We start from the raw sequence: 115343 nt of genomic DNA, 5'->3' as shown, positions 1-115343 counted from the left end.
TCAATGTTGATATCAGCCAATTAATCGAAAAAATTTACATTCATCCAAAATCGGAGAACTGGTATAAAAACTTAGTGATTCAACTGGTTTCTGAATTAGGTTTTAACTTTGAGATTGAAAAATCCGACTTAGAAAGTGATATTTTGATTTAGCCTTTCAACCTTGGTTGGAGCGATAAATGGGTAATTCAGAATTTCATATTTGTACTAAAACCCTAATTTCAAATATTAAACTGGCTTATAACTGACTACTTTCCAGTCTTTTTTTGACAAATCGATATAGTTGTAATGAACCACATCTTTATTATCAAATTGTCCATTTTTATTCGTATCCTCAACAGTTCTAAAATACAAGTAGTTTTTTGATTCCATCAATTTCCAATCAATTAATTCTTGAAAATCATCGGATACTTTAGTGAATTTTTCACCGCTTATTTTACTAAGATACAAAGCTTTGATATCACTTGTATCTAATTTACCATCTTTATTGGTGTCTACATCAACCATCGTATAAACCATAATTTGGTTCTTGGTTTTATCAGAAACAGTTTTTAAATAGGTGGCCGTTTGAATTAAAACTGGCTTATCCGTCAATGCTTTTATAGAATCAGAGTCTACACGCTGAAACTTTAAATTCTGCAAAAAACCGGTGATTTCATTTTCTCCGTAGTTAGATATTGTAAAACTCAAATCATTCACACTGGAAGATCCATATCTCGTTTTAATCCCTTTTTCACGAATACTTAAATCGCCAACTGGGTGAATCAAATAATCGGTTCCTTCCATCTGAATAGGTAAATCAGCAATTGCGATTAAAGTAGAATCCGTTTTTGCCATACTTTTTCCTTTATTAGAAGCATCATAAGTAACTTTTGGTTTTTCTTGATCTTCTTTGCAGCTGGCTAAAAGCAAAACAAATATTCCTACTAAAGTGATATGTAACTTTTTCATGATGGTATACTTTTTATAATAAATTCAAATGTAATCATTTTTAAAAACGGTATAGGCATTCTTTTATTGATTTATATCAGAAAAATCGTTTCAACCATTATAAAAAGTGCTTGTTTTACTTCAATTACAACTTTGCATTTAATTTTACATTAAAAACCCTTGTTGTCATATAATTTGGAATTGCGTATTGATTTTTGGAATACACATCGCGAACCCAAGTATTCGTAATTGCATTTTGGTTATTAAAAAGATTAAAAATCTCTAAACCTATTTCTAACTCTCTGAAGCTTTTTAACCAACTTCTATTACCGTTAGTACTGTCATTAATAAGCACTTTAGAGAACCCCACATCAGCTCTGCGGTAATCTTTCAGTCTATTTTGGTATAAATATGGATCTGCATAAGATGGCGATCCTCCTGGTAAACCAGTATTATAAACCAAATTTAAATACAACTTGACACTCGGAATTTTAGGCATGAAGTCTTGGAAAAGAAGTCCAAATTTTAGTCTTTGATCCGTCGGTCTGGCAATAAATCCTCGATCGGCGCTATTTTCCTCTGTTTTTAAGTAGCCAAAACTCAACCAAGATTCTGTTCCGGGAACAAACTCTCCATTCAACCTAACATCTAGTCCCTGCGCATAAGCTTTAGCATTATTTGTAGCTGCATAACGTATCCTAACATTATCAATCGTATAGGTATTTACATTCGTCAGCGATTTATAATACAACTCTGAAACCAGTTTGAAAGGACGGTTCCACATCTTGAAACTATAATCATTACTCAAAACAATATGAACGGATTGCTGTGCTTTTACGTCCGGCTGAACTACTCCATTGGCATCTCGCAATTCCCGATAAAATGGTGGTTGATGATATAATCCTCCAGAAAGTCGAAAAACCATATCCTTTTCCCAATCCGGTTTTATGGCAAATTGTGCTCTTGGACTGATTGTCATCTGTGATTTACCTCCTATATTATCTCCCAAAACTCCCCAATTATGCAGTCGTACCCCAGCATTATACCAAACTTCACTGGAACCTATATGATCTTTACGACTCCATTGCGAATAACCTGAAAATCTATTGATGGTATTAAAATTAGTGGCTCTTACATTTTGATACGGAACGAGAGGTCCTGTATAGGAGGAATAAGGCTGGTCTTTTTTTGGCAAAATTACAATTGGGGGATTTATAGAAAAGCCCGCTGAATCGATTACTTCCCATTCTACCACTCTGTCTCGAATGGATTCCCGTGTGTATTTGACACCCCATTCCAATTGATTTTCTTTCCAATCATAAATTCCTTTTACCTCCGTATTTACAATTAAGGCATCTAAATCGTTTCGAGCATGATTTAATTGCGTCCCTATTCCTCTTGTAAAATCGACGTTACCATAAGTTTCAGAACCAATATTAGCATCCACTTCTCCTAAACGGTATTGCGCAAAAATATCAAAATATTCTTGTTCTAAAGTATGAAAAATCGATCCGATAAATTTTAAAGTAAAGTTAGTATTTACTTTAAATGTAGATTTTACCGCTCCAAAATAAGTATCATACTTATCTTTCTCCTGCCCTTCATAGTAAATCAAAAGTGCCATGGGTTTATCAAGTGTTCCAAAATTAGTTTGGCGAGTCAAAGGCTGATATTGGTATTTATTCTGAGAAATATTCCCCAGAAAACTCCACTGCCATTTAGACGAAGCCTGATAATTTATGCTTGTCTGCACATCTACAAATGAAGGCGTAAAATTAGTTTGAGTATCCTGACTTTTCACCAAAAGACTATTATTTCGATATCTTACTCCAGTAATCGCTGACCATTTTTTATTTTTAGAAACGGCATCTACAGACAGGCTTCCGCCAAGAAGACTTGCTTCGAGAGTTGCCCCAAATCTGGTAGGTTTTCTATAAGTGATATCCAAGACTGAGGATAGTTTATCTCCAAATTTAGCTTGAAAACCACCAGCGGAAAAGTCAACATTTTGCACCAAGTCGGTATTTGTGAAACTTAATCCTTCTTGTTGTCCGGAACGAATAAGAAAGGGACGATAGACTTCAATTTCATTTACATAAACCAAGTTCTCATCATAGTTCCCGCCACGAACCGCATACTGCGTACTCAGTTCATTATTAGAATTTACTCCGGGCAAGGTTTTCAAAATATTCTCAATACCGGCATTAGCGCCAGGCATTTTCCGAATAACTTCAGGCTCAATTGTAGTAATTCCTTGAACCCTTTTTCTATTTTTTGATATAACGATAACTTCCCCCATTTGCTCCTGGTAATCGTTCATTACCAAGTTGAACTCATACTCTTCGTTCGGTTTTAAGAAAATTGAAACGGTAGACTTTTTTAAAGAAATATGCGTAAAAATAACAACAATTTTTTGATTGGCAGGAACCGATAAATCAAAAAAACCATTAGCATTGGATTGTGTAGAATTACCGAGACAAACAACATTTACGTTATCAATAGGATGGTTATTGGCGTCAAGGACAATTCCTTTAATTCGAGCATTCTGGGCAGTTGCAGCAAACCCAATACAGAAAAAAAAGAAAACAAGTATTAATCTATTCGTAGTCAAATGATTTGGTTTTTATTTTTTTTGGCTTCTAAAAAAACGAGTCGCAAAGGTAGACGAATTTCCTACATTATCAATTACAACAACTTTTAAATCATTGGCACCTTCCGCCACAATACCATCGTTGAAATTGTGTGTTAATTTTTTTGTTTTATTATCATATTCGAATAATATCCAGTTGCCGTTCAAATAGCCGTTATATGATTTTATACCGGACAAACTATCACTTATTGTAAGTTGAATTGTCTTTTGCTCACTTAACCACTTCCCTTCAATTGGTTTTGAAATGCTGATTTTTGGCGCAACTGTGTCCAGAACCAAGGCAAACTGACCTAATGTTTTTGATTTAGCAGTAAATAAACTATCCTTACGATAGGTAGGAAGGTAGCTTATTTTTTTTCCTTGAATCATACCAATGAACAGCTTGCTTTTTTGAGCTTCACTGTATTTGCTGTCTTCGATGGAAATGGTAAAATTAGTGTGAGCCGGAACGGTATCATCATGAAGAAATAAAGTATCGTTTTTTACATCAAAATTTAAATTAAAATCATCATAAAAAGTTCCCGCAGGAAAGAAAACGGACATATTATCTTTGGCAAAATTGCTATCTTTATTTGCTTTTACAAAATACTTCGAGATAACCGGCTCTTCATTAATAATAGTGGACAATAAATCGTACTGAATAGGAATTGAAACGGTCGTTTTATTTCCATAAAAATCAGAAACTTCAATACGACAAACCGATGCTAAATTTGGAAGTACCAAAAATATTCCATTAGTCTCATCAGTTTTGATGATACTTAACCCATATTTATTTTTCATAAATAATTTCTGAATCCTTTGATCCATCTTTTTATAGCGCGAATAATCGATTAGCGCATTTACATAACGCATTTCATCAAAAGAATAGGTTTCAAATTGGTACCCGAAGTTTGGCTTTCCATTGTAAAAAGACTGCACCTTGAATACCCCATTTTTATTAAAAGAAACATCATCGTAATCAAAAGCAGAAATACCGAAACCAATTTTCCCGTTGGAAACTACTTTTTCTGCCAAATAACTTCCGTCTTTTTGCAAAGATAAATTCAATAATAAAGGTCGCTTTGAATGATTGATAGTAGTTTTAGCATCTAATGGGTAAACATAAATGCTTGAAATCACAGGCTTTTTAGCATCCCTAATGTTTTTATCAAAACCAAAAAACAAAGGATTTATAACTTTCTCCGTTTTAGTATCCCGAATCTCAAAATGCAAATGCGGTCCTTCAGAAGCACCTGTATTTCCAGAAAACGCAATAACTTGTCCTTTTTTGACAACCAATTCATCTGGCTTTAGAAACATTTCAATCTCAAATGACTTCTCTTTATAGTGGGTCTTTTTAATGTAATTTTCAATTGCATCATTAGCGCTTTGCAGATGCCCATATACCGAAGTATATCCATCGGGATGAGTAATATAAATCGCTTTACCATTACCAAAAGTTGAAATTTTTATTCTGGACACATATCCATCAGCAACAGCGTGCACTTTTAATCCCTCTTTCTGCATTGTTTTCAAATCAAAACCCGCATGAAAATGATTGGGTCTTAATTCTCCAAAGTTTCCTGAAAGCTGCATCGGAATATCAAGTGGTGGACTAAAATAGTCTTTTGGATATTCTGTCTGAGCAAAAATACAGCTGCTAAATAAAAATAAAAAAACAAAAAGTTTCATTCGAATAGATTTTTGCTAAGATAAAAAAAAACCGCTTAATACAAATTAGAAACGAAATCAAATCACAACTTACTGAATTACATATAATTGATTTTTTTAACGTAAAAAAATCAATAAAATATTGCAATAATAAAAAGGAATACTAACTTTGTAAGATTAAGTAATGAAACAGCAATATAATGAGTGTAATTGCAGAAATAATTGATACTCTTGAAAATAAGGTTGAAAAACTTTTCCTGAAAATGAAAAGTTTAGAGAAAAACAGTCAAGATTTAAAAATTGAATTAACAAAAGCTGCACAAGTCATACAAACTCAATCTCAAGAGATTGAAGCGCTAAAAACGCAGTGTGAAACACAAAAAATGGCAAACGCATTACTAGGCAGTGACGAAAATAAAAGAGATACGAAGCTTAAAATAAATTCATTAATTCGCGAAATTGATTACTGTATAGCACAACTATCAGATTAATAATAGATATGGACGAAAAGCTTAAAATAAAAATATCAATTGCAGACAGAGTCTATCCGCTAACGGTTGAATTGTCTCAGGAAGAAGGCCTTAGAAGCGCTTCTAAAAAAATTGATGTAATGATTAAGCAGTTTGAAGAAAATTATGCAGTTCGTGATAAACAAGACGTATTAGCCATGTGTGCTTTACAATTTGCATCACAATCAGAACAAAAACAAATTGATAATGCTATTGATGGTGAAGAAACCATTGAAAGAATTAAAAAAATCAATGCGCTTTTAGATCAATATCTCGACAATTAAACGTTCTTTACAAAAGACTAAGATACTGCCTACATTAGTTCTCATTTGGTAAACTCAACACTAACAATTTAGAATGAGCAAATCATCGTTACTATAACAAGCCAATTCAGTTTGGAAGTTTGAACAACGAGTTAGCTCAAAACTTGTCTTTCCGAGTTTATTCAATCTCACTAATGTAGGCTTTTTTATATATAAATTTTAACAAACATGGACATAGTAACGATCATCATTTCAGGAATTATAGGTATTGTAGCAGGTTTTGGAATAGCCAAAGCAATTGAAAAAAGCAATATTTCTAATTTGATTAAAAATGCTAAAAAAGAGGCTGCATCAATCTTAAAAGATGCTAATCTTGAAGCTGAAAACATAAAAAAAGATAAAATACTTCAAGCAAAAGAAAAATTTATCGAATTGAAATCAGAGCATGAGCAAGTAATCCTTTCTCGTGATAAAAAAGTAGCTGAAATTGAAAAAAGAATAAGAGACAAAGAATCTCAAATTTCTAATGAATTATCAAAAGCAAAAAAGGTTAATGATGATTTCGAAGCAAAAACGTTAGAATACAATACTAAAATTGAAGTTCTAGACAAAAGACAAACTGAAGTTGACAAATTGCACAAAAGTCAATTGCAACAACTGGAAGTTATTTCTGGCTTATCTGCCGAAGATGCTAAAAATCAATTGGTTGAAGGCTTAAAAGCCGAAGCTAAAAGCAAAGCAATGTCGCATATTCAAGATACCATTGAAGAAGCGAAATTGACAGCACAACAAGAAGCAAAGAAAATTATTATAAACACTATTCAGAGAGTTGGAACTGAAGAAGCAGTAGAAAACTGCGTATCGGTTTTCAACATTGAATCTGATGATGTAAAAGGAAGAATTATTGGTCGTGAAGGTAGAAATATTAGAGCGCTAGAAGCAGCAACTGGAGTTGAAATCATTGTGGATGACACACCGGAAGCAATTATCCTATCTTGTTTTGATCCAGTACGTAGAGAAATTGCACGTTTGGCATTGCACAAATTGGTAACTGACGGAAGAATCCACCCCGCTCGTATTGAAGAAGTTGTTGCTAAAACCGCTAAACAAATTGACGATGAAATTATAGAAGTTGGTAAACGTACCGTTATTGATTTAGGAATCCATGGATTACATCCTGAATTAATTAAAGTCGTTGGACGTATGAAATACCGTTCTTCGTACGGACAAAATTTATTGCAACACTCCCGTGAAGTTTCTAAACTTTGTGGAATTATGGCAGCTGAATTAGGTCTGAATGTGAAATTGGCCAAAAGAGCCGGTTTATTGCACGATATTGGTAAAGTTCCAGATGCTGAAAGTGATTTACCTCACGCTTTGTTAGGAATGCAATGGGCTGAAAAATATGGTGAAAAAGAAGAAGTTTGTAATGCAATTGGTGCTCACCACGATGAGATAGAAATGAAATCATTATTATCGCCTATTATTCAGGTTTGTGATGCTATTTCAGGAGCTAGACCGGGTGCAAGAAGACAAGTACTAGATTCTTATATCCAACGTTTAAAAGATCTAGAAGAAGTAGCTTACGGATTCAGTGGTGTGAAAAATGCTTACGCTATTCAAGCTGGTAGAGAACTTCGTGTTATCGTAGAAAGCGAAAAAGTTTCAGATGACAATGCTGCCACTTTATCTTTTGAAATATCACAAAAAATACAAACAGAAATGACATATCCAGGTCAGGTGAAAGTAACTGTAATTAGAGAAACCAGAGCGGTAAATATTGCGAAATAGTACTTCTCTACTTCCAAATAGATAATGCAAAAAGACTTATTGATTCAAAATCGATAGGTCTTTTTTTTATGGAATCTTTGCTTTACTGTCACTAAAATCTAAACACTATAAACTCAATTCTCAACTCTTTCTGGGATGAAAAGTATTAATTACTTCTGTCAAAAATTTTCTATCAAGATGCACATAAATCTCAGTAGTGGTTATTGACTCATGCCCCAGCATTAATTGAATAGAGCGCAAGTCAGCTCCATTTTCCAAAAGATGGGTCGCAAAAGAATGCCGCAATGTATGTGGGCTAATATTTTTATTTAAACCAATTGTTATTGCTAAACTTTTAATGATGCTAAAAATCATAGCTCGAGTCAATTGTTTACCCCTTCTATTCAAAAATAAAGTATCTTCAAATCCCTTTTGAATACTTAGCAGGGTTCTGTTATTGTTTTTATAAATTAGAATGTACTTCTGGGTCAAATTCCCAATAGGTACGAAACGCTGCTTATTCCCTTTTCCTGTAATTTTTATAAATCCTTCATCAAAAAATAAATCAGAAATTTTAAGAGCAGCCAATTCCGAAACTCGAAGTCCACAACCATAAAGCGTTTCCAGTATAGCTCTATTGCGTTCTCCCTCGTTCGATGTTAAGTCAATAGCTGCAATTAGTGCGTCAATTTCAGCAGTGGTTAAGGTATCCGGCAGTTTTCTACCTGTTTTGGGTGTTTCAATCAATTCAAGAGGATTAGTAGTACGGAAATCCTCAAAAATTAAATAGCTAAAAAAGCTTTTTAATCCAGAAATGATTCTGGCCTGAGAACGAGGATTTACTTCTTTTGAAACGCTATAAATGAATTGCTGCAAGGTCTCCTCTCCTATTTGTATTGGAGAAACTGCAATTTCATTTTCAGTAAGAAATAGTCGCAGTCTATCAATATCGAAAGAGTAATTTTCGATAGTATTCCTTGACAAACCCCGTTCGATTTTCAAATAAGATTGATAGCTTTTGATGTATGAATTCCAATCCATGTTTACAAAGTAAAGACTTTTTTAGACATAAAAAAACCTCCTAAATAAGAGGCTTTAAAATAATTTACAAAAGAAGTTATTTGCCCCATTTGCCACCACCTACATAAAATCCCAAATGAATTCCTAGATATGTATTGGAAACTGTCCCTCTATTATTACCATTCATATCGTGCAAAGTCGATTCCGGTACTAAGTTATATTCCACTCCCATTCTAAATTTCCCCCACTCAAAACCACCTCTAACTAACCCGCCAAAACTACTTGTAGCATCTAAAGTTACATTATTTGAACTATTAATGTCGTCAAACTGAACATTCCCCACCGTATAAAACCCAGCACCTCCGCCAATATAAGGAACAAAAGTTTTTCCTGATTTGTTAAAGTAATAATCATAAGTTGCCACGTAAGAACTATTAGCCGAAACTTTTGCACTTGTGCTAGTGCCAGAATCATTGACATCTCGAACTATCCCAGCGCCGCCTATTCTTAAACCCACATTCATATTGTCTTTAATATTATATTTTGGTTCAATGGAGAATAATAATCCTGCTCCACCTTGTGCCGGAACAAATCCAAAATCTAAACCAACTCTGAATCCACCCTCTTTTTGCGAATAGCCAATTGTAAATACTAAGAATGTCGCAACTGCTAAAATTACTTTTTTCATTATTTTTTATTTAAAATATGTAAGGCAAATCTAATTAATTGTTAATTATAAAATTGCTATTTCTACTACAAAAAAAAATATCTGCCAAAATCATTTTAAAAAAAGTTCCATTCATAAAAAACCTCCCGCTGTAACGGAAGGTTAATCAATATATTTTTTAGAACGTTAGAATTTGTACCCCAACGAAATTTGAAAAACAGAATTTTTTGACTCTGATTCCCCAGGAAATAAATCTTTTTGTATTCGTGTTAAACCTAAATTATAGCGCGCTCCAAGCATAAATTTTTCAGCAAAATAATAGCCGGCACCAAAACCCAAACTTATATCAGTCGATTTTAACTGATCTTTAATATCCTCAGATACTCCGCCAGATTTTGCTTTGGCAGACACCAGAAAACCAATTTGAGGCCCAAATTCAAGGCTAAAAGTATTAGCCACGTAATATTTAGCCATGACTGGAATATTGATATAGTCCAATTTCAAATCGCCATTGTCACCACCAGACTCCAATTTTACCCCTTGTGCGGAATAAAGTAACTCAGGCTGAATTGCAAAATTATCGCTTATCATAAATTCGCTAAAAAAACCTACATGAAATCCTATTAAAGATTTTGAATTCACGCCGTCTTGATCAGTGTTAGTGACGGAAGAAACATTCAAACCACCCTTCACTCCAAACGACATATTTTCCTTGTCTTGAGCATTCACAAAACACACTGTGAAAACCGATACTAATAATAAAGTAATTTTTTTCATGATTAATTATTTAAAATTTATAACAACAAAGTTAAAAAAACCAAACTTTGAATTATCATTAATCAATTAAACTCGTTGATTATCAATATATTACAGTTGTAAACAAATAAAAAAAGAAATAAGTAAGATTTATTTTTCATTTTTTGGCATGAAAAATGCAACTACATAACGAGAAAGCCTATTATTTGAGGTAGGTAAATAGAAAGAAATTAAGAAAAATATTGCTTTTAAATATTACCAAATACGCTTATTTTTGTTTTTATAATATTTCCAACTATCATTTTGTTTACTAATTGTAGGCAATAATTGTCAAAATTGAGAGTTTTAAGTTTAAATAATTAATACAAATTAAATACCATTTTATGAAAAAGACAATCTTCGTTACCGTTTTACTTGTTGCTATATCGATAAATATGCAAGCACAATTAGTTAAATTTGGAGTTAAAGCTGGAGTAAATTACGCCAATCAGAATGGATCTGACATTACAGTAAATAGCAGAAATTACACCACTTCAGCCATTACAAGTTACCATGCGGGTTTAATTGCCGAAATAAAACTTGTAGACAGTTTTGCTATCCAGCCTGAGTTACTCTATTCTACCCAAGGAGCAACTTACAAAAATGCCGGTGAAGAGTTTAGAAATGAATTAGGCTATTTATCAATTCCAGTCTTAGCAAAAATTAATTTGAACAAATTTGTCAGCCTTGAGCTAGGACCACAAGCATCATTTTTATTGAGTGAAAGAAACAATTTTGATGTTAAGGATGCAAATACTTTTGATTTTGCAGTTGTTGGAGGTCTAGGACTAAATATTACAAAGAGTCTATTTATTCAAGGTCGTTACGGCTTAGGATTAACTGATGCCTCAAAAGATGCACAAGTTAAAAACTCTGTTGTTCAAGTTTCAGCAGGTTTTAAGTTCTAAGAAAATAAAAATATAAATATATTTTTTAAAACCGTTCCATAAATTGGAACGGTTTTTTTATTTTTACAAAAACAACCACAATGAAAATTAGTATTATTAATGGGCCTAATCTAAATCTTTTAGGAAAACGTGAGCCCGAAGTATATGGAAATCTAACTTTTGAAGAGTATTTCACTACTTTGCAAATTAAATTTCCTGCAATAGAATTCAGCTATTATCAAAGCAATATAGAAGGGGAATTAATCGATAAAATTCAGGAATTTGGTTTTTCATTTGATGGAATTATTCTAAATGCTGGGGCTTACACGCATACATCTGTAGGTATAGGTGATACCGTAAAAGCCATAACCACACCCGTGGTTGAAGTGCATATTTCGAATACTTTTTCTCGCGAAAGCTTCAGACATCAATCCTACATTTCAGGTAATGCAAAAGGAGTAATTCTTGGATTTGGTTTAAAAAGTTATGAATTAGCAATACAATCTTTTCTTTAGTTTAATATCAAAATCATGTAACATTACCTACAATTAAGCGTCTTATAAAAAACTCAATTATGAAGAATGCTTACTTGTTTCTATTACTAGTGTTATCTTTTTATTCCAATGCCCAAATCAAAGGGACCATCACTGACGAAAAAGGGAATCCATTACCTTTTGTGAGTGTATTTGAAGAAAATACCTATAACGGTACCAGTTCTAATGAACAAGGAGTTTATCAGCTGAATATAAAATCAGTTGGAAAGAACAAAATAGTTTTTCAATTATTGGGATTTAAAACCCAAAAAATAGCAATTCCAACAGAAAAGTCCACTTTTACTTTGGATGTAAAAATGCTAGAGGAAAGCTATTCCCTCAACGAGGTTATAATCAACAAAAAAAATAATCCTGCCATAGCAATTATAAAAAGTGCAATTGCATCCAAAAAAGAAAATTCAGAAAAAACAGCGCGATACACAGCCGATTTTTATTCCAGAGGATTATTCAAGATTAAGGATTTACCCAAGAAAATAATGGGAATGAAGGTTGATATAGGCGATGACATGGCTACGAATCTTGATTCAACCGGAAGTGGTATTTTATATTTATCGGAAACCGTTTCAAAAATAACTTTTGAAAAGCCAAATAATTTAAAAGAGAAGATTGTTGCTTCCAGAATTTCAGGAAATAACAAAGGGTATAGTTATAATACAGCAAAATCATCTACATATGATTTTTATAATAATACTTTAGAGTTTGGAATCAACATGATTTCGCCCATTGCCGATAATGCTTTCAATTATTATAAATTCAAACTTGAAGGCACTTTTTTTAATGAAAACAATCTGCAAATCAACAAAATAAAAGTCACTCCAAACCGTGATAAGGAGCCTGTTTTTGAAGGATACATTTATATTGCCGATGACAGTTTTGCAATTTACGCCGTAGACCTTGACATAAAAGGATACCGAATGAAAAATGAATTTACGGATGTAATGACTTTAAAACAAAACTTCAGTTACAATTCCAAAAACAAAATTTGGTCAAAAAACGCTCAAAGTCTGGCTTTTAATGCCGGAGCATTTGGAGTAAAGTTTTCTGGAAAATTCAATTATGTGTATAGCAATTATGAATTCCCTCTTTCTTTCGAAAAGAAAACCTTTGGGAATGAGATTTTGAGTTTCGAGACCAATGCAAATAAAAAAGAGGATGCCTTTTGGAATACCATCCGGCCAATTCCTTTGACAATAGAAGAAAGCAGTGATTATATAAAGAAAGACAGCCTTCAAACCATCAGAAAATCCAAAAAATTTATGGATTCAATTGATGCCAAAAACAATAAATTCAAATTTATGGATTTAATAATGGGTTACGATAACAAAAACACTTTCAAAAAACATTCTTTTAAATACAATGGATTATTGGATTTAAGTTCGTTAAGTTTCAATACCGTTCAAGGTCATAGTCTTAATACCGGTTTTTCTTTCAAAAATTGGAATGAAGAGAAGGGAAAAAACACTTCGATAAATACCACTATCAATTATGGTTTTTCAGAAGATCGACTGCGAGTTATGGGTGAATACAAACATCAGTTTAACAATCAGAATTATGCTGTTTTATCTGTATCTGGAGGAACAAAAGTAAATCAATTCAATAGTAATGAACCTATTAGCAATTTTATCAACTCAATTAGCACTTTGTTTTTTAGAAATAATTTTATAAAATTATACAATAAAGAATTTTTACAAATAACCTACAGTCAGGACATTGCAAACGGATTGAACCTTAACGGAAAACTGGAATATTCGCAACGAAAACCTTTATTTAACACCACCGATTATTCTTATTTTAAAAGAAATGACTTATTTTCTTCTAACAATCCATTAAACCCAACCGATTTTATAAATGCTGGATTTGACCAGCATCACTTGACAAAATTTACTTTGAATGCCAAAATCAATTTTGGAAACAAATACATATCTCGTCCCGATGGAAAATTCAATATTAGAAATAATAAATATCCAACTCTTTATTTAGGGTATGAAAAAGCAATTGCGGCCAGCGAAAAGAAATACGAATTTGACCATTTCAACACAAGATTAACGTATGATTTAACACTGGGAAATAAAGGAGTTGTCGGCTTTAATCTAAAAGCTGGAAAGTTTCTGAATGCGGATAATATTGCTTTTATGGATTATAGACATTTCAATGGTAATCAAACGCATATTGGTCAAACTGAACGGTATTTGAATGTTTTTAATTTGCTGCCTTATTACTCCAACAGTACAAACGACAGTTATTTTGAAGCGCACATGGAGCACAATGACAAAGGGTATATTATGAATAAAATCCCTTTACTGAACAAACTAAAATCTACAATGGTTTTAGGATTCCACACCCTTGCCGTACCAAATTCAAAATCTTATTCAGAGGTCTCTATTGGTCTTGATAATCTTGGTTTTGGAAAATTCAAACTGTTTAGAGTTGATTATGTTCGCTCTTACCAAAATGGCTATACAGGCGATGGTGTTGTTTTTGGTTTAAAAGTCTTAAATGTTCTGGAGTAAATTTTCAGGATATTTTATAAATAAAAAATGGAGCAGATTTTTAAATCCGCTCCGTTTTTTTATAACCTAGCTAAATTACTTTCTTGCTATCAACTAATGGTATTCGTTAGGCTCCACATGGATCAAAACATGCCCCAATTCCGGCAATTTTTCCTTCAAGGTATCTTTTAATTTATGAGCTAAATCATGTCCTTCTTTTACAGTAATATTTGCGTTTACGATTGCATGCAAGTCTACATGGTATTTCATACCCGCTTTTCTAATGAAGCATTTTTCAGTATCTATGATTCCATCGACTTGATGAGATACTTCTCTTATACTTTCTATCAGGTCATCATAAACATGCTCGTCCATAATTTCTCCCAATGCAGGTCTAAATATCAAATAGCTGTTAAATAAAATAAATCCTGACGCAAAAAGTGCCGCCCAATCATCAGCCGACTCATATCCTTTTCCTAGAATCAAAGCAATAGAAATTCCAATGAATGCAGCTACAGAAGTTATAGCATCACTTCTGTGATGCCACGCGTCAGCTTTTAAAGAAGAACTATTGGTCTCAATACTTCGTTTCATTACTATTCGAAATGAATATTCTTTCCAAATAATTATTGCGCCAAGAACATAAAGAGTCCATGATTTAGGCAAATCATGTGGTGTTCTAATATTACTGATACTTTCATATGCAATAATTGTGGCGGAAGTAATCAAAAACCCTACGACCAAAAAAGTAATTAACGGTTCCGCTCGACCATGTCCATAGGGATGATTTTTATCTGCCGGTCTATTAGAGTACTTGATTCCGAATAACACTAAAAATGATGCAAAAATATCGGTTGTAGATTCAATCGCATCCGCTATCAAAGCATACGAATTACCAAAAAAACCAGCTAAACCCTTTATTATTGCCAAACTTATATTTCCAACGATACTAAAATAAGTAGCCTTTATTGCTGTTTGTTCGTTTGACATGATTATTATTAAAATTAGAAAAAATTAAAATCGTTTAAATAAACCTAATTGAATGTCTTTATTCAAAATCTATAGGTTTACTTAAACGATCTTTTGTAATGATATAAGTTTATGCTCTAATAATATTAGCTCCAATGGCTCTCAATCGTTCGTCAATACGTTCGTATCCTCTATCTATTTGTTCAATATTCTGAATCGTACTCGTTCCTTTCGCGGAGAGGGCTGCAATTAATAAGGAAATTCCAGCACGAATATCCGGTGAAGACATTGTCGTAGCTTTCAACTGTGATTTAAAATCGTGCCCCATAACAACTGCTCTATGTGGATCACACAACATGATTTTTGCTCCCATGTCGATCAACTTGTCAACGAAAAACAATCTGCTTTCAAACATTTTTTGATGAATCAAAACATCACCTCTTGCTTGTGTGGCTACCACTAAAACAATACTTAATAAATCGGGAGTAAATCCAGGCCAAGGAGCATCTGCAATAGTAAGAATAGAACCATCTATATCTGTTTTCACCTCATATCCATCAACGTGAGCAGGAATATAAATATCATCGCCTCTTTTTTCTAAAGTGATTCCTAATTTTCTAAAAGTATTTGGAATAACACCCAGATTTTCCCAGCTTACATCTTTTATCGTAATTTCTGATTTTGTCATTGCAGCTAATCCAATCCATGATCCAATTTCAATCATATCAGGAAGAATTCTATGCTCACAACCTCCCAGACTTTCAACACCTTCAATAGTCAATAAGTTAGATCCAACACCTGTAATTTTAGCTCCCATGGAGTTTAACATCTTACACAATTGTTGCAAATAAGGTTCACAAGCAGCATTATAAACAGTTGTTTTTCCTTTGGCTAAAACCGCAGCCATAACAATATTAGCTGTTCCGGTTACGGATGCTTCGTCCAGTAACATATCGGCTCCTTTTAATCCTTTAGGCGCTTCTACACCATAAAAATGATCTTCTCTATTATAACGGAATTTTGCTCCAAGATTTATAAATCCCTCAAAGTGCGTATCTAATCTTCTACGACCTATTTTATCTCCTCCTGGTTTTGGAATATATCCTTTTCCAAATCGTGCCAAAAGTGGTCCGACAATCATAATAGATCCACGAAGAGAACCGCCTTCTTTCTTGAATGCTTCGGTTTCTAAGTACTGAATATTCACTTCATCAGCTTGAAAAGTATAAGAACCAGATCCTGTTTTTTGGATTTTAACTCCTAAATTTCCTAAAAGCGTAATTAGTTTATTGATGTCAATAATATCAGGAATATTATTAATAATCACTTTTTCAGGAGTTAAAAGAACAGCACATAAGATTTGCAATGCTTCATTTTTGGCTCCCTGTGGCGTAATTTCTCCTTTTAATGAAATACCACCTTCTATTTTGAAAATTCCCATATTCTTTTTTTAAGTTTCTGAGGAACTGAAGCAATAACCTCTAAGGTTTTAGCTAGTTTTTTTAGTCTTAGCACCTCAGCAAATTAGCGCCTTAGCACTCTATTATTTTGGATTATTTTTTTGAAATGGTTTTGGTTTTCCTGTTTTTAAATTCTTGTTACTTAGAATTTTTGGCTGCCCTACTGGTAAAATTTTATTAGACACTCGTTTATTGGTTCGTAATAAATCGGTGGTATTCAATAGTTCCTCTGTACTTTGAAGTAAATTCAATTTCCCATCGGATAGTTCGTACAGATGTTCAAAAATAACATCATCCTTCACCGTGTCTTTATTCCAACTCAAATAAGATTTTTTCATATGATTAGCAATAACTTTCACTAATGCATTTTTCATTTCGCCTTCCTCCCATTTATTGGCTACATCAATCATGTACTTTATATTGTTCCCGTAATATCTGTATTTTGGAAAATTTTGAGGATATTGTAATACATCTGGTTTCAGTTGCAAAACTTCACGTGAAGGAATTGGATACGGGGAATCAGCAACCAATTTAAAATCAGACATAATAAAAATCTGATCCCATAACTTGTGTTGAAAATCTGGAACATCACGCAAATGAGGATTCAAGCTACCCATAACTTGAATGATGTATTTTGCCGCTTTGTTGCGCTCCACAGCATCTTCAATTTTAGTTGCCTGATCAATTAGCTTTTGCAAATGACGCCCGTATTCCGGAATAATCAAATGAGACCGCTCCGCATTATATTCCAAATGGTGAACAACATCGTTCGAGTTTTCTTTTATATATTTTGAATTCATATTCGAATGTATGTATTTTTGATTTTGTATGCTACTATTCCAGAAGATTTATAATCATCCGAGTGCACCATCCAGAATTCATTTCTTATTTATAGAGAGACAATACCTTTTATTGTAGAAACTTCTAGGTATTTATCTACTATTTCCTGCGCATCTTTCACAGTGACATCAACAGATATACTGGTGAATTTTCCAGTTTTGGACTTAGTTGTTTTTATAACTGCACCCATGCAATCAAATGCCAATTCAACGCGTTCCACGTTATCATCTTCAGTAGGCACAATAAACTTAAATAAGTACAATGCTGGCCACGTATTACTCATATCGAGCTCCACTTTTAATCTGTCGTAAAATTCTTCAGTCTCTTTGTCCATTTCCTTTTAAAAAATAAAGGCAAATATACGGTTTCAAAAGTAAATTATGAATATTGAAATATGATTTTTTGTCTATTCTTATTTTAACGGCAATCATTTTTTTAAATCCCGATAAGTTTAAGTAAATTTGCGCCTTATTTTTTAAAAGTGCAGAAAGAAATCATAGTTATCATTGGCGGTCCCGGAACAGGGAAAAGTACTATCATAGACGGATTGATAGCTAACGGATATTGTTGTTACCCCGAAATTTCTCGGGAAGTAACCTTGGAAGCCAAAAAACAAGGAATCGAACAATTATTCCTGGAAAAACCGCTATTATTCAGCGAATTACTTCTTGAAGGAAGAAAAAAGCAATTTCAAGATGCTTCCCAAGAACCTCACGATATTGTATTTATAGATAGAGGAATTCCTGATGTTTTAGCCTATATGCATTATATTGGGGATAGTTATCCTGACTTTTTTGATGCTGCCTGCCGCGAACATACGTATACAAAAATCTTCATCCTACCACCTTGGGAAGACATATACATTAGCGATGGTGAACGTTATGAAAACTTCGAACAAGCCAAAATCATCTATACCCATCTTGCGGAAACCTATCAAAATTACGGCTACGAACTCATAGAAGTACCTAAAGACACCTTAGATAACAGAATTCTTTTTATCTTAGATGAAATTTCTAAATAATTTGAGAATTTAGGATTTTCAATTTAAGATGTTTTCATCTAGTATAACTTAAAATCCGATCCCGAAGGTTCGGGACTGTAATCTATGCAAGAAGCAGTAGCTATTCTTCGAAAATATTGGAAACATGATAAATTTAGGTCACTGCAAAACGAAATTATTGATTCTGTTTTAAGCGGTAAAGATACTTTTGCATTGATGCCAACCGGTGGAGGAAAATCAGTATGTTTTCAGATTCCAGCGATGATGAATGAAGGCATTTGTTTAGTGATTTCACCTTTGGTAGCTTTGATGAAAGATCAAGTAGCTAATTTACAAAAAAGAGACATAAAAGCGATTGCTTTAACAGGAGGCATTCGATCCGAGGAAATGATTGACCTGCTGGATAACTGCCAGTTCGGAAATTATAAATTCCTTTATTTATCACCAGAACGACTTCAATCAGATTGGATATTGGAAAGAATAAAAAACCTTCCAATAAACTTAATAACCATAGACGAAGCACATTGTGTTTCGCAATGGGGGCATGATTTCCGGCCAGCCTATTTAAAAATTTCTTCTTTAAAAAAGCATTTCCCAAAAACACCTTTCTTGGCTTTGACTGCAACAGCAACTCCAAAAGTGAAAGAAGATATCATCAACGAATTAGGATTGCATAATCCCCGAATTTTCGAAAAATCATTTGCACGGGAAAATATCGCCTATATGGTTTTTGAAGTAGAAGATAAACTTTTCAGAATTGAACAAATACTGAAGAAAAATCCAGAACCTTCCATCATCTATGTGCGAAATAGAAAATCTTGCTTGGAAGTTTGCTCGCAACTCCAGTCTTTAGGGTTCAAAGCAACATATTACCACGGCGGACTTTCGTCCAAGGAGAAAGATAAAAACATGCAATTGTGGATGAATGAAGAAGTTCAGGTCATTATTGCCACAAATGCTTTTGGAATGGGAATTGACAAAGCCAATGTAAAAACGGTAATTCACATTCAGTTACCGGAGAATTTGGAAAATTATTATCAGGAAGCTGGACGTGCGGGAAGAAATGGCGAAAAAGCATATGCTGTTTTATTAACGAGTCCTTCGGATATACTTCAAACCGAAAATCAATTTATAAACATACTCCCTGACAAAAAATTTCTGAATCAAATGTATGTGAAGCTTTGCAATTATTTCCAAATCGCATATGGGGAAGGAATCAATGAACAATTTACCTTCAATTTGAATCATTTTTGTATCAAATATGGTTTTCCTATATTAAAAACGTACAATGCCATGCAATTTACGGATAGACAAGGAATACTTACCCTGTCTCAGGAATTTTCTGAAAAAATTTCTATGCAATTTTTAATTCCTTCCAAAGAAGTAATTCGTTATATGAGTTTGAATCCTAATGACGAGGAAATTATTTTGGCAATATTGCGAACGTATCCGGGAATTTATGATACGCAGACTGCTTTTAATTTAGAACTGATTGCAAAAAAATCGCATCATGCTGCAACAGAAATACATGCGGTTTTAAAAAAATTAAAAGAAAAAGACATTATTGAATACCATTCGAAAAATAATGACGCCACATTAATTTTCAACGAAGTTCGAGAAGATGAACGAACCATTAGCAGAGTTTCTAAGTATTTAGAAAATCAAAATCAATTAAAAAAGGAACAACTCAAAGCCGTAGTTGGCTATGTCAATGAGAAAAAAGTTTGCAAGAGCAAATTAATTTTGAATTATTTTGGTGAAAAAGCCAATACCGATTGTGGAATTTGTTCGTATTGTATCACAAAGAAACAACGAAAACCAGATGTCATTTCACTTTCAAAAGAAATAATTACTTTACTAGAGACCGAAGATTTAAATTCAAGAGAAATTCAAAATAGGACTAAAAATAGTCCGGACGAAGTTATCTTTGTATTGCAACATTTACTGGATAACAGTGTAATACTTGTAAAACCAAACAATAAATATACTATAAGATCATAATGGAAAAATTACGAATTGTTTTCATGGGAACACCCGAATTTGCAGTTGGAATTCTGGATACGATAATCAAAAACAACTTTGAAGTTGTTGGCGTTATTACCGCAGCAGATAAACCTGCTGGTCGTGGACAAAAAATAAAATACTCCGCAGTAAAAGAATTTGCATTAGCCAATAACCTTACTTTACTGCAGCCTACAAATCTAAAAGACGAAACGTTTTTATCGGAACTAAAAACTTTGAATGCCAATTTACAAATTGTAGTTGCCTTTAGAATGCTGCCAAAAGTAGTTTGGGAAATGCCTTCACTAGGAACATTTAATCTTCACGCTTCCGTACTTCCTAATTATCGCGGTGCCGCACCCATAAATTGGGCAATAATAAATGGAGAATCAAAAACTGGTGTCACAACTTTTTTTATAGATGATAAAATTGATACGGGAGCGATGATTCTAAGTTCAGAAATCGAAATTGGAGACACTGAAAATGCCGGACAATTGCACGATAGATTAATGGACTTGGGCAGCAAGACCGTTATTGACACTTTAAAACTTATAGAAAAAGGAAATGTAACCACTGTTATTCAAACTGAAAATTCAGCTATAAAAACAGCATATAAACTAAATAAAGAAAACTGCAAAATAGATTGGACTAACCCAGCTTCAGAAATAAATAATTTAATCAGAGGATTGAGTCCATATCCGGCAGCTTGGTGCTTCTTTGAGGATAAAAATGAAGATTGGAATGTGAAAATTTACGAAGCAACAGTTATTTTAGAAGACCACTCCTTTTCAGTTGGACAGTTGATCTGCACTAAAAAAGAAATGAAAATTGCTGTCACAAATGGATTCATTCAAGTACTAAATTTACAATTTCCAGGAAAAAAAAGGATGACTACAGCCGAATTACTGAACGGAATCTCTTTTTCTGAAAATGCAAAAGCCTACTAACGTCAGTAAAATGGGAGTTTATCGGTGATTTTAGCACGAAAAATACTGTTTTATGAACAAAAAAAATAAGTTATCAACAAAACGAGCTAAAAATAGATAAAACACTTGCAAGGAACGTATTTCCTACTAAATTTGTGTATTAACAATTTTTTATAACCAACAATTAATAACTATTCATTATGAACAAATCAGAATTAATCGATGCTATGGCTGCTGAAGCAGGAATTACAAAAGCTGCTGCAAAATTAGCTTTAGAGTCATTTTTAGGAAATGTAGGCGGTACCTTGAAAAAAGGTGGAAGAGTATCTTTAGTAGGTTTCGGATCTTGGTCAGTTTCAGCTAGAGCTGCTAGAGACGGTAGAAATCCTCAAACAGGAAAAACTATTCAAATCGCAGCTAAAAATGTTGTGAAATTTAAAGCTGGTGCAGAATTAGAAGGAGCAGTAAACTAGTTTAAGTTTTCCAATATAATAAAACCTTCCTATGGAGGGTTTTTTTATGCAGTTTAACGAGTTTATTTGGTATTTTAATGAATTTTTTCTTAAATTTAATTACTTAAAAAAACAATGTCATGATCTCAGAAAAATTAAGAAAAGGTCATCTACTTATAGCAGAGCCTTCTATAGTTGGCGATCTATCATTTAATAGATCCGTAATCTTATTAGCAGATCATAATAAAGAGGGATCTGTTGGTTTTATTATAAATAAACCATTAAAATATACTATTAATGATTTGATTCCGGAAATCTTTGCCCGATTCAAAATTTACAATGGCGGTCCGGTGGAACAGGACAATCTTTATTTCATACACAATATTCCTAACTTGATTCCAAACAGTATTGAGATATCAAATGGAATCTATTGGGGCGGTGATTTTGAGTCTACCAAAGAACTAATCAACGATGGAAAAATTAATAAAGACAACATTCGTTTTTTCCTTGGTTACACGGGTTGGGATGAAAACCAATTAGAAAATGAAATGCTAGAAAATTCATGGATTATAACCGAAAATAATTACGAAAATAAAATCATCGGAAAATCTACAACGCATTTCTGGCAGGAGCAAATAAAAGAATTAGGAGGAGAATATCTCATATGGTCAAATGCCCCTGAAAACCCTTATTTAAATTAGTTTAACCTTATCATTTCGTTCAGCATTTGCACCAATTGATTTGCTACATTGGTAGTAAATGTTTTCTTGCGGTATTTAGTTATAGGCTGTATCCCTTTAATAACATTTGTTATAAATAATTCATCCGCTTTCTGAAGGTCGAACGGAGAAATGGCCTCTTCAACTACTTTTAAGTGATCAATTTTTTTTGCCAATCCCAAGATTTGCTTTCTCATCACACCATTCAAACAACCCTCTGAAACTGGCGGAGTTATTAGTCTATTTCCAATTAGCATGAAAATATTTCCTTGCAATACTTCCACTACATTTTTGCTGTCATTTAATAAAACACAATTATCTAAACCATTTTCACGAGCATAAATACTTCCTGTTATATTGATGATTTTATTGGTTGTTTTTATGGAAGAAAGTAGTTGCTTAGTCACGTAAAAATCTTTGTAAAGATCTACTTCGTATTCCTTTTTTTCAATGAAATAAGAGACGTTTTCTAACGCTACGGCATGAATCAAAAAAGAAACACTGTTATCGTTCGGTAAATAATAACCCCCATCATTCCTATAAACCGTTATTCGGGCGCGCGATGAATCCGACAATGAATTATTTCCTACCAATGACAGAATTTGCTCTTCGAAATACTCCATGGTAAAGTTCATAGGTATCTCCATTCGAATCACCCGCATAGAAGACATTAATCTAAAATAATGATCTTCTAAAAATAGAATCTTATTGCTTATTATTTTAACTGTTTCAAAAACAGCATCACCATATAAAAAAGCGCGGTTTTGTTTCAATATATTAGCGTCCTGCGACACTATAGTTCCATTAAAATTAATCATAAAAAAAGCCCTAAATTTTGTTTAGGGCAAATATAAGTTATAAAATAGGATTAATCTATACAGAACCTATTAGATGTTTCAAATCTGAAATTTGATTTTCCCAAAGTTGTGTAGCTTCATCCACTTCATCTTTTTCAGCAAAGTCAATTACCATCAACGAGACATCTTTGGTCAACTCATCAACCAAGATATGCAACTCAAAAAAGTATTCGGTATCTTTATTATTTTCATCTATCCATTTAAATTTTACTTTTTCACCTGACTTTTTAGAAGCAAGTCTGGCTTTTTCCTCGGAGTCATTCCAAATAAAAGTAAAAAACTCACCACGAGAATTTACATTATCAGCAAACCATTCCGATAAACCGGATGGAGTTGATATATATTGATACAACAATTGAGGAGATGAATTTATTGGGAACTCGATTTCGTAACGTACTTTTTGATCCATGAGCTACATTTAATTTTTCTGAAATATATAGAATATAAGTCCGAAAAAAAAGCATTTTTAAAAATATTTTTTTTTCTTTAAAAAACACTTGCAACCTGTAATATTATTTTTATATTTGCACCCGCATTCAGGGATGGTTTTCCACCCTAATCATGGCGAGATAGCTCAGTCGGTTAGAGCGCAGGATTCATAACCCTGAGGTCCCGAGTTCAAATCTCGGTCTCGCTACCAAAGCAAAAACCCTAACATCAATATGTTAGGGTTTTTTATTGGAATTATATTTCGAAAATACAGACTTTAAAACGCTCAAGTGACAAGTCAAGTGAGGTGTGATTCAATCCTGGATACTTTAAAACCGATTTTTTATCCAAATTTATTTATCAATTTTAGTTTAATATCACCCTTAAATAAATTTCACAAAAATAATTTAAGTGGTAATTTTGGAAATATAATTTCCTATGAAATATTTTGGACTTCAAATAATTCTCCGAATACATATTGCGTCTTTTTACTCCTCTAACCACTCCCGAAACTTCATCTCCTATACTAAAGTCGAAAAACCATTTCGTTAATAACTATTTATGTTAAATACTAACAATGAATTTCATTCTTCAGTAATTTTGTAAAATAAATTTACAAAGTCCAATTGAGCAAGTGTCTGGTAAATTCGCAGCAGGCAATAAACTAGTTAGAGTTTTTTTTGGGCTATTACAAGTACTAAACTAATTGGAGTTTTTATTTCAACGTTATTTGATTTGAAATACAATCTACATAAACTAAATTTCATGGATTCTGACACCTTTATATTCTGCCTTGAAGCCGTTCCGGATGTAGAAACTACCTCCATTACTGAAGTGGTCAAAAACTTAGAGCAACTAGCCTTTGAGCAGGGTATTACAAGCATTTATAAAACGTGCGATACTATTGAAGGATTAGAAGAAAGTTTAAATGCATTGCTTTATGCAGATCATAATTTTACCGATTATGAAATAATCTATTTAGTCATGCAGGGCGAAGGAAACACTATTTGCCTAAATGATTATTACTATAGTTTAGAAGAAATAGCAGAGCTCTTTGAAGGAAAAATGACAGGTAAAATTTTGCATTTTGCCAATGCAAAAATATTAGACCTAACCGAGGAAGAAGCTCAATATTTTTTAGATATTACTGGAGCTCGCGCTATTTCTGGTTATGGCGCCGTATTCCATAAATTAACCAGCAGCACCCTAGACAAAATATTCTTTAGTCTATTTGAAGAACAGGATAATGTCGTTGAAATTGTACAAGAATTATTTCAAAAAAAATATGACCTCTGCAAACTACTCGATTTTAGATTGTATTATTAAAAATGAAATCACTCTAAATTAATTTGGCAATTCGGAAGAGTTATAATTTTCATCTTTAAGATTAGAGCTTGGAGGTATTGGTAAAAAAATATCTGATTTTCTTGCACCAGAATTGCTTCTCAAAACTATTTTGTTTTTATCACAATAACACCCGACGATCCTTGCGAACCATAAACAGAAGCTTCTGCACCTTTTAAAACACTGATGCTTTTTACAATATTAGGTGAAATATAATCGATACTCGACACAATCATCCCGTCAACAACAAATAATGGGTCTGAAATATTACGAATCGAACTTACGCCTCTAATGGTTATTTTATTGTCTCTAGAAACTGTAACGCCAGGTAAACGTCCTCGGATAAGATCAAAAATGTTATTGTAAATCCCTGAATTTTTATCGTCAGCAGCTCCTATGCTCTTTGAATTAAGCACTTGATATTTTTTATTCTCCTCAGAATAACCAATTTTTATTTTTTCCCCTTTTTTAATTCGCTTATTTGTTGATTTTTCCGAATCTAAAAACACAAAATTCATAATACTTTCATCATTGAATTTAGAAGACAGTAAGCCATATTCGTATGAATAAATGTTAATACTCGCTACTTTTACCGGAAGTTGAACTTCAAAATAACCATTCTTATCGGTTTCAACATTTGAATCAATTGAATCTAAATATATTTTGGCCTTAGCTATTGGCTGGTTCTTATTATTAACCACTTTCCCAGTTAATTTTTTTTGTGCGTTGGCAAAGCCAATGTTTAATAATAAAACAAATAACAGTAATTTAGAAATTTTCATGTTTTAGAATTTTTAATAGTGTTCAAAATAATAAACTCAATGTGGCCATAATGATTAATTAGTTCTCACTTTTTACACAAACTGATTAATAACTGTAAATCAACACAATGCACCTGCTCCAATGCTAAACTACAATTTTTTTTGACATCTTTGCAATTTCTTATAAAACTATAAATTATCTAAAATTAAGCAATAGTAATTTCGGAAGCTAAGTAAATTTCCTGCACGGCATGAATCAGCTCTATGCCTTCATTAAAAGGCCTTTGAAAAGCTTTTCGTCCCATAATCATACCAGCTCCTCCTGCCCTTTTATTAATCACTGCCGTTTTTATGGCTTCGGCCAAATCAGTTTCTCCTTTTGATTCTCCTCCTGAATTAATCATGCTAATACGCCCCGAATAACAATTCATGACCTGATAACGACATAAATCTATTGGATGATCGCTGGCCAATTTGGTGTACATATCCGTATTTGTTTTAGCAAATTTTATTGCTGTAAAACCACCGTTACTATTTGGTAACTTCTGTTTAATAATATCCGCCTGAATCGAAACGCCTAAGTAATTCGCTTGACCGGTAATGTCAGCGGCTGTATTGTAATCGACACCGTCTTTTAGAAAAGCATCATTTCTGGAATAGCACCATAGAATCGTAGCCATCCCTAAATTATGCGCCTCTTCAAAAGCCTTTGCGACTTCTATTACTTGCCGGTCTGATTCGGCAGAGCCAAAATAAACAGTCGCGCCTACTGCAACAGCTCCCATATTCCAAGCGTCACGCACACTACCAAACATGATTTGGTCGTATTTATTGGGATAAGTTAGTAGCTCGTTGTGATTTATTTTTACCACAAATGGAATTTTATGTGCATATTTTCTCGACAACATTGCCAATCCGCCCATTGTGGATGCTACTGCATTACAACCGGCTTCGATGGCTAATTTTACAATATTTTCAGGGTCAAAATAAATAGGATTAGTAGCAAAAGAGCTTCCTGCCGTATGCTCAATCCCTTGATCAACAGGTAAAATTGAAATGTATCCGGTATCACCAAGGCGTCCATGTTGGTATAATTGTGCCAAACTTCGAATCGCTTGTGCGTTTCTATTGCTTTGTAAAAAATGAGTATCGATATGGGATTTACCTGGTAAATGAATTTGATCTTTCGAAATTGTTTTACAGACATGATGCAACAAAAAGTCTTTTTCACTACCTAACAAAGCCAACAATTGATTTAGATCTTTCATTTAACTTCTATTTAAATGGTTTACTTAAACTATTATTTCATTCAAGATAAATACATTTCTTACTCGATTTTATAAAATGGATAATCAGTATATCCTTTTTCATCAGCAGTGTAAAACAAATCCATGTTGAGATCCTGCGATAAAGGCCAATTATTTTCAAATCTTTTTACAAGATCGGGATTATTAATGAATGGTCGGCCAAAGGCTACTAAATCTGTAAGACCGCTTTCAATAGCTGCTTCAGCAGTTTCTTTATCGAACCCACCGCAAAGGATAATAGTATTTTTAAAATTGTTTCGTATCACTTTTTTAATTTCTAAAGGAACGGCAGGCGCTCCCATAGCGGAGTGATCCACCAGATGAATGTAGGCAATATCCAGTTTATTGAGTTCTTTAGACAAGTAATCATAAGTGGCATCAATTTCAGGATAATGAGGCATGTCACTGGCCACTCCATAAGGTGATAAACGAATTCCTGTTTTTTCTTTTCCAATTGCATTTGCAACGGCAGTTACTACTTCAATCACAAAGCGGCAACGGTTTTCAACGCTTCCTCCATAATTGTCTTTACGAAGATTGCTTATAGGAGAAAGAAATTCTTCTAATAGATAACCATTAGCGGAATGTAATTCGACCCCATCAAAGCCAGCAAACAAACCATTTTCGGCAGCGGCAACATACTCTGTTCTGGCATGTAAAATCTCTTGGGGAGTCATTTCTTTTGGAACGACAAAGTCCTGTAATCCTTTTAAATCTGTCCACATTTGTCCGGAGGCTTTTACTGCAGATGGCGCTAGAATCTGGGCATCTTTATGCATATTAAGCGGATGGCTTATTCTCCCGGAATGCATTAACTGAACTATAATTTTACCACCGTTTTTATGAACTGCTGTTGTTGTCTTTTTCCATCCTTCGACTTGTTTCTCACTAAATACCCCAGGAATTCGGGCATATCCTAGACCATTAGGGGATGGAGATGTTCCTTCCGTTATTATCAATCCTGCAGTGGAACGTTGTGTATAATATTCAGCCATCAGTTCATTAGGAATATTATCTATTGCTCTACATCTTGTCATTGGTGCCATAACAATTCGGTTTTTAATTTCAATAGAACCTACTATTTGTGGTGAGAATAAGTCGGATGCTTTCATGTTTTTTTTCTTAAATGATTAGTATAAAGATATCTAAAATTATTTTCAAAAGTGTAATTAATCTTTTTTTAATCAGGACAAATCAATTCCGTCCTTTATTACTATTGAAGAAAATAAGTCATTAGATCATTCACCCTCAATACAAAAATGACAAAAACATATTTCTCTCTTACTAGAATTTAAAACAAAAAAATCCGACTCTTTATATGTATTGAACAAACTATTTGCATGTAAAAGAAAGGTCTATTTTCAATTACGAATAGTCCCAAACCTTTCTTTAGTTATATGATTATTCATGGAAGTCGTCATTCTCGAAAATCAGATACAAAATAAGATTAAGAATAATTTCAACGAACCCATTTTGATCTATTACCGCGACTAGAAAACTGTTTAAAAAAATCATTCTTACTATTTATTTTTTATAAAATTTTACTTACTAAATAATCCTAAATATGTATTTAATCGATTATTTATGTTTTTAATCTGTTAAATAAAACAAAATACATAATTTTAAAGTCAAAACACATTCTTTTTTAAAGCTAAAAACGCCTTTTTAAATAAAACATATACCATAATTAGATTATGAGAAAACTTTACTTTAAAACAATCAACTGCAAATCTTGTTTACTATTTTCGATACTACTTTTGGTTGCGTCTATCCAAATGAAGGCTCAAACAGTGACCTCTCCACAGGTTCCTTTTGTACAAAGGACTGCTTTAGCTACTCCCGCCCAAACAATATATAACGTAAAGGGAGACTTTACCTTGTTAGGCAATACGAATTTAAGTCTTGCTAATTACCTCACAGGTACTGACAATCAAGGTAATGAGATGCGCTATATGGATATTGACGGTGATGCTAGTACTCTAAATTCATCAATGGCTACTCTTGAACTCTCTAATGGAGGCGAAAATGGCGCTAACCAAAACTGTTCGAACATTTTATATGCAGGACTTTATTGGACTGGTAAGTCGGATGATGCCAATGATACTTTTATGGCCAATAGAAGAATATCAACTGCTCAAACGTGTCCAAATACCGCTTATACGATGACCGTTAGCAGAGGAGGCAGTTCTCCTTATTATCCAATTTATACCTTTTCGGGATATTCTCATACTTATGCTTTTACCTTTACAAATGCAACAACGGGTGCATCTATTGTCACTCTTAGTATCGATGGTGCTGTTGCAGTTAACGTTCCTGTTTCCTACAATAGTGTTGGAATAGCTACATTTAGTACGCCATATACATCAAATGCAAGTTGGGGGCCAACATTTACTATTAACAGTTTAGTAAGAAACGTATCCACAAGTCTCACTTTAGGTCAATATCAATCTACCAGTTCTGCTGGCATTGTGCTTTCCCCGTCAAAAAATTATGATAAAAAAATAATCTCTTTAAAAGGTCCAGGTTCTTCTGCTTATACTTCGATCACAGCAAAACTTAATGGAGCAAATTCAGAAATCAGGTTTCCAGGGGCAGCTAATAGTGGTATATTTATTGGTTATCAAGATGTTACTGATTACGTTAAAGCACACGGACCTGGTGCCTATACGGTTGCCGATATCGCGCTGATTGAAGGGAATAATGGATCTGCCGATGCGCAACATCCAGGGTACTCAGGAGGTTGGGGCATGATTGTTATTTATGATAATCCAGCTATGAAAAGTCGAGCCGTAACACTCTTTGATGGTTATGCTTTTGTAAATGGCCAACTTGCAGGTGGCGGCGAATTTGGCACGATTCCTATTTCAGGATTTACAACAGTTGGTTCAGGACAAGTAAATATGAAACTGGGAGTAATGGCAGCTGAAGGAGATGTAGCCTTAACAGGAGATTATTTAGCGGTGCAAAAACTAGGTGCAAATCCTTCGAGTTATCCAGGAAGCTATTTAATATTATCTCACCCAAAGAATGCAACAAATAATTTCTTCAATTCTTCTATTTATCCGGTTCCCGCTGCAGGTACAAGTAATCCAATTTTACAAAACAATACAGGTGTTGATCTTAGTATGTTTACCATCCCAAATGTCGGAAATACGGTGATCGGCAACAACCAAACTTCTACGACTTTTAGATTTGGCTCCACTTCTGAAGTATACACCATATATGGTTTTGCCATGTCAGTAGATGCCTATATCCCAGAACCAAAAGGACTGATCAGTGTAACGTCTATTAATAATGTTCCAAATCCGCCCATTTTAAATGCAGCACCAGGTCAAACAATCAATTATTCGCTTAACATTACAAATGAAGGAACTGAAGCCACAAACAATACAATAATTTCAATCCCCATTCCGGCAACCGCAATTTTCAACACAGGAGCGACAATCGTTTATCATACTTACAATGGCTTTACCACCACCAGCACTCCCTATTTTGATTCGGCAGCAAATAAAATTATTTGGAATTTGGGAACATTACCCATAACAGCTGGTCATCCTGAATATATTTATGCTGATTTAAGTTTTACGCTTAATGTCACAACAGATTGCAACATTATCTTAAGTGCGGGTTGTAGCCCTGAAGTATCTTTAGATACGGGAACAATTACTGGTACGGGGGCTACATCTGGGTCTTCCTTTACGAAGTATTTCTTTCAAGGATATGATTCATCCTCTTGTCATTTACCCGTTGATGGTTCTATAAAAGTAGCTATTGATGCCAGTTCCTGCTTATCAAGTATGGCGGGACCTGATCAAATAACATCTTGTGGAGGAGAATCTGTTACATTAGCGGCATCAACAGGAAAAACAGGAATATGGTCTATTATTAGCGGACCTGCCGGAGGAGGAGAAATTTTTTCGAATAACACAAGTCCAACCTCAACATTTTACAGTACTAATCTTGGTGTATACACCCTAAGATGGACTACCAGTTGCTCAACAACAGATGATGTTATCGTCACTTTTACACTATGTAATGTTGTCAACTTTGATGGACTTGATGATCATATCAACTTTAAAAACAACTATAATTTAAACAGCGGTAATTTTAGTATAGAAGCTTGGGTAAAATCAAATGCGACTAATAGTAATAACCAAACCATTATTTCCAAACGCTTAAGTACCGGTTCAACTGATGGGTATGATTTAAGACTACTAAACAATAAAATTTCGTTCAATTGGAGCACAAATTCCATAATTGCCACTCATTCAATTGACAGCAACAGATGGTACCATATTGGGGTTACTTTTGACGGAACTAATTATAAATTATACATTGACGGATTATTAGAAAAAACAGCTTCCGGAACTAACCCAATATCAAATAGTGTTGATTGCGTTTTAGGTGCAATGGCCCAAAACAATACAACTCCCTATAATTATTTTAATGGTTATATCGATGAGGTTCGAATCTGGAATACTTCTTTAAGCATTAGTCAAATTCGCCAAATGATGAATCAGGAAATCATAAATGACGGTAGCGGCAATATTAAGGGAGCAATTGTACCCAAAAACATCACTGGAATAAATTGGACTAATTTGTCCGGTTATTTTCAAATGAATCGTACAAGTGATGTCTTAAACGGCTATTTAATAGATAAATCAGGCAACACAAAGAACGGTAAATTGAAAGGTATTTACGTTCAAGAACCCGATACCGCACCAATTCCTTATACCTCCGTAGCTAATGGCAGTTGGGAAACAGATGCTACTTGGACTAATTATCCTGTTTGGGATTTTCCTAACAGTATCGCTATCGATGGCACAACAAAAATAGATTGGAATATCGTTAAAACCACACATAACATAACCTCAAATGGCAATAAGATAGTTTTAGGATTATTAGTGAACAGCAATATATTAAGTGCCGCAAATGATTCAAAAATTGAAGTTTCCAGTTATCTAAAACTAGATGGTAAAATAGATCTCGTGGGCAAATCACAATTAGTACAAACCATTGACAGTGATTTAGATGTTTCAAGTGCAGGATCAATAGAACGAGACCAACAAGGACAATCAAACAAATACAATTATAATTACTGGAGTTCTCCTGTGAGTCCTATTAACACAAGTGCAAATAACACGAATTATACCGTTGCCGGGATAATGAAAGATGGGACGGCAGCAACGCCACAAAATATAAATTGGATCAGTGGCTATGACGGATCCCCTACCAACCCTATTAGTTTAGCGCGCTATTGGCTCTATAAATTTGATAATTCTGCTAATGATTATGCAAACTGGTCTCAGATAAATGAAACAGACCCGCTCAGAGTTGGACAAGGATTTACACTAAAAGGAAGTGGGAAGCTATCTGGAAACCAGAATTATACCTTCGTAGGAAAGCCAAACAACGGGACCATCGCAACCAACAGTGTTGGTGCCGATCAATTGCTTTTAACCGGAAACCCATATCCTTCTGCTCTGGATGCCAATGCTTTCATAAATGATAATTTGGCTTCTATAGATGGCACTTTGTATTTTTGGGAACAGTACACTACTAATGATACCCATATTTTAAGGGATTATCAAGGTGGTTATGCCGAAAGAAATTTAACAGGCGGAGTACCTGCAACGTCAGTAGGAGTAGATTTTATAAGTGGTCAAGGCTCCAGTACCAAAGGAATTCCAAATCAATTTATTCCCGTTGGACAAAGCTTTTTTGTATATGGAAATGTAGGTGCTGGAGGTCCTATTACCTATAGAAATACGCAGAGAGGTTTCCATAAAGAAGATGAGACAGGTGTTTCTAATACTATGTTCAAAATGACTTCTACTGATAAAAAAGACAAAAATACAAGCACTAACAATAATGATATCATCGAAAAGGACACTTATAAAAGAATTCGTTTGGGTTACAATTCCAATAACAATTACCATCGTCAAGTATTGCTAGGATTTATGAATGAAAAAGCAACTTCAGATATAGATAATGGTTATGATGGTTTTAACTTTGATTATTTTCCTAATGACATGTATTTTTTGAATGATGAGGATCAATTAGTAATTCAAGGAGTTGGATACTTTGACAGAAACGACTCCTACCCTATTGGAGTAAAAGCGGATACGGAAGGGAAAGTGATTTTCATGATTGACGGGCTTGAAAATTTCGACAAAAATGAAAAAATATTCATTTATGATTCGGAAAATGACAGCTACAACGACATCCGAAAAAAACAATATGAAGTTTTGATTCCATCTGGTGAAAACAACGACCGTTTTTCATTGTGCTTTAAACAAAAAACTAAAAAAGAAAAAGAGGACAGTAAGGATGAAAAAGACAAAAAAAATAAAAAATCAGATGACATAAAAGTGACCAATCTTCAGGGAAAAAATGCAATTGAGATTAACAATAAATCAGCTGAAACAAATCTTCAAAAAGTAATTTTGTATAATATGAATGGCCAGTGCGTCGCAACTTGGATGATTGAAGACCAATCACAACAAAATATCCAACTGCCTATTAAAAATTTAAGTTCCGGCATTTATATTGCAAGAATTCAGACCACAAATGGAGATATTAGCAAAAAAATAATTATTCCTTAAATTTTATATATCCTTCTTTATAGTATTATTAGAACTGTCTTTCGAGGCAGTTTTTTTTTCTCGTTATAGTACATTTAAAAAAATGTCCGAAAAATAAATTGAATTTATAAAACAACAGCTATTCATCGAGAGAAAAAATACTTTAATCGAAAATACAATTTTAAAACACAACAATAACTTTTAAACACCTAACTTTAAGGTAGATAAACCCCAATCTATACTTCACGTTAAAAAAATTTATGTCGAGAATTAAACTATAAAATTGTCTATAGCCAATTCCCTTTTTTTTAAAATGAAACAGTACACCTACACTAAATATTATTTATAAAATCAATCTAGTTTCAACTATTTGAATTTTATAAAAGCATTAACTGTTTGATTCTAAATCGTAGGTGTCATGAAAAAACAATACTTTGATTTCCATATAAATTTATTTTCAGCATTAAAATTTTCGAAAGCTTATCAAATATTTTTGGTAGTTCTATTTGCTTTTTTGAGTGTTAATACTTCTTTTGCTCAAACGATCACCAGTTTTAGCCCCTCAAATGCATGTAGCAATTCTGGATCTACTATCGTTATAACTGGTACTGGTTTTGCTGGAGCAACTGCTGTAAAATTTAATAGTATAACAGCAGCATTTGTTATTAACAACGATACCCAAATAACGGCAACATTGCCAGCGGGAGCAACAACTGGAACTATTACGGTCACTCCATCTATAGGATTAGATATTATCAGCTCGGGGGATTTTACAATCGATCCATTACCCACAGCAGCTTCCGGTGGAACTCAAACCATTTGTTCTAACTCAACTGCTACAGTAAGTGGTGCAAGCGCAACAAACGGAACAATAGTATGGTCAGAAAATGGAGCGGGGTCTATAACTGGGGGCGCAACAACTTTAACACCAATCTATACTGCTATAGCAGCAGATTCAGGAACTACCGTTACAATGACTATGACCGTCACCAGTAATAATACTTGCAACCCTCAAACTGCAACTGCAACTTATACAATAATTGTTAACCCAAGTCTAATACCATCCGTAGCAATTAGCGCAAATCCTGGGAATAATATATGTGCTGGAACTTCTGTTACTTTTACTGCTATTCCTGCAAATGGAGGTGCCAATCCTTCCTATCAATGGAAGATAAACGGTATAAACGCAGGAACGGATAGTCCAACATTTACTACCTCATCATTAACAAATACGGATAAAGTGACAGTTGTTCTAACTTCTAGTGCTACTTGTCCTTCTCTTGCAAATGTCAGCAGCAATGCAATTACGATGACTGTAAATGATATTGTGATACCATCAGTAAGTATTTCCGCATCGGCTACAACAATTTGCCCAAGTAATTCAATAAATTTTTCTGCTATACCAATAAATGGAGGTAGTACTCCTTCATATCAATGGATGATCAACGGTTTGAATGTTGGAACTAATAGCCCTAATTTTTCTACTTCTACCTTAAATAATGGAGATGTTGTTACAGTTGAACTAACTTCAAATGCAACTTGTGCATCTCCAATTAAAACAACAAGTAATAGCATTACAATCACCGTTAATCCAGCAATACCCGCTCCCCCTTTATCCATTTCAGGAATAGCAACGCAATGTCCTACACTAAATAATCAAACATATACAATTTCCGCTGCAACTGATGCAACAACTTATAATTGGACTGTACCTTCAGGATGGACAATAACTGCTGGACAAGGGACTACTTCAATAAATATTACAACTGGTAGTAGTGGTCAAAACGGAAACATCAGCGTTACTGCTGGAAATAGTTGCGGAACAAGCGCAGTAAGCAATTTGGCAGTAACTGTAAGTCCTACAGCACCTGCAACACCTATTGTAATAACAGGAACTGTTACACAATGTCCGGCACTAACTGGTCAAATATATAGTATCGCCCCGGTAACCAATGCGACAATTTATAATTGGACAATTCCAACAGGATGGTCAATAACTGCAGGTACAGGAACTAACTCAATAACTGTAACATCAGGCAATACGGGGCAAAATGGAAACATTAGCGTTACAGCTGAAAACAGTTGTGGAACAAGTGTTGCAAGAACTTTGGCAGTAACAGTAGCTCCTGCAACTCCTGCAACTCCTGGAGCAATAACGGGTACAGTTACCCAATGTCCCGCGGTAACAGGACAAATATATAGTGTTACAGCGGTAACCAATGCTACAACTTATACTTGGACCATTCCAACTGGATGGTCGATTACAGCTGGTGCAGGAACAAACTCCATAACTGTAACATCAGGCAACGCGGGACAAAATGGAACTATTAGTGTAACTGCTGGAAATAGCTGTGGAACAAGTTCAACAAACACTTTGGCAGTAACCGTAAGTCCCGCAACACCCGCAATACCTGCAGTCATAACTGGAACTTCTTTCGTATGTCCTGGAATTAACGGATTAACGTATAGCATTGCTGCAGTAACCAATGCGACAACTTATAATTGGACCATTCCAACAGGATGGTCAATAACCGCTGGTACAGGAACTAATTCAATTACTTTAACATCAGGAAGTGCTGGACAAAATGGAAATATTAGTGTAACAGCTGAAAATAGTTGCGGAACAAGTGCAGCAAGAAACTTGGCTGTAACCGTAAATCCAGCAACACCAGCAACCCCGGGAGCAATAGCCGGAACTTCACCTATATGTCCTGCATTAACTGGGCAAATTTATAGCATCGTCGCTGTTACTTATGCGACAACATATACTTGGACAGTTCCTACAGGATGGTCAATAACCGCTGGAGCAGGAACAAATTCAATAACTGTAACAACAGGAAGTGCTGGACAAAATGGAAACATTACCGTTACCGCTGAAAATAGCTGCGGTACAAGTGCAGCCAATTCCTTAGCAGTTACTATAAGTCCAGCGACACCAGCAACACCGGGGGTAATAAGTGGAACTTCAGCAGTATGTCCAAGCATTACAGGATTAACGTATAGCATAGCTGCAGTAGCTAATGCGACAACTTATACTTGGATAGTTCCAGCAGGATGGTCTATAACTTCTGGTGCAGGTACAAATTCAATTACTGTTACATCCGGTGCTGCAGGTCAAAATGGAAACATTAGCGTCACCGCTGGGAATAGTTGTGGTACAAGTGCCGCAAAAACTTTGGCTGTAACTGTAAGTCCGGCAACACCGGCAACACCGGGAGCAATAAATGGTTCAACAGAACAGTGTATAAGTAAAACAGGCCTTGTTTATAGCATAACTGTTGTTCCAAATGCTGCTTCTTATACATGGACTTTACCTTCAGGGTGGAGCATAATGGCAGGAGTGAATACAAATTCTATTACTGTCTCAACATCTGGAACTGCAATTGGTGGAAATATTACAGTAACCGCGACCAATTCTTGTGGTACAAGTGGTACGCAAACTTTAGCAGTAACTGTAAATACTGCTATACCAATGGCACCAGGAACAATTTCTGGTCCTACAGCAATTTGTCCAGTTGTAACAGGTCTTATTTATTCCATCGCTTCTGTAGCCAATGCTACTTCTTACACATGGTCTGTTCCTACTGGATGGTCAATAACCTCAGGACAGGGATCAACTTCATTAACCGTAACTGCAGGTTCTGGTGCAGTAAGTGGTAACGTTACTGTCATAGCAATTAATGTCTGTGGATCAAGTGCTGCAAGTAGTTTAGCCGTGTCAGTTGGTGCATTTGCTTTTGCAAATGCAGGAGCAGATCAAACTATCTGTGCCGGTACAACCAGCATAATACTAGACGGTGCAATTGGAGGTGCTATTACACAAAATAAAGATTGGAGCTGGTCTAGTTCAATTACAGGAGGTTCGTTTTCAAATAACGGTAATAATTTAAAAGGCACCTACACTATACCTTCTTCTCTTGTAAATGGTGGAACTATTACAATTACAATATCAACATCCGATCCAGCAGGTTCTTGTTTGGCAGTAACTGATGACATGACGATTACAATCAAGCCCGCAGCTACAGCAAACATTAGCGTATCCGGTACAAATCCTATTTGTTCTGGATCTACTTCAATTATAACATTCACCGCAACCCCAAATACAACTTTAACATATACTGTTTCGGGTGTTTCAGGGTCATCAACAATAAATATCGGAGCAAGCGGAACAGCAACTTTGCCAACAGCAGCATTGACTTCCTCTACAACATATACATTAACAAATAGTGCTTACACAACAGCCCCATCTTGCAGTCAAACTATTTCGGGAAGTGCTACAATTACAGTGAATCCATCTGCAATCGCTAATGCCAATATTGATCAAACTGTTTGCGCTTCCAGTCCCAATGTTATTCTTGCAGGTGCTGTAAGTGGTGCGGCTACAACGGTAACTTGGAGTGGAGGTACGGGAACATTCAGTCCAAATAATACAACACTTAATGCAACCTATACACCAACCTCCTCAGAAATAACAGCTGGTACAGTAACTTTAACACTAACAACTAACGATCCTACAGGACCTTGCCCGAGCGTATCAGACCAAATGATCATAACTATTAATCCTTCGGCTATAGCAAATGCCAATATGGATCAAATCGTTTGCGCTTCCAGTCCCAATGTTATTCTTGCAGGTTCTATTAGTGGCGCAGCAACATCAGCCACTTGGAGTGGAGGCGCGGGAACATTTAATCCTAATAATACAACACTTAATGCAACCTACACCCCAACCGCCTCAGAAATAAATGTGGGTACGGTGACTTTAACATTAACCACTAATGACCCTGCAGGGCCTTGCTCTATAGCATCAGACCAAATGATCATAACTATTAATCCTTCGGCTGTTGCCAACGCCAACGTGGATCAAACCGTTTGTGCTTCCATTCCCAATGTTATTCTTGCAGGTTCAATAAGTGGTGCGGCTACAACTGCAACTTGGAGTGGCGGTGCGGGAATATTTAGTCCAAATAACACAGCACTTAACGCAACCTATACGCCAACTGCCTCAGAAATAACAGTCGGCACAGTGACTTTAACATTATCAACTAATGATCCTGCTGGACCTTGCCCTATAGCATCAGACCAAATGATCATAACTATTAATCCTTCTGCTGTAGCCAATGCCAATATTGATCAAACTGTTTGTGCTTCCAGTCCCAATGTTATTCTTGCAGGTTCAATAAGTGGTGCGGCAACATCAGGAACTTGGAGTGGCGGTTCTGGAACATTTAGTCCTAATAACACAACACTTAATGCAACCTATACACCAACTGCCTCAGAAATAACTGCAGGCACGGTAACTTTAACATTAACAACTAATGATCCAGCTGGACCTTGCTCTGCAGCATCAGACCAAATAATCATAACTATTAATTATTCGGCTGTTGCCAACGCCAACGCAGATCAAACTGTTTGTGCTTTCAGTCCCAATGTTATTCTTGCTGGTGCGGTAAGTGGGACGGCAACATCAGCTACTTGGAGTGGCGGTGCGGGAATATTTAGTCCAAATAACACAACACTTAATGCAACCTATACACCAACTGCCTCAGAAATAACTGCCGGTACAGTAACTTTAATATTAACAACTAATGACCCTGCAGGTCCTTGTGTTACTGCATCAGATCAAATGGTTATAACTATTAATCCTTCAGCTGTTGCCAATGCAAATATTGATCAAACTGTTTGTGCCTCTACTCCCAATGTTATTCTTGCTGGCGCTATAAGTGGTGCGGGAACATCAGGGACGTGGAGTGGCGGTGCGGGAACATTTAGTCCTAATAACACTACACTTAATGCAACATATACACCAACTGCCTCAGAAATAACTGCCGGTACGGTAACTTTAACATTAACAACTAATGACCCTGCAGGACCTTGCGCTACCACATCAGATTTAATGGTTATAACTATTAATCCTTCAGCAACAATTAGCGCTGGAGTATCGTTCACAATTTGTTCAAACACAACTGCTACTATGGCTGGTTCTTTTGGAGGAAGTGCTACCTCTGCCACTTGGAGTACAAGCGGAAGCGGTACATTTAATAACAATTCACCAACTGCGATTTACACCCCAAGTGCCGCTGATATTAGTACAGGTACCATTACCCTATCCTATACCACTAATGATCCGATTGGTCCGTGTCCATCCGTAAACGCAACTATAATTCTAACGATTAAGAAAGCTGTGGCAATTACAACCCAACCTTCCAACACGAGTGTATGCGCCAGTTTTCCTGCTGATTTAAATGTTGTTGCTATTGGAGATGGATTGACTTATCAGTGGTATAAAGGCTCAGCACCCAGCGGAACACCGGTGACTAATTCAGCCAATATTTCTGGAGCACAATCATCAAACCTTCATTTTAACCAAGCCAATTTATCAGATGATGGTAGTTATTATGTAATCGTTGGTGGTGCATCATCATGTGCATCAGTTATCTCTGCTCAAAGAACATTAAATGTTGATCAAGCGATCATAGTCTCTACTCAGCCTATTTCAAAAACCGTTTGTGAAGACACTCCAAATGTTAGTTTTTCAGTAACAGCAAACGCTGGAGGCGATCCTTTGACTTATCAATGGAGAAAAAATGGCGTAAACATAGCAGGTGCTACAGCATCTACTTTCACAATTCCAACGGCAACATTGACGACCGCTGGTAATTATGATGTGGTAATTTCTGGCCCTTCAGGTTATACTTGTTCCTCGATACAATCTGTAGCAGTAACATTAACAATCAATCCAAAACCAATAGGATCTGCCACTACTCAAACTATCTGTAGCGGATCTTCAACAAATGTGGCGTTAAACTCAACCGTTAGCGGCACAACATTTAGTTGGATTGCAGCAATTCAAACTAATCCAACGGGTGGAACAATTACTGGATTTAGTGCTAGTTCGGGAAATATAATTGCCCAATCTTTAACCAATACAGGCACATCTGCAGGGACTGTCCGCTATACAATTACTCCTACTGCAAACTCTTGTATAGGTACCGCTTTTACAGTTGACGTAACAGTTAATCCCGCGCCAGTGGGTTCTGCCACTGCTCAGACGATTTGCAGTGGTTCGACAACAAATGTAGTACTAAACTCGACTGCAGCTGGCACAACATATAGTTGGGCAGCTGCCATACAAACTGCTCCAACAGCCGGTACAATTACGGGTTTTAGCAATGGTACTCAAAATACAATTGTTCAAACTCTAAGCAATACCGGGACAACGGCAGGAATTATTCGCTATACCGTTACTCCTACTGCAAATTCTTGTACAGGAACAGCTTTTACAGTTGATGTTACGGTTAATCCCAATTCAACTATTGTATTATCATCGGCTTCAGGTTCAGGCAATCCAACAAATTGCGTTAATACTGTACTTAATATTAGTTACGCCATTGGAGGCGGTGGAACTAATGCTTCCATTACAGCTGGTGCACTACCAGCTGGTGTTACCGGTTCATACGATTCTGGAACTAGAATTTTCACAATAAGTGGTACTCCATCTGCAGTTGGACCTTTTAGTTATACGGTAACAACACAAGGACTTTGTAGTAACGCTTCTGTAAGTGGAACCATTACAGTCAATGCAGATTCAAGTATTAGCCTGAACTTAGGAACAGGATCGGACAATCAAACAAAATGCATTAATTCAGCAATTACTCCAATCAAATATACCATAACTAATGGAGGAACCAATCCTACCATTGCTTGGAATCCAGGACCAGCTAATTTTATAGGGTCATACGATTCTGCCGCTGGTGTTTACACAATTAGTGGTTCTTCCGCGGTAGCTGGAACATTTAATTATACCATATCAACGGCCGGTAATTGTATTAATAGTTCATTGACAGGACAAATAACTGTCAATCCTAATCCTGTGGGCTCTGCCGTTTCTCAAACAATTTGTAGTGGTTCAGTTAGTAACGTCGTATTAAACCCAAGTACTGGAGGTACAACATTTACTTGGACCGCAGCTATTTTTTCTACGCCAACGAGCGGAACTATTACCGGATTTGGTAGCGGTTCTGGAGCTTCAATAGCAGAGATTTTAACTAATACCGGAACAACAGCAGGAAGCATTCGTTATACGGTTACTCCTACGGCGAACTCCTGTTCAGGATCACCTTTTATAGTGGATGTAATTGTCAACCCTAAACCAAATGGTTCAGCCTCACCGCAAACCATTTGTAGTGGTACGCCAACAAATGTATCACTAAACTCAACTGTAAGCGGCACAACATTTACATGGACCTCAGCTATTATTTCTATGCCAACTGGCGGAACCATTTCAGGGTTTAACACTGGTACGACTAACACAATAGCTGAAACTTTAAGCAATAGCGGTACAACATCTGGTGTTATACGATATACTGTTACCCCCACTGCGAATAATTGCCCTGGAGCGGTTTTTACCGTTGACGTAACTGTGAATGCGCCTACTGTAGGTGGTACAACCACTATCACTTCAACCACTAACCCTAGTAATGTGGAAAATGGAACCACTAAACTAACTGATTGCCATTCTTCGGGTGGAGTCATTAGGTTAAATGGGAATGTAGGTACTGTCGTGCGGTGGGAAACCTCTACCAATGCAGGAGGCACTTGGATACCGAGAGGAAATGCAGGAAGTTTAACCTATACTTATACCGGAATAACTGCGACCACCATCTTTAGGGCAGTAATTCAAAATAGCTCTTGTACAATTGTAAACTCTGGAATCTCTACATTATTTATTATTCCAAATATTAAGCCATCTCCTGTGAGTGCAACTCCTTCTACAATATGTGAAGGGGAATCCACACAATTGACTTCTGCCAGTGGTTTTTCAAGCAGTCAGCTTCTAGCGTCAGGCGGTCTATTCAATCAAGCTAACCCACCAGGTTGGCTAGTCGATGATAAAATTTTTCCTGCCAGCGGTGATAACGGTGTTAATAATGAATTTAGTGAAACAAATGGAAATGCGGGGGACGAATATGATTCTGGAGATGGGAAATTTGCTATTACAAGGGGAAACAGAACTTCTGTAATGCAGACACCAGTATTTGATCTTATAGGATTAACTTCAGCAAATTTAACATTCGATCATGCTTATAAATTAGATGATGTGAATGATTATGCTGAGGTAAAAATTTCTTTAGATGGTGGATTAACATATACAGCGACCTTGGCAAATTATAATGGGAATACAAGTATTAAAAATCCGTTTAAAAATTCAAATCCTGCTAACTCCATATCTCTTAATTTGAACGCTTATTTAGGCTATTCGAACATTAAAATAGGATTTTTCTTTTACGGAACTGTAAATGCTGCGGGTACTAAAGTTCCTAATGTAGGTAGCACATGGGCTATCGACAACGTTAAAATTCCTCAAGCACCGAATCCGCAGTTAACTTCCCAATGGTTAAACCAAAATACAGGAGCAATTATTAGCGTTAGCAATACAACTAATGTTACTGTCAATCCGCCTGTAACAACAATTTATGCGGTAACCTCCTTCCTTAATGGCTGCACCAGTTATGGACTTGAAGGAACAACCTATGTTACCGTAACAGTTAATAAAAGACCAACTGCAAATATAGGTCCAGACCAAACTATTTGCTATGATGGAACTGCAACATTTAGCGTATCATTAACTGGTGTAGCGCCATGGACCGTAACTTACACTAATGGGACCACGTCCACAACTGTAAATAACATCAATTCAACTCCTTTTGTGTTTAGCGTTCCTAATCTTAAGGCCGATGTTACTTATACGATTACGGCCTTAAACGACAAAAATTGCACTCCTTTTCCAGGAGGAATTACGGGCTCTGCTAAAGTTACAGTTTTACAAGGTAGGACAGGGTGGTGGACAGGCCTAGTAAGTACAGACTGGTTTGATTGCAAGAACTGGGAACAAGGATTGCCTTCATTTACCGTAGACGCAAACATTCTTCCAACTGTTGCTAACGGGAATAGATTACCTGTTATTGATAAAACTTCCACATTTGCAATTCCCTACGGTGGGATAGCAAGTGCTAAGGATATGATAATAACAACAGCCGGTTCAGTTACTGTGGTTTCGACCAATAATTCTGAATTACAAATTAGCGGTAATTGGAGAAACAGTGGTGCTTTTATTCCTGGAACTGGAACCGTGACCTTTAATGGCGCGACTGCTAATCAAATTCAAAACATAAATATTGGTATAAAAACGAATGAAACGTTTTATAATATAACCACCAATAACACCGGCGGAGCTAAAGGAATTAGCGTAATTGATGGATTTGAATTAACTGTTAAAAATCTTGTCACACTTACAAGTGGTGATTTGCGTTTAACTGGAGAAGCTCAATTAGTTCAAGAAGGAATTACGGCGAATCCTTCGACTGGAACCGGAAAATTATTGAGAGACCAGCAAGGTAAAAAAAACAGTTTCAATTATAATTATTGGTCATCACCGGTAAGTTCCAATAGCATAGATTATTCTATTGGTAGCGTCTTGCGAGACGGAACCTCTATAACAAATACGTACACTGATCTATCTAATTTTATTCCAAGTACGCCTAGCCCGACAACTATTATTTCATTTATTGATGGAGCGTTTAGTGCCGATGGACCATCAAGTCCAATAACAATTAGTAACCGATGGTTATGGGCCTTTAATTCGCCCGCACTATCAGACCCTTTGCTAAATTACTACCAATGGAAATATATAGGAAGTACAGGGTCGATAAAAGTGGGCGAAGGATTCACCATGAAAGGAACTGGAGGAATCGCACCACTTACTTCAACACAAAATTATGTCTTTGTCGGAAAACCTAATTCTGGAACTATCTCTTTAAGTTTAACTAAAGATCAAACTTATTTAATAGGAAATCCTTATCCATCCGCACTCGATGCCGATGAATTTATAAAAGATAATATTAAAGAAACAATAAACGGTAAAGTTGGAAGAAATACGGAAAATATATTTAACGGCGCCCTTTATTTCTGGGATCATTTTGGTCTCTCCAACAATCATTATCTCGCGGAATATGAGGGTGGGTATGCAACTTACACTTTAATGGGGGGAACAGCGGCGGTTGCTGATAGTCCTCTAACTGCAGCTGGCAATGGCTCCAAAATACCGGAGCGCTATATACCAGTCGCACAAGGATTTTTTGTCGATGCTTTTGTCGATGATGGTTTATCAGGAGGCATAACATCCCCAATATGTCCTACTGGATGCAACATAATTTTCAAAAATAGCCAAAGAGCATTCGTTAGAGAATTGTCTGGAGGTTCACTCTTTATGAAAACAAATGGAACCACTAAATCAAATGCAGCTGAAGTAGATATAAGATCAAAAATCAGGCTGGGCTTTGACTCTCCTATTGGTGCACATCGACAACTATTAGTTGGAGTGGATCTTAATGCAACGAATCAATTCGACATTGGTTATGACGGAATTATGTTTGATACCAATGATAATGATATGTTTTGGGAAATTAGCAATAGCCAGTTTGTAATTCAGGCTGTCCCAAATTTTAACGATGATCAAATAATTCCTTTAGGTATTACAATAGCTAATGAAGGTTTAAGCACTATAAAAATTGATGCATTAGAAAACATGCCGAATACCACTAAAATATATCTGCATGATAATCTAACCAGTCAATACCATGACCTTAGAGAAAGTGCTTTTGAAATCTCGCTTGCTATTGGAGAATACAACAACCGATTCTCCTTGCGATTTGCTGATAAAACACTTAAAGTAGATGATTTTATTTTACCTGAAAACATTTTCATTTATTTCACAAATAACACTAAAACCCTAAACATAAAGAACAACTTTACGGACGGAACAGTAAACAAAGTATTCCTTTTCAATTTATTGGGTCAAGCTATTGCCAATTGGGATGTAGAAGAACAAAAACAAAATAATATTCAAATTCCAATTAAAAATGTACCTTCAGGAGTCTATATTGTGAAAGTTAAGACGACAAAAGGAGTTTTCAGTAAAAAAATAATCATTAGGTAAACAATCTATTCCAGATAATTAAAGGATAATAGTTTAAGTAAATTTTAATCATAATTTTAAAATTGATATTAGTTATTCTTATTATATTTGGTGAACGGTTATATATTAGCATCTAAATAAAATAAAAACATAATTTTAACTTTAATAAAAATGAAAAAAATAGGTATCCTTTTAGCTATGGCTTTGTTTACAATCACCGCGGGTGCACAAGAAGTTAAGCCCGACGTAAAAGAAAAAGCTAAAAAAGAATCATGCTGTGCTAAAGATTCTAATGTGAAAGCAATGACTGTTGCAGAAGTAGAAAAATGTCAAGCTAAATGCAAAGCCGAAGGAAAGAAATGCGATGCAAAAATGGCTCAAACAGAAGGCAAAAAATGTGATGCCACTATGGCTAAAGCCGAAGGAAAAAAATGCTGTGCTAAAAAAGCATAACTATAGTTTTACTAAAAATGCCTCTAAATTTAGAGGCATTTTTTTGTAGATTTAAAATCCGCACAGTATAATTGTATTATTTTTTATTACTTTCTATTTCACTCTTACGCTCCATTCAAAATCCATTTCGGATACTTGGATTCCTTTTTCATCGGTTCCAATAGATTTCATCCAGAAGGTTTGCCCCTCTCCCGTGGCAATTGTTTTTCGTATTGCTTCTTCGATTAAATGTCCATCATTACAAGTAAAAGTAATTCTTCCCGTTGCTTTTTTAGTGAAATTTCCTTTATTATTAGCCACCAACATAGAGATTTTTCTTCCACTTTTTTGAATTTGAAACATCACTAACGCGCCCGTTGACAACTCGGCAGCCATTGCTTGCACTGCAAAATACATTGAATTAAACGGATTTTGGTTAATCCATCGGTGCTTTACTGACACTACACATTTATTTTCGTCTATTTCCTTTACTCGCACTCCGCATATAAATGCCGCCGGTAATTTGAATAATAAAAATTTATTGAGGGTAGAAGCTGTAAGTCTCATTTGTAGTGGTTTTTTTGCTAATGTACAAAAAAATACTATGCGTACATATAAAATATATTTGTTAATTTTTTGTTAATATTTGGTACTATGCGATACAAGATACTTTCTTTTAGCCATATATTTGTATAAGAAATTACTAGGTGACCTAAATATTTAAGACCCTTGGATTTTCAATCATCACACGAGCCTTAAAGGCGAACTGACAAAGCAATCAAAAAACAAAAAAATGGAAACAACCAGCGACAAAAACACAGCAACATTTACACATTTGAGTACATTAACTCAATATTTTTTCCCTTTTGGAAATTATATTTTTCCAATATTGATTTGGTCATCAAAAAAAGACAAATCTGAGTTTATAGACTTTCATGGTAAACAAGTACTTAATTTTCAATTGAGTTTGTTATTATATTCTTTGACCTTAATTATGATTGCAGCGCCAATTTTTATTTTCACTGTTTTTAGTAACATATCTTTTAATTCAATGATGAATCATCACGATTTTGTTTTTACGGATTTCAATTTCGAAAATAACATCGGAATAATTACAGTTGGCCTAGTTGCCGTTCTTATTTTTGGTCTCTTGAAAGTCGCTGAATTTTTCTTAATTATTTATGCAGCTATCAAAACATCAAATGGAGAAAAATACCAATATCCCTTAACCATCCCTTTTATAAAATAGATAGAAGCAAAAAAAAATCATCAATCATCAATCAAAAAATGAATAGTTTAATTAACAAAAAATCAAAAAAAACGAATTATGAACATTGAAAACACAAAAGCCCAGATGCGTAAAGGTGTTCTCGAGTTTTGCATCCTATCCGTATTAAAAGAAAAAGATGCATACACATCGGAAATATTAGACACTTTGAAAAACGCAAAATTATTAGTCGTGGAGGGAACGATTTATCCGCTGCTTACCCGATTAAAAAATGACGGATTACTAAACTACCGTTGGGAAGAATCAACCTCAGGACCACCAAGAAAATACTATGGTCTAACCGAAATAGGACAAACATTTTTAAACGAACTTAATGGCACTTGGACTGAATTGTCAGATGCCGTAAACCTAATCACAAACCAAAAATAATAGCCATGAACAAGACTGTAAATATTAACTTAGGCGGAATGTTCTTTCATATTGATGAAGATGCATACCTAAAAATGACGCGTTATTTTGACGCTATAAAACGTTCTTTATCGAAATCATCAGGACAAGAAGAAATCATCAAGGATATTGAAATGCGTGTTTCGGAATTATTGACCGAGAAACAAAAAAGCGACAAACATGTAATTAGTTTGAAAGATGTAGATGAAGTTATTGCTGTGATGGGTCAACCTGAAGATTATATAATCGAAGAAGACAATCACACTTCACAAACCTACAATGCTGACTCTAAAAGAACGAAAAAGCTTTACCGAGATACTGAAAACGGAATGATTGGCGGTGTTCTTGCAGGATTGGGACATTATTTTGGTATAGACAAAGTTTGGCTTCGAATTTTTCTTTTGTTAATGGTTTTTGTATTTGGATCCGGTGTCTTAGCGTATATAATTCTGTGGATTGTAATGCCAGAAGCGACAACAACTGCTGAAAAACTAGAAATGAGAGGTGAGCCGGTTACCATTTCAAACATCGAAAAAAAAGTTAGAGAAGAGTTTGAAAATGTTTCTGATAAAATAAAAAATGCAGATTACGACAAATATGGCAATCAAATTAAAACTGGTGCCAATAAAATAGGAAGTTCTTTAGGCGATTTTATAATGACCGTTTTCAAAATTTTTGCAAAATTCCTTGGAGTCCTTTTGATTATTGCAGGAATTGCAACATTAATTTCATTATTGATAGGTGTTTTTACTTTAGGTTCTTCAGACTTTATTGATGTGCCATGGAGAGGTTTTATTGAAGCGGGGAATTTTACTGATTATCCGATCTGGTCTTTTGGACTATTGATGTTCTTTGCTGTTGGAATTCCATTCTTTTTCTTGACACTTTTAGGTTTCAAATTACTGTCTCCAGCAATGAAATCCATAGGAAATATTGCAAAATACACGTTACTGGCACTTTGGATAATCGCTATAGCAATTCTAATTTCAATTGGAATAAAACAAGCATCAGAAGTTGCATTTGAAGGGAAAACAGTAAAAAAAGAAACTATTAATTTGATGCCAAATGACACCTTATTTGTAAAATTCAGATACAATGATTATTATACAAAGGACATTAATGACAGGGAAACCTTCAAGTTTGTGCAAGACTCAGCAAACACCGAATTAATTTATTCAAACAATGTAAGATTGCAAATTTTGCATACTGATGAAAAATTACCCTTCGTTCAGATTGAAAAAATGGCAAGAGGAAGATCATTTCAAGCCGCTAAACTAAGAGCAGAAAAAATAAAATATGCAGTTAAAATTGAAGGAAATCATTTAATTCTGGACAATTATTTATTGACTGAAGTGAGTAACAAATTCCGTGATCAGGAAGTGGAAATCTTTTTATATTTACCCGAAGGAACTTTATTAAAACCAGATTCTTCCGTTCAGGATTATGACAGATCTGACGATTCATTCTTCAATTTACACTATAGTTCTGATAATTATGTTTACAAAGTAGAAGGTTCAAAGGTAAAGTGTTTGAATTGTCCTGCCGATGAAAATGAATTTGATGACGTAGATACAGAAAATGACAGCACGCAAACATCAGTGATTATTAATGAAAATGGTGTTACTGTAAAAGGGGATACAATAAGCAATTCAAAAAAGGATTTTAAAGAATTAAAAATAAACAAAGACGGTATTATCATTAAAACCAAATAGCCATGATAAAAATCATCACAATGATCACCAAATTTATTATTGTAACGCTAACAGCCTTACTATTTGCCTCCTGCAACTTTTCAGCAAACATGAAATCGATACGAGGAAATGGTCACGTTACAACTGAAAAGAGAATTGTAATGGGAGATTTCAAAAGTGTAGAAGTAAGCAATGCCATAGATCTTGTCATTGAACAATCTGACAAAACGGAAATCACTGTTGTAGCTGATGACAATTTGCAAAAAGAAATCACCACTAAAGTTGAAAATGGTGTACTTATAATCGCCTGTGACTATAATTCTTTTATCAATATTAAATCAAAAAAAGTAACCGTTAAAATGCCTCTTATCGATAAACTAGAAGCCTCCAGTAGTGCAACGATTAAAAGTACTAGTACACTTAAAGGTGAAAACATTAGCTTGGAAGCTTCGAGCGCAGGTTCTATAAGTGTAAATTTAGAAGCCGACTCCGTAATATGCGAAACAAGTAGCGGTAGTACAATTACAGTTAGTGGAAAAGCATTAAAACTGGAAACAACATCTTCCAGCGGAAGCGAAATTGATGCAAAAGGTTTACTGGCAAATGATATAACTGCCAACTCATCCAGCGGAAGTTCTATTACCGTTCATCCCTTAATAAGTTTGAATGCAAAAGCGTCAAGTGGATCTGATATCAATTATGATATTGTTCCAAAAAAAATCAGTACAGAAGAAAGTTCAGGAAGCAGCATCAGTAAAACATAAGCGTTTCTTTTCGACAAAAACAAACTAAATCATTCATCAAAAGTGGATGATTTTTTTATATTTGTAAAACACTAATCAAAAATGAAAATGAAAAACCACATCGCTATATTCCTACTCGTTTTGTCTACGACTCTAACTTTGGCACAGAAAAAAGATAAATTAAAAGGTTCGAGAATTGTAACTATTGAAAATAAGGATGTTGGAAATTTCCAAGCGTTAGAAGTAGAAGATAACGTTGAAGTAAACTTAGAGCGCGGAGAAAAAAATAGTATAAAAATTGAAGCTGACGATAATCTTCATGATATTATTTCTTTTGATTTAAGAGACAACACACTTCGCATTTACACTACAAAAGAAGCCGTAAATTATAAAAAACTAATTGTAAGGGTAACCTATAACAGTGATTTGACTCTTGTGACTTCAAAAAATGAGGCAACTATAAATGCAATAGAAGAAATTCAGTTGGAAGAAATCACTTTTAAAACCTTCGATTATGCTAAGCTTTTTTTGAATGTCAACACTAAGAAATTCATTTTAGAAGCAGATGATAAATCTAAAACAGAACTCAATCTAAGATCGGAGAACACGACTATACAATTAAGCAAAAATGCAGCATTAAAATCTTTGCTCACCACTTTTGATTTAAAAGTTGATTTGTATCAAAAATCTAATGCAACCCTAGAAGGTAACGCAACAAAAGCAATAGTTCGATTAGATAATAATTCGACTTTAACCGGAAATAAACTAATTGTAAAAGATGCCGAAATAATTACGGAGAGTTATACAAACTGCAGCCTGTTTGTCGAGGCAAACGTCATTATTGATGCAGCCGATAAATCAGAAATACATCTTTTGGGATCTCCAAAAATAGAAATGCGACAATTTAGCGACGAAGCAAAACTATTCAAAAAAATAAAATAGGGAATTCTCCCCCAACCCCTCCGAAGGAGGGGAGTAAAAAAATTGGATTAATTAATTCAACTCTTATCAACAAAAAGTCCCACTTGCTAAGGCAAATGGGACTTTTTCATTTTGAAAAGATAGCAAGATTTGAAAAACCTTCTAATGAATCTATTATCTATCTTTCAAATTTCTTAAAATAAATTTTCTGATTCCTTTACTCTTTAGAAGCCAAATATCTTTCTGCATCTAATGCAGCCATACAACCGGTTCCGGCAGCAGTAATTGCTTGACGATACACATGATCAGCGGCATCTCCAGCAACAAAAACACCACCAACGTTTGTTTTTGAAGTTCCTGCTGTGTTAACAATATAACCTGTTTCATCTAATGTGATAAACTCTGTAAAAATATCTGTATTTGGTTTGTGTCCAATGGCTACAAAGAAACCAGTCGCTTCTATATCGAAAGTTTCACCAGTAGTTTTATTTAGAGCTTTTACACCCGTAACAACTTGTTCATCCCCTAATACTTCAATAGTATCGTGATTCATTAATATGTTTATGTTTTCTGTTTTGCGAACGCGCTCTTCCATAATTTTCGAAGCTCTGAATTTTTCGCTACGCACTAACATCGTTACTTTTTTACACAATTTTGACAAATAATGTGCTTCCTCACAAGCGGAATCCCCTGCTCCAACTATTACAACTTCTTGGTTTCTATAGAAAAATCCATCACAAACCGCACAGGCAGAAACACCACCACCCATTTTTAAATAATGTTGTTCTGATGGCAAACCTAAATATTTAGCAGAAGCACCAGTAGAAATAATTACCGTTTCACAATGCAATTCTTTAGTGCCATTGATCCACACTTTATGAATATCTCCTGAGAAATCAACTTTAGTAGCCCAACCGTCACGTACATCAGTTCCAAAACGTTGTGCTTGAGCTTGTAACTGCACCATCATTTCGGGTCCGGTCACACCATCCACATAACCGGGAAAATTTTCTACTTCGTTAGTTGTAGTCAATTGACCTCCAGGTTGAATTCCTTGATATAAAACTGGGTTCATATTTGCTCTGGCAGCATAAATCGCAGCAGTATAACCTGCTGGTCCAGAACCTATAATAAGACATTTAATTTTTTCGATTGTATCTGACATAGTAAGATTTTATTACATTTTTGAAGTTGCAAATGTAGTTTTTTAATAAAAAAATACGACTAAAAAAATATCATTTTTGCTTATTCCCAAATAATATTCTCCTATTTGAGAATATCGCTTGTCAATCTCGAAATTAGTTTTATATTTGCACTCGCGTTACGGGGTGTAGCGTAGCTCGGTTATCGCGCCTGCTTTGGGAGCAGGAGGCCGCAGGTTCGAATCCTGCCACCCCGACCAAAAGCTGAACAGAAATGTTCGGCTTTTTTTTATGTTTAAAAATGATTGATTAATCTCCTTTTTGAAAAAAGCGCATTTTAAATTTTTATACTTAAATACTATTGCTACCATAGGTCAATAAAATTAATACCTCCACTCCATCACGAATCTCCAACTTCCCTAGCCCAAATGGCAGAGGAAAGCTTCGCCGAGCTAAAAGCTATTTTTTCCTGACAGAAAAGAGCGACCAAAAGAAGCTCCTTTTATGGCAATAGAAAAAAAGCTTGGAGCTCAAGAACTTGAAACGAACAGTTGGAATAGCTCCTAAAAAGGACCTCAATTTAAAAAACAATAATTCGCTCAAATAGCAAGGAATCAAGCCTTAACAAATGTTAACAAAATAGATTTTTAGAAACCATAAATAATTGTATTTTTACGGTTCAAAATTTAGAAAAATAAATGGGCAAAATCATTGCGATTGCTAATCAAAAAGGTGGAGTTGGAAAGACTACAACGTCTGTAAATCTTGCCGCCTCATTAGGTGTTTTAGAAAAAAGAGTGTTACTTATAGATGCAGATCCTCAAGCAAATGCCAGCTCTGGCTTAGGTATTGATGTAGAAAACGTTGAAATAGGAACCTACCAAATTTTAGAACACAGTCATACCCCGAAAGAGGCGATCATAAAATGTTCAGCTCCAAATGTAGATGTTATCCCTTCTCATATTGATCTTGTTGCTATCGAAATCGAATTGGTCGACAAAGAAAACCGAGAATATATGCTGAAAAAAGCATTGGAGAGCGTTAAAGATGACTATGATTTTATCATTATAGATTGTGCTCCATCACTTGGATTGTTGACGCTAAATGCTTTGACTGCTGCTGACTCCGTAATCATTCCAATTCAGTGTGAATATTTTGCGTTGGAAGGTCTTGGGAAGTTATTGAATACGATAAAAAGTATCCAAAAAATCCATAATGCCGATTTAGACATAGAAGGATTATTACTAACAATGTTTGACTCCAGATTGCGTCTGTCAAACCAAGTGGTAGAAGAGGTTCAAAAACACTTCAACGATATGGTTTTTGATACGATTATTCAAAGAAATGTAAAATTGAGTGAAGCACCGAGTTTTGGCGAAAGCATTATAAACTACGATGCAACCAGTAAGGGAGCTACTAATTACCTGCATCTGGCTCAAGAAGTTATAAAGAAAAACAGTAAATAGTTTTATGGCAAAAGCAATAAAAAAACAAGCCTTAGGAAGAGGATTATCTGCGTTATTGAAAGATCCGGAAAACGATATAAAATCCGTTGATGATAAAAATGCCGATAAAGTTGTAGGAAATATTATTGAGCTTGAAATAGATGCTATAGAAATAAATCCGTTTCAGCCAAGAAGCAATTTCAATGAAGAATCATTGAGAGAATTAGCGACTTCTATTAAAGAATTAGGCGTTATTCAGCCTATTACCGTACGTAAATTAGATTTTAATAAATACCAATTAATATCAGGGGAACGTCGTCTTCGCGCGTCTACCCTTGTTGGATTGAAAACTGTTCCGGCATATATTCGTATTGCAAATGACAATGAATCATTGGTTATGGCATTAGTTGAGAATATTCAACGTCATGATCTAGATCCAATAGAAATTGCACTTTCGTACCAGCGATTGATTGACGAAATTCAGTTGACTCAAGAGCAGATGAGCGAGCGTGTAGGGAAAAAACGATCTACGATTGCCAATTATTTGAGGCTTTTAAAATTAGACCCAATAATCCAAACTGGAATTCGTGATGGTTTCATCAGCATGGGTCATGGTCGTGCAATAATAAACATTGAAGACCAAGATATTCAAACAGATATTTATCAAAAAATCGTAAGTCAGAATCTCTCGGTTCGTGATACGGAGGCATTGGTAAAAAATTATCAGGAAAGTTTAAAACCTAAACCTGCCGGTAAACCTAAAGCAGCATCGTTTGAAATTGCTGATGCACACAAAAGCACTTTTACAAATTATTTTGGCACCAAAGTCGATGTAAAAGTGGCTGGAAACGGTAAAGGAAAAATCACTATTCCATTCCATTCCGAAGAAGACTTCAATCGAATCATTAAACTAATAAACGAGTAGTGTATAAAATCATTTTCATCGCTTTATTCCTTTTTATAGCAGGAAATACCACTGTTTTTGCACAAACGGAAACAGAAGCGGTGTTGGTCGCTAAAGACACATTGAAATCAAATAACATAGATCCTTTGACTCCCGCTAAAGCTGCTTTTTATTCGGCTATTTTACCAGGATTAGGACAGGCTTACAACAAAAAATATTGGAAAATCCCATTGGTTTATGGCGCCATTGGAACCAGTCTTTATTTTTATATTGACAATAATAAAAAATACCATCAATATAGAGATGCCTATAAACGTCGATTAGAAGGATATACCGATGATAATTATACGTATCTGGACAATACAAGATTGATTGCGGGACAGAAATTTTACCAAAGAAATCGTGATTTATCTGCTTTAGTAACTTTGGCCTTTTATGCATTAAATATCATTGATGCCAATGTTGATGCTGCCTTGCTACAATTTAATGTAGATGAAAACTTGTCCGTAAGACCTATTATTTATCCCAACGATGTAACATTTAAGACTAATGTTGGTCTAACACTTAATTACAATTTTTAGAGAGTAAAAAACACGATTTATTACTTTCTGATTTTTTTAATCACAAATAACACACGAATGAAAATTGCGCTTTTAGGATACGGAAAAATGGGTCAGGTAATTGAAAGGATTGCACTGGAAAGAGGTCATGAAATTGTTTTGAAAAAAGACGAATTCAACACTTATGATGGACTTTCAGAAGCAGATGTTGCCATTGATTTTAGTGTCCCAACTGCAGCTGTGAGTAACATTTCAAATTGTTTTCATGCAAATGTTCCAGTAATTTCAGGGACAACTGGCTGGTTAGAACATTATGATGAAATGTTGGCGTTGTGCAAAGAAAAAAACGGAGGATTTATCTCCAGTTCGAACTTTAGTTTAGGCGTAAATATTTTTTTTGAACTCAACGAATATTTAGCTAAAATAATGTCAAAATTCGATAGCTATAGTGTTGATATGGAAGAAATTCATCACACTCAAAAACTGGACGCACCAAGTGGAACAGCCATCTCCTTAGCAAAAGGAGTTATCGAGAATAGTTCCTATACGAATTGGACTTTAGAAAACCCAGAACCAAATCAGATTCATATCGAAACCAAAAGAATTGGTACTGTTCCCGGAACGCATACTGTAACTTATAATTCGGCTGTGGATGCAATAGAAATCAAACATACAGCGCACAATCGTGAAGGTTTTGCATTAGGAGCTGTAATTGCAGCCGAATGGATTGTAGGCAAACATGGTGTTTTTACAATGAAAGACGTATTAGATTTAGATAAATAGATTTTTAGATAGTTAGATTTTTAAAAATCATAAAACTTTCTAATTTTCGAATAAACAAATAAACGATTAACCAAATAAACATATTATGACACTATATCAATGGTTTGTATTTTTCCTGCTTGTACAAATAGTTCACTTTTTAGGAACCTGGAAGTTATACGAAGCTGCAGGTAGAAAACGCTGGGAAGCTGCCATTCCTGTTTATAATGCTATTGTTTTAATGAAGATTATAGGTCGCCCAACATGGTGGACTATATTGCTTTTCATTCCAATTGTAAACTTGATTATGTTTCCAGTCATTTGGATTGAAACCTTAAGAAGTTTTGGAAAAAGATCTAGTTTAGATACTTTTCTGGGAATAATAACTTTTGGATTTTATATCTATTACATTAATTATACCCAAAAACTAGATTATATAGCCGACAGAAGTTTGCAACCTGAAAATAAAACAGCAGACACAATTAGCTCATTACTTTTTGCTGTCATCGTGGCTACTTTAGTTCACACCTATTTTATTCAGCCTTACACGATCCCTACTGCTTCATTGGAGAAATCTTTGTTAATTGGCGACTTTCTATTTGTCAGCAAAATAAATTTTGGAGCTAGAGTTCCTATGACTACCGTGGCTTTGCCAATGGTACATGACTCGATTCCTTTTACTAAAAGAAAATCGTATTTAAACTGGCCTCAATTACCTTACATGAGATTACCCGGTTTTCAAACTATAGAAAGAACTGATATTGTCGTTTTCAACTGGCCTGTAGATACTGTGTATAAATTTTTTGACACTTCCAAAAGACACGTGCTCAAACCAGTAGATAAAAAATCAAATTATGTAAAAAGATGTGTTGGAATCCCCGGAGATAGCTTGTCTATAAAAGACGGAATTGTTTATATCGATGGCAAAATATTAGTTATGCCAGAGAGAGCTAAACCTCAATATTCCTACGCGGTAGCTTTAGATGGAAAAACACCTATCGATTTTGAATATTTAATAAAAGATTTAAATATAACAGACGAAGCTGGTTTTAAAAGCGAACTAAGAGATACCTTATTCTTAAAAGCACTTACTGCAGCTGGTGCTGAACGATTAAAAAATGTTCCCGGAATAATATCAGTAACAAGACAAATTTCGAAAGGAGTTGAAGATGGCATATTCCCTCATATCAACAAATGGAATCGCGATAATTTGGGACCAATTTACATTCCGCAAAAAGGAAAAACGGTTGCTTTAACAACAGAGACATTGCCCTTTTACAAAAGAATTATCACCGAGTATGAAAAGAATGATAACGGTGAAAAAAATGACCTTAAAGTTACAGGCAATGAAATAAGATTGAACGGAGCGATTGTTAATAGTTACACGTTCAAACAAAATTACTACTGGATGATGGGAGATAACCGTCACAACTCTGAAGATAGCCGCTATTGGGGTTATGTGCCAGAAGATCATATTGTAGGGAAACCTATTTTTATCTGGATGAGTTGGGACACTAATGGAAAAGGTTTGAATAAAATTCGTTGGGATAGAGTTTTTACAACTGTTAGCGGCGAAGGACAACCTCAATCGTATTTCAAATTATTTCTACTTGGTTTAGTAGCCTTCTTTGTTGGAGAATATTTTTGGAAAAAAAGAAAAGAGAAGAAAGATATTTAGATTAAAATTCCTAATTTAAAGTCCAAGGTTTAAAGTTGTATTCGTAACTTTAAACCTTACTTTTTATATATAAAACTGATTGTATGAAAACCCTGTTGTTCCCTACGTACTTCCCTTCGATAAGTCATTTTGCAGCTCTCGCGCAATCAGAAAATACTGTATTTGAGATAGAGGATAATTTTCAGAAACAAACCAATCGTAACAGAACTTATATCTATAGTCCCAACGGGATTCAGCTTTTGAATATTCCAGTGAAGCATTATAAAGAAAGTCATCAAAAGACAAAAGACATTCAAATCGAAACTGATTCTCAGTGGCAAAAACAACATTTCAAATCACTGGAAGCGGCTTACAGAAGTTCGCCATTCTTTGAGTTTTTCGAAGATGACCTTCGTCCAATTTTTGAAGAAAAACATAAATTTTTATTGGATTTGAATTTTAAAACTATAGAAATTCTTTCTAAATGTTTACGGATGAAATTGGAATACACAACTACAACTGAATATTTTCATGAAGTAGATACAAATGAGTATAAAGACTTTAGAGCTTTAGTAAACGGAAAAAAAGACCCTTCCTTATTTGAAAGTTACACTCAGGTTTTTGACGATAAATACGGTTTTATCAATAATCTTAGCGTTCTTGATTTGCTATTTAATGAAGGAAAATATGCTTTAGATTATTTAAAGAAACAAGAGATGATTATAAAATAGGGTTCGGAAATCATTCTCCTTCAAATGACATTCTGGCCATAACAGGAAAATGATCTGAATTTATAAAGTCAGGAAAACTTTCGAATTTTTTAATTTTCATTCTGTCATCTGCAAAAATATAATCAATTCTCGCAGGATAATATTTAAATTTATAGGTAACTCCAAATCCTTTACCAGCTTCTTCAAAGCTATCTTGCAGTTTTCCTTTGATGCTCCTGTAAACATAGGAAAACGCACTGTTATTCATGTCTCCACAGATTATTATAGGATACGGACACTTATTCTTATGTTCCATGAACTTCTCTGCTTGTTCCTGTTGCTCTTTGAAAGCCACACTAATTCTTTTGAACATCATTTGGGATTTATCCTGATTAATTGACTCAATATTTTCATTGATTTTATTAACATCAGGAGATATTTTTAAGGACTGCAAATGCATATTATATACCCTAATTATATCTTTTCCTTTTTTAATATCAGCAAAAATGATGTCATTAGTGGTGTTCGCAAAAACTATACTTCCTCGGTCAATAATGGGAAATTTAGAAAAAATAGCCTGCCCTGTTTTGACATTATTACCATCGGTAAAAATATAGCTATGCGGATAGACTTTAAAATCTATATTAGCCGAAGAGGAATATTCCTGTATGCATAAAATATCTGGATTTTTCTCATTTACAAAAGCTAAGATCTCAGTAGGAACATCGTCCCTATCAATCCATTTGAATACATTGAAAAGGTGAACATTATAACTCATTACTGTAAAATCATTTTCCTCCACAGGCAAATCATTCGAAGAAAATTTATAGAATTTGTTTATAAAAGTGATTCCAATCAGAAGTACCAAACCAGACAAAATCATTCTCTTCTTAAATTGTAAGAACCAATAAATAAAGAAAAGCCCATTCATTATAAAAAAGAATGGCATAAATAGGGTTAAAACAGCTAAAAACGGAAAAGTTTTAGGTGCTAAAAATGGTAAAACATAAGCTATAAATGTTAATACAATTAGAACTATATTCAAAAAAAACATTACTTTATTGAACCACGAGAGGTTTTTCATTTATTTTATTTTTTTCTTAATACTGTAACTGAAAACTATCAACTTACTTCCCTGCTTTGAATAAAAACTCTTTTTCTTCTTTAGTCAAACTATCATAACCAGACTGACTAATCTTATCTAAAATTTCATCAATTTGTTGTTGTGATTTGTCTTTTGTTATGATTCTTGAACCGCTTTTTTCGACAGGTCTAGTATAATTTTTATGTACTTTTTTGAATGGTGTTGAAGGCGATTTAGTGAAAATATTTGCAAAAAAATCTAAAACACGTGATACTATTTTACTCAAATCAATTCCATTTTCAAGCAATTTAATAAAAATAAAACCAAAAAATGCTCCTGAAAGGTGAGAAATATGCCCGCCAGTATTTTCCAGTCTAAATTGCATCAGATCCAACAAAATAATTACAAAAGTGATATGCCATAGTTTTACGTTACCAATAAGCAACAATCGAATATTCATCAACGGATGATAAGTCGTCGCAGCAACTAAAACAGCCATAATTGCGGCAGAAGCACCTACTATTGAAGCGCTTAAATTCAAAAAATAATAACCGGCAACAAAAGCGATACCTGCAAATATAGCACTCAATATATACAACCCAAAAAATTGTTTAGGAGTGAAAAAGGTCAAAAACAAAGAGCTTGAAAAATTAAGGACCATCATATTGAAAAACAAATGCCAAAATCCATCGTGTAAAAAAGAATACGTTAGGAAAGTCCAAGGTTTTAAAATAAAATTAGACGGTTCCGAAGAAAGGGCAATCCAAGTAGGAAAATCAAACGCTCCAACCTTAAATTGATAGAAAAAAATTAGCGAAATTAAAAAACAAGACACATTCCAGTAGATTAACCTTTGGGTTATTCCACCTATTTTATACTGCAATTTCAAGTCCTCAATTATACTCATTGTCTATTTTTCGGTTAAGAATTCTGTTTCGTAAATATATAAAATACAATTTTTAAAACAATCCCTCACAGGACGATCTGAAATCAGGAAAATGTATTATCTGTGACTTGCTAATATCTGAATTAATTCCAGCGATTTTGATTGAACTGATTTCTCTTCCAATACCACATTATGATAAAACCAAATAAAGCACCACCAACGTGCGCAAAATGAGCTATTCCTCCACCTCCGAAAATTGATTTGCCGGAAATTCCTAAATACAGATCCACTAAAACTAAACCTGGCACAAAAAACTTTGCCTTTATTGGAACGGGAATAAACATCAAAGCCAATTCGGCATTTGGAAACATGAAAGCAAAAGCTACTATAACTCCATAAATAGCTCCGGAAGCACCAACTGCAGTTCCTAAGTAAGCACTTGTGAAATTTTGCAAGTCAGAAACTGATAAGATTTCTTGCCATCTGGTATCGATTTTACCTTCGTTCAAAATTTGCAAAATCTGAGTTTTTTGAAATCCATTTGCCACCAGCGTATTCAAACTATCCTGAAAATAATAGTAATTTACTCCTGTATGCAACAGTGCAGCACCTAAACCGCAAGATATATAAAAAAATAAGAATTTTTTACTACCCCACATTTGCTCCAAGGCAGAACCAAACGAGTATAAGGCAAACATATTGAAAAATATATGCATCAATCCTCCATGCATAAACATATGAGTAAGCGGTTGCCAATATTGAAAACTGGGATTTTCTGGAAAATACAAAGCTAGAAACTTATAGGTCACATCCCCTAAAGCCAATGTTCCAACAAAGAATAAAATATTAATAATGATTAATTGCTTAACCGTTTCCGTTACGTTTCTCATACTGCAAATTTTTTGTCTAAATCTTCCACACGCATTGTGATGAAAGTGGGTTTATAAAATGGTGAAACATTGGGGTCCTTGCAGGCAAAAAGCCCGTTTACCAAATTTTCCTGTTCTTTTTCTGTAAGATGGGTTCCTGTTTTAACGGCTAAACTTTTAGCCATTGATTTAGCAATCGTGTCATTTTGACTGAAACTGCTTTCTGGAATTCCATCTTGTAAATCACTTAATAATTGTTCCAAAACAATTGACACTTCGCTCTCTGTGACATTCACAGGAATTCCTGAAATGACTATGTGATCTTTATTTGTTTCTTCAAAAACAAAACCTGTATTCATCAGTGATAATTGTAATTCAGCAATGAGTTCCATTTCGCTCGATGAAAAAAACAAGTTCAAAGGAAATAATAACTGTTGGCTTGATGCCTGAAGAACGGTCATGTTCACAAGGAATTGTTCATACAAAACACGCTGATGCGCCCTTTGTTGATCTACAATTACCATCCCTGATTTGATCGAAGAAACAATATATTTTTTATGAATTTGATAGGTTTTATGTACCGCATGTTCTACTTCCTCATCATTAAATAAAGACGAAGTCACTTCTTCGTTTTCGAAAGTGATACCACCAATTTCGTCCGTATCTTGTTTTAAACCTACATATAAACTTTCCCAGTTTGCTGTTGGTTCCGGTTTCTTATAATTCGAATAATGTTTATTGGGTTTATCGTCAGAAAACGGATTAAAATTACCGTCTACTTGAATGGTTGGTGTTGCGCCTTCTAGGTCTTTATAATGATAAGGCGTATCTAAATTTGAATCCCTATCAAAATCCAACACTGGCGCTACATTAAATTGTCCCAAACTATGTTTAATAGAAGCTCTTAAAATAGCATATAAAGCATGCTCGTCATCAAACTTGATTTCTGTTTTTGTGGGATGAATATTTATATCTATTGTATTTGGAGGTACTGATAAATATAAAAAATAACTCGGTTGTGCTCCATCTTTCAAAATTCCGTCATAGGCAGCCATAACAGCATGATGCAAATAACCGCTTTTAATAAACCGATCATTGACAAAGAAAAATTGTTCCCCACGATTCTTTTTGGCAAATTCAGGTTTGCTGACAAAACCTTGAATGCTGACTATTTCCGTTTCTTCCTGAACGGGCACTAATTTCTCATTGGTTTTACCCGAAAAAACATTTACAATCCTTTGTCTTAAAGTAGAAGGAGGCAAATTAAACATTTCACTACCGTTGTGATAAAAGGTAAAATGTATTTTTGGGTGAGCCAAAGCCACGCGTTGAAACTCATCAATAACATGACGATATTCCACCGTATCCGACTTTAGAAAATTACGACGTGCGGGAATATTAAAAAATAAATTTTTTACTGCAAATGAAGTTCCTTTTGGCAAAACCGCTACATCTTGTGATACAAACTTACTGCCTTCAATGACTATATGCGTGCCTAACTCTTCTTGATCCTGTTTGGTTTTCATTTCAATGTGCGCAATAGCAGCAATTGAGGCTAATGCTTCACCACGAAAACCTTTGGTATGCAACGAAAATAAATCCTCGGCCTGACGGATTTTGGAAGTGGCATGACGTTCAAAACACAAACGTGCATCTGTGACAGACATTCCTAAACCATTGTCAATAACCTGAACCAACGCCTTCCCTGCATCTTTAATAATTAATTTTATATCTGTTGCTCTTGCATCTACAGCGTTTTCGAGCAATTCTTTGACTACTGAAGCGGGTCTTTGAACGACTTCTCCAGCAGCAATTTGGTTGGCAACATGATCAGGAAGTAATTGAATGATACTCGACATTAAAAAATTTAGGTTTAAAGTTTAACCCTTCGACTGTGCTAAGGGTGACAAAGTTTATTTATAAAACCAAGAAGTACAAATTTAATGAAATTCTACCGGGAATGGTAGCTTATTTAATCATAAAAAAAACAAAAAACCTATACTATTAATGAACAGTATAGGTTTAATAATTAATAATTTTATTATTTATTCCTTTAATTCTAAAGGCGTCCCTTCTTCTATTTGAATAGCTCCCGAAGACAATAAATGTTGATTGTCGATTTGATGTGACAACGAAGCTTGTTGGCGAATATAGGCCATTTTTATGGCTGCAATAGCCGCTTCAGTACCTTTATTACCATGAATTCCACCACTTCTATCAATGGATTGTTGCATGGTATTATCAGTCAGAACACAAAATATAACAGGAATATCTGTTTGAACATTCAAATCCTTTATTCCTTGAGTTACGCCTTCGCACACAAAATCAAAATGTTTCGTTTGCCCTTGAATTACACATCCAATGGCTATAACGGCATCAACATTCTGCGTTTGCAACATTTTTTTTGATCCATATATAAGTTCGAAACTTCCAGGAACATTCCAGCGAATAATATGCTGTGCCGGCACTTGGTTTTCCAAAAGGGCTTCTATAGCACCTTTATAAAGTCCTTCAGTTATAGAATCATTCCATTCTGAAACAACAATCCCAAAGCGAAAATTTTTCGCGTTTGGGATTGAATTTTTATCGTACTCGGATAAGTTTTTATTTACGGTAGCCATATTTTTTAGTTTTCAGTACTCAGTGTTCAGTATTCAGTTAGCAGAATAAACTGCCCACCGCTACTGATAACTGAACACTTTTTATTGTGCTAATCCTATTAAAACATCGACTGAAGCAGCCTCTGGGCTTGCATCATAATTATCTTTAATATTTGTAAAATATTTTAGTGCCTCTTCTTTATTTCCTAAAGCTAAAGCTGTCTTACCAGCTTTCAACAAGAAACGTGGAGTTGTAAAATCATTTTTATTTACCTCAGCAGCTTTTACATAATTCTCTAAAGCTTCTTTTGGTTTGTTTTGTTGTGAATATGCATCTCCTATTGCACCTTTTGCCATAGCATTCAATACAATATCTTCTGAGTTAAATTTACTCAAAAAATCAATAGCTTCAGCATATTTTCCAGTATTTAAATAAGCCATACCTGCATAATAATTTGCTAGGTTTCCAGCATCAGTTCCAGAATATTCATCTGCAATTTTGACAAACCCAAATTTACCTTCAGAACCATTTAAAGACAACTTATATAATGAATCACTTGCAACTCCGTCTGTAGCTTTTTGGAAATTTTGTTGTGCAACAAACATTTCGTTAGCAGCTTCGTCTTGTTTTGGCGTAGCAATAAATTTTTGATATGCTAAATAACCAACAGTAAATATAGCAACACCGGCAACTAATCCAATAATGATTTTTTGATTTCTAGCAACCCAGTCTTCCGTTTTTGACGCTGTTTCATCTAATTTAGAAAAAACACCTGCAGTTGCACTGTCTTTTTCATCAACCTTTACCTCTTCAACTATGTCTTTTACTTCTTTTTCTTTTGGTGCTTTATATCCTCTTTTACTGTAAGTAGCCATTTATTTTTAATTTAGTGAATCGCAAAAATAAAATTTTTATTCAAACCGACACAAAAAATATGCTTTTATATTCAAAAAAAATAATACTGGAGGTTCTTTCTTTCCAAAGGCAAAATAATTAGCAGAGAAAAAATCTAAAAGCCATTTTTATCGATATTTTTCAATAATTTGCACCCGCTTTGAAAAACTTGTTAAAAAACATCAAAGTTCTCAATACCAGCAAGCTTTCCCATGTATTTAAAAAAGATTTCATTATTCAATTATAAGAATTTTTCGGAAGCAAATTTCGAATTTGACACCAAAATAAATTGTTTTGTAGGCAAAAACGGAATAGGAAAGACGAATGTGCTTGATGCAATCTACCATTTATCTTACGGTAAAAGCTATTTCAATCCATTAGCCGTTCAGAATATTAAACATGGCGAAGAGTTTTTTGTGATTGATGCTGAATTCGTAAAAAACGAAAGAAACGAACAAATTCTTTGCAGCCTAAAAAAAGGACAGAAAAAGATATTAAAGCGTAACGGAAAAGCCTACGATAAATTTTCAGATCATATTGGTTTCATTCCTTTGGTTATTATTTCACCTGCTGACACGGATTTGATTGTTGAAGGCAGCGAAACGAGACGAAAGTTTATGGACAGCGTCATTTCGCAATTGGATTCCCACTATTTGCAACAACTCATTCAATACCAAAAAGTAATGAGCCAGCGTAATGCTTTGTTGAAATATTTCGCGCTGAACCATGTTTTTGAGAATGACACTCTATCTATATATAATGAGCAGCTTAATAGTTTTGGAAAATATATTTTCGAAAAAAGAAAAGAATTTATCGATCAGTTTATCCCTATTTTCAATGTGCATCATCAAGCGATAACGGGCTCTCAGGAAACAGTGCAATTAATATACGAAAGCCATTTATTCGAAAATAATTTATTGACACTTTTACAAGAAAACATCAATAAAGACAGAGCTTTACATTACACAAGCGTAGGAACTCATAAAGATGATTTATCATTTGAAATCGACAATCATCCCATCAAAAAATTTGGTTCACAAGGCCAACAAAAATCGTTTTTGATTGCACTGAAACTAGCCCAATTTGAATTTTTAAAAAAACAAAGTGGCGTAAAACCTATTCTACTTTTTGATGATATATTCGACAAATTAGACGAAAGCAGGGTGGCTAAGATCATCGAAATGGTCAATAGCGATACTTTTGGACAGCTGTTTATTTCAGACACACATCCTGAACGCACAGAAACCATCGTGAAATCGACACATCAGAGCTATAAAATTTTTAATTTATAACTTTTATTTAATAGTTTATATAATTCAAAAGTTGAAAAATTACCTACTTTAGCCTACACAAATTTCAAATCTTATTTGCCATGAAATACCGTCTTATGTTCCTCCTAATTATATCGTTTGCCGTGTTATCCTGTAACGGACAAACTTCGAAAAACATAAAAACTATTGAGCCCGCAGCATTTGCTGAAAAAATTGCTGCAACTCCAAACGCACAAATTCTAGATGTTCGAACTCCTGAAGAATTTATCTCGGGACATATCGATAATGCCACTAATGTAAATTGGAATGGTACTGATTTCGTTACCAAAGCAGCAACATACGATAAAACAAAACCTATTTTTGTGTATTGCAAAAGCGGAGGGAGAAGCAAACAAGCTGCAGCAAAATTAGAAGAATTAGGCTTCACCACTATTTATGAATTGCAAGGCGGAATGCTAAAATGGGATGCGGCCGGATTGTCTAAACCAAGTGACAAAATCGTAGGAATGTGCAGTCAGGAATATAGTGAATTATTAAATACCGACAAAAAAATACTGATTAATTTCTATGCAGAATGGTGTGCTCCATGCAAAAAAATGGCTCCATACATTTTACAAATGCAAAAAGAGCTAGCTGATAAAGTAACAATTGTAAGATTGAATGCTGATGAAAATAAAACTTTAGTCTCTGAAATGAAAATCAGCGAACTCCCTACTTTATTATTATATGAAAATAAAGAAGTAAAATGGAAACATTCCGGTTTTATTAGTGAAGAAGATTTAAAAAAACAATTACAATAATATTTAGATGCTTTCAAAAGACACTTTGCAATTTCTGGAAGATTTAAAAGCCAATAACAATAGAGATTGGTTTTTGGATAATAAAAAACGGTACGAAGCTTTCAAAAAAGATTTACATCAGCTCATTGGCGATTTGCTCGATGCAATGAAACCATTGGACCCATCACTGGAAATGCTGGAAGTCAAAAATTGTACTTTCAGAATCAACCGGGATATCAGATTTTCCAAAGACAAGTCCCCATATAAATCGCATGTAGGAATTTGGATTTCTTCGGGCGCAAAAGGAATGAATCGTTCAGGATATTATATTCAAATCGAAAAAGGAGCCAGTTTTATTGCCGGAGGACTGTATTGTCCTGAACCTGAGGATTTAAAAAAAATGCGCAAAGAAATTGCTTATTTCCATGATGATTTAGAAGCAATCCTTAATGCAAAAGAGTTCAAAAAAGAGTTTACCGATTTTGATCGAAATGACAAAAACACACTTAAAAACCCTCCAAGAGGTTACGAAAAAGACCATCCTGCGATTGACTTATTAAAACTAAAAAGCTTTGAGTCTACTCAGAGAATTGATATTTCAGCAGTAACAAAAAAAGATTTTGTTGCTACAGTGAGTAAAAAATTAATAGCACTAAAACCGTTGAATGATTTTATCAATCGCGCGCTAACTTCTGAAGAATAATTTATTTTGGCAAAAAAAAAGAAAATACTTTTCCTTGGAGAATCCTACAGAGCTGATGCCATCACATGGATGAATGGTCTGAAAGAATTTGGGGATTTTGAAATCATTACATGGGAATTAAAAATGCCTAGTAATTGCATTCACAAACGAATTTTAAGGATTTTCGAATTTAAATTTGCCCTTTTTAAAATAAAAAAAATAATCAAATTACATCAGCCAGATATGGTTATTGCCGAGAGAACCACCAGTTACGGTTTTCTTGCCGCCTTATCCGGAGTGAAACCCGTTGCAATTGCGCAACAAGGCAAAACAGATTTATGGCCTAAAAAATCCATTTTATTACCGTTAAAAAAAGTCATTCAACATTATGCTTTTCAAAAAGCAGATTTGATACATGCTTGGGGTCCAGTGATGACTATTTCCATGATTGAAGCCAAGGTAGATATGAGCAAAGTTTTGGTATTACCAAAAGGAATTGATTTAGTGCAATTTGCAAATAAAAACAATGCTGATCCTGAAAAAATTTGTGCTATTGTAACCCGCTCCTTGCTGCCGGAATACCGTCATGATATCATTTTAAAATCTTTTGGTATTTTAAACCAAAAGGGAATCGATTTCGTACTTACAATTATAGGAGACGGAACCCAACTTTCAAAATTGAAAGAATTGGCCAAAAAACTAAAAATTGAAAATAAAGTAAACTTTACCGGAAGAATTCCCAATACAGAATTACCTAAACTATTACAGCAATCTAACATTTACATCAGCATGCCAACAACAGAAGGAGTTTCAGCTTCTTTATTTGAAGCAATGGCCTGCAATTGCTATCCTGTTGTCACAGACATAATAGGAAACCAAAGTTGGATTAAGCAAAGAGAAAACGGCCAATTAATTCCGGTTGATGATTATGAAATGCTCGCTGATGAATTAATATGGTCATTTGAGAATAGTGAACATAGAAATAATGCTGTTTTGAAAAACAGAAAATTTGTGGAAGAAAATGCCAATTACAATACAAATATGAAAATTATTGCTGATAAATACCACCAATTAATCAACACAAACAGCCCCAATTAACTATGTGTGGAATTAATGGAATCTTGCATTTACAATCACAAAAAAAAGTTGACGAACGCATTCTGACAAAGATGCGCGATTCGCTAGAGCATCGCGGACCTGATGACAAAGGATTATTCGTTGAAAATAATATTGGTTTTGGACATAGGAGGTTATCAATTCTTGACGTCTCCGCAGCCGGACACCAGCCTTTTCTTTCAGATGACGGTAGATATGTACTTGTTTATAATGGAGAAATTTACAATTTCAAGGAATTTTATCCCGAACTAAAAAGTAACGGATTTGATATCAGAACAAATTCTGATACTGAAGTTTTGTTGAAGCTATTTCAATTGCATGGCTTAAAAATGCTGAACCGTCTTAACGGTATGTTTGCTTTTGCTATTTGGGATAAAATGGAAAAAAAGCTGACCGTTGTTCGGGACCGAATGGGCGTCAAACCTTTGTATTATTCGTTTTACAACGAGACTTTCTATTTTGCGTCCGAACAAAAAGCACTGTTCACAGCCGGTGTACCTCTCAAAATGGCGCAAGACGGACTGGAAGAATATATATTTAATCGGTTTGTTGCCGGCGAAAACACTTTATACGAAAACGTAAAAAAAGTGTTACCCGGACATATAATGAGCATTGACGAAGGAGGAAAAGTTACAACCGAAAAATGGTGGAATCTAAAAAAGGAAATTCAAAACCAACCTGAAATAAAAAATCCAGTGGAATGGTTCAGGGAAACATTTGACGATTCCATAAAATTACGAATGGTAAGTGATGTCCCTGTTGGTGTTTTATTAAGCGGCGGATTGGATTCTTCTTCCGTTTTGGCTTCTTTACACCATCAGAAATACAAAGACATACAAACTTTTAATATTGGTTTCAAGGAGAAAGAACATAACGAAGCACATCTAGCCAAAATGATGGCAGAGAAATTTGATTATGGCTTTCATACGATGCAATTAGAGAATAAAAACCTTTACGATAAATTAATAAGCGCTACTTATTTTCAGGACGAACCTATCATGCATTTGAGTGAACCTCACTTATTGGCAGTTTCACAAATGGCAAAACCATCCGTAAAAGTATTACTTTCCGGTGAAGGAGCTGATGAATTAATGGGCGGTTACGTTCGATACAAAGCCTTGCAATATCCATCTTTATTGAATTCCATTGCAACAATTGGCAATTTAGACCTATTTACAAATAAGCCTCGTTACGAAAAGTTAACGCGATATGCCCAAATCAGTAAAAAATCTGAGTTGGTAATTTTTAATGGCTCTAATATTTATCCAAAAGATATTGAGGAGAATTATGGAATTGAAACGCTTCCAAAAAATGAATACAGAAAACAAATTTATAAAGAAGCAAAATCATTATACCCGGATAATTTACGCAGACAGGCCCTTTATTTCGACCAACATACGTACTTATGTTCATTGCTTGACCGAAACGACCGTTGCACAATGGGCGCTTCCATTGAATGTCGAGAACCGTTTTTGGATCCAAGATTAGTCATTGGTTTGGGCTCATTAGAGGACAAATGGTTATTTGCAGGTAAAAAATGGAAATTCATTCTGAAATCAGCTATGGCAGAACGATTACCAGATGAAATCCTAAAATTCAGAAAAGTGGGATTAAGCGCTCCTTGGGGCGATTATATCACAAAAAGCCCCGCCTTTAAAGAAGAATTAGAATCATTTTCGAAAAGTGATCTCTTTCAAAATCCTTATTTTGAAAATATAAACATCAAAAAGCTCGTTCAGAATTTACAAAAAGGAGATGATCATATGACTCCTTATATTATGCCCCTTTTTATGATGCATATTTGGATGAAATCCTACGTAAATAAATTTTAATCCTTACTTTTGAGGGTTCAAAAAAGCAATCTGTTTTATGGAAGTACAACTTAATATCTCTTTAAAAAAATACAATACATTTGGCATTGAAGCCAAAGCAAAACAATTCGCAGCGGTTCATTCTGCAGACGATTTGAAAGTTATTTTAGAAGAAAATAAAGCACAGAAAAAATTTATTTTAGGAGGAGGAAGCAACATGCTTTTGACAAAAGATATTGATGCCCTAGTCATTCATATCGACTTGAAAGGAAAAAAAATCATCGCAGAAAATGAAGATTTTGTTTGGGTCGAAAGTCAGGCCGGTGAAAACTGGCATGAATTTGTGCTTTGGACAATTGACCTGAATTTTGGAGGACTGGAAAACATGTCGTTAATTCCGGGAAATGTAGGCACAACTCCTGTTCAAAACATAGGTGCTTATGGTACTGAAATCAAAGACACTTTTGTTTCCTGCGAAGCAATGACTATCGAAAATCAAGAAATAAAAACGTTCCTCAAAGAAGATTGTCATTTTGGCTATCGAGAAAGCGTTTTCAAAAACGAAGCTAAAAATCAATTTGTTATTACATCGGTTGTTTTTAAACTGACAAAACGCAATCATAAAATCAATACCTCTTACGGTGATATTACAGCTGAATTAGCAAAGAATGACATTACCAATCCTACTTTAAAGGACGTGAGTAATGCGGTTATTGCGATTCGTCAAAGCAAATTACCAGATCCAAAAGAATTGGGAAATAGTGGAAGTTTCTTTAAAAACCCTATTCTCTTAAAATCTGATTTTGAGAAAATTCATCATCAATTTCCGGAAATGAAATATTTCGATATATCGGATACCGAAGTAAAAGTTCCCGCAGGCTGGCTCATTGAACAAGCAGGTTTCAAAGGAAAACGTTTTGGCGATGCTGGAATACATAAAAATCAAGCGTTGGTTTTAGTCAATTACGGCAATGCAACGGGACAGGAAATTTTGAATGTTTCCAAGAATATTCAGGACACCATTTTTAAGACTTTTGGAATTCATATTGAGGCCGAAGTGAATGTGATTTAATTTTTAATTTGAAAACCTTAATCCAAAACTAACATGTTTATTCCAGATATCTACAAAAACGAAAATCAAGAAGCCATTACCGCTTTTCTAAAAGAAAACAGTTTTGGTATTCTAATCAATCAAACCAACGGAAAATTGTGGGCAACTCATATTCCGTTAGAACTGGGTACCAATAAAGGTGGGAAAACAATTTTAGAGGGACATATTTCTAAAGAAAATCCACAATGGAAAGGCTTTGCGGAGAATGACCAAATATTAGCCATTTTTTCAGGACCACATTCTTACATCTCTCCTTCCTGGTACGATCACGAAAATGTACCGACATGGAATTATATTGCAGTTCATGTTTACGGAAAAATCAAAACTATTGAAGGCGATGCAGTTATTCAATCGCTGAAAAGACTAGTAGATAAATACGAACAAAATTCCGAAAACCCTGTTCGAATAGAAGATTTATCTGAGAAAACTATGATGCAAAGTCGGGGAATTATAGCTTTTGAAATCGAAATCGAAGAAATTCAGGCCCAACAAAAAATGTCGCAAAACCGTGACGACAAGAACTACCAAAACATCATTTCTGAGTTGGAAAAAACCAACACAAATCAGTCCATTGCTGTCGCAAATGAAATGAAGAAATGTCCAAGATAAATTCTTTTAAAATTCACAGTTTATGATTAACAATTCCTAATTCTATTCATACCTTTGCATTCTCCCGAAATTTCGGGATTAGAAACTCATTAAACTCCGATGCTTATAATCATTCTTTACTTTTTTATTTTTATTGTTGCGGTTCAGATTTTGTTTTACTTAGGCTTTTTTGGGAAATTCGCTTTCGCAAAAGCGCAGAAGATAACTCCAAAAAAAATCCCGATATCGGTTATTGTTTGTGCCAAAAACGAAGAAGAAAATGTAACAAATTTTATTCCGTTACTGGCTGAACAGAACTATCCAGATTTTGAAATTGTCTTAATTGACGATGCTTCAAGTGATCACACCTTAGCTATATTTGAAGGTTTTGAAAAACAATATCCAAATGTACGTTTGGTTAAAGTGCAAAACAATGAGGCCTTTTGGGGCAACAAAAAATACGCTTTAACGTTAGGTATAAAGGCCGCAAAAAAAGAATATTTATTGTTTACTGATGCGGATTGCTATCCTACATCAAAAGAATGGATTACGGCAATGAGTTCTCAATTTACAATGCAAAAAACAATTGTTTTGGGCTATGGTAAATATGAAAAAGTTGCTAATTCATTTTTGAATAAAATAATTCGTTTCGAAACTTTGCTTACGGCCATGCAATATTTTTCCTGGGCAAAAATGGGTCATCCCTATATGGGCGTAGGTAGAAATCTAGCCTATAAAAAAGAAGAATTTTTTAATGTAAATGGTTTTATAGAACACATGAAAGTTCGTTCAGGCGATGATGATTTATTTGTCAATCAAGCTGCTACTGCGAGAAATACAACCACTGCTTTTATGCCTGAAAGTTTCACTTATTCTAAGCCAAAAACGACTTACAAAGACTGGATCATACAAAAAAGAAGACATATTGCTACGGCAAACTATTACAAAAAGTTCGATAAATTTCAGTTAGGAGTATTCTACTGTTCGCAGTTGCTTTTCATACTACTGGCCATCGTATTACTAGCTTTTCAGTTTCAGTGGATGATAGTATTAGGCTTATTTTGCGTCCGATACATAATAGCTTGGATAGTTATTGGGTTTTCGGCAGGGAAATTAAAAGAAAAAGATGTGATATATTGGTATCCGGCAATCGAATTAGTACTTATATTCACACAAATTAATATCTTTATAACAAATACATTCTCAAAACCGGTACATTGGAAATAAACAAACAAATAGAAAAAGCGAAACAAGGTGACCAGGTTGCCTTCACTTTTCTATTGGATTATTATTGGAACGAAGTGTATGGTTTCATGCTCAAACGCACGGAAAACGAGACGAATGCAGAGGACATTACTATTGAAACTTTTTCGAAAGCTTTTGATAAAATAGCTACTTATAATTCGGAATTTCAGTTTAACACTTGGCTTATTGCAATTGCAAAAAACGTACATATTGATTTGCTTCGAAAAAAGAAATCAAGTCTTTTTGTCGAAATTACAGATGAAGAAGACCAACAAGCGTATAATATTGCCGACACTACTCCATCGGCAGAAGATGAATTGATTACGGAACAAAATCTTTCTCAGCTACTTCAGTTTATCAAAGAGCTTAAACCCCATTATCAAGAAGTAATTCAACTTCGTTATTTTCAGGAAATGAGTTATCAGGAAATTGCGAATAAAATTGATGAGCCTTTGAGTAATGTAAAAATAAAACTCCTCCGCGCCAAGAAACTATTGGCAGAAATCATTCAGAATAAAAGATAGTATTTTTGTTTATGCGGTTAATCAAATAACCAGTTAAACGATTAAAGTAAAAAACTTCTTTATTTATATACTAAAATTCCTGTTATTTACGTTGTTAATTTAAACAACCGATGCTTATGATTTAAATGCTACTTAACCATTAAATCCATAAACCATGTCAAAATTAAGCATTTACGAAACCAGCTGGATTGATCTTGTTTTTCAATACAAAAACAAAGAATATGGAGCGTATCAATTGCGCAAAGAAAGCACTAAAACTTCCCTATTTGCCTTTTTTATGGGAATACTATTGCTAACATCCGCGTTGAGCATTCCTATCCTTCTACATTATTTTAATCCTGAAAATAGGATAACTCTTCCCGATCTCACCAATACGATAGTCAACGTCACTGACATTATTCCCAATCAACTTCAGGAAATAGAAAAGACAGTTATTCCTGAAGTAAAAACAAAAAATACCGAAGCACCTATTCAAAGCGACCAACTTTTGAATCCTGAAATTGTACAAGCACAGCAGGCGAACCAAGAGATAGCAAAGAATACCGATAATACAACGATTACAAATACTAGTACTGAAGGAACAGCTACCGTTGGCTTAAACCCGACTTCTTCCGCCGGACAAGGAACAGCAACTGATACGCCTTCTGACCCCGGAAATACTATTGTTGCCAGTGTAACTCTGGATAAACTTCCTGAATTCCCCGGAGGAATAAATAAGTTTTATACGTATGTGGGAAATAATTTTGAAAAACCAGAAATTGATGGTGGCAGCACCATGAAAGTTTATGTGTCTTTTGTAATAGAAAAAGATGGCAGCATGACTGATATTCAAGTAAAAAGAGATCCTGGTTATGGGATGGGCAAAGAAGCCATAAGAGTACTAAAATCCTTAAAAACCAAATGGTCTCCGGGAATGATTGGTTCAAAAGCAGTACGAACTGCCTATAATTTACCCATCACAGTACAGATGGATTAATTTCAAAAAATAAGAAAAGCAGAGTCGAAAGATTCTGCTTTTCTGTTTAAAAATAGTTTCAGAAATACACTTTTATAAAAAACGATCTTCAGATTTTATACTCTTAAAACAACAAAAAGTGCTACTCTAGCCCTGATTGTAGTGGCATCCCGCGCTATCATTGCGAGGAACGAAGCTATCAGCGCGGATACAACGGAAAGCAGGACAACCATTGCTTAAAAAAACCGAATATTCTGCTCCTAAATCTTCCATTTTCCTTCCTTTAAATAAACAAATAAACGAATCCACAAATAAACTACATTCCTTATCTTTGTGCTTTGAAAATTGATATATGGAAACTGTTTTAGAAAATACTTTACCTGTTGGAAAGCCGAAATGGTTGAAAGTGAAACTCCCGATAGGACAAAAATACACAGAGCTTCGAGGCTTAGTTGATAAATATAGTTTGAATACGATTTGTACCTCCGGAAGTTGTCCCAATATGGGAGAATGCTGGGGAGAAGGTACGGCAACGTTTATGATTTTAGGAAATGTGTGTACGCGTTCTTGCGGTTTTTGCGGCGTAAAAACCGGAAGACCAGAAACCGTAGATTGGGATGAGCCTGAAAAAGTGGCACGTTCTATAAAAATCATGAATATTAAACATGCCGTTATTACCAGCGTCGACAGAGACGACTTGAAAGATGGCGGCTCTATTATTTGGATAGAAACGGTAAAAGCTATTCGCAGAATGAATCCTAATACCACTCTTGAAACTTTGATTCCTGATTTTCAAGGTATCGAAAGAAATATAGATCGAATCGTGGAGGCCAATCCCGAAGTAGTTTCGCATAATGTAGAAACCGTTCGCAGGCTGACTCGTGAAGTACGCATTCAGGCCAAATATGACCGAAGTCTGGAAGTTTTGAGATACTTAAAAGAAAAAGGCATCAACAGAACTAAATCTGGAATTATGCTTGGACTAGGAGAAAAAGAAGACGAAGTTTTTCAAACGATGCGAGATTTGCGTAACGCCAATGTTGATATTGTTACTATAGGCCAATACTTACAGCCCAGTAAAAAACATTTGCCTGTAAAAGAGTTCATAACACCAGATCAATTTGCTATATATGAAAAATTTGGTTTGGAATTGGGTTTCCGCCATGTAGAAAGTGGTCCATTAGTACGTTCTTCTTACAAAGCGCAGAAACACATTTTATAAAAATAGTTTATTTGTTTAATCGGTTAAGCGGTTAACCAAATAAACGATTAAACAAATACATTTGAAAACAAGAATTGCCATTAATGGTTTTGGAAGAATAGGAAGAAATTTATTTCGACTTCTCTTAAACCATCCCGATATTGAAGTAATTGCCATCAATGATATTGCCGATACAAAAACAATGGCACATTTAGTGAAATATGATAGTATTCACGGAGTGTTGCCATATACAGTAACTGAAGATGAAAAAGGTTTTTTTGTAGACAGCAAACATTTTTTATTTTTTCATGAAAAAAACATTTCAAAACTCGACTGGAAAAGCATAAATATAGATTATGTAGTTGAATCAACTGGAAAATTCAAGACTTTTGAAGAGCTCGATGCCCATATTTTGGCTGGTGCCAAAAAAGTAATTCTATCCGCTCCTTCTGAGGTTGACACTATAAAAACGGTAGTTTTAGGTGTCAATGAAAATATTCTTGACGGTACTGAAACTATCGTATCTAATGCGAGTTGCACCACGAACAATGCCGCACCAATGATGAAAGTTATTGATGAACTTTGTGGTATTGAACAGGCATACATCACAACCATTCATTCTTATACCACTGACCAAAGTTTACATGACCAACCCCACAAAGACTTGAGACGAGCCCGTGGTGCCAGCCAATCAATAGTTCCAACAACTACAGGTGCTGCTAAAGCACTAACAAAAATTTTCCCTAAATTGCAAGGGAAAATTGGCGGTTGCGGAATTCGAGTACCCGTTCCAGATGGTTCCTTGACCGACATTACTTTTAATGTAAAAAGAGCGGTTACCATAAATGATATAAATGCCGCTTTTAAGATTGCAGCACAAACTAATTTAAAAGGAGTACTGGATTACACGGAAGACCCAATCGTTTCTGTAGATGTAATTGGTAATAAAAATTCATGTATATTTGATGCTCTACTGACCTCTGTTATAGACAAAATGGTTAAAGTAGTAGGGTGGTATGACAATGAAATAGGGTATTCATCCCGAATAATTGATTTAATACTTTTGATGGAGCGAAAAAATAACACATAAAAAAATCAGTTATAAATGAAGTACTTCTTTATTTTTATCTTTTTATGCCACTCTAATCTATTTTCTCAAAGCAATGAGAAAATAGATAGTATCAAGTATTACAGCAATTTGGCTAATTCAAATATTAAAGCGGATAATTACAAAAAAGCTTTATTCTACGCACAAAAAGCTATAAATCACTCGAAAGCAATACGCAATATCCAAGCTCAAGCGGATCAAACATTCCGATTAGGCAAAATGTATTTTGATTTAAAAAAATACAATGATGCAATTAAAACCTTTCATAACAGCATTGAATTTTATAAAAAACTAGACCCTAGTACTAATTACGCATATAGCAACTATTACATTGGCCTAAGTTTTACTGAAAAAAGAAATTTTAACGATGCCGGAATATATTTTAACACGACGAAATCAATATCGGATCGATTAAAAAGCGCTGATACTGCAGAAATAAATAATTTACTTGATCTGCAAAAAGGAATAATAAGCAAATTTAAAGGAAATGACGAATTAGCTTCGGCAATTTTCAAGACAATAATAGCCAAACCGGACAACCCAGAGATACTCAATTCGAGAACCGAAGCACTTTACCAGATTGGTACTATTGAAGCCACTAATGAAAGGTACAATTTAGCGCTGAACTATCTCAATAAAGCACTGGAACTTAATATTAAAACTAAAAATTCAGACCAAAAATCTAATATTTTACTCGCCTTAAGTTTTGTTTACGATAAAATGTTAGATAAAAATAATGCCTACTTTTATCTAAAACAGCATCTTAACCTGAAAGAGAATATTTCTCTTTTGAATGACAAAAGACTTGGAATAGATGATTATGATGAATTTAAAGAATCCGAGCGATTAAAAGAAATCAGGCAAATTGTCACTAAAAACAAACAACAGGATAAGACCAATAAATTCTCAAAACTAATAAGCATTCTGGCAATTGCATTAATTTCGATTTTATCCTTACTGAGTTTATCTTTATATAAAAATAATATCATCAGGACACAATCCAATATGATGCTAAAAGAAAAAAATAAAGAATTAGAAATTGCCAGAGATAAAGCAGAAAAAGCCTCAAATGCAAGATCTGAATTTCTGTCAACCGTAAGCCACGAACTTCGCACACCACTGAATGCCATAAACGGAATCACTCATTTATTATTGGAAGAAAAACCAAAGAAATCACAAATGCATTATTTGTCATCCTTGAAATTTTCCGGAGATTATCTGACAAAGTTTATAAATGAAATTCTCGAAATAAATAAAATCGACTCTCATAAATTCGAAATAGAATACATCAATTTTAATCTTAAACAATTATTAGAAAATATACAAAACTCTTTAAAAGAACTAGCCTTAGTTAATAACAACCAATTTATTCTGAAAATAGATTCGGAAATTCCTGATTATTTGATTGGCGATCCTACAAAATTGTCTCAAATCATGATGAATTTGATAAACAATGCTTTAAAATTTACCAAAAACGGCACTGTAAATGTAGTTGCAAAACTGAAATCGATAGCCAACGAAAATGCTACTATATATTTTGAAGTGACTGACACTGGGATTGGAATTCCTGAAGACAAATTAAAAAGTGTTTTTGACAGTTTTTCTCAGGGTTCGATAGAGGTAAATCGCAAATACGGAGGAACTGGTCTAGGACTAACAATCGTAAAAAAAATAATTAAAACCCTCGGCGGTCATATAACACTAAAAAGCGTTGTTGGAAAAGGATCTACTTTTTCATTTGAACTAAAGTTTAAAGTAGGCTCTCAATTATTAAAAGTAGAACAAAAACAGAAATCATATGATGATTCTGTTTTAATGAATAAAAAAGTTCTTTTAGTGGAAGACAACAAAATCAACCAAATGGTTTCTGCAAAAATGCTAGAAAACAAAGGAATAATTTGCGATATTATTGATAATGGAGAAGACGCAATAGAAACTGCCCGAAACAATAAATTTGACCTAATACTGATGGATGTTCATTTACCGGGGATCAACGGTACAGTGGCAACGCAACAAATCAGAAAATTTGATCCAAACACCCCTATTATCGCACTTACTGCAATATCATTGGATGAAAATCGCGAAATGCTGTTATCCTTTGGAATGAATGATGTAATTACAAAACCATTCATTCCCGAAGAATTTTACAGTACAATTGCCAATTATGTTTAGAAGTATCTAATATTTTAGAATCAATTCTCTGATTAGACTTCGCACCATAGGTTCTGCTTGTTTTGCCGCTTCCAGTACTTCATCATGCGAAATAGTGTCGATACTTTCTTCATTTCCCATATCAGTAATAACAGAAATCCCAAAAGTTTCAACATCCATGTGACGCGCCACAATTACTTCCGGAACGGTTGACATTCCTACGCAGTCAGCTCCTAAAATTTTGACCATTCTATATTCGGCTAAGGTTTCAAAAGTTGGTCCTTGAAGCCCGTAATAAATTCCATCAAAAACTTCAATGTTTAAATCTAATGCTATTTCTTTGGCCTTAGCAATCATCTTTCTTGAATAAGGTTCGCTCATATTTACAAAACGAGGTCCGAAACGTTCGTCATTTTTCCCACGTAACGGATGCTCGGGAGTCATATTGATATGATCTTTTATAATTACGATAGATCCCACTTTATAATTTGGATTTACTCCTCCGGAAGCATTCGAAACAACTAATTTTTTGATGCCTAAAAACTTCATTACCCGCACCGGAAAAGTCACTTCGGTCATGGAATAGCCTTCATAATAATGAAAACGGCCTTGCATAGCAACTACTTTCTTTTCTCCTATTGTTCCAAAAACTAATGCTCCTTTATGGCCTAAAACAGTCGATACCGGAAAATTTGGGATTTCATTATAAGGCAAGGTATATTCTACTTTCATTTCTTCAGTAAAACTGCCTAATCCTGATCCTAGTATCACGCCATATTCTGGAGTGAAATCTATTTTTCCGTTAATATAACTAACGGTTTCTTGTACTTGTTCCCACATAATTTAAAATGTTTTGATCAAAATTATCACTCCCCATAATAAAAGAACTTTGTATGGGTAAATAGAAAAGTTGTTCACTTGGTAAACTTCCTTGTAATCGTACATAATCTTTTTCGGTAGTGATAATAATATTGTTTTGAGCTAAATTTTTAATTTCTAAAATGTCTTTATCAGTAAAATTATAATGGTCCGGAAAAGACAAACAGACATCATTTGTATCTTGCAAATAGGCAAAAAACGGTTCCGGTTTTGCAATTCCGGCCACCAGTAACTTAGCAGCTTCTTGAATTTCGTTTACATTTATCTTTCGATTTTCCCCATAAATAAAATTGTCATAGGCTATAAAAGTAAAGTATAATTCCTGATTTGCTGAAACCTTTAATCTGTTTCTAATATCATCCTGTTTTTCTTGCGAAAGATTAAAAGGACATTTGGTTACAATGATCACATTAGCCCTTTTTGCTCCACTCCTGCTTTCGCGTAAATTTCCGGTTGGCAACATAAAATCATCCGAATACAAATCCCCATAGCTAGTAAGCAGGATATAGAAACCAGCTTTTACTTTTCTGTGTTGAAATGCATCGTCTAATAAAATAACTTCCGGATTTTCTGGAAGAGAAAGCAATTGTTCTATTCCGTTCTTTCGATTTGCATCAACCGCAACTTGGATATTTTTGAATTTTTGAAAAAACTGAAAAGGTTCATCGCCAAGAATTGCCGCATTTGAACTGGCTTGCGCCAAAATAAAACCTTCCGATTGTCTTTTATAACCTCGACTTAATGTGGCAACTTTATATTTATCAGCTAGCAACCGAATTAAATATTCTATTTGCGGAGTTTTCCCCGTTCCGCCAACACTAAGATTTCCGACAGCAATTACAGGCAAATCAAATGAGTATGATTTCAAAATACCTTTATCGAAAAGAAAGTTCCGAATACTCGTTATGATTCCATATAAAATAGCAAACGGAAATAGTATTTTTCGAAGTAAATTCATTTTACGAAAGTAGAATAAATTATCTTTATAAAAAAAAGTTGATTTGGTTATTCGGTGATTTGGTTATTCGATAAATTGAAGAATCTAGAAATCCAACAATCTAAAAATCGAAATAAAAATGAAAATAAAAGAAATTATTTCCGTCCTCGAAGAAATGGCACCGCTCGCCTACGCTGAAGACTTTGACAACGTGGGATTGTTAGTTGGTGATCAGGAAACAGAAGCAACTGGTGTTTTAGTTTGTCATGATGCTTTAGAAAATATAATTGAGGAGGCAATCTCTAAAAAGTGCAATTTGGTAGTTTGTTTTCATCCCATTTTATTTTCTGGATTAAAAAAAATAACAGGCAAAAATTATGTGGAAAGAGCGGTTATAAAAGCCATAAAAAATGACATCGCAATATATGCTGTGCATACTGCTTTGGACAATCATCAAGAAGGGGTAAATAAAATTTTCTGTGATGCACTTGGTCTAATAAATACTAAAGTTCTAATTCCGAAGCAGCATTTTATTCGGAAATTAGTAACGTATACCATTCCTGAAAATGCTGAGGAAGTACGAAATGCACTCTTTGATGCAGGTGCCGGGATGATTGGAAATTACGAAAATTGCAGTTTTAATTCGAAAGGAATCGGGACCTATATGGGTAATGAACACAGCAATCCACAAGTTGGAGAACGTTTCGAGTTCGTACAGGGAGATGAAATCAAAATTGAAGTCACTTTCGAAAAGCATTTGGAAAATAAAATTCTAAAAGCATTATTCAAAAGCCATGCTTATGAAGAAATCGCCTATGAAATTTATGATTTGCAAAACAAACATCAGAATATTGGTTTGGGAATGATCGGCGAATTGAAAAATCCAATGAAAGAAAAAGAATTTCTGCTTTTTGCAAAAGAGAAAATGCAAGCTGATGGCATTCGGCATTCCAACTTTATAGGAAAAGAAGTAAAAAAAATAGCCGTGCTTGGCGGCGCTGGAAGTTTTGCCATAAAAAATGCGATTCAAGCGGGAGCCGATGTGTTTTTAACGGCAGATTTAAAGTATCATCAGTTTTATGAAGCCGAAAATCAACTTTTATTGGCAGATATCGGACATTTTGAAAGCGAACGCTATACAAAAAATTATATTGTTGAGTATCTTCGGAAAAAAATCCTTAATTTTGCAGTTATTTTATCAGAAGAAAATTCAAATCCAGTTAAGTACTTATAGAATATGGCGAATACGAAAGAATTAAGTGTTGAGGACAAGTTAAGAGCAATTTACGATTTACAGCTAATTGACTCTAGAATTGACGAAATCAGAAACGTAAGAGGGGAACTTCCTTTAGAAGTAGAAGATTTAGAAGATGAAGTTGCAGGTTTAAGCACCCGTTCAGAAAAATTGAAAAATGAACTTGAAACTATCGAAGATCTTATCAAGGTAAAAAAGAATGCGATTGATGAGCACAAAGAGGCTATCAAAAAATACACAAAACAACAAGAAAGCGTTCGTAACAACAGAGAATTTAATTCGTTGACTAAAGAGGTTGAATTTCAAGAATTAGAAATTCAGTTGTCTGAAAAGCAAATTAAAGAAATGAAAGCTTCTATTGAACATAAGAAAGAAGTGATTTCTCAGTCAAAAGAAAGATTAGAAACGAAATCTAATCACTTGAAACATAAGAAATCAGAATTGGATGCTATTATGTCTGAGACTGCTAAAGAAGAAGCTTTTTTAACAGAAAAATCAGCAGAATACCAAGCATTAATCGAAGAAAGATTATTGAAAGCTTACAACAGAATTAGAACAAGTGTTCGCAATGGTTTAGCTGTTGTTTCTATTGAAAGAGGCGCATCTGCAGGATCATTCTTTACAATTCCGCCGCAAACACAAGTAGAAATTGCTTCAAGAAAGAAAATCATCACTGATGAGCATTCCGGAAGAATATTAGTCGACAGCTCATTGGCTGACGAAGAAAAAGAAAAAATGGAAAAATTATTTTCTAAGTTCTAAATTTATTTAAGTCCCGATGCACATCGGGACTTTTTTTTTATGAAAAAAACACTTTATTACCTGTTCACTAAATCAGTCGGATTATACGTAAATGTATTAAGCTACGTACTTCCTGACAAGGCAAACCAACTTGCCTACTCCCTTTTTAGCGAGCCTCGAGAAGGCAGACTTACAAAGGCAAAGCTCCCTAAAATACTGCAGGAAACTGAAACTGAAACATTCCAACACAATGGACATGATATTCAAACGTATACTTGGAAAGGAAATGATACGGTTATACTGCTCGTACATGGATGGGAAAGCAATGCTTCACGCTGGAAAAAAATGTTACCTTATTTAAAAAAAACTGGCAGCACCATTATAGCCGTTGATGCTCCTGCCCACGGCTTATCCAGCGGAAAGGAATTTAATATCCCACAATATGCCAAGTCTATTGATTTTATTGTTCAAAGATTCAAACCACAATACCTCATTGGCCATTCTTTAGGAGGAAAAACCTGTTTATATTACCAATCCGTTTATCAAAATAACAGTATTGAGAAAATGGTAATTTTAGGATCTCCCAGTGATTTCAAAATTATTCTTAATAATTATATTGCAATGTTGAGTTTGAATTCTAAAATTTCAAAAGGACTCGAAGCACATTATCTAAACCATTTTAAGCTAGAACTGGAAAAATTTTCTGCTAAACATTTTGCATCTGAAATAAAAACAAAGGGCTTTATCGCTCATGATACTGATGATAAAGTTGTTTTATTTGAAGAAGGTAAAAAAATAGCAAGCACTTGGAAAGATTCAATTTTCATCGAAACAAACGGCTTGGGACACAGCATGCACGATGAACAATTATATAAAAAAGTAATTCATTTTTTATTTGAAACAGATTAACTAAAAATAATCAATTCGTACAATATTTTGCTGACTTTTTAATTTTTCAAATAAACAAATAACCACATAAACGATTAAACAATTTAGTATTACTTTTGCAGTATGGAAGAAAATCTAAAACGCCTCAACAAATTCATAGGAGAAACTGGGTACTGCTCCCGTCGTGAAGCAGACAAAATCATTGAAGAAGGTCGAGTGACTATCAATGGAGTTGTTCCTGAGTTAGGTACTAAAGTTTCCCCAAATGATGAAGTGCGTATTGACGGAAAATTAATCCGTGAAAAAAATGAGAAACCCGTTTATCTTGTCTTTTATAAACCGGTAGGAATCGAATGTACTACCAACTTAGACGTTCGCAATAATATTGTAGATTACATCAATTATCCTAAACGTATTTTCCCGATTGGCCGATTAGACAAAGCCAGTGAAGGTTTGATTTTCATGACTAATGACGGTGATATCGTTAATAAAATATTACGCGCCAGAAACAATCACGAAAAAGAATATACCGTTACCGTAAACAAACCTATAACGGATCGTTTTATTGAAAGAATGGGAAATGGGGTTCCAATTTTAGACACCATAACCCGAAAATGCAAGGTAGAACAAATTAGCAAATACACTTTCAAAATCATTCTTACACAAGGGTTAAACCGCCAAATTCGTAGAATGTGTGAATATTTAGGCTCCGAAGTTACTGCTTTGAAACGCATCAGAATCATTAATATTTCATTGGATATTCCTGTTGGAAGATACCGCGATTTGACCGATGCCGAAATCAAAGAATTGAACGAATTGATTGAGCCTTCTAGCAAAACCGAAGAAGCGAGCTTACCTAAAGCGGAACCTGCAAAAAGACGAACCGAATTCATCAAAAGAGATGATCCCAGATTTAAAGGAAGAGGAGATTATTAGCATATAGAAAATCGGCAATATTTAAAAGTAAAACACGAATTTCACTAATTTACACGAATTAATTTGTGCAAATTAGTGAAATTCGTGTTTGAATAGTACCCCTAACTGTTTTCTGTTTTTAAATTTATTTTACTGAATTTTTCGTCGTTTCGCTTTAACGATTTGTTCATCAATTAAAATTGCTTCATAGATTTGTTGCTTCAACAATGAGACATCAATTTCTTTAACAGACTTAAAAGTTAGTTTTGAAGCAAATTTTGTGATTTCAAAAGTTTCATCTAAAAATGAAGTGCCTTTGCAAAAACCAATCGCTACTCCTTTTTCAACTTTACCCCAAGGAATAGAAGCCGGCCAGATATAACAAATTCGGGAATGGCGATAATAAAAAGGAATATTGTAAGCCAATTTCTCTTTACAATCAGGCATACATTCCAGAATTATTTTACGCAAAAAAAGAACAATTTCTTGTTCTTCTTCACTTAGATAGTCTAGAAACTCCTCTATCGTTTTAAATTCTAATCCTTGTGTATTTCCCATAAGTACAAAAAAAGCCTATTCGGATGAATAGGCTCAGTATTTTTATTATAGCAATTTTAATATTTTCATTTCCCTTGCCAAAAGTGTATTTTTCAGCAACATTGCAATTGTCATAGGTCCTACTCCACCTGGAACCGGAGTAATAAAAGAGGCTTTTTTACTCACATTTTCAAAATCAACATCTCCGGTGATTACATAACCTTTAGGATTCGTTTCGTCAGCAACTCTGGTAATACCAACATCTATAACCACTACACCATCTTTCACCATATTAGCTTTTAGATAATTGGGAACACCCAGGGCAGTTATAATGATATCAGCCTGAATCGTGATTTCTTCAATATTTTTAGTGTAACTATGCGTCAGGGTAACTGTTGAATTTCCAGGAAATCCTTTTCTTCCCATCAAAATACTCATAGGTCGACCCACAATATGACTACGTCCTATTACAACAGTGTGCTTTCCTTTCGTTTCTACTCCATATCTTTCTAATAATTCCAGAATTCCAAAAGGAGTCGCCGGAATAAAAGTACTCATGTCTAATGCCATTTTTCCAAAATTCTCAGGATGAAAACCGTCAACATCTTTACTTGGATCAACAGCCATTAATACCTTTTGCTCGTCAATTTGTTCTGGAAGTGGCAACTGAACAATAAACCCGTCAATATTAGTATCCTCATTCAATTCTTTTATTTTTTTAAGCAGTTCCGTTTCAGATGTAGTGCTTGGCATTTTTACTAAAGTTGACTCAAAACCAACTCGTTCACAGGCTTTAACTTTACTTCCCACATAAGTTAAACTCGCTCCGTCATTACCTACAATAACTGCTGCTAGATGAGGAACTTTCTCCCCATTATTTTTCATTTTTTGTACTTCAGCAGCGATTTCGCTTTTAATATCTTCCGCTGTTTTTTTCCCGTCTAGTAGTTGCATTTTTATTTAGTTTAATGTCTTAAAGTCGAAAGTCTTAAAGTCATTACAACCTTAAGACTTTCGGCTTTTGACTCATTTTTATCTCATTCCCGGCATACCACCTGGCATTCCGCCCATCATCTTCATCAGGTTTTTCCCTCCTGGTCCTTGCATCATTTTCATCATTTTGCTCATTTGCTCAAACTGTTTCATCAGTTGATTAACTTGCTCTATTTTGGTACCGGATCCTTTTGATATTCTGGCTTTTCTTTTAACATCAATTATAGCGGGTTTGCTTCTCTCCGCAGGAGTCATTGAATGAATAATCGCTTCAATATGTTTGAAAGCATCATCTTCAATTTCTACATCTTTCATCGCTTTTGAAGCACCTGGTATCATTCCTACCAAGTCCTTCATATTACCCATTTTCTTTACTTGCTGAATTTGCGATAAGAAATCATCAAAACCGAATTCATTTTTAGCAATTTTCTTTTGGATTTTTCTTGCTTCCTCTTCATCAAATTGCTCTTGTGCTCTTTCTACCAAAGACACAACGTCTCCCATTCCAAGGATACGTTCCGCCATACGAATAGGGTAAAACACATCAATGGCATCCATTTTTTCACCGGTACCAACAAATTTTATAGGTTTGTTTACCACTGATTTAATTGAAATAGCAGCTCCACCACGAGTATCACCATCTAATTTAGTTAAGATAACCCCATCAAAATTTAAGATATCGTTGAAAGCTTTAGCTGTATTTACCGCATCTTGACCTGTCATTGCATCAACTACAAATAAAGTCTCTTGTGGTTCAATCGCTTTATGAACTTTAGCAATCTCATCCATCATTTCTTTATCGACAGCCAAACGACCAGCCGTATCGACAATCACTACATTAAAGCCATTAGCTTTTGCATGTTTGATTGCATTTTGTGCAATTTCAACGGGATTTTTATTTTCGGGTTCTGAGTAAACCTCAACACCTATCGAATCTCCGACAACATATAATTGCTGAATCGCCGCTGGACGGTATATATCACAAGCCACCAAAAGTGGTTTTTTATTCTTTTTTGTTTGAAGATAATTTGCTAGTTTCCCGGAAAATGTGGTTTTCCCAGATCCTTGTAAACCCGCCATTAAAATTACAGTTGGATTTCCGGAAAGGTTTATTCCCGCAACATCACCACCCATCAATTCAGTAAGCTCGTCTTTGACTAACTTTACCAACAATTGTCCTGGCTGAAGTGTAGTCAATACGTCTTGTCCAATGGCTTTTTCTTTTACTTTAGTGGTAAAATCTTTGGCAATTTTAAAATTGACATCTGCATCAAGTAAGGCACGACGAACTTCTTTTAAAGTTTCGGCTACGTTTACTTCGGTTATTTTTCCGTGACCTTTTAGTATATGGAAAGCTTTGTCTAATTTATCGCTTAAATTATCGAACATAATTGTTTTTCTCTTTAATTAAGCTGCAAATTTAAGCATTTGATTTTGAAGTTTAAATAGTATTATAAATAAAAAGAGGCTGTCTTTTTAAGATAGCCTCTTTTATTATGGAATCAATTAACCTGAAGGTTAATCCTTATCGTCTAAATGTGTTTCATTTTCTAGTAAATCTCTTATAAGCTCTCCTAAATCATGATGTCCATCATCGCTACCTGTAGTAATTTCGATAACACCATCCCCATCAGTATCCACAAGTAATCCTTGACCGGCTAAGGCAGTTATCTTCGCCATAATTGCATCAATCTGAATTTTGATATTAAGAGAAATATCATTGCTGTTTACTGTAAAATCCTTGGCAGGATCATTAAAATCCATTTCAAGCTCTACTTCTTTACCACTCCATACAACAAAATTCTTGCCGTCAACAGTTCCTTTAATCATGAAACTCCTTCCGTTCATTTCCCCAACTGCCGTACTTGGTTGAAATTTAAATTTTATCTCTTCATATTTAGCATTCGGAATAGAAACCGAAGTAATAATTTGTGATAAAGTTTTATCTGGATCTAATAAATCAAGCAAAAAAGGTCCTGTAAGCTTTACATCCTCATGTAAAGGATCTTCAGTGTGCCTAACATCTTCCTCATCTGTCTCCAATTTAATACTCCCGATATTAATTTTAAAGTCGGTTATAACTACAGTGGATGCTGCTGCAACTCGAGCTGTCATAGAAGTCTTTCCCGTTGATGATACCGCTGAGGCTTTTAATGTAACGTTTCCACTAGTTGAATCCGTTTGATTATCGGAACATGAACTGGCTGCAATAACCAGCAAAGCTAAAATTGATATTTTTTTCATAATGACATCTTTAAATTGTTATTAATCAATAACGTAAAAGATTTATGAATATTACATTCTTTCCGGTACACTAATACCTAATAGTCTAAACGAAGCCGCAATCGTATCCGCCACTTTTTTAGAAAGTTGCACTCTGAATATTTTTTCCTTTACTACATCTGATCCTAAAATAGGAACGGCTTGGTAGAATGAATTGTACTCACGCACTAAATCATACGTATAATTTGCCAGCAATGCAGGGCTGTGATTGTGTGCCGCATTTTGTATCACTTCAGGAAATAATTCGAGTTGCTTCAACAATTCTTTCTCCTTTTCATGAAGGGTCACTATTTCCGATTTACTAGAAAAATCAAAATTTGCTTTTCGAATTATAGATTGAATTCTGGCATAGGTATATTGGATAAACGGCCCTGTATTTCCCGCAAAATCGACTGATTCTTCCGGATTAAAAAGGATTCGCTTTTTAGGATCTACCTTTAAAATATAATATTTCAAAGCCCCTAATCCTATTGTATTGTATAATTTTACTTTTTCTTCTGGAGAATAGGTATCTAATTTCCCTAAATCTTCTGCAATTTTCTGAGCTGTATCTGTCATCTCCTGCATCAAATCATCTGCATCAACAACCGTTCCTTCACGACTTTTCATTTTCCCCGAAGGCAAATCTACCATTCCGTACGATAAGTGAAATAGATTTTTAGACCAATCAAAACCGAGTTTTTTCAGAATTAAAAACAACACTTTAAAGTGATAATCTTGTTCGTTACCAACGGTGTAAACCATACCACCTACATCTTGGTAATCTTTCACACGTTGTATTGCAGTTCCAATATCCTGCGTCATATAAACAGCCGTGCCGTCTGAACGAAGCACGATTTTACGATCCAGACCTTCATCAGTCAAATCAATCCAAACAGAACCATCAGGATCTTTTTCGAATACTCCTTTTTCTAAACCAATCTGAACAACATCTTTACCTAATAAATACGTATTGCTTTCGTAATAATAGCAATCAAAGTCAACTCCCAGATTTTTATAGGTAATGGCAAAACCATCATAAACCCATTTATTCATGGTTTTCCATAGCGAAATCACCTCTTCATCACCAGCTTCCCATTTCAATAACATTTCTTGAGCTTCCAGAATTATTGGTGCTTGTTTTTTGGCCTCTTCTTCTGTTTTGCCCTCGCCCATCAATTGAGCAATCTCTGCTTTATAAGCTTTATCAAAAGCCACATAATAATTTCCTACTAATTTATCCCCTTTTAAACCTGTGCTTTCTGGAGTTTGTCCGTTTCCAAATTTCTGCCAAGCCAACATCGACTTGCAAATATGAATTCCTCGATCGTTTATGATTTGGGTTTTGTATACCTTTTTACCAGAAGCTTTGATAATCTCAGCAACGGAATATCCTAAAAGATTATTACGAACGTGACCTAAATGCAATGGCTTATTAGTGTTTGGCGAAGAATATTCCACCATAACCGCTTTATCTTCAATATGTGGAGTCACAAAACCATATTTGGCATCATCCTTAATTTCATTAAAGAAATTGATATAATACTGGTCTGAAATAACAATATTTAAAAATCCTGAAACGACATTAAAACGACTTACTTCAGCAATATTTTCTACTAAATAGTTCCCGATTTTATTTCCTAATTCTACCGGATTACTTTTTACAACCTTCAATAAAGGAAAAATAACCATAGTGATATCTCCTTCAAATTCTTTCCGAGTAGTTTGAAATTCTACTTTGTCAATAGCAATGCCAAATAAGGCTTGAACCGCTTTTTCAATCGAGGGCGTAAGAATTTGTGATAATGTCATTTTATGTGTTTATTTTAAGGTTGCAAATATAGTCATATTGCATCGATTTGAAAATTGGAAAACAATATAATTTCCTTCCCAAAATATCCTATTATTCTAATTACTGAATACAGTTCCGTTATTTATTTCAGAAATACTTGTAACAATATATCCATTAAAGAGTCTATTAGGTAACTTTTAAAAATATTAAATATCATCAATCAATTTAAATCAAAACAACAAACGATCATGAATCTCAAATTAATCTTAGTCTGCTTATTCGGAACGATGGTTTCGATGCAAGCGCAAAACTCGGCCAAACCAACACTTCTGGAAACCTCTGGAAGTATCTCCGGTAAAGTAATTGACAAGAAAACGAACCAACCGCTCTCGTACGTAAACATTGTGGTAAAAGAAGTAAATAAAGTAGTTACCGGTGGAATAACTGCTGACAATGGAACTTTCTTAATAAAAAATTTAGCTCTAAAAAATTATACTGTAGAGATACAATTCATTGGATACAAAACGGTTTCTAAAGCAATTTCACTAACGACCGAAAGCAAAATTGTTAACCTAAACACCATACCTTTAGAAGAAGATGCAATTGAACTGAAAGGAGTTGAAATAGTAAGTGAAAAATCAACCATTGTACAGAAAATCGACAGAAAAATTATTAACGTTGGCAAAGATTTGATTTCTGCAGGCGCAACTGCCGGAGAAATAATGAATAACATTCCATCTGTAAGCGTTGATCCGCAAACGAATGCCATCAGCCTTAGAGGAAATTCGAATGTGCGTATTTTGATTGACGGTAAACCAACCAATATGGATGCTGCACAAATATTGCAACAAATTCCGTCAGCTTCTATCAAACAAATCGAATTAATCACCAACCCTTCTGCTAAATACAATCCAGAAGGAATGAGCGGAATCATCAATATTGTTTTGAACAAAAACAGTAAACTGGGCTTTAATGGAAGCCTTAACAACGGTGTAACATTTGGAAAAACTCCGAAAGTTAACTCTTCATTCGACTTAAACTATAGAGCTGGAAAGTTTAATTTTTATGGAAATTATGGATTTAATCATGGCCAATATCAAAATAACGGAAGCATCAATAGCCAAGAATCGAACAGAGAGAGTTTGATGAATTTTGACATGGCATTTAAAAACACATCTCATTTGGCTAAAGTAGGGTTGGATTATTATATAAATGATACAAATACGTTCTCATTTTACACAAACCAGAACATATCAAGATCAAGCGTTTTTGGAACAACATTGATGAATTATGATGATAATACCATTGATGACCTGCTACAACCTTTTGACTCTAAAAGTAAAAATTATTCGCAAACGTATAATTTTGATTATAAATTAGCCTTCAAAAAAGCAGGACACAACTTAGAATTAGAAGCTAATTACAGTGAAAACGACAGTCCTGAAGATGCTTTATACACCACACAAAATTTGACAACTGGTAATAACAACTCATTTACCAATCAAATTGAAAATTTAGGAAAAAACACAATTGTAAATCTTGATTATGTTAACCCGCTGACTGAAACAACTAAATTAGAGCTTGGATTAGAAAGCCGAAATGACAATACGACTAACAATTTCTCATTAAACAATAAATACAGTTCAAACTTTAATTATGAAAGAAGCATCTATTCTGCCTATGTAACTCTCGGGAAACAATGGAAGAAATGGAATTTTCAAGCGGGAGCACGTTTAGAACAATATAATGCTGAGGCTATTTTCAAGCAAGCCGGCGAAGCCGACGGTAAATTTAAAGATGATATTTTAAGTTTGTATCCTTCAACTTTTATTACTTACAATCCGAGTGAAAACAACTCTTTCAACCTAAGTTTTTCAAGAAGAGTGGATAGACCAAGCCTTTCGCAAGTAAACCCAATTAGAGAATTCAGCACTCCTACTTTAGACTCTAAAGGAAACCCTGATCTTGTCCCTCAATTTACCAATTCATACGAAATAAATTATACCAAAAAAACTAAAATTGGATCTATTACTTCAGGAGTTTTTTACAGAAGAATCCAGGACGAGATTACCAGAGTAATTTATACCAATCCTGAAAATGACACCAAACAAATCTTATCATACAGTAATTTCGAAAACAACAATGCTTATGGTGTGGAAGTCTCTGGAAACTTGGATTTCAAAAAATGGTGGAGTGCAAACATCAGTCTTGATGCTTATCAAAAAACGGTAAAAGGAACCATTGAAGCTACTAAAGGTGTTTTTGAATTCGTAAGTGTAGATGCTACGCTGTTCAATGCCAGAATCAGCAACACATTCAAAGCAACAAAAGATTTGCGTTTTCAATTATCAGCAATGTACAGAGGCCGCGATTTAGGACTTCAATTTGTTAGAGAACCAATATGGAAAATGGATTTTGGCACAAGCTATAACATATTAAAAGGAAGCGGAACAATCAGCGCACGATTCAGCGATATCTTCAACACAATGCAATTTGCTTTCAACGGAGAACGTCCATACAGAGCAAACGGACACTTTAAAGGGGAAACCCAAACGGCATATGTAGGATTCAATTACCGTTTTGGTAGTGGTAAAAACAAAGCCATTCAAAGAAAACAACGTGACAAAAATGAAACCCAAGGTAGTGGTGGGCTTCTATAAATAATTTGTTACAAAGAAAAACCCGGAGTTTGCCAACTCCGGGTTTTTTGCTTTAAAAAATAAAACATTCTAATTTTTAAAAAGGCATTCTACCATTTTATAATAGCACTTCCCCAAGTGAATCCGCTACCAAATGCAGCCAAAACAACAGTATCACCCGATTTGATTTTTCCTTTTTCCCATGCTTCAGTCAAAGCAATAGGAATAGAAGCTGCTGTAGTATTCCCGTATTTTTGAATATTATTATAAACTTGGTCATCCGCCAATCCAAATTTCTTCTGAATAAATTGAGAAATCCTCAAATTAGCCTGATGCGGAATCAACATATCAATGTCGGAAACTTGTAAGTTATTCGCTTGCAAGCCTTCATTTATTACTTCTGCAAAACGAACTACTGCATTTTTAAACACAAATTGTCCATTCATATGTGGGTAATAGCTTTCATCATTTGGATCATTATCAGCAATAATATCGGTAACCCAACGCGCGCCCATTCCTGGAGCAACGAGTGCTAATTCCTCGGCATGTTGCCCTTCTGAATGCAAATGCGTAGACAAAATTCCTTTTGTCAAATCTTCTTCCCTGCTCAAAACGGCTGCTCCTGCCCCATCACCAAAAATCACCGAAACTCCTCTCCCTCGAGAAGTCATATCCAGTCCTGTCGAATGCACTTCAGAACCAATAATCAAAACATTTTTATACATTCCCGTTTTAATATATTGATCTGCCACTGACAAAGCATATATAAAACCAGAACACTGATTTCTAACATCTAATGCACCCACGGTTCTTAAACCTAAATCACGTTGCACCAAAACTCCTGGGCCAGGAAAATAATAATCCGGACTTAAGGTAGCAAAAACCACAAAATCAATATCCTCTTTTGCAACTCCGGAACGCTCTATGGCAATTTCAGCAGCTTTTACTCCCATCGATGTGGTTGTGTCCTCGCCTCTTATTATGTGTCTTCGCTCTTGAATCCCTGTTCTTTCCTGAATCCATTCATCGTTAGTGTCAATGATTTTCGACAAATCATCGTTGGTGACCACATTTGAAGGAACATAAAATCCTAATCCTGCTATTTTTGAATGGTACATATTTTGTTATTTTATTAAAATCAAGGATGCAAATTTAAATATTCCTTAAAACATCGGGGCACAAATTAATACTTTTTTAGTAATAAGCAATTATATTTTTTTTAGAAGCTATTTCCCGCTGTACGCTATATCTTTCATTCTCGTTAAAAAACGATAATAAAAGGATGCCGCTCCCATCGGGGCTAAAAAGTCTAAATCGTACAACAATTCTTTTTCAATGTAACATTATTCAATTATTTAAGACCAATCAGAACAATAACTCTGTAATAATTGACACTATTTAAATTTATGAAATTAAAACTCACCTTCTTGTTGTTTCTTGGCCTAGGCTTAACCGCATTGGCACAAGAAAACTTGAGCTACCAAAAACCATCTAAATCCATTTTAGATTTAGCAGATTATGAAAGAGCTCCTTCAGTGTCCATGGATACTAAAAAAGAATACATGCTCTTAAGCTATAGAAATACCTATAAAACTTTAGATGATTTAAATCAGGAAGAATTGCGATTAGGCGGCTTGCGTATCAATCCAGTAACCAATATTTCGAGCACCGTCACCTATATTACTAACATTAAATTACGCAAAATAAAAGACAAAACTGAAATACAAGTTTCGGGATTACCTGAAAACCCTCGTATTAGCAATATCTCTTGGTCACCTAACGATAAGAAAATTTCATTCTCTCATTCTACAAATACGGGAGTACAACTTTGGGTATTAGATGTTGCTTCTGCAAAAGCTACAAAATTAACCGAAGCCACAGTAAACGCTAATCTGGGAAACCCATTCAGTTGGTTCAATGACAACGAAACTATTTTGGTAAAAATGCTGCCAAAAAACAGAGCCACATTATTGGATGCCAAAAAAGATTTGCCAACAGGTCCGATTATTTCAAATGCGAACGGTTCAAAATCACAAAACAGGACCTATCCTGATATGTTGAAAAACAAAAATGACGAAATCAATTTTGAAAACATCATTACTTCTGAATTGTACAAAGTAAATATTAACGGAACAGCAACTTTATTCAAAACAGCAAATATGTATGCGGGAGAAAGCTTCTCTCCAGACGGTAATTTTTTGATGCTGACTACCATTCAAAAACCATTTTCTTACATTGTTCCTTTGAGTCGTTTTCCATTAAAATCAGTAGTTTGTGATAGAAATGGTACCGAAATAAAAACAGTCAATGAAGTGCCGCTTAACGAAATTATGCCAAAAGGTTTTATGGCAGTTCGCAAAGGAAAAAGAGAAATGAGCTGGAGAAATGACAAACCAGCAACGTTATCATATGTTGTTGCTTTAGACGAAGGTGACCAAGCCAACAAAGTTGATTTTAGAGATGAAGTTTTTCTTTGGAATGCTCCTTTTGATGCAGCAGCGATCTCATTGGTAAAAACACCACAACGATTTAGTAACGTAATTTGGGGAAATGACAACGTAGCGATTGTTTCAGATGAATGGTATGATACTCGAAATACCAAAACGTATTTGATAAATCCATCTGATTTAAACCAAAAACCAAAAGTAATTTCGGATAGAAATTCACAGGATATTTATTCTGACCCGGGTAATTTTGAAACCAAAAAAAACCAATACAATAAATATGTGTTGGCTATTGAAAATGATAATGCATATCGTATTGGAGATGGATTTACAAAAGACGGACAATTCCCTTTTATTGACGAATTCAATCTAAAAACATTACAGCCTAAACGTCTCTATACCTCAACCTATAAAGACAAAAAAGAAGATTTATTGGAGATTGAAGATTTCAAAAAAGGAGAGATATTAGTTCAAATCCAATCTAAAAATGATTATCCAAATTATTACTTTAGAAACATTAAACAAAAAAACAGTCTAACACCAATTACCACTTTTAAAAATCCGTTTGAAAGCATCAAAAATGTGAGTAAACAAGTAATTAAATACCAAAGAAAAGATGGTGTTGAATTATCCGGAACTTTGTATTTACCAGAAGGCTACGATAAAGTAAAAAAAGAAAAATTACCATTATTGATTTGGGCCTACCCTGCAGAATATAAAGACAAAAAATCAGCAGGACAAAGCAATCAAAATCCAAATGAATTCACTTTCCCGTATTATGGATCTTTTGTCTATTGGGTAACCAAAGGTTATGTGGTACTTGATGATGCTTCTTTCCCAATTATCGGGGAAGGAACAACAGAACCAAATGATAATTTTATGTCGCAATTAGTTGACAATGCAGAAGCAGCAATAAATGCAGTGGATGCTTTAGGCTATATCAACAAGAAAAAAGTGGCTATAGGCGGACATTCATATGGCGCTTTCATGGTTGCTAATTTATTGACGCATTCTAACCTTTTTGCTTGTGGTATTGCAAGAAGCGGTGCGTATAACAGAACCTTAACTCCGTTTGGATTCCAAAGTGAACAACGCAACTACTGGGAAAGACCAGATGTTTACAATACCATGTCGCCATTTATGAATGCGGATAAAATGAAAACACCAATGCTTTTAGTTCACGGTGAAGCCGATAATAATCCTGGAACTTTTACCTTGCAAACCGAGCGTTATTTCCAAGCTTTAAAAGGATTAGGTGCTCCAGCCCGAATGGTAATTTTACCAAAAGAAGCGCATAGTTATGTGGCAAAAGAAAATATTTTGCATTTACTTTGGGAACAAGATCAGTTCTTAGAAAAGTATTTAAAAAATAATGAGGAGGTAAAAACAAAAACTACTAAAAGTCTGTAAAAAAGAATTTTTCCTTTAAAAAACAAAACCCCAAAATTAATACAATTTTGGGGTTTTGTTTTTACTGATCACTGAAAACTGTTTACCGAACACTGAGCAATGAACAGTGAGTACTGAACACTGAGCACTGAACACTGAACACTGCTTCTTACGCTAACATCAATGTGACTTGTTGATTGAACTCTAATTCCGCATCATGTTCAAAGAAAATAGCTCTTCTTTCAAATGCTGCTTTAATTAAGTAATGACTTCCTTTAAAATAGGATTGCTTTACCACCGCTTTCATCATTCCGTTATCAACCACTTTTAACTGATGCGGATATAGTAAAAGGATTTCGTCCTGGTCCTCTTCAAGTGCTATTAATTGAGATAATTGTAACTCGTTGACTTCCCCAAAAAGAGAAGCAACATACTTATTAGCTGGTTTTTCATACAAAGTTTTTGAGTCCCCTTTCGCAATCACATCTCCATTTTTCATTACAATAGTTTCATCAGAAAATGATAAAGCATCAGTACTATCATGCGTAGCAATAATACAGGTAACTCCTTTTTCTTTCAGGTATCGGAACAAATTTCGACGTAAAGAGTTTTTCCTAAAAGTATCAATTTGGCTGAAAGGTTCGTCCAACAAAATTATTTCTGGCTCTACCGCTAAAACTCTTGCCAAAGCCACTCTTTGTTGCTGACCTCCGCTAAGGAATTTTGCTTTTACTTTTGCAAACTCGGTCATTTCTACCATTTCTAATAGTTCTTGAACCCTTGCTTGTTTCCTATTAATATTCGTATTCGACAAAAACTTACCCACGTTTTCTTCAACAGTTGTGTAAGGCATCAAATCAAAATCCTGCGCTAAATATTTTATATATTCTTCTCCCGGAACAAGATTATGCTTCGGTCCTAAGATTGGTTTTTCGTCATACAAAATGGCTCCCTGATCGAGATCGTATAAACCATAAATGAGTTTTAGCAACGTACTTTTACCGCAACCGCTTTCGCCAATAACAGCTATATTTTGCCCTTTGTCAATCGCAAAACTAACATTCTTTATAACCGGATTTTCAATATAAGTAAAAGAAATGTTTTTAATTTCAAGCATCATCGTGATTTAAGAGCGCAAATTTACACTGTTTAATTTAAATAAAAAGCCAAAAAAAAGCTGTTTCATTGCGAAACAGCTTTTCTTTTTTGTATATTATAACGTTAGTTTTTAACTTCCGCTTTTGCTTCTTGTATCATTTTTTCATTTGCGGTAATAGCAAACTCCACACGACGGTTTTGACTTCTACCGTCAACTGTTTCATTAGATGCAATTGGGTCAGCAATTCCTAAACCAGTTGTTTGAAATCTAGCCGAAGAAACTCCTTTGCTAGCCAAATAACTTTTAACTGATGCCGCTCTTGAAGCAGAAAGTTTTAAATTATAAGCTGCAGTACCTGTATTATCAGTGTATCCGTAAATAATGATATCAGTATCAGGATATTCTTTAAAAACTGGAACTAATTTATCTAAATTAGCTTTTGCAGTAGCAGTCAAAGTAGCTTTATTAGTATCAAAACGCACTGCATTTTCATTCAAAACTAATTTAATCCCTTCTCCTACACGAACCACTTCAGCTCCTGGAAGTGCAGCATCGATTTCTCTTGCTTGCTTGTCCATTTTATTACCAATAACGCTACCGGCAACTCCACCAACGACTCCTCCTAATACAGCACCAAGTGCTCCTTTTCCGCCTTTTCCAAGGTTATTCCCTAAAATTCCACCGATTACAGCACCACCAACAGCTCCTATTCCGGCTCCTTTTTGTGCATTATTCGTATTTTTTAATGCTTCACAACTTGTAAACATTGAACCCATTATCATTAGTGTTGCTAATGCAACTATTGAAATCTTTTTCATATCAGTCATTTTTATTAATTAGTTTTTTTGAAATTGGTAAACTACATCAGTCATTTTACCAGCAACATCAATTTTATCAACTAATTGAAATGATGTTGGAGTTTGGTTTGCTAACATAAGTATGTATCCCTCTTTAACTTTTTTGGCTTTAATACCTACATTAAGCACTTTCAATACAAATTGTTTGTCTTTATTAACAAACCAAGTAATTGGTGAACTAAATGAAGTACAACCCGTTTTTGTCAAAGCCATAGATCCTTTGTTATTGTTTGAAACAAATTTCCAAGTACTTCCTACAAAACATTCAGAATCAGCAATTTGAAATGAATTCACTTTTACGTATTGAGAACCAGGATAGCTAACTGAACTGATTACCCAATTTCCTTTCATAGCAACTTGTGCTTTCGTATCGATATTTGTGCTAGTTGCTGATGTTGATTTACAGGCAAACATCAGAACTGATAATGCACATAATAAAATAATTTTTTTCATCGTTTTAAAATTTGTAATTAATATTTTAACAAAGATACAAAGTATAAAAAGGAAAATAGTTTCATAATAAAATCATTTTATTTCATAATTAACAGTTCCGCCAATTTGTCACATCAATATAATTTGGTATTCTATTTGACTCAATAGTTTAAAATAAAAACTTAAAAATTCAAAATATGACAACAGGTAAAATTAATGTTTCGGTAGAAAACATCTTTCCCTTAATCAAGAAATTCTTATATAGTGATCACGAAATTTTCTTGCGTGAATTGATTTCGAACGGGACAGATGCAACTTTAAAACTGAAGCACCTTACAAGCATTGGTGAAGCCAAAGTAGAATATGGCAATCCTATTATCGAGATCAAAATTGATAAAGAAGGGAAAAAATTACACATTATCGACCAAGGTTTAGGGATGACTGCTGATGAAGTAGAAAAATACATCAACCAAGTCGCTTTCTCTGGTGCTGAAGAGTTCCTTGACAAATACAAGGATTCTGCTAAAGATTCTGGAATTATTGGTCATTTTGGTCTTGGCTTCTATTCGGCTTTTATGGTTGCTGAAAAAGTGGAAATCATCACTAAATCTTTCAAAGACGAGCCAGCTGCGCATTGGACTTGCGACGGAAGTCCTGAGTTTACCTTAGAACCTGCTGACAAAACTACTCGAGGTACAGAAATCATCTTGCATATTGCCGAAGATTCTTTGGAATTTTTAGAAGATTCTAAAATCAATCAGTTATTAAACAAGTACAATAAGTTCATGCCTATTCCAATTAAATTTGGAAGTAAAACAGAAAAAATTGAACAAAAAAAGGGTGAAGAAGTTGCTGCAGAAGATATAGACAAAACTTTTACTGAAGTTGAAGTAGACAACATCATCAACAATCCAAATTCGGCTTGGACTAAACAGCCAACGGAATTATCTGATGAGGATTATAAAAATTTCTACCACGAATTGTATCCAATGCAATTTGAGGAGCCTTTATTCCACATTCATTTAAATGTAGATTATCCGTTTAACTTAACTGGTATTTTGTATTTCCCAAAATTAGGTTCTGATTTACAAATTCAGAAAGACAAAATCCAATTATACCAAAATCAGGTTTACGTTACGGATAATGTAGAAGGAATTGTTCCTGAATTTTTAACGATGCTTAAAGGAGTTATCGACTCACCGGATATTCCATTGAATGTATCCCGTTCAGGATTACAAGCGGATGCGGCGGTTAAGAAAATATCAAATTACATCACTCGTAAAGTTGCCGATAAACTAAAATCTTTATTCAACGAAAATCGTGCAGATTTTGAACAAAAGTGGAATGATATCAAAATCGTTTTAGAGTACGGAATGCTTTCTGAAGATAAATTCTATGAAAAAGCGGGTGCGTTTGTTTTATACCCAACAGTTGATGGTAAGTTCTACACGCTCGAAGAATTAAAAGAAAATCTTGCCGCAAATCAAACGGACAAAGACGGAAAACTAGTTGTTTTATATGCCGGAAATAAAGATGCACAGCACTCTTATATCGAAATTGCGAAAGACAAAGGATATGAAGTTTTGTTACTTGATTCTCCAATTATCTCTCATTTAATTCAAAAAATTGAAGGCGATAACAGCAATATGACTTTTGTACGTGTGGATTCAGACCATATTGATAATTTAATCAAGAAAGAGGAAACTACTATTTCTAAATTATCAGAAGAAGAACAAACGAACTTAAAAACTGTTTTAGAAGCTATCGTTCCTAAACAAACCTATTCAGTACAACTGGAAGCTTTAGACAGTAATGCATCACCATTTATCATCACGCAACCGGAATTTATGCGTAGAATGAAAGAAATGAGCCAGTCAGGCGGTGGAGGAATGTTTGGAATGGGAAATATGCCCGAAATGTATAATTTAGTGGTGAATACCAATTCTGAATTGGCGACAAGCATTCTAAATAATAAAGACAAATCGGCTCAAGAAAGCTTAGTAAAACAAGCCTTAGACTTAGCTAAATTATCACAAAACTTATTAAAAGGAGAAGCGTTAACCGCTTTTGTGAAGAGAAGTTTTGAAATGATCAAATAAAATTTTTTAGATAATTTAATTTTAATACTAAACCTGCAAGCACATACTTGCAGGTTTTTTTATGCTAATTTATATTCTTATCCAATCAATTAGTACGATACTTCATTTGAAGTTAATAAGCATTCCCACATCTGATAAAAATTTAGAAGTGATACGATACAATTGAAAAATATATGGGCATCCCAAAAGTAATATTAAAAGGAAAAGTTACCGCCAAAGCCATGGGTAAAAAGATACCTGGATTTGCGTTTGGAACTGCTATTTTCATCGCTGCCGGAACTGCAATGTAAGAAGCGCTTGCCGATAAGACTGCAAAAATAAAACGATTCCCAACATCTTCTGTTACGAATTGACTTAAAAAAGCGACGATACATCCATTAATCAGAGGAAAAACAATCGCAAAAAAGATGCTAAACCAACCGCTTTTAAAAAAATCATTCAGTTTACGGCCACTTACAATTCCCATATCCAATAAAAACAAAGCCAAGAACCCTTTGAAAATATCCGTTGTAAAAGGCTTAATGCCTAACGCCTGTTGTTCGCTAGCCAAAAATCCAATCACTAAACTTCCCAATATCAATAATACACTTCCATTGGTAAACGAATGTTTAATAATAGTTCTCATTTTAGTTTTCTGAACTTCTTCTTTACTAAACAATCGGATTAAGATAACACCTATAATAATTGCCGGAGCCTCCATCAGCGCCATTACGGCAACCATGTGTCCGCTAAAGGTGTAGTTTTGAATTTCTAAAAAAGAAATAGCGGTTACAAAAGTTACAGCACTCACGGATCCATAAGCCGCAGCTATAGCACCCGAATTCTCAATACTATACTTTTTCTTTAAGATAAAAAAAGTATACAATGGAATCAATACCGCAATTAAAACCCCAAAAATAATAGACCAAAGTATGTCCAAAGTAAAATGACTGTGGGCTAATTCCTGTCCGCCTTTGAAGCCAATCGAAAAAAGCAGATATAGCGATATAAATTTGGAAGTGTTTTCAGGAATTTCTAAGTCGCTTTTTACATACACCGCTATGATTCCCAAAACAAAAAACAACAAGGCTGGATTTGTTAAATTATCTAACAATAAACTGAAATTCATATTTTATAGTTTTTTAAAAATTATTTTATACGTTTTAATTTTATTTTATACGTTTTAATTTTATTTTTTAGTGGCCCTTTGTAATCGGTCGTTTATCGTTTTACCTAAACCAACATCAGGAAATCGTTCTGCTATAATTAAGTCAAGATTGCATTTATCCAATCGGTGCAAAGCGGCATACAATTTCGAAGCGGCTTCAGGTAAATTTCCTGTATGAGATAAAATTTCCTGTTCTACAATTTTAGGATTGCAAATCTCATTTTGAAATACTAAGACTCCTATTTTTTTGCCCAAAAAAGTGTCGAGCAGCTCCGGAACATCTGTGGTTAAAACAGTGGTGGTTAATGGTGCATAATGTCTGGAAAGCATTCCGGGCGCAGCAGGAGCAATATCGTCATGAGTGATTATTTTTACAGTACCCACAACTGCTTCAATGTCCTCTAAAGCAAGAGAGCCCAAACGATATAAAACCGGCTCTTCATTTTCAAATCCTATAATTGTGGATTCAATTCCCCTTCCGCAGGCTCCCCCATCCAAGACCATTGGTAACAAATCTTTAAAATAACCTGCTACGTGTCTTGCCTCGGTAGGACTAATACAGCCAAAGGGATTCGCGCTTGGCGCGGCTAACGGATACTCCAATTGATTCAAAAGGGCTAAAATCAAAGGATGATTCGGAACCCTGACCGCCACTGTATCTTTACCCCCAGTGACTAAATCCGGTATGGCAGTTTGTTTTTTTAAAACTAAAGTCAAAGGCCCCGGCCAAAAAGCAGCAGCAAGCAGCAACGCTTTTTCAGGAATATCTCTTGCTATTTCAGACAAGTCATTTACCGACTTAATATGAACAATTAGAGGATTGAAGAAAGGCCTTTGTTTCATCGAAAATATACTTTGAATGGCTTTTGAACTGTAAATATTCCCGGCTAAACCATAAACCGTTTCGGTAGGAATACCGATAATTTGATCCTGATTCAAAAGAGAGATGGCGTTTTGAATCAAATTATTTATTAAACTCATACATTAAGGGTTACAGGAATCACAAAATCCTGGTTCTTCGATTGTCGTTTGATGTTAAACATCCAATTCAGTTTTGATTTTAGGAGTCAAAGCAATTTGAATTGCACCGTCGATTTTTAGATCCATATCCTTTAAAGAACCTTCTTTAATGAGTTCTTTGATATATTCAGCAGCATCTGAAAGACTCTTTATCCTTATTTTTGAATGTGGATTCTCCTCATCAAATCGAATTTGATTACTAAATATTTCCAAATTATGATAGTTGATCTTACTGTTTATTAAAGAAAACAGCACCTTACCTGCTTCTGATGGTGTAAACTGACCTTCAATTAGCTTAAATTGATATTCTTTTTCCATAGCGCTTTTATTATAATTTTTGAGTTTTCTTTAGTGCGTAAACACTGAAAAATATTCCTAGACTTAAAAACAAAGTAAAAAAGATGTTTTCAGCTTCAAGGACAGTAAATACTAATGCACAAATTAGCCAGGTTGCCCCAACTACTAAACTGGTTTTTTCCCCTACGCCTAGTTCATCAAACTTTGTTTCTGTACCCACTTCTTTACTAGTTTTTAGAGTAACATCCATTATTTCAGGACCAATACCATCTCCTTTTGCTATTGTTATTATTTGCATCATTTTTTATTTATTTATTTTTTATTTATTTATTTTTTACAAAGATAAAACGGCAAAAACATAAATTTTTATTTATCTTTGTTATACTTTGCATAAAAATTATTTATGAACTACACCCTCCACCAACTACAGGTTTTTTTAAAAATAACCCAAAACAAGAGCATCACTAAGGCAGCTATGGAATTGCATCTTACACAACCTGCTATATCCATCCAATTAAAAAATTTTCAAGAGCAATTTGATGTCCCGCTTACAGAAGTAATCGGAAGAAAACTATACGTGACCGATTTCGGAAAAGAAATTGCTTTAGCGGCTGAAAAAATTCTAAACGAAGTACATGCTATCAATTATAGAACGATGGCATTCAAAGGGCGACTATCAGGACGGCTGAAAATTTCCGTGGTATCAACTGGTAAATATGTCATCCCTTATTTTTTAACTGATTTTCTAAAACAAAATGAAGGTGTCGAATTAAGTCTTGATGTCACCAATAAAACTAAAGTCTTGAAAAATTTAGAAAAAAATGAAGTAGATTTTTCGTTAGTTTCCGTTTTACCAGAAACCATCCAAATTGAAAAAGTAGAGCTTATGCCTAATGCACTTTTCCTAGTTGCTAACATTGATCAAAAAATAGAGAAGGGAATTCAGGATAAAAAAATTATTGAAAACTTACCAATAATCTATCGCGAGCAAGGATCTGGAACGAGATATGTGATGGAAAAATTTATAGAAAACAATCAGTTAACAGTTCCAAAAAAAATGGTACTTACCGGAAATGAAGCGGTAAAACAAGCCGTGCTCGCCGGACTGGGATGCTCTATAATGCCACTAATTGGGATCAAAAATGAACTCAATAACGGTGACTTGCAAATCATTCCGGTAAAAGGTTTACCAATTCAATCCAATTGGAATTTAATCTGGCTAAAAGGCAAGAAATTTTCACCTGTAGCCAACGCATATTTAAAATTCATTCAAGAAGAAAAAACAAGAATTATCGAGGAAAAATTCAACTGGATTAAACAATAATGCGATTAACATATAAAGAACAAATAAAAGCTTGCAAGAAGAAGACTTTCCAAATTGATGCTCCCGCGATGTTTTTTTTTATGTTAATTCATTTCCATTTTCATAAACAGATTCATCAAAAATTTTGTAAGCTTTTAGATATTTAATGGCCTCGATTTCCGCATTTATAATTTCTAAATTGTCCGAATAATGATTCGCTTCATAATGATCAAGTACTCCTTTTAACTCCAGTACTTTAATTTGTAGTTTTGCTTTTTGTCTAAATTTGGATAGTTCTATCTCTACAGTAACTAATTTTTCTTTTGATATCTTCAGCTTTCCATTTTTGTAATTCGACAAGTTATAAATCTCAAGCAAATCCATTTCCTCAACTTGTTGTATCAAGATCTTTAAATTGAAAGGATTTTCAACTAACGGTAAAATAATCCGGATTGATCTAATAATCCTTTTTACCACAGTTGGATCCTCTTTTCCCCATTGAAAAATCTGATCATAACAAAAGTCAATAAATTCTTCAAAATTAAATTCATTTACTTGAATTTTCTTTGACCCCAAAGTTCTGGAATCCGTAGAAGGGAATTCTCTTATTGCCAGTTCTTTTGCAATTTCCCCTATCTGATCGATACAATTCAAACAGGTCGTTGGGTCATTAACCGCAGGAGAAATGGCCTTTATGGCAATATCAACCAATTTTCTGACCCCAAAATTTACATCTTGAGTATGGCTTCTAAACAGCTCAACCCTAAAAGCATCTCTAACAATCACTCCGACTTCTTTTTTTAAACTAATGACCTGACTGGGTTTGATTTCTTCACTAAAAACTAATACTAAGAGTGTGGTGGTGTCTTTCATAATAAACTCCCCTACAATAGGTTTTTGATAGGCATTTTCAAATTGCAGCCCCACATCAGAATTAAGAATATATGCGCTTAATCTTTCTAGTTTTTTATAATTAACACTATCCAGATAGCCCGTTTCAAATGGACTTACAATCTTTATTTGAAATTTATCTGGGTTTATTTTTGACCTTTTATAAAGTAATTTTTTTCCAATACTCCAATTTTCTTGATACAACACATTGATTTCTCCAATCATTTCCGTTTTTATTCGATTCGTTATACTGGAGACATTCATATTTACACTTAAATAGGTAATCATAGTAGGATAAGACCATGTTAAACAATAAAACGCAAGAAGAGAGCCCACAGAAAGTGTTAAAAGAAAAGGAGTTTTGTAAAAAAAAACGGATGCTAATTGAGGTAATACACACAAAGAAATAGTACCTACAAATAATCCGATAAACTTTTGCATTTTAATATCATTTGATAAAAAATGCCTTAAAATTCTTGGTGAAAACTGAGAAGATGCCAATTGCATAACCACAAAAATTACCGAAAAAGTAGTTAGCGAAATCCCAATAAGAATGGAAATTAAAACATTGGAAACAGAAATCAGCCTACTGTAAATTTCAACTTCATTGATATATAAATTTAATCCAAAATAAATATTATAATCTACAGTTAATAGAACCGAACCAATTATCAGGGCATAAATACCGCTCATAAATGTTCCTATATCTTTTATCTGATGATTCAATATATTTTTAGCCTGTTGTCTTCGTTTTTGTAGCATGATTTAAAATTCAAATAGTAAATTTAATACAAATCTGCCTATAATTTCAATCATGGTTAGTATTCACTAATTTAATTTGCGATAGCAGTGCTAATTTTGACAAAATGACCACGAACGCCAATAATCCATTCCCATATTTAAAAATTTCCGGACTAGGATATTCCTATTAGCAGGATGTTATTTACTTTTGGTTTAATATTAAGGCAATCCTCAACATAAAAGTGAATTGAAACAATGGTTCTTTTTAAATAAATTTTAATACAACAGCAAATGACATTACATATTGAAACTCCTGCCCTTCTTTTCTCGGCTACCTCTCTAATTTTATTGGCCTATACAAACCGGTTTTTGACTGTTGCCACTATTGTCAGAGGACTGAAAAAAACGTACAAAGAGAAAGAAAACAAGATGATTTTACTGGAAATAAAAAACCTCAACTTGCGTCTGACACTTATTCGCTATATGCAAATGGCTGGCGTTCTGAGTTTATTTTTATCCGTTTTTGCCATGATGATGCTATTTCTGGAGCAACAATTATTTGGCATCTATTTTTTTGGACTGAGTTTACTGAGTTTACTTATTTCGTTGGGTCTGTCATTTTGGGAAATTAACATTTCGGTTGACGCACTTCGTCTGCATTTAAGCGATTTAATAGAGAAAGAAGTGAAATAAAAATCCGTCTATTTAAAACTCAATTTCTTCCATTTTTAAAGACAAACCTTAAATCTTAAACCCTATCTTTGCCCGCTTTTTAAAATTAAAAAATGACGAAAAATAACGTATTAAAAGGAGTTTTCTTAGTAGGATTGGGTGCAACAAGTTATGGTATGCTGGCTACTTTTGTAAAGATGGCCTATGGCGAAGGTTTTACCACACCCGAAGTAACAACCGCACAATTTGTATATGGACTACTTGGCCTATTGCTTATCAATGTCTTTCAAAAAGCGAAAAAAGGAAACGAAGTAGTAAAAGCATCCAAGAAAAACATTGGTCAGTTAATGCTGGCCGGAACTTCCTTAGGAATGACGAGTATTTTTTATTATTTGGCCGTAAAATACATTCCCGTTTCCATTGCTATAGTTTTATTGATGCAAACCGTTTGGATGGGTGTTTTATTCGAAATGATTTTAGAAAAGAAAAGACCTTCAACTCAAAAAATTATATCAGTTGCTATCGTATTAATTGGAACAGCGCTAGCTACGAATCTTATTCAAAGTAAAATAGAATTAGACTGGCACGGTATCGTTTTAGGGCTTTTGGCAGCAGCTTCCTTTACCACCACAATGTTTACCGCTAATCGTGTGGCAACTCACGTTTCCTCAGCGCAACGCAGTTTGTATATGTTATTGGGTGGAGCCGTAATTATATTTGGATTTGCGATTGCAACACAAACGACACCTTTCAATTTTGAGATTTTCATGAAATGGGGAATTGTACTGGCGCTTTTCGGAACTGTTATTCCGCCTTTATTGTTTAATGCCGGTTTTCCTTTAACCGGAATTGGATTGGGAAGTATCGTATCAGCATTGGAACTTCCCGTTTCTGTAATGATGGCTTATTTCCTTTTGAATGAAAATGTAAATACAGTCCAATGGCTTGGGATAGTCTTAATTATATTGGCCATTATAATTATGAACGTGAACTTTAAGAAAACTACTTAATTTTATCTAAAAACATTTGCGCTCGATTGATTGAAATTTTAATTACTACCCGTGACGAGTCCCAAAGTAACAAAATTAGCCACAGATTAAAAAGATTTTCACAGATTCCTAACATTTAAAATCTGTGTGAATCTGTGAAATCAGTGGCAAAAAAAAAAGACTTGGTGCGAATTAAGGACCTTCATTAAAATTTTTATAAATTCGTAATAAAACTATATGATGACTTTACCTTGGCATTTATACGCAATGGCATTTATTTACTTTATTGCAGGATTAAACCATTTCAGAAATCCAAGACTGTATCTTAAAATCATTCCTTCTTATTTTCCAAATCCAAAATTATTGAATTCCATAAGCGGATTGGCTGAAATAATTTTAGGTATTGCACTTTGCATTCCGTTGCTTTCCAATTATGCCGCATGGGGAGTTATCGCCCTGTTAATTGCTATTTTTCCAACACATCTGTATATGTATTTCAACGAGAAAGCGAGAATGGGAATGCCGAAATGGGCTTTGCTTTTGCGAATGCCTTTACAATTAGGATTGATTTACTGGGCTTATCTTTATACCTAAAAAATTGAAATCGCTATTCGACACTGACCCAGTTTTCCTTAATTTGCCTGACGCAGAGGTCATTTACTATCCTAATTTTTTCAACAAAGAAGAAGCCGACGCCATTTATGCGGAGTTGATAAGTGAAATTCCTTGGCAGCAGGATGACATACGCCTTTTCGGTAAAACACATCCGCAACCCCGACTGACAGCTTTATTTGGCAACGAAGGAAAACCCTATTCGTATTCGAATATAAAAATGCAGCCGCATCCGTGGAATTTGCTTTTGCAAAAGATAAAATCAAAAGTCGAAAGTATTTCCGATACGAATTTCACTACGGTTTTACTTAATCAGTATCGCGATGGAAAAGACAGTAACGGCTGGCATGCCGATAACGAAAAAGAATTAGGAACAAATCCGATAATTGCGTCACTGAGTTTTGGTGCCGAACGTACTTTCCAGTTGAAACATAATTACGATAAAGACCAAAAAAAAAGTATCCTATTGGAACACGGCAGTTTATTGTTAATGAAAGGAACGACTCAGCTTTTCTGGAAACATCAAATCCCGAAAACCGCTAAACCCATAGCTCCCCGAATAAATTTGACATTTCGTGTAATCAAATAAATATTTTTTACAGTAAAATCATTAGATTTGGAATAAATATTCAAATTATGAATGATATTGTTTCTTATTTTTCCACCATTCCTTCCGCGCACCGCAGTTTGATTCTGGTTAGTGGAATTACTATTTTTTGGTTAATCGAAAATGCTTTTCCGCTTTTTAATTTTACGTACAAAAAATGGCATCATGCGAGCATCAATATATTTTTGACGCTGACAACCATCATCATAAATTTCCTTTTAGCTTTCATTTTGTTACAAACCGCAGATTGGACTATTGCAAACCATTTTGGCATCTTACAATGGCTGCCGCAAATGCCGTTGTGGGTATATACCTTAATTGGATTGCTTTTATTGGATTTGATTGGCGCCTATTTAGTACATCTGGTCGAACACAAAACTAAATTCTTATGGCGTTTTCACCTAATTCATCATACCGATACCTGGGTAGATACAACATCGGCCAACAGACATCATCCTGGTGAAAGCATTATTCGATTTACATTTACCACTTTGGGCGTTTTACTGGTGGGAAGCCCCATGTGGATGGTTTTCCTTTACCAAACTTTATCGGTAGTAGCCACACAATTTAATCATGCCAACATCTCAATTCCTAAAAAATTAGATACAATCCTGAGTTATTTTATTGTTTCCCCAGACATGCATAAAGTGCACCATCATCATGTTTTACCGTATACAGACAGCAATTACGGAAATATATTTTCTGTTTGGGACCGTCTTTTTGGCACTTATATGACACTACCAAAAGAACAAATCATTTACGGAATAGATACACATCCACGGCCAGAAGAACATAATAATTTGAAAAATTTATTAAAAATACCGTTTCAAAAACCGCACAAAACAGAAAAGAGTTAAAAAGAATAAAAAAAATACGCTTTTGACAAGAAGTAATTATTTTTTTTCTTAATATTGGTAAAGAATTTGAAATCAAATTCAGTAATCATTAACACCTATTTGAATTAATTTTCACGTGATGAAAAAGAGTAACCGCAAAGAATTGAACTGGGAACAAACAGAAAAACTTGTTACAATGGCCCTTGAAGAGAAAAATCCTTTTGAAATCATCAAAAAAGAATTTGGTTTGGTAGAAAAAGAGGTTTTAGAGATCATGAAAAAGAAGATGCCAGCAGAAAAATTTGAAATGTGGAAAAAGAAAGCTACTGCAAATAAACCAAAACCAAAACCCGTTAAAATTGATGATTTTGATGAAGATTTGGACGGCAAATATTATATAAAAAACAAATTAGACTAAAAAATAAAACTCCTGATATTCGGGAGTTTTTGTTTTTATGCCAACTAACCTTTAACAAATTCATAATGGTTTCAGTAATATCAAACGAAAACGAATTTATTTTTGACATTCTCCGAAGCCATAAATTTTGGGCTTTCGAAAATAAAATTAAAGTACCAAAAGATAAAATAGTCCGAGCTTATCAAAGCAACGATGAATTTACCTTCTCGATCGGTTGGAAAATTCCAGGTACCCAATTACCAAGGGTTATTACTGCTGGAACTTATATAAAAAAAGGAAAACGCAATTTTTGGGATGTTTGCAATAAAAAAAATGCAATTATTGTCGAACTCAAAGATTCCTATTACAATAAACTAATTATCGAAGTTGAAAATCCGGAAGAAACAATGAGCTTATTAAACATAAAATGAAAAAATCAATATTCGCTTTTTTACTTTTGCTTTCAAACTTGGGTTTTTCTCAAGAAAAAAAAGATTTAACCGCTGTCAACAAAAAAGAAATAACAATCAATCCTTTACTAAAAGGAACATTGTATTCTCCATTAAAAGAGACTAAAAAAACAAATCTCGTTATTCTGATTGCAGGTTCCGGTCCCACTGACAGTGACAGTAATCAAAAAGTAATGACCAACAATTCTTTAAAATATCTATCAGAAGAATTATCCAAGAATAATCAGGCCGTTTTTTCTTATGACAAAAGGATTATCGCGCAAATGGCGGCAGGAACGGTGAATGAGGCAAGACTTTCCTTTGATGACTTCATCAACGACGCCAAAGAAGTTATTCGCTTCTTCAAAAATCAAAAAAAATACAACAAAATAATAGTTGCCGGTCATAGCGAAGGTTCATTGATAGGAATGCTTGCCGCTAACGAAAATACTGATGCCTTTATCTCATTGGCTGGAGCCGGACGAACTATTGATGCTGTTTTATTAGAACAAATAGAAAAACAAGCTCCTTTTCTAAAAGAAGAAGTCCAAAAAGATTTGGAAATCCTTAAAAGCGGACAAACATTCGAATTAAAAAATAAAATGCTGGCATCCCTTTTTAGAGAAAGTGTTCAACCCTATATGATTTCCTGGATAAAATACAATCCACAAAACGAAATCAAAAAATTGCAAGTCCCTGTGTTAATAATTAATGGGACTAAAGATTTGCAGGTGACCGTTTCAGAAGCGGAATTACTAAAAAAAGCAAAACCCGAGGCAAAACTGATGGTTATTGACAATATGAATCACATTTTCAAAGAAATAAAAGGAGATGATGCGGAGAATATGGGATCGTACTCTGATCCAAATTTAGCTGTAACCGAAAAATTAGTGACCGCAATAAATCTTTTTATAAAATCATTATAAGCCGTAACAATTCTTCAGAAAAAAGACTAATTGCTAAAACAAATAACAATGAAAAAAATAATCTTCGCTTTTGCCTTCGCTTCTGTACTTTGGAGCTGTAAAACGGCAAGCACTTCTGTTTCTTCTGCGATAAAAAAAGACGTTTCAGTAAGTATTAACCTGATTGACATTAAGGACGATAAAGTCATGGTAACTGTCAATGCTCCAACAATTTCTGAGGATGAAATTACGTATCACATTCCAAAAACAGTTCCAGGAACGTACTCCGAAGACAACTACGGTAGATATATCGACGATCTAAAAGCGTATGATGCCAAAGGAAATCTACTGACGGTAAAGAAAATTGATGTTAATTCTTGGTCAATTGCTAATGCAAAGACTTTAGACAAGATTACTTATTTAGTAAACGACTCATTCGACACCGAAACGGGGAAAAAATTTGGAGATGATGAAATTTTTTCACCTGCAGGTTCTAATATTGACGCCGGCAAAAACGTAATGCTTAACACACACTGTTTTGTGGGTTATTTTACAAATTACATGTCGACTCCTTATAAAGTAACAATTTCACATCCGGCAACACTTTGGGGAGCTACGTCTATGACGGACCAGGATGCCAGCACCACCACTGATACATTTGTAACTTCGCGTTATGCTGAATTGGTTGAAAACCCAATCATGTATGCCAAACCGGATTACACCACTTTTACAGTTGATGGAATGGAAATTTTGATCGGCGTTTATTCTCCTACAGGTAAGTATACCGCTGAAAGTATTACACCGGAGATGAAAACAATGATGACCGCTCAAAAGAATTTTCTAGGCAAAATAAATGCTACTAAAAAATATAGTGTTTTGTTATACCTGTCTTCCATGCAGGAAAATGATGCTAAAGGATTTGGTGCTTTAGAACATCCAACGGCAACTACTGTAGTATTGCCAGAATTAATGCCAAAAGATGAGTTGGTAAAATCCATGAAAGATGTCGTTTCGCATGAATTTTTTCATATTGTGACGCCTTTATCAATCCATTCTAAAGAGATTCAATATTTTGATTATAATGCTCCAAAAATGTCTCAACATTTATGGATGTATGAGGGAGTAACGGAATATTTCGCGAATCTTTTCCAAATAAACCAAGGACTAATCACCGAAGAGGAGTTTTACACCCGTATGTCCGAAAAAATTGCCCGCGCAAATACGTTGAATGATACCATGTCATTTACCGTTATGAGTGCTAATGTATTGACAAAACCGTACAAAGACCAATACTTAAACGTTTATGAAAAAGGAGCACTTATTGGCATGTGCTTGGATATCATCATTCGAGAAAAAAGCAACGGAGAAAGAGGAATCCTTGATTTGATGCAAAAATTATCAAATGAATATGGTCCAACAAAACCGTTTAATGACGAGGAGCTTTTTGCAAAAATTACCTCATTAACGTATCCAGAAGTTGGAACTTTTTTAACTACTTATGTTTCGGGAACAACCCCAATCCCTTATGCAACGTACTTGGCAAAAGTTGGTGTTACAAATTCAACTGAAAAAGTAGCCGGTAACGTTTTCTTAAAAGGACAATCTCCCTACATAACCGTAAATCAAGAGACTAAAGAAATCATTGTTTTACCAAATATAGAGTTAAACGAATTTTATAAAAATCTTGGTCTTAAAGGAGGTGATATTTTAATGGCAATCAATGAAAAACCATACACTTTGGACAATATTTACGATATGATTGGCGCAAGTCAGACTTGGAAAGAGAATGATGCTATAACAGTAAAAATAAAACGCGACGGTAAAGAACAAATAATCCCAGGAAAAGTAAAACTTCCTTATGAAGAAAAAACCAGCCTTAAGTCAACGGATTCCAGCAAAACCAAATTAAAAGAAGCGTGGTTTAAAGGATAATCTTTTGAAAAAATGTAACAAATCCCAATTCAGAAATGGATTGGGATTTTTTTTTGTGAAATTTATCCGTGTTGTCAAATCATTCCAACAATTTTCTTTATTTTGCGCCAAAATACAAACACGAATAAAATCGCTCTAATTCAAAGTAATTTTAATAACCAGCGACATACCTTCTAAAAAAACAAATACTTATAACCTCACATGAAAAAATCTATTATTGCATTTGTTACTCTTGCACTATTGTCCTCTTGTAACAAAAATGAAACAAAATCTAATTTGCATATTACAGGAAATATAAAAGGATTAAAAAAAGGAACACTATACATCCAAAGAATTGTAGACACGACTCTGGTTGCTATCGACACTATAAATATCGATGGAAGTTCTGCTTTTGAAAGTGACTTAGACCTAAAATCTCCTGAAATGCTGTATTTGTTTCTAGATCGAGGAGTGAGCAATTCATTAGACAACAACCTTTCGTTTTTTGCTGAACCTGGAAATATAAACATTGAAACCAGTTTAGAAGGATATCTTTCCGGTGCAAAAATTACAGGATCTAAAAACAACGATTTATTTGAAGACTATAAAAAAATAAATTCTCGTTTCAATGACGAAAAACTTACTTTAATTGAGCAGCGATTTAATGCCCTAAAAAGTAACAACGTACAAAAAATTGATAGTATAAGTGCTAAGCAGGATTCCAACATCAAAAGAAAGTATTTATTTGCCACCAATTTTGCGATAAACAACAGAAACTATGAGGTATCACCATATATTGCCTTATCAGAGATCTACGACATCAACATTAAATACTTAGATACGATTCGCAAATCAATGTCTCCAAAAGTGGCGCAATCACTTTATGGGAAAAAATTGACTAAATATGTTGCCGAAATCAAAAACCAAAAATAAACTATTCCAAAATTTATTTTAAAAAGTAGAAGAATTAAAAAAAACCATCTTGTTATATTAGACTGAACCCAAAAGTTTGGACAAATTTATAATTAATTTTGATAATAATGAGCTCGATATTGTATCGGGCTCATTTTGTTTAAATTTGATT

The 115343-nt window shown here is 34.5% G+C and carries 97 protein-coding genes and 2 tRNA genes (1 of these 99 running past the window's edge); 60 read left to right on the top strand and 39 right to left on the bottom strand.

Features of this window, described 5'->3' with window-relative positions:
* Positions 1–152 carry the end of a hypothetical protein gene (locus BUC23_RS13255; RefSeq protein ID WP_073210213.1) on the top strand. The gene continues 550 nt to the left of window position 1, outside the view, so 152 of the gene's 702 nt are visible here — the last part of the coding sequence; its start codon lies off the left edge, out of view; its stop codon occupies positions 150–152.
* A 75-nt stretch (positions 153–227) separates the two neighbouring features.
* On the opposite strand, the gene BUC23_RS13250 is transcribed toward BUC23_RS13255, so the two are convergent.
* The 3 genes from BUC23_RS13250 to BUC23_RS13240 form a co-directional block, all read right to left on the bottom strand.
* Positions 228–950, bottom strand: a complete 723-nt coding sequence (locus tag BUC23_RS13250) for a hypothetical protein (RefSeq protein ID WP_073210211.1) — start codon at positions 948–950, stop codon at positions 228–230.
* A gap of 124 nt (positions 951–1074) precedes the next feature.
* Positions 1075–3540, bottom strand: a complete 2466-nt coding sequence (locus BUC23_RS13245; protein ID WP_073210210.1) for a TonB-dependent receptor — start codon at positions 3538–3540, stop codon at positions 1075–1077.
* 12 nt (positions 3541–3552) lie between these two features.
* Positions 3553–5250: a M23 family metallopeptidase gene (locus BUC23_RS13240; RefSeq protein WP_073210208.1), complete on the bottom strand. Its 1698-nt coding sequence runs from the start codon at positions 5248–5250 to the stop codon at positions 3553–3555.
* A gap of 179 nt (positions 5251–5429) precedes the next feature.
* On the opposite strand from BUC23_RS13240, the gene BUC23_RS13235 reads away from it, so the two are divergent.
* From BUC23_RS13235 to rny, 3 genes are all read left to right on the top strand, one after another.
* The gene (locus BUC23_RS13235) at positions 5430–5720 is read left to right on the top strand and encodes a hypothetical protein (RefSeq protein ID WP_073210206.1); all 291 of its coding nucleotides are present in this window, start codon (positions 5430–5432) and stop codon (positions 5718–5720) included.
* 8 nt (positions 5721–5728) lie between these two features.
* The gene (locus tag BUC23_RS13230) at positions 5729–6022 is read left to right on the top strand and encodes a cell division protein ZapA (RefSeq protein ID WP_073210204.1); all 294 of its coding nucleotides are present in this window, start codon (positions 5729–5731) and stop codon (positions 6020–6022) included.
* 207 nt (positions 6023–6229) lie between these two features.
* Positions 6230–7792, top strand: a complete 1563-nt coding sequence (gene rny / locus BUC23_RS13225; protein ID WP_073210202.1) for a ribonuclease Y — start codon at positions 6230–6232, stop codon at positions 7790–7792.
* A gap of 120 nt (positions 7793–7912) precedes the next feature.
* On the opposite strand, the gene BUC23_RS13220 is transcribed toward rny, so the two are convergent.
* From BUC23_RS13220 to BUC23_RS13210, 3 genes are all read right to left on the bottom strand, one after another.
* Positions 7913–8812: a site-specific tyrosine recombinase gene (locus BUC23_RS13220; RefSeq protein ID WP_073210200.1), complete on the bottom strand. Its 900-nt coding sequence runs from the start codon at positions 8810–8812 to the stop codon at positions 7913–7915.
* 76 nt (positions 8813–8888) lie between these two features.
* The gene (locus BUC23_RS13215) at positions 8889–9479 is read right to left on the bottom strand and encodes a hypothetical protein (RefSeq protein ID WP_073210198.1); all 591 of its coding nucleotides are present in this window, start codon (positions 9477–9479) and stop codon (positions 8889–8891) included.
* A 165-nt stretch (positions 9480–9644) separates the two neighbouring features.
* A complete protein-coding gene (locus BUC23_RS13210) occupies positions 9645–10235 on the bottom strand; it encodes a porin family protein (RefSeq protein ID WP_073210196.1) in 591 nt (196 codons plus the stop codon).
* A gap of 362 nt (positions 10236–10597) precedes the next feature.
* On the opposite strand from BUC23_RS13210, the gene BUC23_RS13205 reads away from it, so the two are divergent.
* From BUC23_RS13205 to BUC23_RS13195, 3 genes are all read left to right on the top strand, one after another.
* The gene (locus tag BUC23_RS13205) at positions 10598–11161 is read left to right on the top strand and encodes a porin family protein (protein ID WP_073210194.1); all 564 of its coding nucleotides are present in this window, start codon (positions 10598–10600) and stop codon (positions 11159–11161) included.
* Between the two features lie 80 nt (positions 11162–11241).
* A complete protein-coding gene (locus BUC23_RS13200; RefSeq protein ID WP_073210192.1) occupies positions 11242–11655 on the top strand; it encodes a type II 3-dehydroquinate dehydratase in 414 nt (137 codons plus the stop codon).
* 59 nt (positions 11656–11714) lie between these two features.
* A complete protein-coding gene (locus tag BUC23_RS13195; protein WP_073210190.1) occupies positions 11715–14204 on the top strand; it encodes a DUF5686 and carboxypeptidase regulatory-like domain-containing protein in 2490 nt (829 codons plus the stop codon).
* A gap of 93 nt (positions 14205–14297) precedes the next feature.
* Here BUC23_RS13195 and BUC23_RS13190 read toward each other — a convergent pair whose 3' ends face one another.
* The 4 genes from BUC23_RS13190 to BUC23_RS13175 form a co-directional block, all read right to left on the bottom strand.
* Positions 14298–15173, bottom strand: a complete 876-nt coding sequence (locus tag BUC23_RS13190) for a cation diffusion facilitator family transporter (protein WP_073210188.1) — start codon at positions 15171–15173, stop codon at positions 14298–14300.
* Positions 15174–15282: 109 nt separating this feature from the next.
* A complete protein-coding gene (murA, locus tag BUC23_RS13185; RefSeq protein WP_073210186.1) occupies positions 15283–16593 on the bottom strand; it encodes a UDP-N-acetylglucosamine 1-carboxyvinyltransferase in 1311 nt (436 codons plus the stop codon).
* Between the two features lie 102 nt (positions 16594–16695).
* Complete coding sequence (locus BUC23_RS13180) at positions 16696–17412, bottom strand: DUF4290 domain-containing protein (protein ID WP_073210184.1); 717 nt, start codon at positions 17410–17412, stop codon at positions 16696–16698.
* 89 nt (positions 17413–17501) lie between these two features.
* A complete protein-coding gene (locus BUC23_RS13175) occupies positions 17502–17786 on the bottom strand; it encodes a DUF493 family protein (protein ID WP_073210182.1) in 285 nt (94 codons plus the stop codon).
* A 147-nt stretch (positions 17787–17933) separates the two neighbouring features.
* Here BUC23_RS13175 and BUC23_RS13170 point away from each other — a divergent pair, with 147 nt between their 5' ends.
* The 5 genes from BUC23_RS13170 to BUC23_RS13150 all read left to right on the top strand — a co-directional run bounded on the left by BUC23_RS13170 (position 17934) and on the right by BUC23_RS13150 (position 22532).
* Positions 17934–18473, top strand: a complete 540-nt coding sequence (locus tag BUC23_RS13170) for an AAA family ATPase (protein ID WP_073210180.1) — start codon at positions 17934–17936, stop codon at positions 18471–18473.
* A gap of 84 nt (positions 18474–18557) precedes the next feature.
* On the top strand, positions 18558–20453 hold the full coding sequence (locus tag BUC23_RS13165) for a RecQ family ATP-dependent DNA helicase (protein ID WP_073210178.1): 1896 nt from the start codon (positions 18558–18560) through the stop codon (positions 20451–20453).
* On the top strand, positions 20453–21400 hold the full coding sequence (fmt, locus tag BUC23_RS13160) for a methionyl-tRNA formyltransferase (protein ID WP_073210176.1): 948 nt from the start codon (positions 20453–20455) through the stop codon (positions 21398–21400). Before BUC23_RS13165 ends, fmt begins: the two co-directional genes overlap by 1 nt.
* 179 nt (positions 21401–21579) lie before the next feature.
* Positions 21580–21852 carry an HU family DNA-binding protein gene (locus BUC23_RS13155; RefSeq protein WP_073210174.1) on the top strand — a complete coding sequence of 91 codons (273 nt, stop codon included), beginning with the start codon at positions 21580–21582 and terminating at the stop codon, positions 21850–21852.
* 119 nt (positions 21853–21971) lie between these two features.
* On the top strand, positions 21972–22532 hold the full coding sequence (locus tag BUC23_RS13150; protein WP_073210172.1) for a YqgE/AlgH family protein: 561 nt from the start codon (positions 21972–21974) through the stop codon (positions 22530–22532).
* On the opposite strand, the gene BUC23_RS13145 is transcribed toward BUC23_RS13150, so the two are convergent.
* Positions 22529–23368, bottom strand: coding sequence for an aminotransferase class IV (locus BUC23_RS13145; protein WP_073210170.1), 840 nt, complete (start codon positions 23366–23368; stop codon positions 22529–22531). The two genes, BUC23_RS13150 and BUC23_RS13145, sit on opposite strands and share 4 nt — an antisense overlap.
* Before the next feature lie 55 nt (positions 23369–23423).
* Positions 23424–23816: an START-like domain-containing protein gene (locus tag BUC23_RS13140; RefSeq protein ID WP_073210168.1), complete on the bottom strand. Its 393-nt coding sequence runs from the start codon at positions 23814–23816 to the stop codon at positions 23424–23426.
* 154 nt (positions 23817–23970) lie between these two features.
* Between BUC23_RS13140 and BUC23_RS13135 the strand changes: the two genes are divergently transcribed.
* Positions 23971–24047 (top strand) — tRNA-Met (locus BUC23_RS13135).
* 554 nt (positions 24048–24601) lie between these two features.
* Positions 24602–25162, top strand: coding sequence for a DUF6642 family protein (locus BUC23_RS13130; RefSeq protein ID WP_073210166.1), 561 nt, complete (start codon positions 24602–24604; stop codon positions 25160–25162).
* Between the two features lie 125 nt (positions 25163–25287).
* On the opposite strand, the gene BUC23_RS13125 is transcribed toward BUC23_RS13130, so the two are convergent.
* The 3 genes from BUC23_RS13125 to BUC23_RS13115 all read right to left on the bottom strand — a co-directional run bounded on the left by BUC23_RS13125 (position 25288) and on the right by BUC23_RS13115 (position 28360).
* On the bottom strand, positions 25288–25962 hold the full coding sequence (locus BUC23_RS13125; RefSeq protein ID WP_073210164.1) for a TonB-dependent receptor plug domain-containing protein: 675 nt from the start codon (positions 25960–25962) through the stop codon (positions 25288–25290).
* Positions 25963–26147: 185 nt separating this feature from the next.
* Entirely contained in the window at positions 26148–27209 is a 1062-nt protein-coding gene (locus tag BUC23_RS13120) for a class I fructose-bisphosphate aldolase (protein ID WP_073210162.1), read from the bottom strand.
* 59 nt (positions 27210–27268) lie between these two features.
* Entirely contained in the window at positions 27269–28360 is a 1092-nt protein-coding gene (locus BUC23_RS13115) for an alkene reductase (RefSeq protein ID WP_073210161.1), read from the bottom strand.
* Positions 28361–28942: 582 nt separating this feature from the next.
* On the opposite strand from BUC23_RS13115, the gene BUC23_RS13110 reads away from it, so the two are divergent.
* The 3 genes from BUC23_RS13110 (at position 28943) to BUC23_RS13100 (ending at position 46259) form a co-directional block, all read left to right on the top strand.
* Positions 28943–33853 carry a LamG-like jellyroll fold domain-containing protein gene (locus BUC23_RS13110; RefSeq protein WP_084538354.1) on the top strand — a complete coding sequence of 1637 codons (4911 nt, stop codon included), beginning with the start codon at positions 28943–28945 and terminating at the stop codon, positions 33851–33853.
* Positions 33854–34250: 397 nt separating this feature from the next.
* Entirely contained in the window at positions 34251–45827 is an 11577-nt protein-coding gene (locus tag BUC23_RS13105) for a PKD-like domain-containing protein (RefSeq protein WP_073210157.1), read from the top strand.
* 150 nt (positions 45828–45977) lie between these two features.
* Entirely contained in the window at positions 45978–46259 is a 282-nt protein-coding gene (locus BUC23_RS13100; protein ID WP_073210155.1) for a hypothetical protein, read from the top strand.
* 93 nt (positions 46260–46352) lie between these two features.
* On the opposite strand, the gene BUC23_RS13095 is transcribed toward BUC23_RS13100, so the two are convergent.
* Entirely contained in the window at positions 46353–46805 is a 453-nt protein-coding gene (locus BUC23_RS13095) for a DUF4442 domain-containing protein (protein ID WP_073210153.1), read from the bottom strand.
* A gap of 226 nt (positions 46806–47031) precedes the next feature.
* On the opposite strand from BUC23_RS13095, the gene BUC23_RS13090 reads away from it, so the two are divergent.
* The 5 genes from BUC23_RS13090 (at position 47032) to BUC23_RS13070 (ending at position 51289) form a co-directional block, all read left to right on the top strand.
* Positions 47032–47487, top strand: a complete 456-nt coding sequence (locus BUC23_RS13090) for a DUF4870 domain-containing protein (RefSeq protein WP_073210151.1) — start codon at positions 47032–47034, stop codon at positions 47485–47487.
* A gap of 78 nt (positions 47488–47565) precedes the next feature.
* Positions 47566–47895 (top strand): PadR family transcriptional regulator, encoded by a 330-nt coding sequence (locus BUC23_RS13085; protein ID WP_073210148.1) that lies wholly within the window; start codon positions 47566–47568, stop codon positions 47893–47895.
* Between the two features lie 5 nt (positions 47896–47900).
* A complete protein-coding gene (locus tag BUC23_RS13080) occupies positions 47901–49625 on the top strand; it encodes a PspC domain-containing protein (protein ID WP_073210146.1) in 1725 nt (574 codons plus the stop codon).
* 2 nt (positions 49626–49627) lie between these two features.
* Positions 49628–50368, top strand: coding sequence for a head GIN domain-containing protein (locus BUC23_RS13075; protein WP_073210144.1), 741 nt, complete (start codon positions 49628–49630; stop codon positions 50366–50368).
* Positions 50369–50455: 87 nt separating this feature from the next.
* On the top strand, positions 50456–51289 hold the full coding sequence (locus tag BUC23_RS13070; RefSeq protein ID WP_073210243.1) for a GIN domain-containing protein: 834 nt from the start codon (positions 50456–50458) through the stop codon (positions 51287–51289).
* A gap of 196 nt (positions 51290–51485) precedes the next feature.
* Here the strand turns inward: BUC23_RS13070 and trxB are convergent, their stop codons facing one another.
* Positions 51486–52433, bottom strand: a complete 948-nt coding sequence (gene trxB, locus BUC23_RS13065; RefSeq protein WP_073210143.1) for a thioredoxin-disulfide reductase — start codon at positions 52431–52433, stop codon at positions 51486–51488.
* 159 nt (positions 52434–52592) lie between these two features.
* Between trxB and BUC23_RS13060 the strand changes: the two genes are divergently transcribed.
* From BUC23_RS13060 to BUC23_RS13030, 7 genes are all read left to right on the top strand, one after another.
* A tRNA-Pro gene (locus BUC23_RS13060) sits at positions 52593–52670 on the top strand.
* 438 nt (positions 52671–53108) lie between these two features.
* A complete protein-coding gene (locus tag BUC23_RS13055) occupies positions 53109–53876 on the top strand; it encodes a ParA family protein (protein WP_073210141.1) in 768 nt (255 codons plus the stop codon).
* A gap of 4 nt (positions 53877–53880) precedes the next feature.
* A complete protein-coding gene (locus tag BUC23_RS13050) occupies positions 53881–54780 on the top strand; it encodes a ParB/RepB/Spo0J family partition protein (RefSeq protein ID WP_073210139.1) in 900 nt (299 codons plus the stop codon).
* Positions 54780–55340: a DUF5683 domain-containing protein gene (locus tag BUC23_RS13045; protein WP_073210137.1), complete on the top strand. Its 561-nt coding sequence runs from the start codon at positions 54780–54782 to the stop codon at positions 55338–55340. The genes BUC23_RS13050 and BUC23_RS13045 overlap by 1 nt, the downstream gene beginning before the upstream one ends.
* Positions 55341–55397: 57 nt before the next feature.
* A complete protein-coding gene (gene dapB / locus BUC23_RS13040; protein WP_073210135.1) occupies positions 55398–56102 on the top strand; it encodes a 4-hydroxy-tetrahydrodipicolinate reductase in 705 nt (234 codons plus the stop codon).
* A gap of 85 nt (positions 56103–56187) precedes the next feature.
* Complete coding sequence (lepB, locus tag BUC23_RS13035; protein WP_073210133.1) at positions 56188–57759, top strand: signal peptidase I; 1572 nt, start codon at positions 56188–56190, stop codon at positions 57757–57759.
* A gap of 83 nt (positions 57760–57842) precedes the next feature.
* Positions 57843–58469, top strand: coding sequence for a WbqC family protein (locus tag BUC23_RS13030; RefSeq protein ID WP_073210131.1), 627 nt, complete (start codon positions 57843–57845; stop codon positions 58467–58469).
* A gap of 10 nt (positions 58470–58479) precedes the next feature.
* Here the strand turns inward: BUC23_RS13030 and BUC23_RS13025 are convergent, their stop codons facing one another.
* From BUC23_RS13025 to BUC23_RS13000, 6 genes are all read right to left on the bottom strand, one after another.
* Entirely contained in the window at positions 58480–59532 is a 1053-nt protein-coding gene (locus BUC23_RS13025) for an endonuclease/exonuclease/phosphatase family protein (protein ID WP_073210129.1), read from the bottom strand.
* A gap of 43 nt (positions 59533–59575) precedes the next feature.
* Positions 59576–60439 carry a rhomboid family intramembrane serine protease gene (locus BUC23_RS13020; RefSeq protein WP_073210127.1) on the bottom strand — a complete coding sequence of 288 codons (864 nt, stop codon included), beginning with the start codon at positions 60437–60439 and terminating at the stop codon, positions 59576–59578.
* A 122-nt stretch (positions 60440–60561) separates the two neighbouring features.
* Positions 60562–61308, bottom strand: coding sequence for a rhomboid family intramembrane serine protease (locus tag BUC23_RS13015; RefSeq protein ID WP_073210125.1), 747 nt, complete (start codon positions 61306–61308; stop codon positions 60562–60564).
* A complete protein-coding gene (mutL, locus tag BUC23_RS13010) occupies positions 61305–63146 on the bottom strand; it encodes a DNA mismatch repair endonuclease MutL (RefSeq protein WP_073210123.1) in 1842 nt (613 codons plus the stop codon). Before mutL ends, BUC23_RS13015 begins: the two co-directional genes overlap by 4 nt.
* 186 nt (positions 63147–63332) lie before the next feature.
* Positions 63333–63908, bottom strand: a complete 576-nt coding sequence (gene ribH / locus BUC23_RS13005; protein WP_073210121.1) for a 6,7-dimethyl-8-ribityllumazine synthase — start codon at positions 63906–63908, stop codon at positions 63333–63335.
* 81 nt (positions 63909–63989) lie between these two features.
* Positions 63990–64763, bottom strand: coding sequence for a tetratricopeptide repeat protein (locus BUC23_RS13000; RefSeq protein WP_073210119.1), 774 nt, complete (start codon positions 64761–64763; stop codon positions 63990–63992).
* A gap of 231 nt (positions 64764–64994) precedes the next feature.
* On the opposite strand from BUC23_RS13000, the gene recF reads away from it, so the two are divergent.
* The 13 genes from recF to BUC23_RS12935 all read left to right on the top strand — a co-directional run bounded on the left by recF (position 64995) and on the right by BUC23_RS12935 (position 79345).
* The gene (gene recF / locus BUC23_RS12995) at positions 64995–66074 is read left to right on the top strand and encodes a DNA replication/repair protein RecF (RefSeq protein WP_073210117.1); all 1080 of its coding nucleotides are present in this window, start codon (positions 64995–64997) and stop codon (positions 66072–66074) included.
* A gap of 80 nt (positions 66075–66154) precedes the next feature.
* Entirely contained in the window at positions 66155–66853 is a 699-nt protein-coding gene (locus tag BUC23_RS12990; protein ID WP_073210115.1) for a thioredoxin domain-containing protein, read from the top strand.
* A gap of 7 nt (positions 66854–66860) precedes the next feature.
* Positions 66861–67535 carry a DUF2461 domain-containing protein gene (locus BUC23_RS12985; RefSeq protein WP_073210113.1) on the top strand — a complete coding sequence of 225 codons (675 nt, stop codon included), beginning with the start codon at positions 66861–66863 and terminating at the stop codon, positions 67533–67535.
* Positions 67536–67604: 69 nt separating this feature from the next.
* Positions 67605–68612, top strand: coding sequence for a glycosyltransferase (locus tag BUC23_RS12980; protein ID WP_073210241.1), 1008 nt, complete (start codon positions 67605–67607; stop codon positions 68610–68612).
* A 2-nt stretch (positions 68613–68614) separates the two neighbouring features.
* Positions 68615–70462, top strand: a complete 1848-nt coding sequence (gene asnB, locus BUC23_RS12975; protein ID WP_073210111.1) for an asparagine synthase (glutamine-hydrolyzing) — start codon at positions 68615–68617, stop codon at positions 70460–70462.
* Positions 70463–70499: 37 nt separating this feature from the next.
* Positions 70500–71513 (top strand): UDP-N-acetylmuramate dehydrogenase, encoded by a 1014-nt coding sequence (murB, locus tag BUC23_RS12970; protein ID WP_073210109.1) that lies wholly within the window; start codon positions 70500–70502, stop codon positions 71511–71513.
* Positions 71514–71546: 33 nt separating this feature from the next.
* Positions 71547–72161 (top strand): FMN-binding negative transcriptional regulator, encoded by a 615-nt coding sequence (locus tag BUC23_RS12965; protein ID WP_073210107.1) that lies wholly within the window; start codon positions 71547–71549, stop codon positions 72159–72161.
* A gap of 99 nt (positions 72162–72260) precedes the next feature.
* On the top strand, positions 72261–73367 hold the full coding sequence (locus BUC23_RS12960) for a glycosyltransferase (protein WP_073210105.1): 1107 nt from the start codon (positions 72261–72263) through the stop codon (positions 73365–73367).
* On the top strand, positions 73358–73909 hold the full coding sequence (locus tag BUC23_RS12955) for an RNA polymerase sigma factor (protein WP_073210103.1): 552 nt from the start codon (positions 73358–73360) through the stop codon (positions 73907–73909). Before BUC23_RS12960 ends, BUC23_RS12955 begins: the two co-directional genes overlap by 10 nt.
* A 154-nt stretch (positions 73910–74063) precedes the next feature.
* Entirely contained in the window at positions 74064–74885 is an 822-nt protein-coding gene (locus BUC23_RS12950; RefSeq protein ID WP_073210102.1) for an energy transducer TonB, read from the top strand.
* A 331-nt stretch (positions 74886–75216) separates the two neighbouring features.
* The gene (lipA, locus tag BUC23_RS12945; protein WP_073210100.1) at positions 75217–76086 is read left to right on the top strand and encodes a lipoyl synthase; all 870 of its coding nucleotides are present in this window, start codon (positions 75217–75219) and stop codon (positions 76084–76086) included.
* 61 nt (positions 76087–76147) lie between these two features.
* Positions 76148–77155 carry a type I glyceraldehyde-3-phosphate dehydrogenase gene (gene gap / locus BUC23_RS12940; protein ID WP_073210097.1) on the top strand — a complete coding sequence of 336 codons (1008 nt, stop codon included), beginning with the start codon at positions 76148–76150 and terminating at the stop codon, positions 77153–77155.
* A 15-nt stretch (positions 77156–77170) separates the two neighbouring features.
* Entirely contained in the window at positions 77171–79345 is a 2175-nt protein-coding gene (locus BUC23_RS12935; RefSeq protein WP_073210095.1) for an ATP-binding protein, read from the top strand.
* Positions 79346–79351: 6 nt separating this feature from the next.
* On the opposite strand, the gene BUC23_RS12930 is transcribed toward BUC23_RS12935, so the two are convergent.
* Positions 79352–80164 (bottom strand): purine-nucleoside phosphorylase, encoded by an 813-nt coding sequence (locus tag BUC23_RS12930; protein ID WP_073210094.1) that lies wholly within the window; start codon positions 80162–80164, stop codon positions 79352–79354.
* Positions 80136–81161, bottom strand: a complete 1026-nt coding sequence (gene lpxK, locus BUC23_RS12925; protein ID WP_073210092.1) for a tetraacyldisaccharide 4'-kinase — start codon at positions 81159–81161, stop codon at positions 80136–80138. Before lpxK ends, BUC23_RS12930 begins: the two co-directional genes overlap by 29 nt.
* A gap of 118 nt (positions 81162–81279) precedes the next feature.
* Here lpxK and BUC23_RS12920 point away from each other — a divergent pair, with 118 nt between their 5' ends.
* The 4 genes from BUC23_RS12920 (at position 81280) to rluF (ending at position 84960) form a co-directional block, all read left to right on the top strand.
* Positions 81280–82374, top strand: a complete 1095-nt coding sequence (locus BUC23_RS12920; protein WP_073210091.1) for a Nif3-like dinuclear metal center hexameric protein — start codon at positions 81280–81282, stop codon at positions 82372–82374.
* Positions 82375–82377: 3 nt separating this feature from the next.
* Positions 82378–83157 carry a zinc ribbon domain-containing protein gene (locus BUC23_RS12915; protein WP_073210089.1) on the top strand — a complete coding sequence of 260 codons (780 nt, stop codon included), beginning with the start codon at positions 82378–82380 and terminating at the stop codon, positions 83155–83157.
* Between the two features lie 39 nt (positions 83158–83196).
* Positions 83197–84045 carry an alpha/beta fold hydrolase gene (locus tag BUC23_RS12910; RefSeq protein ID WP_073210087.1) on the top strand — a complete coding sequence of 283 codons (849 nt, stop codon included), beginning with the start codon at positions 83197–83199 and terminating at the stop codon, positions 84043–84045.
* A 102-nt stretch (positions 84046–84147) separates the two neighbouring features.
* Positions 84148–84960, top strand: a complete 813-nt coding sequence (rluF, locus tag BUC23_RS12905; RefSeq protein WP_073210085.1) for a 23S rRNA pseudouridine(2604) synthase RluF — start codon at positions 84148–84150, stop codon at positions 84958–84960.
* Positions 84961–85089: 129 nt separating this feature from the next.
* Here rluF and BUC23_RS12900 read toward each other — a convergent pair whose 3' ends face one another.
* The 5 genes from BUC23_RS12900 to argS form a co-directional block, all read right to left on the bottom strand.
* Positions 85090–85497, bottom strand: coding sequence for a DUF1801 domain-containing protein (locus BUC23_RS12900; RefSeq protein ID WP_073210083.1), 408 nt, complete (start codon positions 85495–85497; stop codon positions 85090–85092).
* 45 nt (positions 85498–85542) lie between these two features.
* Positions 85543–86430, bottom strand: a complete 888-nt coding sequence (locus tag BUC23_RS12895) for a bifunctional 5,10-methylenetetrahydrofolate dehydrogenase/5,10-methenyltetrahydrofolate cyclohydrolase (RefSeq protein WP_073210081.1) — start codon at positions 86428–86430, stop codon at positions 85543–85545.
* A 78-nt stretch (positions 86431–86508) separates the two neighbouring features.
* Entirely contained in the window at positions 86509–87858 is a 1350-nt protein-coding gene (gene ffh / locus BUC23_RS12890; protein WP_073210079.1) for a signal recognition particle protein, read from the bottom strand.
* Between the two features lie 129 nt (positions 87859–87987).
* Positions 87988–88713, bottom strand: a complete 726-nt coding sequence (locus BUC23_RS12885) for a hypothetical protein (RefSeq protein WP_244153809.1) — start codon at positions 88711–88713, stop codon at positions 87988–87990.
* Positions 88714–88764: 51 nt separating this feature from the next.
* The gene (argS, locus tag BUC23_RS12880) at positions 88765–90543 is read right to left on the bottom strand and encodes an arginine--tRNA ligase (protein WP_073210077.1); all 1779 of its coding nucleotides are present in this window, start codon (positions 90541–90543) and stop codon (positions 88765–88767) included.
* 228 nt (positions 90544–90771) lie between these two features.
* On the opposite strand from argS, the gene BUC23_RS12875 reads away from it, so the two are divergent.
* Positions 90772–93183 carry a TonB-dependent receptor gene (locus tag BUC23_RS12875; RefSeq protein ID WP_073210076.1) on the top strand — a complete coding sequence of 804 codons (2412 nt, stop codon included), beginning with the start codon at positions 90772–90774 and terminating at the stop codon, positions 93181–93183.
* A gap of 89 nt (positions 93184–93272) precedes the next feature.
* Here the strand turns inward: BUC23_RS12875 and BUC23_RS12870 are convergent, their stop codons facing one another.
* Positions 93273–94280, bottom strand: coding sequence for a 3-oxoacyl-ACP synthase III family protein (locus tag BUC23_RS12870; RefSeq protein WP_073210074.1), 1008 nt, complete (start codon positions 94278–94280; stop codon positions 93273–93275).
* Positions 94281–94568: 288 nt separating this feature from the next.
* Here BUC23_RS12870 and BUC23_RS12865 point away from each other — a divergent pair, with 288 nt between their 5' ends.
* Positions 94569–97016, top strand: a complete 2448-nt coding sequence (locus BUC23_RS12865; RefSeq protein ID WP_073210072.1) for an alpha/beta hydrolase family protein — start codon at positions 94569–94571, stop codon at positions 97014–97016.
* A gap of 148 nt (positions 97017–97164) precedes the next feature.
* On the opposite strand, the gene BUC23_RS12860 is transcribed toward BUC23_RS12865, so the two are convergent.
* The 3 genes from BUC23_RS12860 to BUC23_RS12850 all read right to left on the bottom strand — a co-directional run bounded on the left by BUC23_RS12860 (position 97165) and on the right by BUC23_RS12850 (position 99404).
* Entirely contained in the window at positions 97165–98112 is a 948-nt protein-coding gene (locus tag BUC23_RS12860) for an ABC transporter ATP-binding protein (RefSeq protein WP_073210070.1), read from the bottom strand.
* Between the two features lie 104 nt (positions 98113–98216).
* Complete coding sequence (locus BUC23_RS12855; RefSeq protein WP_073210237.1) at positions 98217–98912, bottom strand: YiaD family glycine zipper/OmpA-like lipoprotein; 696 nt, start codon at positions 98910–98912, stop codon at positions 98217–98219.
* An 18-nt stretch (positions 98913–98930) separates the two neighbouring features.
* Positions 98931–99404 (bottom strand): lipocalin family protein, encoded by a 474-nt coding sequence (locus BUC23_RS12850; RefSeq protein WP_073210068.1) that lies wholly within the window; start codon positions 99402–99404, stop codon positions 98931–98933.
* Between the two features lie 176 nt (positions 99405–99580).
* Here BUC23_RS12850 and htpG point away from each other — a divergent pair, with 176 nt between their 5' ends.
* The gene (gene htpG / locus BUC23_RS12845; protein ID WP_073210066.1) at positions 99581–101482 is read left to right on the top strand and encodes a molecular chaperone HtpG; all 1902 of its coding nucleotides are present in this window, start codon (positions 99581–99583) and stop codon (positions 101480–101482) included.
* Positions 101483–101624: 142 nt separating this feature from the next.
* Here the strand turns inward: htpG and BUC23_RS12840 are convergent, their stop codons facing one another.
* The 4 genes from BUC23_RS12840 to BUC23_RS12825 are packed head-to-tail and all read right to left on the bottom strand — an operon-like array spanning position 101625 to position 104247.
* On the bottom strand, positions 101625–102590 hold the full coding sequence (locus BUC23_RS12840; protein ID WP_073210064.1) for a sodium-dependent bicarbonate transport family permease: 966 nt from the start codon (positions 102588–102590) through the stop codon (positions 101625–101627).
* 60 nt (positions 102591–102650) lie between these two features.
* A complete protein-coding gene (locus tag BUC23_RS12835; RefSeq protein WP_073210062.1) occupies positions 102651–103610 on the bottom strand; it encodes an L-threonylcarbamoyladenylate synthase in 960 nt (319 codons plus the stop codon).
* Between the two features lie 54 nt (positions 103611–103664).
* Positions 103665–103967 carry a hypothetical protein gene (locus tag BUC23_RS12830; RefSeq protein ID WP_073210060.1) on the bottom strand — a complete coding sequence of 101 codons (303 nt, stop codon included), beginning with the start codon at positions 103965–103967 and terminating at the stop codon, positions 103665–103667.
* A 10-nt stretch (positions 103968–103977) separates the two neighbouring features.
* Positions 103978–104247, bottom strand: coding sequence for a hypothetical protein (locus BUC23_RS12825; RefSeq protein WP_073210059.1), 270 nt, complete (start codon positions 104245–104247; stop codon positions 103978–103980).
* A 102-nt stretch (positions 104248–104349) separates the two neighbouring features.
* Between BUC23_RS12825 and BUC23_RS12820 the strand changes: the two genes are divergently transcribed.
* Positions 104350–105270 carry a LysR family transcriptional regulator gene (locus tag BUC23_RS12820; RefSeq protein WP_073210057.1) on the top strand — a complete coding sequence of 307 codons (921 nt, stop codon included), beginning with the start codon at positions 104350–104352 and terminating at the stop codon, positions 105268–105270.
* A 78-nt stretch (positions 105271–105348) separates the two neighbouring features.
* On the opposite strand, the gene BUC23_RS12815 is transcribed toward BUC23_RS12820, so the two are convergent.
* Complete coding sequence (locus BUC23_RS12815; protein WP_073210056.1) at positions 105349–106902, bottom strand: DUF2254 family protein; 1554 nt, start codon at positions 106900–106902, stop codon at positions 105349–105351.
* Between the two features lie 270 nt (positions 106903–107172).
* Between BUC23_RS12815 and BUC23_RS12810 the strand changes: the two genes are divergently transcribed.
* The 10 genes from BUC23_RS12810 to BUC23_RS12765 all read left to right on the top strand — a co-directional run bounded on the left by BUC23_RS12810 (position 107173) and on the right by BUC23_RS12765 (position 115192).
* On the top strand, positions 107173–107574 hold the full coding sequence (locus BUC23_RS12810) for a DUF2721 domain-containing protein (RefSeq protein WP_073210054.1): 402 nt from the start codon (positions 107173–107175) through the stop codon (positions 107572–107574).
* A 92-nt stretch (positions 107575–107666) separates the two neighbouring features.
* Positions 107667–108563: an EamA family transporter gene (locus BUC23_RS12805; protein WP_073210052.1), complete on the top strand. Its 897-nt coding sequence runs from the start codon at positions 107667–107669 to the stop codon at positions 108561–108563.
* Positions 108564–108779: 216 nt separating this feature from the next.
* Positions 108780–109136, top strand: a complete 357-nt coding sequence (locus BUC23_RS12800; protein WP_407918682.1) for a DoxX family protein — start codon at positions 108780–108782, stop codon at positions 109134–109136.
* Between the two features lie 4 nt (positions 109137–109140).
* Positions 109141–109743, top strand: coding sequence for an alpha-ketoglutarate-dependent dioxygenase AlkB family protein (locus tag BUC23_RS12795; protein WP_073210049.1), 603 nt, complete (start codon positions 109141–109143; stop codon positions 109741–109743).
* Between the two features lie 47 nt (positions 109744–109790).
* Positions 109791–110618: a sterol desaturase family protein gene (locus BUC23_RS12790; protein WP_073210046.1), complete on the top strand. Its 828-nt coding sequence runs from the start codon at positions 109791–109793 to the stop codon at positions 110616–110618.
* Positions 110619–110736: 118 nt separating this feature from the next.
* On the top strand, positions 110737–111015 hold the full coding sequence (locus BUC23_RS12785) for a DUF2805 domain-containing protein (protein WP_073210045.1): 279 nt from the start codon (positions 110737–110739) through the stop codon (positions 111013–111015).
* Between the two features lie 65 nt (positions 111016–111080).
* Positions 111081–111425, top strand: a complete 345-nt coding sequence (locus tag BUC23_RS12780; protein ID WP_073210043.1) for a hypothetical protein — start codon at positions 111081–111083, stop codon at positions 111423–111425.
* Positions 111422–112369 (top strand): alpha/beta hydrolase, encoded by a 948-nt coding sequence (locus BUC23_RS12775; protein WP_073210041.1) that lies wholly within the window; start codon positions 111422–111424, stop codon positions 112367–112369. The genes BUC23_RS12780 and BUC23_RS12775 overlap by 4 nt, the downstream gene beginning before the upstream one ends.
* 48 nt (positions 112370–112417) lie before the next feature.
* Entirely contained in the window at positions 112418–114280 is a 1863-nt protein-coding gene (locus BUC23_RS12770; protein WP_073210039.1) for a M61 family metallopeptidase, read from the top strand.
* Positions 114281–114481: 201 nt separating this feature from the next.
* Positions 114482–115192: a DUF4369 domain-containing protein gene (locus BUC23_RS12765; RefSeq protein WP_073210037.1), complete on the top strand. Its 711-nt coding sequence runs from the start codon at positions 114482–114484 to the stop codon at positions 115190–115192.
* The last annotated feature ends 151 nt before the right edge of the window (positions 115193–115343 follow it).

Source organism: Flavobacterium xinjiangense, assembly GCF_900142885.1.
In the GTDB taxonomy this organism is placed as follows: Bacteria; Bacteroidota; Bacteroidia; order Flavobacteriales; family Flavobacteriaceae; genus Flavobacterium; species Flavobacterium xinjiangense.
The sequence above is the reverse complement of the archived record's forward strand: the minus strand, read 5'-3'. Positions and strand labels throughout refer to the sequence as shown.

Excerpts from the sequence above, each read along its gene's own strand:
- BUC23_RS13250 (WP_073210211.1), bottom strand. The coding sequence starts at position 950 with ATGAAAAAGTTACATATCACTTTAGTAGGAATATTTGTTTTGCTTTTA.
- BUC23_RS13240 (WP_073210208.1), bottom strand. The coding sequence starts at position 5,250 with ATGAAACTTTTTGTTTTTTTATTTTTATTTAGCAGCTGTATTTTTGCT.
- BUC23_RS13235 (WP_073210206.1), top strand. The coding sequence starts at position 5,430 with ATGAGTGTAATTGCAGAAATAATTGATACTCTTGAAAATAAGGTTGAA.
- BUC23_RS13230 (WP_073210204.1), top strand. The coding sequence starts at position 5,729 with ATGGACGAAAAGCTTAAAATAAAAATATCAATTGCAGACAGAGTCTAT.
- rny (WP_073210202.1), top strand. The coding sequence starts at position 6,230 with ATGGACATAGTAACGATCATCATTTCAGGAATTATAGGTATTGTAGCA.
- BUC23_RS13220 (WP_073210200.1), bottom strand. The coding sequence starts at position 8,812 with ATGGATTGGAATTCATACATCAAAAGCTATCAATCTTATTTGAAAATC.
- BUC23_RS13215 (WP_073210198.1), bottom strand. The coding sequence starts at position 9,479 with ATGAAAAAAGTAATTTTAGCAGTTGCGACATTCTTAGTATTTACAATT.
- BUC23_RS13210 (WP_073210196.1), bottom strand. The coding sequence starts at position 10,235 with ATGAAAAAAATTACTTTATTATTAGTATCGGTTTTCACAGTGTGTTTT.
- BUC23_RS13205 (WP_073210194.1), top strand. The coding sequence starts at position 10,598 with ATGAAAAAGACAATCTTCGTTACCGTTTTACTTGTTGCTATATCGATA.
- BUC23_RS13200 (WP_073210192.1), top strand. The coding sequence starts at position 11,242 with ATGAAAATTAGTATTATTAATGGGCCTAATCTAAATCTTTTAGGAAAA.
- BUC23_RS13195 (WP_073210190.1), top strand. The coding sequence starts at position 11,715 with ATGAAGAATGCTTACTTGTTTCTATTACTAGTGTTATCTTTTTATTCC.
- BUC23_RS13190 (WP_073210188.1), bottom strand. The coding sequence starts at position 15,173 with ATGTCAAACGAACAAACAGCAATAAAGGCTACTTATTTTAGTATCGTT.
- murA (WP_073210186.1), bottom strand. The coding sequence starts at position 16,593 with ATGGGAATTTTCAAAATAGAAGGTGGTATTTCATTAAAAGGAGAAATT.
- BUC23_RS13180 (WP_073210184.1), bottom strand. The coding sequence starts at position 17,412 with ATGAATTCAAAATATATAAAAGAAAACTCGAACGATGTTGTTCACCAT.
- BUC23_RS13175 (WP_073210182.1), bottom strand. The coding sequence starts at position 17,786 with ATGGACAAAGAGACTGAAGAATTTTACGACAGATTAAAAGTGGAGCTC.
- BUC23_RS13165 (WP_073210178.1), top strand. The coding sequence starts at position 18,558 with ATGCAAGAAGCAGTAGCTATTCTTCGAAAATATTGGAAACATGATAAA.
- fmt (WP_073210176.1), top strand. The coding sequence starts at position 20,453 with ATGGAAAAATTACGAATTGTTTTCATGGGAACACCCGAATTTGCAGTT.
- BUC23_RS13155 (WP_073210174.1), top strand. The coding sequence starts at position 21,580 with ATGAACAAATCAGAATTAATCGATGCTATGGCTGCTGAAGCAGGAATT.
- BUC23_RS13150 (WP_073210172.1), top strand. The coding sequence starts at position 21,972 with ATGATCTCAGAAAAATTAAGAAAAGGTCATCTACTTATAGCAGAGCCT.
- BUC23_RS13145 (WP_073210170.1), bottom strand. The coding sequence starts at position 23,368 with ATGATTAATTTTAATGGAACTATAGTGTCGCAGGACGCTAATATATTG.
- BUC23_RS13140 (WP_073210168.1), bottom strand. The coding sequence starts at position 23,816 with ATGGATCAAAAAGTACGTTACGAAATCGAGTTCCCAATAAATTCATCT.
- BUC23_RS13130 (WP_073210166.1), top strand. The coding sequence starts at position 24,602 with ATGGATTCTGACACCTTTATATTCTGCCTTGAAGCCGTTCCGGATGTA.
- BUC23_RS13125 (WP_073210164.1), bottom strand. The coding sequence starts at position 25,962 with ATGAAAATTTCTAAATTACTGTTATTTGTTTTATTATTAAACATTGGC.
- BUC23_RS13120 (WP_073210162.1), bottom strand. The coding sequence starts at position 27,209 with ATGAAAGATCTAAATCAATTGTTGGCTTTGTTAGGTAGTGAAAAAGAC.
- BUC23_RS13115 (WP_073210161.1), bottom strand. The coding sequence starts at position 28,360 with ATGAAAGCATCCGACTTATTCTCACCACAAATAGTAGGTTCTATTGAA.
- BUC23_RS13110 (WP_084538354.1), top strand. The coding sequence starts at position 28,943 with ATGAGAAAACTTTACTTTAAAACAATCAACTGCAAATCTTGTTTACTA.
- BUC23_RS13105 (WP_073210157.1), top strand. The coding sequence starts at position 34,251 with ATGAAAAAACAATACTTTGATTTCCATATAAATTTATTTTCAGCATTA.
- BUC23_RS13100 (WP_073210155.1), top strand. The coding sequence starts at position 45,978 with ATGAAAAAAATAGGTATCCTTTTAGCTATGGCTTTGTTTACAATCACC.
- BUC23_RS13095 (WP_073210153.1), bottom strand. The coding sequence starts at position 46,805 with ATGAGACTTACAGCTTCTACCCTCAATAAATTTTTATTATTCAAATTA.
- BUC23_RS13090 (WP_073210151.1), top strand. The coding sequence starts at position 47,032 with ATGGAAACAACCAGCGACAAAAACACAGCAACATTTACACATTTGAGT.
- BUC23_RS13085 (WP_073210148.1), top strand. The coding sequence starts at position 47,566 with ATGAACATTGAAAACACAAAAGCCCAGATGCGTAAAGGTGTTCTCGAG.
- BUC23_RS13080 (WP_073210146.1), top strand. The coding sequence starts at position 47,901 with ATGAACAAGACTGTAAATATTAACTTAGGCGGAATGTTCTTTCATATT.
- BUC23_RS13075 (WP_073210144.1), top strand. The coding sequence starts at position 49,628 with ATGATAAAAATCATCACAATGATCACCAAATTTATTATTGTAACGCTA.
- BUC23_RS13070 (WP_073210243.1), top strand. The coding sequence starts at position 50,456 with ATGAAAAACCACATCGCTATATTCCTACTCGTTTTGTCTACGACTCTA.
- trxB (WP_073210143.1), bottom strand. The coding sequence starts at position 52,433 with ATGTCAGATACAATCGAAAAAATTAAATGTCTTATTATAGGTTCTGGA.
- BUC23_RS13055 (WP_073210141.1), top strand. The coding sequence starts at position 53,109 with ATGGGCAAAATCATTGCGATTGCTAATCAAAAAGGTGGAGTTGGAAAG.
- BUC23_RS13050 (WP_073210139.1), top strand. The coding sequence starts at position 53,881 with ATGGCAAAAGCAATAAAAAAACAAGCCTTAGGAAGAGGATTATCTGCG.
- dapB (WP_073210135.1), top strand. The coding sequence starts at position 55,398 with ATGAAAATTGCGCTTTTAGGATACGGAAAAATGGGTCAGGTAATTGAA.
- lepB (WP_073210133.1), top strand. The coding sequence starts at position 56,188 with ATGACACTATATCAATGGTTTGTATTTTTCCTGCTTGTACAAATAGTT.
- BUC23_RS13030 (WP_073210131.1), top strand. The coding sequence starts at position 57,843 with ATGAAAACCCTGTTGTTCCCTACGTACTTCCCTTCGATAAGTCATTTT.
- BUC23_RS13025 (WP_073210129.1), bottom strand. The coding sequence starts at position 59,532 with ATGAAAAACCTCTCGTGGTTCAATAAAGTAATGTTTTTTTTGAATATA.
- BUC23_RS13020 (WP_073210127.1), bottom strand. The coding sequence starts at position 60,439 with ATGAGTATAATTGAGGACTTGAAATTGCAGTATAAAATAGGTGGAATA.
- BUC23_RS13015 (WP_073210125.1), bottom strand. The coding sequence starts at position 61,308 with ATGAGAAACGTAACGGAAACGGTTAAGCAATTAATCATTATTAATATT.
- mutL (WP_073210123.1), bottom strand. The coding sequence starts at position 63,146 with ATGTCGAGTATCATTCAATTACTTCCTGATCATGTTGCCAACCAAATT.
- ribH (WP_073210121.1), bottom strand. The coding sequence starts at position 63,908 with ATGGCTACCGTAAATAAAAACTTATCCGAGTACGATAAAAATTCAATC.
- BUC23_RS13000 (WP_073210119.1), bottom strand. The coding sequence starts at position 64,763 with ATGGCTACTTACAGTAAAAGAGGATATAAAGCACCAAAAGAAAAAGAA.
- recF (WP_073210117.1), top strand. The coding sequence starts at position 64,995 with ATGTATTTAAAAAAGATTTCATTATTCAATTATAAGAATTTTTCGGAA.
- BUC23_RS12990 (WP_073210115.1), top strand. The coding sequence starts at position 66,155 with ATGAAATACCGTCTTATGTTCCTCCTAATTATATCGTTTGCCGTGTTA.
- BUC23_RS12985 (WP_073210113.1), top strand. The coding sequence starts at position 66,861 with ATGCTTTCAAAAGACACTTTGCAATTTCTGGAAGATTTAAAAGCCAAT.
- BUC23_RS12980 (WP_073210241.1), top strand. The coding sequence starts at position 67,605 with ATGAATGGTCTGAAAGAATTTGGGGATTTTGAAATCATTACATGGGAA.
- asnB (WP_073210111.1), top strand. The coding sequence starts at position 68,615 with ATGTGTGGAATTAATGGAATCTTGCATTTACAATCACAAAAAAAAGTT.
- murB (WP_073210109.1), top strand. The coding sequence starts at position 70,500 with ATGGAAGTACAACTTAATATCTCTTTAAAAAAATACAATACATTTGGC.
- BUC23_RS12965 (WP_073210107.1), top strand. The coding sequence starts at position 71,547 with ATGTTTATTCCAGATATCTACAAAAACGAAAATCAAGAAGCCATTACC.
- BUC23_RS12960 (WP_073210105.1), top strand. The coding sequence starts at position 72,261 with ATGCTTATAATCATTCTTTACTTTTTTATTTTTATTGTTGCGGTTCAG.
- BUC23_RS12950 (WP_073210102.1), top strand. The coding sequence starts at position 74,064 with ATGTCAAAATTAAGCATTTACGAAACCAGCTGGATTGATCTTGTTTTT.
- lipA (WP_073210100.1), top strand. The coding sequence starts at position 75,217 with ATGGAAACTGTTTTAGAAAATACTTTACCTGTTGGAAAGCCGAAATGG.
- BUC23_RS12935 (WP_073210095.1), top strand. The coding sequence starts at position 77,171 with ATGAAGTACTTCTTTATTTTTATCTTTTTATGCCACTCTAATCTATTT.
- BUC23_RS12930 (WP_073210094.1), bottom strand. The coding sequence starts at position 80,164 with ATGTGGGAACAAGTACAAGAAACCGTTAGTTATATTAACGGAAAAATA.
- lpxK (WP_073210092.1), bottom strand. The coding sequence starts at position 81,161 with ATGAATTTACTTCGAAAAATACTATTTCCGTTTGCTATTTTATATGGA.
- BUC23_RS12920 (WP_073210091.1), top strand. The coding sequence starts at position 81,280 with ATGAAAATAAAAGAAATTATTTCCGTCCTCGAAGAAATGGCACCGCTC.
- BUC23_RS12915 (WP_073210089.1), top strand. The coding sequence starts at position 82,378 with ATGGCGAATACGAAAGAATTAAGTGTTGAGGACAAGTTAAGAGCAATT.
- BUC23_RS12910 (WP_073210087.1), top strand. The coding sequence starts at position 83,197 with ATGAAAAAAACACTTTATTACCTGTTCACTAAATCAGTCGGATTATAC.
- rluF (WP_073210085.1), top strand. The coding sequence starts at position 84,148 with ATGGAAGAAAATCTAAAACGCCTCAACAAATTCATAGGAGAAACTGGG.
- BUC23_RS12900 (WP_073210083.1), bottom strand. The coding sequence starts at position 85,497 with ATGGGAAATACACAAGGATTAGAATTTAAAACGATAGAGGAGTTTCTA.
- BUC23_RS12895 (WP_073210081.1), bottom strand. The coding sequence starts at position 86,430 with ATGCAACTACTAGACGGGAAAAAAACAGCGGAAGATATTAAAAGCGAA.
- ffh (WP_073210079.1), bottom strand. The coding sequence starts at position 87,858 with ATGTTCGATAATTTAAGCGATAAATTAGACAAAGCTTTCCATATACTA.
- BUC23_RS12885 (WP_244153809.1), bottom strand. The coding sequence starts at position 88,713 with ATGAAAAAAATATCAATTTTAGCTTTGCTGGTTATTGCAGCCAGTTCA.
- argS (WP_073210077.1), bottom strand. The coding sequence starts at position 90,543 with ATGACATTATCACAAATTCTTACGCCCTCGATTGAAAAAGCGGTTCAA.
- BUC23_RS12875 (WP_073210076.1), top strand. The coding sequence starts at position 90,772 with ATGAATCTCAAATTAATCTTAGTCTGCTTATTCGGAACGATGGTTTCG.
- BUC23_RS12870 (WP_073210074.1), bottom strand. The coding sequence starts at position 94,280 with ATGTACCATTCAAAAATAGCAGGATTAGGATTTTATGTTCCTTCAAAT.
- BUC23_RS12865 (WP_073210072.1), top strand. The coding sequence starts at position 94,569 with ATGAAATTAAAACTCACCTTCTTGTTGTTTCTTGGCCTAGGCTTAACC.
- BUC23_RS12860 (WP_073210070.1), bottom strand. The coding sequence starts at position 98,112 with ATGCTTGAAATTAAAAACATTTCTTTTACTTATATTGAAAATCCGGTT.
- BUC23_RS12855 (WP_073210237.1), bottom strand. The coding sequence starts at position 98,912 with ATGAAAAAGATTTCAATAGTTGCATTAGCAACACTAATGATAATGGGT.
- BUC23_RS12850 (WP_073210068.1), bottom strand. The coding sequence starts at position 99,404 with ATGAAAAAAATTATTTTATTATGTGCATTATCAGTTCTGATGTTTGCC.
- htpG (WP_073210066.1), top strand. The coding sequence starts at position 99,581 with ATGACAACAGGTAAAATTAATGTTTCGGTAGAAAACATCTTTCCCTTA.
- BUC23_RS12840 (WP_073210064.1), bottom strand. The coding sequence starts at position 102,590 with ATGAATTTCAGTTTATTGTTAGATAATTTAACAAATCCAGCCTTGTTG.
- BUC23_RS12835 (WP_073210062.1), bottom strand. The coding sequence starts at position 103,610 with ATGAGTTTAATAAATAATTTGATTCAAAACGCCATCTCTCTTTTGAAT.
- BUC23_RS12830 (WP_073210060.1), bottom strand. The coding sequence starts at position 103,967 with ATGGAAAAAGAATATCAATTTAAGCTAATTGAAGGTCAGTTTACACCA.
- BUC23_RS12825 (WP_073210059.1), bottom strand. The coding sequence starts at position 104,247 with ATGATGCAAATAATAACAATAGCAAAAGGAGATGGTATTGGTCCTGAA.
- BUC23_RS12820 (WP_073210057.1), top strand. The coding sequence starts at position 104,350 with ATGAACTACACCCTCCACCAACTACAGGTTTTTTTAAAAATAACCCAA.
- BUC23_RS12815 (WP_073210056.1), bottom strand. The coding sequence starts at position 106,902 with ATGCTACAAAAACGAAGACAACAGGCTAAAAATATATTGAATCATCAG.
- BUC23_RS12810 (WP_073210054.1), top strand. The coding sequence starts at position 107,173 with ATGACATTACATATTGAAACTCCTGCCCTTCTTTTCTCGGCTACCTCT.
- BUC23_RS12805 (WP_073210052.1), top strand. The coding sequence starts at position 107,667 with ATGACGAAAAATAACGTATTAAAAGGAGTTTTCTTAGTAGGATTGGGT.
- BUC23_RS12800 (WP_407918682.1), top strand. The coding sequence starts at position 108,780 with ATGATGACTTTACCTTGGCATTTATACGCAATGGCATTTATTTACTTT.
- BUC23_RS12790 (WP_073210046.1), top strand. The coding sequence starts at position 109,791 with ATGAATGATATTGTTTCTTATTTTTCCACCATTCCTTCCGCGCACCGC.
- BUC23_RS12785 (WP_073210045.1), top strand. The coding sequence starts at position 110,737 with ATGAAAAAGAGTAACCGCAAAGAATTGAACTGGGAACAAACAGAAAAA.
- BUC23_RS12780 (WP_073210043.1), top strand. The coding sequence starts at position 111,081 with ATGGTTTCAGTAATATCAAACGAAAACGAATTTATTTTTGACATTCTC.
- BUC23_RS12775 (WP_073210041.1), top strand. The coding sequence starts at position 111,422 with ATGAAAAAATCAATATTCGCTTTTTTACTTTTGCTTTCAAACTTGGGT.
- BUC23_RS12770 (WP_073210039.1), top strand. The coding sequence starts at position 112,418 with ATGAAAAAAATAATCTTCGCTTTTGCCTTCGCTTCTGTACTTTGGAGC.
- BUC23_RS12765 (WP_073210037.1), top strand. The coding sequence starts at position 114,482 with ATGAAAAAATCTATTATTGCATTTGTTACTCTTGCACTATTGTCCTCT.